Here is a 115,343-nt window from a genome sequence, read left to right on the forward strand (position 1 = left end):
AACGACGTTGAATGCCAAATTATAATCGCCTTGTGTGTATCCCGTATAATTATTTGACTTATACGTTGCTGCGGTTGCCAAGCTCGCTACTTCAACAGTAGAAGAAGAGTTTGGCGCACTTGCGCTTCCTGTAGCAGTTAACACAGACTCATTTGAGCTTGTCACAGTTTTGCTCTGATACGTACTCGGATATGTCAATGTATTTTTAGACATATAATCTTGAAGTTCTTTTATTTTTGAATTTACTTCACGATAGCTGTCACGCTGCCATTCAAGAGTCTGTTTTTTTTGCGTCAGCCTGTCAAGCGGCGCTCTTTCTGTCTGCATTAGCTTTGATACGATATCATCTATATCCATTCCTGACGCCAGCCCCGTTATTCTCGTGACCATTTCAAACCACTCCTAATCTACTTTTTTTCATCAACAAACAACCCAAGAAATTCAGTCATTGCCGCATAAAAATCAAGCCACCGTTTCGGCGGAATTTCGCGGATCACTTCATTTGTAGAGTCCTCTATTACCTTTACATAGTATTCATTTAACTTTTCATGAAGCTCAAACTTCAGGTGAACTTGCGAAGGTTCCAAAAGCTTGTTCATTTCCCCTACCATTTCAGCAAGATTGGTATATGAAACTTGATGCATAGGAACCTCACTCTCATGATCTTTCTGATTATGTATTTGAGTATCATAACGATCCCAAACAGGTTGTAACGTAGTGAGCCTTTCAATATTCAATTGATCATCCCCTATGTCCCAATCTATCGTTTATATCGACTAAATCGAGATAAGATTACACATATTTTTGGAAAAAAACTCACTCGTTTTTGTATGAAAATACATTTATAAATAGGTAGTGGAGAATTCGGTTATTATATCATGAGTTAGAGACAGCAAGGGGAATGATTCGGAGTTATCAATATAAAATAAAAGACCCCGGCAAACGCCAAGGTCTTTTTCAAAATTAACGTAACAATTGAAGTACGTTTTGCGGCTGTTGGTTCGCTTGTGCAAGCATCGCTTGAGAAGCTTGAGAAAGAATGTTGTTCTTAGTGAACTCGCTCATCTCTTTAGCCATGTCAACGTCACGGATACGAGACTCAGCAGCTGTCAGGTTTTCACCAGAAGCGCCTAAGTTGTTGATTGTATGCTCAAGACGGTTTTGTACCGCACCTAATTTAGCGCGTTGAGTTGATACAGTATTGATGGCAGTATCAATACTTTTAAGTTGATCATCAAAAGAAGTAGTAGCGAAATCTGTTACATCAAGAGTGTTTACTCCTAGGGCAGTTGCTGACATGCTGTCAATTTTAACATTTAGTTGTTGTCCAGCATTCGCACCAATTTGGAATGTAAAACCATCCGTAGAATTAGATCCGTCTAGCAACTTTTTACCGTTAAATTCAGTACGGTTTGAAATTCCATCAATTTCCTCGATAAGCGCATCCATTTCATCTTTAATTGCACCAAGATCTTCTTGTTGCTGTGTCCCAGTGTTACCAGCTTGAACAGTAAGTTCACGCATACGTTGAAGGATCGCATGAGTTTCAGTCAATGCACCCTCAGCGGTTTGGATAAGAGAGATTCCGTCTTGAGAGTTTTTGGAAGCCATTTCAAGACCTCTGATTTGTCCTCTCATTTTTTCAGAGATCGCAAGACCCGCTGCGTCATCTCCCGCACGGTTAATACGAAGACCTGAAGAAAGTTTCTCCATGTTCTTTTGGCTCGCACCGTTGTTTGAAGACAAACGGTTCAGTGTGTTAAGCGCTGCAATATTGTGGTTAATTCTCATTGTTTTGTTCCTCCCTGAATATGTTTTCAGGCACGTCCTTGTGCCTCATTTTTTGTAACTGGCAGAGCATTCGCGTCTCCTCCCGGCTACATCATTAATATCGGATTGTCTGTGATTTTGTTTATACAAAAATAAAAAAATCCTCACTTTTTTTGTGAGGATAATGCGGAGATCACATCTCCGGATAGCGCTGCCGCACGGTTATTTTCTTCTTGAATGGTTAAGTAGATTTCTTTCCTGTGAATATCAATATGCTTTGGGGCGTCGATTCCAATTTTCACTTGGTCACCCTCAACCGCAATGACTTTCACTTCAATGTCAGCACCTATTTGAATCGCTTCGTTCATTTTCCGCGATAAAACTAGCATGATTCTCCTCCAATCGGATGCTTTGTCGTATATGAGGAGTCGTGTAAAACGACTTGCTTAGCCATCATGTTTTTGCGATTCACAATAATGGGAGCCAATAAATTGGCAGTCGATTTTTCGAATGGTTCTGCCATGGTCAATATTGTCATGACTTCTACGTATTCAATATTATCGATATCCAATAGTTCAGCAGTTGATTCATCAAGGTCAAATTCATAATTCTTAAAAAAGATAAACGGACTTACAACGATGAACGCTAGATTTTCTGAAGTGACGGACTGCAGCGCCACAAAGGGAGAGTCTTCCGAAAGCGGAAGAATGACGAACTGTTTTTCGTCTAGGAAGCCTGGAATCCCGTTTTCAAAAAGAATGATTTGTTCTTCTTTTATGTTCATTTGGCCATGGTACTTAGTTTGAATGATCATTGTTCACGATCCTTTTCTTTTTACTTTTCAGGTGATTCTTTCGGGTATTCTACATCTATATTTAAATCAGGGTATTGGAGCATGTCAACCTTAACATTTCCCGGCGTATATTCAACTATTGGCTTATTCGGTTCAGTGTGAATAATAGGCTTCTGCGGCGTAATCTGGATATCAAGCTGTGATGGGGTATATTGTATTTTCACCCTTGAAAGAGAAGGAGCATAATTTCCGCCTAATTGAATTTGATGCATCTCAGAGTTCCTCTTTGCCTGTGAAGCGATTGGATTCCCCTTATTTTCTATTCTCATAAGCTCGTCACCCTCTTCTGCAGTGCGTGCTATTCCCTCCATTACATCCTCATGTCCTTGTTGAGCGGCTTCTTCAATCCGTTTAAATATATGTTTTCTGTCTAATTCTTCCCATGCTTGCGTTTGGTCAATCGTGAGTTTTCCAGGTGTCACCGATATTTCCATGTCTGCACTCGGCTGTTCGATCTCAAGATCGGCTTGCGGCTGCTCCATTTCTAAACTGGCGGGCGTCGTTATTAAACCAATTTTCCCTTGAACACTGTGCATAATCAATCTGGGAATTTGCATCATTATCCCTCCTGAACTATAAAAAAAGCGAACTCCTGAGAGCCGCTTACTTTAAAAAGTCAATTAATGTAGGCTGGACAATTTGCGCATTTACAGCCAAAGCAGCTCTATGCACGCTCTGCTGCGCAATAAACTCTGTTATTACTTTTTCCAGTTCTACATCTTCATTGTCTGACAACACTTTTGTAGCTGTTTCTTCTTGAGCTGAAAGTCTTGTATTAACCAGTTCAAGACGATTATATCTTGCCCCAAGATCTGAGCGTTCAGCACTCATGCCTTCAGAGAATTGATCAAGATCATTTAAAACGCTGTCCATGTCATCGATTGAACCTGAACTAAGTGCTTTTTCAAATGAATCAAGCATTTCAAATACATTCTGTCCGCTTTCAGAAGTGCCCCCAAAAGCTGACTTTGGATCTGAGTTCACTTTTAATGTCATATTATTAGATACATTGACGATGACATCAGCAGTATCAGAGATTGTATAAGTTCCGTCTCCGTTATCTGTAACCGGAGGCTTGTCTGAGTTTGTGCCATTAAAGATATATCTGCCGTTCACTTGTGTATTCGCAATATTTAAAAGCTGCTCCTTTAACTGCTTGACTTCTACACCAATTGCTTGCCGCTCCGCTTCGCCGTTTGTGTCATTTTGAGCTTGGACAGCTAATTCTCTGACCTTTGATAGGATATCAATTCCTTCAGTTATGTTCGTTTCTGTGTTTTCGAGCCAGGTAAAGGCCTGAGAAGCATTACTTTGATATTGCTGGACTTGAGACAGTTGAGTATTATACTTTAAGCTTTTCATCGCTACTACAGGATCGTCGGAAGCCTTTGTGATTTTTTTCCCTGACGAAATCTGCGATTGAAGTTTATCCAGCTTCGAGTAGCTTGAACCGATATATCTCAGTGAGTTTTGCTGAATCATCCCTTGTGTTACTCTCATTTGACTCTACCTACCTTCCTCCAACACCCATGCCATTGATCACTTTATCAAGTATTTCGTCTTGTAACGTCACCATTCTCGCAGCAGCATTGTATGCGTGTTGAAATTGAATCATATTCGTCATTTCTTCGTCTAAAGAAACTGCGCTCATTTGCTGACGGTTTATGTCAGCATCATTTAGCTGTGTTTCTGTATTAGACGCCAAACGATTCGCCTCTTGAGCTTTGATCCCCAGCTCGCCAATCAGACCCGCATAATAATCTAACACACTAGTTTCTTTCCCATTAATGGTTATTTTACCGGTTACAACATTCGCTAATTTTGTAGCATTTGCATTATCGTTGGCTGCGCCAGTCAGCGAGAAAGCAATGTTTGCCCCTTTTGAATCTATTATGCTGTCAGCAACTTTAATTTTGCCCGCCGCTCCCTTTGCAGGCTCAGTGTCACCGCCAGTAAAATCAAAAAAGTCCCCGCCTTGTTCACCGCTCTTCGTCAAACCATTTCTGTGCACTTCATTGAAAGCTTTTGCGAATTCAAGTGCCATATTGTCAAGATCAGAAAGCATTTCCGGGTATATGCCCTTTTCTTCGCCGTCTGCTGTTACATACCCGTAAGACTCTACAAATCCTAAAAGGGATCCCTTACTGCTGAATGACTCCACCTGTACAGCTGTATCTCCGATTGAAATCCTTGATACTAACCCAGTATCATTATCATAGTTGGCTGCAAGTTCTGAAACCTCGTAATTTTCACCGTCCAAAACAGTTCCCAACGACTGTTTATTTTTATCAAGGATTTCAATTGATACAGTTCCTTCAGCAGAAGCAAGTGCGTTCCCGCCTGATTTGTTGTAGCTGACTTTGATATCAACCATTGAGGATAATTTATCTATCAGCAAATCTCGCTGGTCATATAAACCATTCGGAAGAAGCCCGACCGGTTCTACTTGTGCAATTTGCTTATTTAAACTGTTTAATTGAGAAAGCAGAGAATTGACATCCAACACAGTTGTGTTCAGCTCTGCTTTTAAGTTCGATTGAACATTTGTAAGTGATTCAGAAATATAATTAAACGTTTCAGCTACAGCTTGTCCTTTTCGAGCAACAACAGAACGCGCACTGTCTTCATTTGTATTATTCGATAATTCCTGCAGGGAATTCCAAAACGAATTGAGCACACTGTTCAAGCCGCTGTCAACCGTCTCATTTAAAACACCTTCCATCTGGGACAGTGCTTTGGCTTTCGTGTCATAGTATCCTGCACTGTTGTTTTGAAGACGGTATTGGTAGTCAAGAAAGATATCTCTTATTCTCTCAACTGACTTTCCTTGAACACCCGTTCCCATTTGTCCCGCTGTTTTTTCTGCATTTTTTGATACAGCAGGGAAATCGTCAGTTGCCTCTAATGAGACTCGCTGTCTTGTATAACCATCAGTATTGGCATTTGCCACGTTATTTGCTGTAGTGCTTAACGCTGCTTGCTGAGCGCTTAACGCCCGCCTTGCAGTTTCAAGCCCCATAAAGGTAGATGTCATATTCTGAATTCCTTTCTGCTAAGCTTTTAAATCAAATAATTTCATTCGGCTGCTCTTCGGAAGCTCAGCTTTAATTGATTTGCTGTAATTGAAGTTGTTGTCCTTAGGAACGAGCATATCGTATGATATAGAGATGAATTGCAGTGCATCTCTTGTGAGCTGCCTATTCATCTCATTCACTTCTTTCAATCGTCCAAGAACGTTAGAGAGAGAATCATATAGTTGTTCCAGCTCTTCCTTTTCACCGCCTGAGGTATTGGCAATACATGCGGAAATGGTGTTATTTTCGCTGTATCCCAGAAAGACGGAAGTTGCTTTAATCCGGTCATCTTCTGTTTGGCCGATTGCCTGAATATATTTTTGCTCTTTTGTCAAAATGTTAGAAAGCTCTTTTGTTTTGCCGGCTTTGAGCGCTTCCGTCTTTTCCTCAGAAAGCGTGAGCAGGTGCTCATGCAGAACGCAAAGTCGCTTCAATAGTTCAATAATTGGCTTTGCTGACATGGGCTTTCTCCTTTTTATTGCTTTTTATAAAAATTAATCATATTTTTTGCTATATGATTTGCGTCTACTTTGTATGACCCATTTTCAATTTGCGATTTAAGCTGCTCAATTTTTTCCTGGCGTGAACCAGTGACTGCGTCGGATGTATTTTGCAATTCCTTAGCCTGTGTCGAAATTTCAATTTTATCTTGAGGCTGTGCAGCTGTTTTTTGCACCGTTTGCTTTTCATAACTTTTTTGGTATGGGTTAACGGATTGTGTTCCAAATTGATTGATTTTCATAGGATTCCTCTCGCTTTCCGTTGCAGTCTTTAAACAATCTTAACCCTTTTATCGACTGCGTTTTCCGTTAGTTTAGGGAATCAGCTTTTTTTGGTATTATAGGCATAGTATGTGTCTTTTTTACTATTTTCCTTCTCGATTTTCAGGGCATCCTCGTGGTTCAAATGATCCATTTGATCCTTTAAATCGGACTGGCAAGCCTTGCAGAATTTGCCTTCCCGAATCAATGTCCCACACCTTTCACAAGGGTATGCCAAATTAGGGAGATGAGTGATTTGAATGCGTTTTTGCCTAATGAATTTCAATATCAGCTCTTCTTCAACACCTGTTTCCTCGGTTATCCGGCTTAATGTCGATAGCCGGTTTTCCTGCTTCCTTAGAAACTTATATACAACCTCAAATGATTTTTCTTCTTCCTTAATACATGTCTGACATACGGTTTGCAGCTTTGTTTTTAAAAATAAAGCATTGCATTTCGGGCAATTCGCCAGTTCTCCCATCTTTATTCTCCTTATTCAATAATATGCCTGTGTTAATTTCTAGTGATTATATCGGCATAAAAACAGAATCATTTAGCTTCTGATTAAGGTAAAAGATGCCACTGAAGCGGCTTTTCCTTTCTCTAATAAACAGCGGGCTGCAAAATGCAAAGTGGCGCCTGTTGTATAAAGATCGTCTATTAAAATGATATTCATACCTTCGGCTGAGTTGTTTTCTGTATCAAAAATACGCGCTGAAAGCAGGCGTTCTGTTTTCTTTTTCTTAGACTGTTTCTCATTATTCAAGCGGATGAGGGGATGGTGGATAGGCCGGTCTAAACATTCCGCCAGGAGCTGTGCCTGATTAAATCCTCGCTCTTCTTCCCGTTCCTTACTCAGCGGAATAGGAACAAGAACAAAATGCTTATCGGGGTAAACCTCTGAAAAGGTTGAAGAAAAATCACTTTTAAAAGCATTTATGATTTCTGCATCTCCTCTAAATTTAAAACGGGAGAGCGTTTCTTTCATCACATCATTATATGTGTAAACTGAACGGTTTTGGCGCAGCAGCAAGCTGTCACGGACTCTTGATTTCCACGCCTCACAATCTCTGCATACCGCATGAACGGATTGAGGTCTTCCGCATAGGGTGCAGATATGCCCTGTGATTTTCTTTAATTTGCTTCTGCAGGTATGGCAGACCTTTTCTTCAGGCTTTAATAAAAAAAGAGCTCTCCATGTAATAGCTTGATAAAATGGCGAATCACATAATAGACAAATCAGTTTATAAATGCCCCCTCCTGCTTCATTTGGCATAAATCGCTTGGACTCTCTGATACCACAGCAGCAGATTCAGCCAAAATGACAAGCATAGCCGTGTTTTTTTGTTTATCTACCAGCTCAGCTTTTGTATATGCGATCTTTTTAAGATCAGTGACGTAAGATGGTCTTACTTTATTTCAAGAAAGTGCCAATACATCGTTTTTGCATACTTGGCAAGTGCAGGTCATATGAAGCTGATCCATATATCGGTCGAGCAGTTCTTTCATTACGATTTCTTTTGAATTGACAAGCATTTTTACAGCTCCTCATCGTCAGTTATATGAGTATACTGTACCACGTTTTCAAGTAATGACTAGTCTGTACATTCATTTTTTGCTGCCAAGGCATTCATTTCTTTTATATGCTTTTTTGCATCCAGCATACTCTTTGTTTTTCCGTAGTGAAAGAAAATGACATCACCGTCTGCATGCTCTTTATGCCGTCCGGTTCTTCCTGCGATTTGAACAAGTGCACTTTCCGTAAAGATAGGCGATTCCGCCCCTAATACACCTGTTTGCACTTTGGGAATCGTGACGCCTCTTTCTAATATTGTTGTGGTGATTAAGAGATCAAGCTGACCGTCTCTAAATTGCTGTACTTTCTCTTTTCTTTGTTTATCTTCCGCATGCACTGCCGCTGCTCGGCAATTAACATCTTTAAAGCATGCACCTGCCTTTTCCAGAACAGAAACGGAGGGAACAAACAAAAAAACAGGCCTCCCTTCTTTCACATGAAACTCTATCCATCTTTTTACCGCTAGCGGAATTTGATTTCGGTATAATTTCTTTTTCCAGTTTCCGCACCATAGAAAGCGCGGTTCAGGCAAAGGTTTCCTGTGGTGTCGAGTTGGAATGCGTACTGAATGTAACTGTCCGTTCAGTGTTTTTCTTTTTAATTCTTTAGGAGGTGTTGCACTTACATAAACAAGGGTGCTGCTTTTCTTTCTAGCTTTTTGAACAGCGAATTGAAGAGTTTGATCAGCAGAATACGGAAAAGCATCAACTTCGTCAATGATCATAACATCGAATGCTTCTTTATACCTCAAAAGCTGATGTGTGGTGGAAATCATAAGCGGAGATAAGCACCCTTTGTCATCACTTCCTCCGTAAAGTGCTGAAATGTCAGCACACTGAAAGGCAGCCTTAAGTCTAGGAGCAAGCTCTAATACCACATCGGTGCGGGGTGTCGCAATACATACACGCATCCCTTGATTTAATGCAGATTCTATACCGGGGAATAACATCTCTGTTTTGCCAGCGCCGCAAACTGCCCAAATGAGGAGCTCTTCTTTTTTAGCTATTGCATCAATTAAGACATTGGCAGCTTTTTGCTGACCGCTTGAGAGCTTGCCATCCCATGTCAGCTTTACTTGTTGCCTGCTTGGTTCATCCTTCCCTATCCACGAATATAAAAGAACATCCTCACTCACTCTGCCCATCATGACACAGGAACGGCAATACAGCTGATTCTTTCCAGATGAGAGATAAAAAGAAAAATACCGCTGATCATTTTGGCCGCACCTATTACACTTATACCCCCATTTGTTTATAGATATAGAGTTTTGAGCTGCAATATATCCATTCTTGATATGCCATTCAATCAACTCATCGGAAAATGGGAGTTCGGTTCTGAGCAAATGACGGCTTTGAAGCGTCTGCTGCAATTCTTTTGAAAAAGAAATGTTCTTTTCAGCTGGCACGATCAGCATAGCACCGCCTCCTTTCGAGACAGTATGCCTTAGTGAATATTTTCTGTCCAGCAATCAAAATATGAATATAAAAAAATCTCCGTGCTAAAACGGAGATTTTACGTTATTTAAAACACCAGCAAATTCCTAGCGCACCCTCACCCAAATGAGTGCCGATTACCGCGCCAAAATAACTGTTATAAAATTCAACGTGGGGATATTTTACAGAAAGCTCTTCAATGATTTTCGCTGCTTCTTCTTCTCGATTAGCGTGGATAACAGCAGCACGCATAGGCAATCCTTTACTCGCATCCTCGTCTAAAAGCTCATAAATTCGTGAAATTGCTTTTTTACGTGTGCGAATCTTCTCAAAAGGTACAATTACCTTATTGTCAAAATGAAGAATAGGCTTTACCTTTAGAAGACTCCCAATAAAAGCCTGGGCGCTGCTTAATCGTCCGCCCCGCTGAAGATGGGCTAAATCATCTACCATAAAATACGCCCGAACTGTTTTTTTCATTTCTTCCAGTTCTTTTATGATATCTTCCGGCGATGATGCTCCATTTCTGATTAATTCAGCAGCTTTTAGAGCATAAAAGCCTTGAGCCAAACAGCTGATCTCTGAGTCAAATGGATACACTTCAATATTGTCGATCATTGTGTCAGCTGTTGCTGCACTGCTGAACGTTCCGCTGATCTCGCTGGAAAGATGGATACTGATGACCGCATCATAAGACTTGCCAAGCTCTTCATACAAAGCAACTAGCTCGCCGATTGACGGCTGAGAAGTCGTTGGAAGCTCGGTATGTTTTTTTACTTCATCGTAAAAGCTTTTCCAGTCCAGTTCAATTTCTTCACGATAAGTTTCTTCCCCTAAAACAACCTGGAGAGGGATCATATGTATTTGATGTTGTTCACGCATTTCTTTCGGAATATACGCCGTGCTGTCTGTTACGACTGCAATATTCATAGATTCGATACCTGCCTTATTGCTTTATTACTCTATTGTAAGGGAAAGGGCAGCCTAAAAAAAGACCTGCCCAGTAAAAGGCAAGTCTCGTATTATACTATCTCATTTCTACCCAGCCATTTTTAATGGCGACCACAACGGCTTGCGTCCGGTCGTTTACATTCATTTTTTGCAAAATATTGCTCACATGGTTTTTCACGGTTTTCTCACTGATAAACAATGATTCACCAATACCGCGGTTGCTTTTTCCGTCTGCAAGCATCTGCAGCACTTCACATTCCCGCCGAGTTAAAATATGTAATGGTCTGCGGATTTCAGGATAGACCTCATGCTGAGGGTGTGCAGAAACTCCGCTTGTAGCAAGGCGGCGGAATTCGTTAACGAGGTTGTGAGTAACCTTCGGATGAAGGTAAGAACCGCCCTCGGCAACTACTTTAACCGCTTCGATTAATGTATCAGCATCCATCTCTTTCAGCAGATAACCTCTTGCGCCTGTTTTCAGGGCATGTGTTACATAATTTTCGTCATCATGAATTGATAAAATAATTACTTTAGATTCAGGATACAGCTCTACAAGCTGTTTTGTAGCTTCCACACCATTTACGTTTGGCATATTGATATCCATGATCACAACATCAGGATGATAGTGCTCAACAATACGAGCCGCTTCGTCTCCGTCGTCACCTTCGGCTACCACTTCAAAGGTAGGTTCAAAATCCAATATCCGTTTAACACCTTCACGAAATAACTGATGGTCGTCGATAATAACAATGTTTACTTTAGTCACAAGCCACGCCTCCTTGTATTATTGTTCTATATACTCTAGTATTCGGTCAATATGCCTTTTGGCTCTATTTTACAAATCATAGTCAAAGAGATAACGGAACCTTAATCATAATAAATGTCCCAAGACCTATTTTCGAATCTATTGTTATGGTTCCTTCCAATAAATCTACTCTTTCTTTCATGCCCAGCAAGCCGAATGATTTGTTTTTCTTCTCTTTCGCTTCCTTCAGATCGAACCCTTTTCCGTTATCTTTTATTATTAAAATCACAAAATCCTTTGTAATTTCAACTTTGACTGTAATTTCTTCAGATTCAGAATGCTTTAGCGCATTAGACACAGCTTCCTGTGCAAGCCTGAAGAGCGCAACTTCAAACTGAGGCGCAAGCCGCTTATCCTCTGTTTCACCAATGCACTGAAAATGTATTTTGACCTTCCCGTTATATTCTTCGGTTGTATATAGATATTTTCTTAAAGTTGGAATTAGGCCTAGGTCATCAAGGGCCATCGGTCTTAAATCATATATAATCCTTCTCACTTCGTAAAGGGCATTTCGCACATTTTGACGGAGATTTTTAATTTCTTGGAATCCGTCCTCAGCGCCCCGGTCACGGAAAATTCGCTCGATTAATTCTGATCTCATCATCACATTTGCCAGCATTTGAGCAGGTCCATCATGAATTTCTCTAGAGACTCTTTTTCGCTCTTCTTCCTGTGCCTCAATAATTCTTAAGCCGAAATCCTGTTTTGCCTGGGCATCAGCAAGAAGCAGTCCGACCTCGCGCAAATCCTGATTCAAGTAGTTGAGCACAACTGTTATTTGGCTTACTAATGATTCAGACCGCTCAATGATCTCTTGAAGCCCTAACAATCTTCGCTCTAAATCATCCCGGCGCTCCCGCAGTTGCTTCTCACGCTGCTGAATCATCGTCAACTCTACCTGCAGCTTATGGGCTTTTTCGTAAGCATTGCGAATTTCTTCTTCACTAAACCTATGAAAATTGCGGCTGACCTCGGATAACCGGTTTCTCGCATGGCGGGTTTGCACTTCAAGTTTATCACCAAGCTCAATCACTTCATATACCTGCTGTTTAATTTGTTTCAGTTCTTCAACCAGCTGTTCATACTGCTGGCGTGACTGCTCCCCGATTTGAAAAACCTCGTCCTTGCTCCCGTCAACGGTTTTCAGCATCTTCATCAAAATAGAATCCAGAACTTTGGAATCCATCTTTGTTTTATTCATAATTTCCCTCCGTCACGGCGTTGTCATATATTTTTATTATAAATGTAATTGATCTGCAAATTATGTCGAATTATAATGAAAGAATGCGTATATTCTAGAAAAAAACAATTTTATATACCTTCCATTCTTTATGATACCAAAATACGCACAAAAATTCTAAAGACTGTACGAATTTGTATAGGCAGTCTTTTATGCTTAGCAGGGGGTCAGCAAGCATGCTGCACAGCTATTTTACTGTGAAAGAAGCAGGAGAACACGAGATTGTTATAGAAAAATCGCGTTTTATCTGTCATTTAAGCCGTGTTTCTACCGAACAAGAAGCACAGGAATTTATACAAAAAATAAAGAAACAGCACTGGAATGCGACTCATAATTGCTCGGCTTACGTAATTGGCGAGAACGATCATATCCAAAAAGCCAATGATGACGGAGAACCAAGCGGTACAGCGGGAGTGCCGATGCTTGAAGTATTAAAAAAACGCGGACTTAAGGATACCTGCGCCGTTGTTACACGATACTTCGGAGGCATTAAACTTGGAGCCGGCGGATTAATTCGCGCTTATGGGAAGTCAGTGTCTGAAGGATTAAATCATATAGGGATTGTAGAACGGAAGCTTATGCGGGTCATGCATACTTCCGCAGATTACACTTGGCTTGGCAAGATTGAAAATGAATTAAGGGAATCACAATTTCTGTTAAAGCAAATCCATTATGCCGAAAATGTTGAATTCGAAACATACGTGGAAGAAAAAGAAACAAACACATTTTCTGAGTGGATGACAGAACTGACAAATGGAAAGAGTGATATTAAAGAGGGAGAGTTGACGTATCTTGAAAAAGCCGTCAATCACATAAAGGAGACTGAATAATGGCTGAACGCGTTAGAGTGCGTGTGCGAAAAAAGAAAAAGAGCAAGCGCAGGAAAATTTTAAAACGATTTATGTTATTGTTTGCCCTTGCATTATTGGTAGTCGTAGGGCTAGGTGGATATAAGCTTTATAAAACCATTAACGCTGCGGATGATTCATACGATGCCCTTTCCCGCGGAAATAAGTCAAATCTTCGCAGTGAAGTCGTAGACATGAAGAAAAAACCATTTTCTATTTTATTTATGGGAATAGAGGATTACGCAACTAATGGACAAAAAGGGAGATCAGACTCTCTTATAGTGGTTACCCTTGATCCAAAAAATAAAACCATGAAAATGTTGAGCATTCCGCGTGATACACGTGTGCAATTGGCCAGTGACACAACCGGAAGCAAAACAAAGATTAATGCCGCTTACAATAAAGGAAAAGATGAGACAGTTGAAACTGTTGAAAACTTCTTGCAAATTCCGATCGATAAATATGTCACAGTTGATTTTGACGGATTTAAAGATGTGATTAATCAAGTTGGCGGCATTGATGTAGATGTGCCTTTCGATTTCGATGAAAAAAGTGATGTAGACGAAAGCAAACGTATCTACTTCAAAAAAGGCGAGATGCACTTAAACGGCGAAGAAGCCTTGGCGTATGCCCGTATGAGAAAACAGGATAAACGTGGAGACTTTGGCCGTAATGACAGGCAGAAACAAATTTTAAATGCAATAATTGACCGAATGTCAAGTGTAAGCAACATTGCAAAAATCGATAAAATCGCAGAAAAAGCCAGCGAAAACGTTGAAACCAATATTCGCATTACGGAAGGTTTAGCACTGCAGCAGATTTACAGCGGCTTTACCAGCAAGAAAATCGACACGTTGAGCATCACAGGTTCTGATTTGTATTTAGGGCCTAACAACACGTATTACTTTGAACCTGATGCCACAAATCTGGAGAAAGTCAGAAAAACGCTCCAAGAGCATTTAGATTATACTCCAGATACAAGCAGCACTGGCACAGATGAAAGTACCATACCTGACGGTACGACAAGCGGAAGCAGCTATTCGAATGACAGCAGTACAAACACAAACAGTACAACGAATTCAACAACTGATTCATCTTATTAAAAAAAATGCCCGGTCCTTAGAGGATCGGGCATTTTTTCACAGAAGAATTCCGGCACAAAAGCCGGAGTATTCTTATTTAATTTCTTTTCACCAGCCGTTTATAAAATTTCGTAAACGGCTTAAATTTTTCATTCACGAGTCCTGTCACTTCAGCTATGATCTGCATAAAAATAATTAAAATGAAGATAATAAACAAAGAGAGCCAAATTGTGGCACTTTTTAGTACAATTGCACTTAGGCTGAAAATAAATCCAATCAGATAAATGACAAGAACAGACATCCGATGTGAAAGGCCAAAGGCCATCAGTCTATGGTGGATATGCGACTTGTCGGGTGCCGAAATCGGCTGTTTGTTTAAAATTCTTCTGATGATAGCAAATGTTGTGTCAAAAATTGGCACGCCTAATATAATAATAGGGATCACGATACTGAACAATGTTACACTTTTGTACAGGCCTAATAATGAAAGAATCGAAATACAATACCCTAGAAAAAGTGATCCTGTATCACCCATAAAGATTTTTGCCGGATGAAAGTTGTGGAACAAAAATCCAAGCGTACTGGCGATAACCACCAATGAGAGTGACAGAATAAGTACTTTTCCGCCGGATAGCGCCATAACGGCGATCGTTGACAGGCCGATAACAGAAAGACCGGCAGCAAGGCCATCTAATCCGTCAATCAGGTTGATCGCATTTGTGATGCCGACAATCCATAAAACTGTCAGCGGATAAGCCAGCCATCCTAGCTCAAACCGCTCCGCTAAAAAAGGCACTGAGAAAAAGTCCATCTTTAAACCGGTGCTTACAATCATAATGGCAACACCTAATTGAATCAAGAACTTAACTTTTGCACTTAATTGATATTTATCGTCAAGAATACCTAACACAATAATGATGAACGCCCCGACTGTAATAGCCGTCATTCTTGTTTCTGTGTAAATACCGGATGCAAGCACGCCTGCAACCACCCCGATAAATATGGCCAGCCCGCCCATCCGGGGCATAATTTTATCATGTACTTTTCGATTGCTGGGCTGGTCAACTGCGCCTATTTTAATCGCAATCCTTTTTACGATTGGGGTTATGATTAAAACTGTCAGCAGCGAGACAATAAACGCAACAACAATGCGAATCATGCGTTCGTCAAGCATAAAGAAGTCTCCTTTGGAATTAAATGAAGTCTTTATTTATATAGAACCGTTCCTTCCATTATACCTTCTCCTTAGTTATTATAACAAGCTTCATCAAAAAGAAACACGTATAATCAAAAAATGCGCATCCCAAATTATAGGACTACGCATGTTTTTGAATCCCTGTATATTTCATAATTTGTTTAAATAAGCAGTTCCAATCCTGTGCGCGGGCGATGTTTTGGCGCATTTCTTTATACGTTTCATCCCCGTTTTGACCGATTACTTTTTCGCACGCAGCTATAAAATCAAGCGGATGATCACCTTCTACATATTCGTAAACATACGGCTTTTTTATTTTTGAGGTAGACGGAAGATTAGAGCCGACGACAGGCTTTCCAGCCGCTAAAAATTCAAAAAGCTTCAGCGGAAACACGGCTTGATTATACGATGATTTTTTATAAGGCATGATGCCGATATCAATAAGCTCCATGTAATGAGGAACTTCTTTCGGATCAGCCGGACCGGCCCATATGACATTGGGAAGCCTCAGAAGCTCTTGAAACGAAACATCACCATTTGTAGCATCCGGACCGACCCATAAAAATGTCCAATCAGGCTTTTGCAGCGCAGCCTCTTCAATCATTTTAAAATCGAGCTTCGGTTTAATCCCGCCGATAAAGCCTAATACTGTTCCTTCTCTCCCCTGCAATATGCTGCGATCGGGAGCCGCTTTATTTGCAGAAAACAGCTCATATTCAACACCGTTTTCGACAGTATGCACCTTTTCTCGTCCTGCAGTTAGTTTTTTGTCTACTTCTTTGTGAAGATAATCCGAAGAACAGGTAATGGAATCTGCACGGTGTATAATTCTCAGCTCTGCCGATTTAATAACTTTTCTCCTGAATTCAGACAGCAGATTTGAACGGCCGCTGATCGGCGCCGCCCATAAATCACTGCAATCATAAATAACCTGATCCCATTGATACAGCGATGACAGCAGCGGGAATCCGGGGAACGTATACCATAAACAGCAGCGTTCACCGTTTGCAGAAGCAGATGCCAGTTCATCAAGTAATGGTGCTAGCTTATGTCTGTAAAAGACATCTGTATATCGTCCGAAACGAAACATTTTTTTCTGCAGCAAGTCTTTGATAGCGAATTGCCTGATGCCTGAATGAACTTGCTGAAATTCATGCCCTTGGGTGCGCGGAGCCGGACACACCCAAATGACTTCCTTCGTTTCCTCCTGAGCAGCTAAAAATTCCGCCAGCCGGTGCCTTCTGTATCTCAATTGGTCTTTCCCCCATTCAGCAGTGGCAACGATGACATGAATGATTGCTTCTTTTGTTTCCACCTTCATCACCTTTTCTCTCTGTTTGCGGTTATAATCTTTTTTTCACAGCGTTTTTTGCATATTGAACAAAGCACCATGTTGCTTTCATTAAATGTAACCGTTCGATCTCCCTGTAGACAAACCACGTTTTTTTAGCAGCCTTCCATTTGTTGCTGGATATCGATGTTTCAACGATGCGGTATTCTGCGAGCGGTTCGTTCAGACCGTATGCCTTGAACCCCCGCTTCAATACGGACAGCCATGTAGCCAAATCCTGACGGGTTCTAATATTCGGCATCCGGATATCACCCGTTTGCTCTCGGTCAATCATCACCGTCAAACAGCCAATGATCGTATTTTTTAATACATCATCATATGTAAGGCTCACGGGTGCATGAATGGTTTTATGAAGTGGTTCGCCGTCTTGGCTAATCAGCTCGTATGCCGTAAATGTGAAAGCATGCTGATGCTTCCTCATGAAAGCAAGCTGTTTATCCAGCTTTTCTGCTTTCCACGCATCATCGCTGTCCAAAAATGCAACATAACGCCCTTTAGCTTTGCTGAGCGCCGTATTTCGCGCAACTGCAGCACCTTGATTTTCTTTCAGAAAAATAGCATGGATCCGCTCATTATCTTCAACATAGCGCTTCAAAATGTCTCTTGTCCCATCTGTTGAGCAATCATCGACAATGATCATTTCCCAGTCGGAAAACGTCTGATTTAAGACAGACTGAATGGTTTTTTCGATATATTCCTCCGCGTTATAGGAAGGCGTAATGACAGAGATTAAAGGTTTTTGCCTCGTCATGGTTCTGATCCACATCCCCAATTAAAAAATTTAACGTTCTCTGAAAACTTCCGGCACGACAATAATAAAAAATGTCAGTGCCAAACCGATCAGTACTCCCAATACCGCTCTTTTTTTAGGCGACATGCCAGCATCCTTGTTATCAACCACGATCAAAGGCTCAAGTTCTTCAGCAGCCTTCATATCAAGCTTGCTTGTTTCAAGCTCATACAAAAACCGCTGTTTATCAACTTTGGAATCAACGCTGACTTTTTCACCTTCAAGCGCCTTAATATTCTTTTCGATGACTTCTTCCCTTTTTGAGTACAGCGCCTTATCGTCTTTCATATAGGCATCTTTGATTTTTCCTAAAGTATCCAAAGTATCCTGTTTGTCAGGCCCTGTATAGCTTAAGTTAAAAAGTGAATCTGTTCTGATTTCAATCGCCAGATCGTCTTTCAACTGCGCCAGGTCCTCTTCCGGCATCTCCGGGAAAATGTCCTTTAAAAAAGCTTCATTTTTCAACAGCAGCGGCACTTGCTTTGCATTGTTGTACTTCGTTTTTCCATAGTTCCCGGTTGATATCGTTACAGTAGCCGTGTAATCAGACGGAGAAACGCTCCCCTTCGGCATAAAATAACCGACAAGACCAAGAATAAGAGGAAGCGCAATAATCGCCACAATATACTTTTTCACTCTACCAGCAATACGTTTGATTAAATTCATCACATGAATTTCTCCCTGTTTTTAAATTCGATTCCCAAAAATCACCTATACTGTTCGGTTTCATCTGTTCCGCTGACTTTAAAGGTATTAACCGTCGCAATCACCAGGCCGAGAAACACCCAATGGAAATATAAATTCGAGACGGAACTCGGACTGATGCTTGAAACAAGGAAGGCAACAAGCGCGGCTGTCAAACCTTCAATGAGAAGCTTTGGCCGTCTTACAAGCGATCTTTTATAATATCGGTAAAGCACGGTTATTAAATAAATGTACATCGTTAAATAACCGAGCATTATCACCACTCCAAAATTCGTCATGATCTCAACGAGCCAGTTATGAACCTCCATGACCTGGTCCGTATCGAACAATGCATGATGCTCTAAATAATAAGGCGCATTGCCGGCGCCGACGCCAAATCCGTAAGTATCCAGCACATAATGCCCGGCGTTTTTCAATAAATTCGCCCTGGCGACATTGGATGGCAGCGTCTCGCTGAAATCGTGTGCTGTTTGCGGAGCCAAAAAGTATGTATAAAAAGCTCCAGTAATCTTACCTGCAAACAGTGTGACAAAAGCGATACATCCTGCAGCTCCGGCGATGAGCGCCCATTTTTTTAGCACCTTCGGCAGCAAAATGAACGCATAAACGGCAAGTCCGGCTATCACTCCCAGAATGCTGGCTCTTGATCCAGTCAGGAAAATCAAGTAGGCCGAACAGAAAGCAAGGATCAATCCCGCTATTTTTAAGTAGCTGTTTTTAATATTTTTGAAAAAAGATAAATAAAAGAAAAAGCTGATGGACAGAAATGTTGCAAAGTCATTCTGATTGAAAAAAACGGATGTCGGATAGTGCTGTTTATAGTGCGGCCCGTTATAAAGGGTCGAGCTCGGCAGGTGTTTGAACGTAAAGTGGTTGTAAAACCCGATGACCATTAAAAATACGGTCATTACCAGCCATATGTAATAAAACGCAAGAATACGATCCATTTTTTGAAAAAACATGACAACCATAAAAACAAAAAACATTCCCATTGCCAATAGAAACAGATATTTTATGCCATCAGTAGCAGACTTGACCCAAAGCAGCGAAACCATTCCATAGCAGAACCAAAACGCGAAAAACATCAGGATCCCTTTGACATGCACTTGCTTCCACTTTTCAAGGTGCTGGCTGCCTTTCAACATTTCCGCTATGAATAAGAATCCTGCCAGAATCAGAAGAATTCGATAAGGAAACAGGCTGAAAAAGCCTAATTTAATCGTAAAAAAAGCATTATTGGCAAAAGTTGCAGCGATGAGCAGATATAATATGGGCATCAGCAGTTGCTCGGACGACAAATACTTCCTGAGCACAATGATCAAAACCAGCGCAATTAAAATTAAACATGCTAGCAAAATCTTTTTTGCATTGGACTGGGCCAATACAAGGAATGCTAACCCGACGGTCAATGCGGCGAGCCAAACCAGAACATTGACCGCGGAACGTTTGAGACTCATTTTTCCCCCTCCTTCCGCTTCTTCTGGAAAAGGGCTGCCAACATCAGCCAGCAGCCAGTAATTTTACGTATTCATTTCATTATTTCTTTTTTATGATATGAAACGGTCTTTTCCAGCTTTAGCGAGCGACATTTTTAGTTCCCAGTGTAAGATTTTCTTTGTTTCTTCATTACACAGTGTGCTGTGGCGGATTCCCTCGGCCGTTCATCTTTGTAAATTGGAGACAGCGTCGAGTTCGTCGCTTTTTTCATCTCTGCAAACAGTTCACTGTCCGTAATCGAAAAGCCGTTTGAAACATTCAAATGAGCTTTGGGCGTCTTGACGTTGGCAGAAGCCACATCACCCATATAAATAAAATCACACGATTGCGATTGTTCCCCGCCCCCCCAAAAATCAAGTAAAAAAATGGAATAAATTCAAAAAGACGCCACCCTCTCCTTTTGCGTTCTGGCACGGCCCGTATACGTTGCTGTACCGCAAAATGTTATACTCGATTCCATACAGAACATAGGCCTGCTTTAAATAGTTCTCCACTGTAAGCTTCATAAGCTGTAGGCGCAGGGTGAGTCTGGATTTGTTTTATGACGGGAGTATCGACAGGCTGATAATCCGGACTTCCATATACAGCCGCTGATGATTCAAAGACCTTTTTCACTTTGCATTCACCTGCTGCTTTCATGATATAGAGCGATCCCCTGATATTGATGGTTTCATTAATTAAAAATCGCTGACAGATCCGCTACGCTTATTTGTGCAGCTAAATGAATAATATAATGGAATCAATGTTTTTGATGACGTCGATGCGGGTTCGGTTCGTAATATTCTGTTGATAAAAGTCAATCGGAAAAGTGTCAATGTTGGATCGGTGTCCCGTAGTTAAATTATCAAGAATTGAAATCCGGTATTTTTCAGAAGCTGTTCAGCAATATACGAGCCGATAAAGCGCATCCGCCTGTCTCTAATGCTCTTTCCATTGTTATCCGCCGTTGTTTATACGTTGGTCAGGATTCCTTCTCCCTGTAATTCCGGCCGTCCGATTGAATGATAGATCATACCTTCGTTTCTCATTTGTTCAACTTCAAATATATTTCGTCCATCGATTAAGACGGGGTTTCTCAAAGCAGCCTTGAGTTTGGCAATATCCATGTTCTGTACTTCCGGCCACTCTGTCAATATGACGCAAGCATCCGTATCTTGAAGCGTCTCATAAAGATTTTCGCTGTAAACAGCTTGATCGCCGAGAAGCTTTTCTGCTTCAGGTACCGCAATCGGATCAAACGCTTTAACTTTAGCACCGAGACTTTTCAGCATCGGTATGACATCCAGAGCCGGCGCCGAGCGCATATCGTTTGTATTAGGCTTGAATGCCAGCCCAAGAACCGAAATGGTCATGCCGTTTAAATCGCCGAACACGTTAAGGAGCTTTTGCACAATGTGGACGCGCTGCTTTTGGTTCGTTTCAATGACGGCTTCAATCATTTTAAAAGGATAGCCGACTGACTTTGCGATCTGTAATAAAGCCATTGTATCTTTAGGGAAACAAGAACCGCCAAAGCCGATTCCAGCTTTTAAAAATTTATTGCCGATTCTGCTGTCCAGTCCCACACCTTCAGACACCTTTGATACGTCAGCTCCTACTCTTTCGCAAATATTCGCGATATCATTAATGAACGAGATCTTTGTAGCCAAAAATGCATTTGCAGCGTATTTAATCATTTCTGCACTTTCAAGGTTAGACTTGACGATTTTCGTTCCAAAAGGCTTATGAAGTTCTTCAATAATCGCAGCAGCCTTTTCACTTGTCGCGCCGATGACGGCTCTTTCCATATTCATCGTATCGAAAATCGCTGTTCCTTCACGAAGAAATTCTGGATTCGAAACGACGTCGAAAGGAAACTCTCCTTTTGAATTGCGTTCTATAATGGCTTGTACGAGCTTTCCAGTGCCTACAGGGACAGTGCTTTTGTTGACGATGACTTTATAGCCGTTCAGATGCTTCCCAATCATTTCGGCAACAGATTTAACAAATGTCAGATCCGCTTCACCTGTTTCCGACATCGGTGTTCCGACCGCGATATAAATAATCTCGGCTTCTTCAATCGCCTTTGAAATATCAGTAGAGAAAAACAAGCGATTTTCATTTGTGTTTTTCTCCACAAGCTCTTTTAGACCGTTTTCATAAATTGGCATTACTCCGGCTGAGAGTCCTCTGATTTTTTCAGCGTCAATATCGCAGCAGACAACCGAGTTTCCCACTTCAGCAAAACAAGTTCCAGACACCAGCCCGACATATCCGGTTCCAATAACAGCAATTCTTTTCAACATTATCATTCCCTTCTTTCAGCTGACCCTTCAAATCCAATAGCTTGATTTAGGTAATGATCTTTATCTCTTTCTATTGAAAAAATCTGGGTTTTCTGTTTTCCCACTCTTTATTTTTATTAGCTTAGACGCAAATAAATCGGTCTAAACAGTATTATATCCCACATTTATACACATATTAACCGACAGATCCCAACTTAATTTTTCTTGACAACACCTTCATACACATTCAGCAACTTGCTGGCATTTTGAAAGGCGTCATAATCCTCTTGCACCGTTTGATATAGCTCTTCAGTGATGACTTCTTGCCAATTCTCGCCTTCTAAATACCCCTTAACTGCTTCTGTTATGCTGGAAACAGAGCGCGGCTTGATCAATAGGTGTTCATGCTTTCCGAATAAAGATGGAACCCCTCCGACCGCCGTACAAAGTACCGGAAGCTTGAGAACGAGCGCTTCAATGACAACAGTCGGCATTCCTTCTGAATACGAAGGGAGCACAAGCAAGTCTGATGCAGCCAGATATTCTGATATCTCATGGTTTGCGACCTGCCCCGTTAATACCGCTTTTTCTCCGGCGATTTGACGGATGTTCTGCTTCTCCGGTCCGTCACCGATGAATACAGCTCTGTAGCTGTCATCAAGTTGCCTAACCGCTTCTGCCAGCTCGGCTACTCCCTTTCCCTTCACCAAGCGGCCGACGAACGTCAGCAATTTTTTGTCTTTCGGCAGTCCGAGTTTCTCTCTCAATTCAAGTGTTGAAGCGGAGGGCTTTTGAAACTGATTCTGGTTGACCCCAATAGGAAGCACCAAGCTTTCAGTATCAGTCATTTCTTTTGTTTTGACTTTCAGCGCTTCGCTGACAGCCAATACCTTTGCTGCGGCATGCACTGCCGTTTCAAATGCTCGGAAAGCACCTTTGCTGTAATGGGGATAAATATTTACATCGCTTCCGTGCAAAGTCAGAACATAAGGAACCTTCAGCCTCTGTGAAACAATGGCAGCGGCACCCCCGGAAGGCATCGCGAAATGGGCATGGATAAGATTCGGTGTAAGCCCTTCCTTCTCGATCACCCTCAATACAGACTTTGCGATCCGGGGATGCGGCTGAGCCCATTTTAGCTGTCCAGGCAGAGCCGTATACGGCGGTCTGTAGACCGGGATGCCTTTTCTTTCTTCATATTCCGGGACTGTTTGTACTTGGCGGTATTTTTTTTTCAGCAGCCTGAGGGGAGCAGGGTTCACAGGCGATGGACATATGACCGTCACATCAACGCCCTGCATCTGCAGCGCCTGAACCTGTGTTTCATGAAAAACGCCTTCTCCCGGTTTTTGACTGCTTGGATAAACGCTTGTAATCCAAAGAACCTTCAATGATGAAACGCCCTTTCTGCTGTCATCTTCCTAATTGGGCCCTCATAGCCCGCCAATAAAATTTTCTGACCATAAAACCGTAAAAAATCCCGCTAATTCCAACGGAAACTGCCAGCTGAAGCATGGCATCGTGAAGCAGATGTCTGCTGCCAACGCTCAAGGCAAGAGCCAGCAATGCCATGAGCAGCGTCAAGACCAGTGGTATTCCAACGGTTCTGAAATATTCGCCCAGCTTCAGCTGGATGACATATTTGAGCAACCATCTGCCGATAAAGAAATTGACCAGGCTGATCGCTGCATAGGTCCAAGCGGTGATCGTCAAATCACTCGTTAATACCGCCGCATAAAGAGAAAGCCCGTAAAGGAGCATGATCCCGCTGTCCCAATAAAATGCCAGATCTGCTCTCCCCTTCGCCAGCAAAACCGATCCGTTTGGATTCATCAGAACCCTGAGCAGCCCGACAATCGCGAGGATGTTCAGAACTGGTACGGCCTGCAGCCATTTTTCTCCGAAGACGACTTCAACAAATAAATCTGAAACAGTTGTCAGTCCAATCAGAAGCGGGAATGAAATTAGCGCGAGAAGCTTTGTCATATTTAAAAAGCCTTCGCGCAGCGTTTGGTTGTCCCCTTGATTCTTTGCGAAGACAGGAAACGCTACCCGCGTCACGATCGGATTGATTTTTAATACCGGTATCGTAATAATCTGATACGCCAGGTTATAGATTCCCAATGCTTCCGCACCGAGAAACCGCCCGATCAAAATCATGTCGATATTGGCGCCAAGCCTGTTTACAAGCCTGGAAGCAAGCTGAAACGCGCCGAACGAGAAAAATTCTTTCACTTCCCCCAATGCAAAGACGAAAGCAGGACGCCATTTTTTAAAATATACAGCAAAAAACATGATGCCTTTAACTGAATTAAGAAAAACTTGTGACAATGCATAGGCCACGATCGAATCCATCAGAAATACCAAAACGAGCAGGAGCACAAACGACAACACGGTGACTCCGGCTTCTATTTTGCTCAGCACATTGAACTTCAGTTCTTTTTGCAGCATATATTGATACTGCTGGCCGATCGGGGCGATTAAAAACATGACGGCCAAAATCCGAACAAGAAAAACCATTTCGTCCCGCTGATAAAAGTCTGCGATGAACGGACTCAGGAAAAAGAGGCCTATAAACAAAAGGATGCCCGTTAAGATATTCAGCCAATACAAGGTCGATAATTGGCGCTCACTGATGCTCTCCTTTTGAATTAAAGCGGCCCCGAATCCCATATCGAGTACAATTTGTGTGAAAACCGTTACGGTGGTCAGCATTCCGACCAAACCGAATTCGGCAATTGTCATGATATTGCCGAGCAGTGCAAACTGTATAATTTGAATGACCGTGACGATCAAAGTTGAAACACTTGTCCATTTCGCACCGCTTAATATTTGTTTCGTAATGTTAGACATAGCATATTCCTAACTTCCTAGTATTATCTGGCTCCATCGCCAGTCAATACTACTTTAATCGTTTTCAGCATAACCTTCAAATCGAGAAGAAACGTTAAATTCCGAATGTAATACAAATCGTGTACTAATTTTTCTCTCGGACCGATATCGTAGCCTCCGTTTACCTGCGCAAGTCCCGTTAACCCCGGTTTAACAATTAAACGGTTTTTAAATCCCGGAATTTCATGGTGAAACTGAGCGGTAAACATCGGTCTTTCAGGCCTTGGTCCCACAAGGCTCATGTCTCCGGCCAGCACATTGACCAACTGCGGAAGCTCATCGATTCTTGTTCTTCTTATAAAAGACCCGACTGCAGTGATGCGCGGATCATCCTTCTGCGCCCATTTTGCACCGGATTTTTCTGCGTCAATTCTCATCGATCGTAATTTGATCACCTTAAAATGCTTCCCGTCTTTTCCGACGCGTTCCTGACGGTATAACGGGGAGCCCGGAGTTTCTATACAGATTAATAGACAAAACAACAGAATAAACGGCAGTGTAAGAGCGAGCCCAATCAAGGAAAGGACGATATCCATGATCCGTTTCATATATAAATAGCGTACTGCTTTTTTAGGTAAAGCACAGGAATATGTTTGCTGGCTTGAATATTCATTGTACATTCTTAAACTTTTGTCGATACTCACTAGCATACACCTCGATTAGTATGTTACTGTTCGATCTATTCGTCAGTGTAGCACACAAACGTAAAAACAATGTAAAGAAGTTATTAAAATTAGTAAATTTGTAGATTTGTCGTTAAAAATGCACCGCCTCCGTTTTGTCTTTAAAATCATCAAAAATATCATACTATATTATAAAGACAAAACAAAGACAGCATAGGCTAATTTTTCCGAAAAACTATTTTAATAGTAAGCAACGATTCCGTCGTAAATCGCTTTAGCGCCTCTTTCTTTGTAAGTAGCACTTTTCAGTTTTGCCGCATCGTTTATATTGCTGATAAAGGCAAGTTCAACAAGAGTGCTTGGCATTTTGGATTCCCTGATGACATGGAAGTTGCCGATTTTCACACCGCGGTTTGTCGTATTCAACGCTACATAGAGACGGTTTTGAATCTCGGTTGCCAGCCTTTTGCTGTTGGCAGATTCATATGTTGTATAATAGTAGGTTTCTGTTCCGGAAGCAGCAGGCGTTGCCGAGTTTGCATGGATGCTGACAAACAAATCCGCATGATTTGACTGCGCTTTTGACACGCGCTGTGCGAGCGTCAGGTAAGTGTCGTTCGTTCTCGACATAATTGGCAGCGCCCCGCCGTTTGATAGTTTTGTATTAATTAATTTAGCAACATCAAGGTTCACGCTTTTCTCATATAAACCGTTGCCGACAGCACCGCTGTCTGTACCTCCGTGCCCTGCATCAATGAAGATTTTTTTGCCGACGATCGGATTCTTCAGCTGTGACACGACATTCGATTGAAGAGACACCGTTCCGCCGAGCACGGTAAACGTCGTCATGTTTTTAGACCCGATTACTTCTCTTGTCGGTGTCGGCAAAGATGATGCATTCGTGAATATCATCGGACGGTTTTGTTTAGCCGCCAGAACAGATCCTGTTAATCCGTCGGCATACGCATAGCCGTTGCTTATAATAGCACTCTTGGCAGAAGAATAGTATTTCTTAACTACATTGGACGCGACTTCATAGCGGTTGCTACCGCCGATCCGCGTCGGAGAAACAAGCTGTTTGTATACGGTTCTGGAGATGCTGACTTCACCGCCTACGACAATGGTCGATGTTGTCCCTTTGCTATTCATCGCATTTTTTGTCGCTGTCGGTATGGAATTCGACGATGTTAAAAGAATCGGAATGCCGTTTCTTGCGGCATATGCGCCGATCGCAAGGCTGTCAGCATACGCCGTTCCATTTGCGATGACAGCTTTTGAATTACTCGGCAGCTTATTCGCAATATTTGCCGCAACTTCGTAGCGATTTGCTCCGCCGATGCGTTCGACAGATGACACACCCAGCTTTTTGATCTCGCTTACAACGCCGTTTTGAACGCTGACGGTTCCGCCGATTACGATCACTTTGCTGGGTTTTAATTGACTGATTCGGTTTTTAGTGGCCGTTGGCAGATTAGAAGCTTCTGTTAATAGAACAGGCGCGTTGTTTCGATAGGCAAATGGAGTCGCTGAAAGGACGTCTGCATATGCCTTTCCATTTGCAACAATCACCGTGCTTGCACTTGTCCACCCCTGCTTGGAAACGCACACCGCAACCTCATAACGGTTTGCACCGTCTAATCTTGTAACAGAATTGGCCGCAAATACATTAGGCACAAACAAAAAGAACCCTAACAACAACATAGGTACAGCTTTAAGAAAAACCCTCAAAAAAATAACCTCCAAAAATGTGAATGTTATGTTTTCCCCTCAACATGAACAGAGGAGGCACTGCTGCCTCCTGTTCAAACTCTATTAATAGCTTGATAGAGTCGTATTTGGAAAGTAGAAACTTAAAATCTTATTGTAATCGTGCCCGGCAGCAGCTCTGGCATTTGCTCCGTACTGACTCATGCCGATACCGTGTCCGAATCCTTTACCGCTGAGAGTAAATGTGTTCGTATTGCTGGATACAGAAGCATACGTGCTCTTCATATTCATGCCGCCCAGCATCGATCTTAATTGAGTCGTCGTCACGGAAATCGTCGCTGTTTTTTCTGAAAGTTTTCCGTTTGATAGAACATAGCCATTTGATTTATCTTTAACAAAGTAAGAAAACTTCACCTCTGCTGTTTTCGGCCGCTGACCGGCAGTTTTTGCGCTGCTCAGGGTCAGGCTTGAGATTTTCGTAATCTTAATAGATTCTGCACTAGGATATTTATTGGTAATAAACCAGCTTTTTAGTCCAGACAAATATGCGGAGTTCGTTTCATTTGTCGTATTCCACCATGTGTCAGGGCTGCTCAGGTTTAAGCCGCTGGTATTGATCTGCGTCCTATTCAAGGAAATCGACCAGCTATTTTTCGGGTCATATGTATCCGCTTTGGCAATTAAATATGGAACATTGCCGCCCCATACCTCTGCGCTTGCTTCCGTATATCCCCCGTTGCTTGACGAGTAAACGGCTGAAATCAAATTGCCGTTATATTTTAAAACTTGTCCTTTTGTGGCATTTACAACACTGGATGTCTTGGAATTCCAGTCGTATCCTCCGTAAACTTGAAACGCCTGTGTATCGGCCACTACTTTCCCTGCGGAATCGACCGAATAAGTTCTCGCCGCCACCGCTTGGGCTTTTAACGCTTCCGTCTGCCAGCTTGCCGGCATTTCGTGCGGCACAACACCTTTTAAATAATCTTCGAACGGAATGTTCTCGTTTATCGGCCGAACATATTTGTTTGATTCAATCGTAAACTTCATGTTACCCAAATAAGGCCTTCCGTTTATGCTGATGGAATTGGATGTCGAATATTTTTTGGGTGATGCCGTAAATGACGTGCCAAGTGTTTTGACGGCTTTATTGTTTTTGTAAAGCACAAGCTTTCCACTCGATAGATTAACAGAGTATCCGTTTCCGGTAAGCATGTCTGCCAGACTATTTTTCAATGAATCCGTGATCGAAGTGGTTCCCCCGAGCAAAGCAAAAGACTGGGTTTCTTTCTTGGCGACTACATCTGCGGCAGGAGCCGGCAGGCTGCCCGCTTGGACAAGCAACAAAGGATGCTTTTGTTTGGCAGCGAGGACGGAACCGGCCAGCGCATCCGCAAAAGTCGTTCCATTAGACATGAAAACCTTTGATGCGTTCATGTTAAGCGTGTTGACAATGTTCGCTGACACTTCGTATCTGTTCGCTCCGCCGATGCGGGTAACAGCCGCTTTTTTCTTTAATGTGCTTTCAACACCTGTGCTGACACTCAACGGACCGCCGACGATCGTAACCTTGCTCGGAATATTGTAATCGCTTCGGATTGTATTATTCCCTGAGAGCAGTATCGGATAACCGTTCATTGCCGCATAAGGCGCGATAGACAGAGCGTCGGAAAAGACTAAGCCGGTGGCAACAATTGCTTGGCTGTAGGCCCCCATCCGGCTCGCAATGTTTTTGGACACATCATAGCGGTTGGCGCCGCCGATACGGTCAATTGCCCCATACTTTTTCAGCGTGTTTTCAACATTTTTGGAAACACTCGTTGTTCCCCCGATAATTAAGATATTATCAGGCTTCATCTTGGCAATTTGAGTTTCGGTTTTCGCCGTCAGCGTACCCGCATCCGTTAATAGAATCGGCGCATCGTACTTCTTTGCAAGCGGAGTTGCAGAAAGCGCGTCCGCAAAAGCGTCCCGATTGACAACCATGACAGTGCTCGGGTTCGTCCATCCGGCAGAAGCGACATTGTTTGCCACATCGAAGCGGGTCGCCCCGCCGTACCGCTCTGTCGCGGCGATTCCCGAGCCCGGGATTTCGTATGCGCCGGTAATGTCGACATCAACACTTGATTTATTGCCCAAATAATTGCTTAACTTTACCGAAATTGTTTTGTCGGCAGCCTGGGCAGATTGTGTAAACATCAGAGCTGCAGCAGTTACTGACGACAGAAGCAGAAGCTTCATCTTTTTCAAAACGTTATGTACCCCCTTGATTCAGCACTTTATTTTGTTTCGATGCTTTTCAGCTCCAAAACGACATTTTTACCTTTTGTATATTGGACTTCGACTTTTTTGCCTTCTTCAATGGAATTGACTTTGTCTTGAAGATCTTCATCGACTTGAAGCGTTGTTTCTTTGCCATTGATGTTAACCGCAATTGTATGGCTGTCAGCCAACCCCACGAATGAACCTTCTTTAGTGACGGTTTCTTCAGCTGCCGCATTTTTATTGTTTGAGCTTGTTTTGTCCTCCGATTGGCCCGAGGTGCCGCAGCCTGACAACAAAAGCAGCATTGATAATGTTAGAACTAAGAGTTTTTTCATCTTCTTCACCTCTCCCTTTTTATCGACAAATACCAACAGATTCTTTAATTATAACTTAAATTTTTGCATATTGTTTTTAGGGAAACGTTTTTAAATGGATTTCGTCTGTTTTAAACATGTGTAAATTTTTGTTGTTTTCGAATTATAAGAAACTTATAATCATAATAGACTATTAAAAGGTGAGGGCTATATGAGATCTGAAAAGACGAAGAAAAAGAAAAAAATTCTATATACAATTATTGCTTTGATTGGCATTTTTGTTCTTAGCACAGGAAGTTACGCCTACTTTCTATGGCATAAAGCGGCATCTACTGTAGCGAACATTCATGAAAATATTAACAAATCAAAAAAACGCGATTCAGATGTAGACATTGATAACCATGACCCATTTTCCGTGCTTCTCGTGGGTGTCGATGAACGGGACGGTGACAAGGGGCGCGCAGATTCCCTTATCTATATGACGGTGAATCCGAAAACGAAAACAACGGAAATGGTGAGCATCCCGCGTGATACGTATACTGAAATTATTGGCAAAGGCAAGTTGGATAAAATCAACCATTCATATGCATTCGGCGGTGTTCAGATGACGGTTGACACAGTTGAGAACTTCCTCGATGTTCCTGTTGACTATTTTATCAAGGTCAATATGGAAAGCTTCAGGGATGTCGTAGATACGCTCGGCGGCATTACCGTGAACAGTACATTCGCTTTCAAATATGACGGATATTCATTCGGCAAAGGTGAGATTGTGCTGAATGGAAAAGAAGCGCTCGCTTATACGAGAATGAGAAAAGAGGACCCGAACGGCGACTTCGGGCGCCAGAACAGGCAACGTCAAGTCATCGAAGGTATCATTAATAAAGGCGCCAATATATCATCTATCACGAAATTCGGAGATATGTTCACGGTGATCGAAAACAACGTTAAAACGAATCTCACATTTGACGATATGTGGGATATCCAATCCGGCTATAAAGAAGCCCGCTCAAAAGTCGTTCAGCATGAACTAAAAGGTGACGGCACAAAAATCAATGGAATTTATTATTACAAAGCCGACGAAAGCTCCCTGTCCGACATTACAGCTGAACTGAAAGAAAGCCTTAATAAATAAAATAGCTTCCTGAAAAGGAAGCTATTTATTTATCTTTAAACACGTCAGGCCGCGCACTTCGGTATCCGTACCGATAAAGCAGCGCCTCCGCAATTCGCCGCGAAGCCTGTCCGTCCCCGTACGGGTTTGAAGCCCGGGACATTTTGCGATATTCATCTTGATCGGTCAACAGCTGTTTAGTCAGCTGATAGATCTTATCTTCTTCCGTGCCTGCCAGTTTAAGCGTCCCGGCCTGAACGCCTTCGGGCCGTTCAGTCGTATCACGGAGCACGAGGACCGGCTTTCCGAGCGACGGTGCTTCTTCCTGCACCCCTCCCGAGTCGGTGAGGATAAAGTGAGCTTCAGCCGCAAAGTTGTGAAAATCAATGACTTCGAGCGGCTCTATCAGATGTACTCTATCCAAATCACCAAAATGCTTTGCAGCCGTTTCACGAACAGCGGGATTGAGATGAACAGGATAAACAACCTGTACGCCGTCGAATTCTTCGACGATCCGCCTGATCGCTTTAAACATGCTTTCCATCGGCTTCCCTAAATTTTCACGGCGGTGGGCGGTAAGCAAAATCATCTTGTCATTCCCGACTTTTTCAAGAACGGGATGTGAATAGCTGTCTCTCACTGTTGTGCGAAGTGCATCAATTGCGGTATTTCCAGTGACGAAAATCGTCTCAGGGTCTTTATTTTCGCGGAGTACATTCTGTTCGGCCTGCTCTGTCGGCGCAAAATGAAGATCGGCAATCGATCCCGTCAGCTGCCTGTTCAGCTCTTCGGGAAACGGCGAGTATTTGTTTCCTGTCCTGAGCCCCGCCTCTACATGGCCGACGGAAATTTGGTGATAATAAGCGGCAAGACTTCCCGCGAATGTTGTTGTCGTATCACCGTGAACAAGCACAATGTCCGGTTTGATGGACTGAAACAGCTCGTCCAGCTTCACAAGCGCATTAGACGTAATTTCGGCCAGCGTTTGCCTTTCTTTCATGATATTCAAATCAAAATCAGGCTTTATGTTAAAAGCTTCAAGCACCTGATCAAGCATTTGCCTGTGCTGGGCTGTAACCGTCACATAAGACTCAATTTCGGGATATTTTCTTAATTCAAGCACGAGCGGCGCCATTTTTATGGCTTCAGGGCGCGTGCCGAAGATGGTCATGACTTTTAATTTTTTCACCATTGTCACCTTTTTCTTATAATTGTTTGTTAAATAGAATGTTGAATGCTTCCCTTTAATAAGTTGACTTACTTTTATCTTCATTAAAGAGAAGTTTTTTTAAAAATTCGGGGCTACTAAAACGGCAGAAGGTGCCCTTTGTTACAACAGGATAAAATACTTGATACCAAAATAAAACACATCGATCCACTTATGATAAAATATCTTTGAGGCTTCTTCCCACCCGGAATGGTAAGATCAGTCAGAGATACCCTCTCCCTGTTAGCTTTAAAATGGACAAGCGGTGCAAAAAGGAAGGGATCTTTTCGCTTGAAGCTACTGATTGAAGGCCGCCTTCATTATGGACGTACGGAGGATTAAATAATGAGTTCGGCTAAAACAATGCTCTTTTTGCTTCTCCGTCATAAAAACAACCGTGTTAGGTTCCTATTCCTCACCAACACAATCAAGTAAATAATAGCGCTAACTAAACACCATAAGGACCTCTTTTTATCTACTGCCTGTCTAATAATCTGCAGAAGATCTTACCATACAAGGTGAAGCATCAATAAAAGTAACGGCCTTTGCCGGCTTTCCGCTGTATTACAGAAGGTAATCGACCTGTCTACTGCACGGCTTTAAATTGATCTTTCAAACTTTTCTCTGACTGAAGAGCTGCAACATTACGCCCTTCTCCAATAGATGAACCGCTACTATTATATAGTATATCTTTAGTTATACTACCTTTATATCGTTACAAGCATGTTGCAGTTTATTATTCGTCCACCCATCACCTTAGCAATCATCTCTATTGATTTCAAGATTTGGTAGTACCCAATCTTACTTGTTTAAAATTAGTTTTTCTTATATGATAAAAAGTGTTATTAATATGAAAAATGGGTATGTTCAATAAAGACATTAAAATACCTAAGATTCATTGAATTTGATCGTAGACATTGTGTAAGGAAGGTGTACTGAACATGAAAAAAGTACGTAAAGCCATAATCCCTGCCGCAGGTCTCGGAACGAGATTTTTGCCGGCTACGAAAGCAATGCCGAAAGAAATGCTTCCTATCGTTGATAAGCCAACCATCCAATACATAATTGAAGAAGCTGTTGAAGCCGGTATTGAGGATATTATTATCGTAACAGGAAAAAGCAAGCGTGCGATTGAGGATCATTTTGATTACTCTCCTGAGCTCGAAAGAAACTTGGAAGAAAAAGGCAAAACTGAACTCCTTGAAAAAGTGAAAAAATCTTCAAACTTGGCTGACATTCACTATATCCGCCAAAAAGAGCCTAAGGGACTCGGACACGCTGTATGGTGTGCGCGGAACTTTATTGGCGATGAGCCGTTTGCGGTCCTGCTTGGAGACGATATTGTTCAGGCAGAAACACCTGGATTACGCCAATTAATGGATGAGTATGAAAGAACACTTTCTTCTATTATCGGTGTTCAGCAAGTGCCTGACGAAGAAACACACCGCTATGGCATAATCGACCCGCTGACTAGTGATGGCCGCCGTTACCAGGTGAAAAACTTCGTTGAGAAGCCGCCTAAAGGCACTGCACCTTCTAACCTTGCCATCTTAGGCCGTTACGTATTCACTCCTGAGATCTTCATGTACTTAGAGGAGCAGCAGATTGGCGCCGGCGGAGAAATTCAACTGACAGATGCTATTCAAAAGCTAAATGAAATTCAAAGAGTATTTGCTTACGACTTTGAAGGCAAGCGTTATGATGTTGGTGAAAAGCTGGGCTTTATCACAACAACTCTTGAGTTTGCAATGCAGGATAAAGAGCTTCGCGATCAGCTCGTTCCATTTATGGAAGGTTTACTAAACAAAGAAGAAATATAAGCAAAAAGGCTATTGGACATTCATCCAATAGCCTTTTCTTATTTTGACATCAAGGTCAGCGTATGCTCTACATTATCAACCGCAAAAACCTGATCATCAGTATTCACAAGAAAACGATTCTTGCTGCTGTCATACAATACATCACTGTTACTTAAAGATAGTGACGCCGGAGTAACAGGAGAAATGTTATGAAAGATAAGCTCAGAGGCTCTATCATTCTCCAGTACATAACTGATTTTTTCATAATCAAAATCCAGCGTTTTTCTGCCGTCAGCTGTATGTCCTTCAGTATATCCAGTCAATTTCGATTGGACGCTGCTGCTGCTGTCTCCCAGGAATTTTAGGAAGTATTCATAGGAAGACGCTGCATTTTGCGGGACATAAGGCGTAAAGGCAGCAGCCTGCAATTCAGCAGGTTTCACGTTTGTTGTCACAGCGCTCTTTTTCACAAAATAAGACTGCCCGCCAACCTTTATTTTCGCTGCTTGTTTGCCATTTGCAGCCACCGTCACCTCGGTACCGAATGGCAGTGTAACGTCAGCTTTTTGTTTCAAATCCTGGTCCTTATAAACAGCCGCTTTTTCATCTGCTATAAACCCTTGCTTATTGACTGCTGTTAAGCGTTCCTCTGCCTTGCCCTTTACATCGCCATCATGCTTCTTCACTTCATTTTGCGGGATCGCGCCAAACGAAGCAATTGTACGAAGCGGGGCATTAAAAAACATTGTTCCCGCTATGAAGACAGTCAGAATAGACAAAATAGCAATTTGAATAGCATTAGCCAGTGATTTTGGCTTTTTCTTCTTATTGCGGGAACGGGCAAATGCTTCAGGATCCTCTTTCTTTCGTTCTTCCGTTTGCTCTTTTTTATATGCTTCTTTTTCAATTTTCGACAGCTTATTAAACCAGTCAATAAATGCTTTATACTCTTTGACAACCGTTTTTGTTTCATCAAACATGCGAAGCTCGCCATAGTGCATCCAAGCGACGCGGTCACACATCTTTTCAATCTGGCCGATGGAGTGGCTGACAAAGAAAATGGTTTTTCCTTGCTTTTTAAACTCATTAATTCTGTCTACACACTTCTGATAGAACGTTTGATCCCCTACAGAAAGTGCTTCGTCAATAATTAAAATGTCAGGGTCAATATGCACGGAAATCGCGAAACCAAGACGCGATTTCATACCGCTGGAATAGTTTTTAACGGGCTGATTAATAAAATCGCCTATCTCGGCAAATTCCACGATGCTGTCGTACATATCATCAATTTCTTTATTGGTTAGCCCCATCATTAAACACTTGAGCCGGACATTGTCCCGGCCCGTCAATTGGTTATTTAAACCGGCAGCAATCGCTATTAGCGACGGCTGGCCGTTCATTTCAATTTCACCGCTGGTCGGCGGAATAATTTTAGCCAACAGGTTAGACATGGTCGATTTCCCTGACCCGTTTATTCCTACAAAACCGATTGTCTCTCCCTCATACACGTCAAAGGAGACATTCCGCACAGCAAAAAAACCATTATCCTTAGCCGGAAAAAACAATCCTTTAATCTTGTCCGATTGTTTTTTATACAAATGATACTGCTTTGAAACATTTCGAAACGAAACTTTTAGTTTCATCGTACAATCTCCTTACGTATTAAAGAAAGTCAACAAACTTGTCTCTGAATTTCATATGCAGGATAGAACCTACTAACAATAAAAGGAATGTGAACAGCCAAAAGTACAACGTGTACTTCATATCTTGGTAAAACCATTTTCCGTCTAAGAAGCTGTTCCTGAATCCTTCTATCAGATAAAAAATTGGATTCAGCTTAAGCACAGGTAGAAGGTTCGGGTGATTTTTCCCGAGCTGCTCCGAGATATTCCAAAAAATCGGAAGTAAAAAGAACAATAATCTGGTTACGGCCTGCAGCAAAAATTGATAATCTCTGACAAGCACACTGATTGTAGAGTTAAACAAACTAAATGAAAACATAAATACAATCATGCAGATTAAATAGTAAATATATTGTATCCAATGCAAGCTAGGGTAAACGCCGCTTGCTAAAAGGACAATGACATAAATGCCCATCATTACAAAATAACTAAATAAATTTGAAGCAATCACGACAGAAGGCAGCGAACTAATTGGAAAATTCATTTTCGCGACCATATTGATCCGCTTAAATACACTGTTTGATCCATCAAGAATCGTCGGGCTAATAAAAAACCACGGAATCAAACCAGCCAGCATCCAAACAATAAAAGGCACTTCTCCGACACCTGTTATGACCGGCTGACTGTTGCGAATCCCCATACCAAATACAAACCAGTACGCCAGCATTTGAATGAGAGGATTTAAAAACTGCCATAATACACCAAGATAATTCATCTGGTACTGAGACTTTGTCTCATACGAAGCCAAGCGCAAAATTAAAGGAAACGATGTCACTTGCTCTTTTACGATTCTTACTAATGCATTCATTGTTTATCTTCCTTAGACTTAAATGATTTTTTGGATCTTTCGGTTAAAGAAATTTGAAAGCACCGGTGAATATTGTAACAGATGTTGATGGATTTTTCACATTTAAACATTAAGTGAAAAGTTAAAAAGCTGACAAGTAAGAAATATTTGTCAGCCAATGAATCAATCCTCTATAAACTCTCTATATTTTGTATGATAGGTATATAATTCACATCCATTAAAATATTGTGTGTATTATTGTTCGGTGTAACTATAATTGGATTTTCATGATTACTGATTATTCTTTTTAACCAATTACTTTTCAGTATATTTAAAGTACTATACTCCATGGTTTCTTCATGATATTGAACTCGGGTTACTTTCCCATTTTTAACCCAAGTTGATAAGTAACAGTTTTCTTCATTATCCATGTATCTGTCCAAAGATAATTCCCCGAGAGAATTATAATGTCTAATTCTAACAAGGTTACCCTGCATATCGAATTCATAACGTTTAGTTTTACTTCTATCTTCAGCTATAAAATCAATTAACTTTATTTTATCATTTTCATCATATTTTATATAATTAATATACAAACCATTTTCGTAAAATCTATAGGCTAGAGTCTTTGATTTTTCGTCAATATATTTTTTAACATTCAACCCTTCAATTTCGTTTAACAACTCATTCAATTTTTTGTTCGTTGCTTTTTTTTCAGGTCTTATATCATTATAAAAATTTAAGTAGTTCACTCTACTTAATATATCTTGTTCAACATGATAATGATTATTACACTTTACAATATTATCAAAATTAGGCATAAAGTCAAAGCTGACTATATTAAAAGAATCATAAGACAAAGAATTATGTTCTATTATTTTTTTATGTATTTTATTTAAAATTTCATAGTCTGATTTGATTGATTTTAATAAAAAAAATATATTTCCTCTTAACTTCAATTAAAAAGACTCCTTTTCTTATTTTTCAAAAACAGAGTTTACAACTTTTTTAGAAGCATCTCCCGTTTCAAGATAACAAAATTTTTCGTAAAACTCGTCGAATTCTTGACCTACCCCAAAATTATTTTCTTCCAATTGGTATATTTCCTTAATAACACCCATAGTAGTTTTTATTAATGGTCCCGGGGCTTTTTTCTCAAAATCAAAATAAAAACCTCTCAGTTTATCTCGGTATTCATCAATGTCCGGGACATAAAATATTATAGGCCGTTTTAAGTTAGCAAAATCAAAGAATACCGAAGAATAATCTGTAATTAACAAATCGGATATTATATACAGATCTCTTATATCGCCGTGATTCGAAAAATCAAAAGCGAAGTTTTCAAATTTGCTCAAATCAAAATTCTCTGCAACTAAATAATGCATTCTTAGTACGATGATATAATCGTCACCTAAGTGCTGTTTTAATATATTTAAATCTAAATCAAGATCAAATTTATATTTACCTTTAGAGTAAAACTTATCGTCTCTCCAAGTAGGAGCATATAAGATAATTTTTTTGTTTGCCGGGATATTTAGTCTTCTTTTTATAGAATTGATTTGTTGAATATTATTTTGATTATATAAAAAATCATTTCTAGGGTAACCAGTCTCTAGCATATTTTTTTTGAATTTAAATGCACGAGCAAATATTTCAGAAGAATATGCATTTGGAGATATTAAAAAGTCCCAATTAGATGCCTCTTTTGTAAAGTTTCTTTTATATTTTTTGGTTGTAGTTCCAGGCATGTGAACCTCATCCATATCAACTGCAAGTTTTTTTAATGGAGTTCCATGCCAAGTTTGTAGATAAGTCGTGTGCTCTGGTTTAGGTATCCAAAGAGGTAATCTACTATTAACAACCCAATATTTTGCTCTTGCCATAGAATACAGCCATTTAACAGAAAACCGTCTAATGTATGGAATTCCATAATCGTCGAACTGTTGTTTAAAACTTTTATTTACACTCCATATCATTTTATATTCGTTTTTACAATTTTCTATCATATATTCATAGATTGCTCTTGGATTACAGCTGTATTGCTTGCCACCGAAACTTTCAAATATGATTAAGTTTTTTTTTGGAGGAAGTTTACTAAATTTTAAAAATAAGGATTTGCAAACCTTCTTAGCATATTTTTTCTTCAAATTATCAATTTTACAAAATTCACTATTGATTTTAGCCTTAAGGCGCCTGTATTTATATAAAAATCTAGTAGTTAAAGAATAGTCATTTACTCTTAAACGAGCATTATTCCGTTTTTTACTTAATTCACATCTAATCTTTTTATTATGAACCCTCGATATTTTAACACTCTCCTCTAAATCACTGGAACATAGAGGAAATGTGAATACTTTATCTTCTTGATTAAGCACATCAAAAACATTAAATTCTATTAAGATATCATAGATTCTTGATAACCGATCATGTTTATAAAGCGCAGTGATATCTATGTTACTAGACAACTCAACAACAGTCTTTTTCTCATCAATAATGTAATCTTTTATGTCAAAAGTATAACTACTTTGAGATTTTTTTTCGAAGAATATAATTTTTATGTCTCTTAGATCAAATAAATTAGTATCATAGGATAATGACATAGTTGTATTGAAATGAAAATGACCATCAATTTTGATTTTAGTGAGTAAGCGATTAACGTTTATATAAAACTCATTTACCTGAATTGAAAAATTCCCTTTTTTTGTTCTGTAAAAACATATATTGCTTTCTTTCGAAATAATTTTATTAGTATTATTATCTAGAATGGAGCTATCAACTTTTATCCTTTTTTTTATCAGTTTATTTTTTTCATAAAACAAAACATAAGCATCCCACAGACAATCTTTTAATTGTCCGTTAAATAAGATATTTGAATTTAGAATAACATTAAAATGGTTGCCTGTTTGAATCAGAGGAATGCTCATCTCAACACCAGTATTCCTATCATTCAAAACAAATATCCCTTTGTTTAAATTCTGATTGTTTTTAATATCAATATATAAAATACAATCGCCGTTATTTTGAACTGTAAAATCAATTAATCTTGCGCCTGAAATAGTTTTAGCCATACATTATTCTCCCTTAATTCAAAGACTTGCTATCTCCTTTTTAATTTTTGTTGTTGAGATACCCTCTGTTCTTTCAAGATATACTACCTCACATTGGTTTGAAAGATAGTCAAATTTTCCTCTCCAATCGTCACCCATTACAAAAACATCAACATTATGATTTATAATATCGTCAATCTTTTGGTCCCAGCTCTTTTCCGGTATAACTTCATCTACATACTTAATTGTTTCTAAAATTAGTTTCCGATGTTCATAACTATGGTAGGCTTTTTTTTGCTTTTGAAGATTAAACTCATCGGTGCTAATTGCAACTATTAAATAGTCACCGAGTTGTTTAGCTCTTTCCAACAGCTTAATGTGACCCCAATGAAGCAAATCAAAAGTTCCATACGTAATTACTTTTCTCACGATCTATACCACCTTTTGAAATTTTAACATTTTTTAATATATATCGACTTGTTTTTTACATATTTAATATGATATCACAGCAAAAAAAAAGATAGTAGCGTCTTTTTAAAATTCCAACTTAACTGTAACTTATTACTTAAGCTTTTCGTCTAAAGAGAACTAATCTTATTTGTTTATTTTTTGTAATATCAATGTTAAGTTTTCGTTAAAGTATTTATGTTATTATTATGTTATCCACAAATAAAATTACACATACACAAATACGAATGACACGTGTTTTTTATAGACATATAGGTGAAAAGGAGGGTTGGTACGATGCAAACGAAACCCATTAATCAATTAGATTTTGTAGACGGTGAACTGACTTCATTTGTATCACATTTAGAAACGTCATATTTGGACCAGAATAGAGGTGCGTTCATCGTAACAGCGAATCCCGAAATCGGATTTGAAGCGATGCAGAATCCGCGTTATGATGCGGTTCTTTCATCTGCTGATTTTATTTTGCCAGACGGCATTGGTGTTGTGATGGTTTCCAAGTTAATTGGAAAGCCGCTTCAATCCAGAATTGCCGGCTACGATTTGTTTAGATCGCTGCTGGATAAGGCTAATCAAAAGAAAAAACGGGTTTTCTTTTACGGTGCGGCTAAGCATGTGATTGCGGAAACAATTGAGCGAGTTAAACGTGATTTTCCCGGGATTGAAATTGCCGGATACTCTGACGGCTATGTGAAGGATCAACGTGAGGTGGCGGACAAGATTGCGGCCTCAAATCCTGATATGGTATTTGTCGCGTTAGGATATCCTAATCAGGAGTTCTTTATCCATAAGTACCGCCATTTATTCCCTCAGGCTGTTGCTGTAGGGCTGGGCGGAAGCTTTGATGTGTTCAGCGGCAATGTGAAAAGAGCGCCCTCATTTTTTATCCGGTTTCACCTTGAATGGATGTACAGGCTGATCACCAATCCTGCCCGCTGGAGAAGGATGCTGAGTATTCCTAAGTATGTTACAGCGGTGCTGAAACATGAACGGGCTTCAGCTAAGCCGCAATATACAGGACAGGTCAAAGATCAATCACGCCATCTGTAATCGGCCTTAAAGGAGCTATGGTATGTAATGAAATGCATAAATCAGTCGCTGAGCCTGCGGACAATCTATGGAAGCCGGTTTGAGTTGATGACAGATTGAAATCATGGTTTGCGTTTTTTTATTATTTGTTCATCAAAGTCATTGGCGCATTGCTGTTTTGGGTCAAGCCGGGCAATCAAGTGACGCTCCTGGTTTCCTTTCCTGATAATGCCCGTGCAATATTAAAGGAATATCAGAAGGGGCATTTTTCATTTCCCATTCATGTACTTCTTACCCAGCATGCCAAGTCGCTGGAAAAAGAATTTCCTGAGCTTACTGTTTCAGTTATTAACGAAAAACATCCGCTTCATATATGTAAAGCGGTCTTTTCTATGCTGAACAGTAAGACTGTGATTGTTGATAACTATTTTGTTTTGACAACTGTTCTGACCAGCAGGCCTGGTATCGAGTGTATCCAAGTTTGGCATGCGAATGGAGCTTTTAAGCGATTTGGGTTAAAGGATATCAACACACAGAATCGTTCGCGGGCTGACGTAAGGCGCTTTCGGAAAGTATATGCTTCATTTGACCGAATTGTCGTCGGTTCTGAACATATGGCTGACATATTCAAAGAATTTTTCGATATAAAAGGTGATAAATTTCTTCGGTTTGGTGTGCCTTTAACCGATATTTACTATGAGGCGCAGGAAAACAGCAATGACCTTAAAAGCAAACATCATATGCCGGGAGAGAAAAAAATTATTTTGTATGCGCCCACTTTTAGGGACGACCAGTTCGAAAGCTTTTCTCTGCCGTTTTCAGAAAAACAGCTGCAGCATGATTTAAAAGGAGAATATTTACTTGCAGTAAAACTGCATCCTGTTATGAAGGAATCTGCTGAATTACCTGAGGATAGTGCGTGGATAAAGGATGTTTCAGATCTCCCTCTTGCAGACCTTTTAAAGATGAGCGATCTGTTAATATCAGACTATTCTTCTGTCCCATTTGAATTTGCTCTGCTGGACAAACCCATTTTGTTTTATACGTATGATATGGAGGCTTACAACAGAACCCGCGGTTTAATACGTCAATATACAGAGGTGATCCCCGGGGTGCCTTGCTGTGATTCAGAAATGCTCCTGGACCAGCTGAAAGATATGGACAAGCTCCAATCTGAAGTGGAGCGCTTTTCTCGTGAGTGGAATCTATACTCCAGAGGGAATGCCAGTAAGCAGCTTTTAAGCTATGTAAATGAGAAATCAAACTGACCTTTATATATAATAGAGGTCGGTATTGCAAATAATATGAAAACCTTTTATAAAACATTATGAGTTGTAGTAAGGAAGGAGTCATTTTATGATTTATGCTGAGATTCTAGCCGGTGGAAAAGGTTCCCGCATGGGGAACGTCAATATGCCAAAACAGTTTTTGCCGTTAAATAAACGCCCTATTATCATTCATACGGTTGAAAAGTTTTTATTAAATGACCGTTTCGATAAGATTTTAATCGTTTCACCTAAAGAGTGGATTAACCATACAAAAGACATCTTAAAGAAATTCATCGGGCAGGATGATCGCCTGGTTGTTGTTGAAGGCGGCAGTGACCGTAATGAGTCTATTATGAGCGGCATCCGCTATATTGAAAAAGAATTCGGCATTCAGGATGATGACGTGATCATCACTCATGATTCTGTGCGTCCATTTCTAACTCATCGCATTATCGACGAAAACATTGATGCGGTTCTTCAATACGGTGCGGTCGATACCGTGATCTCAGCCATTGATACAATTATCGCTTCAGAAGACCAGGAATTTATTTCTGATATCCCTGTCCGCGACAACATGTATCAAGGACAAACACCGCAAAGCTTCCGGATCAGCAAATTGGTTGAGCTTTATAACAAGCTGTCAGATGAACAAAAAGCTGTCCTGACTGACGCTTGCAAGATCTGTTCGTTAGCAGGTGAAAAAGTGAAGCTGGTCCGCGGTGAAGTCTTTAATATTAAAGTAACGACACCATATGACTTAAAAGTGGCTAATGCCATTTTACAGGAGCGAATTTCACAATGATTAATCAAACATATCGTTTAGTTTCTGCCCGACAATTTGAAGTGACGTATAAAGATAAAGTTGTCCATTCAGATAAGGTCGTCGTCCGGCCTACCCATTTATCCATCTGTGCTGCCGACCAGCGTTATTATACTGGCTCACGCGGCAAAGAAGCGATGGATAAGAAACTGCCGATGGCACTGATCCATGAAGGAATCGGGAAAGTCATGTTTGATCCGACAGGCACATTTAAAGTCGGGACCCGGGTTGTTATGGTGCCAAATACACCGGTTGAAGAGCATGAAGTCATTGCGGAGAATTACCTGCGTTCCAGTAGATTCCGATCAAGCGGCTATGATGGATTTATGCAGGATTACATGTTCATGGCGCCGGATCGGCTCGTTGAACTTCCGGACAGCATTAATCCGCATGTCGCAGCCTTTACTGAGCTTATTACGATTGCAGTTCACGCGCTTTCCCGCTTTGAGCGTATGGCACACAAGAAGCGCGACACATTCGGTGTCTGGGGAGACGGAAATCTCGGTTTTATCATGACGCTTCTCCTGAAGAAGAAATATCCGGACAGCAAAGTGTTTATCTTCGGAAAAACACCTTACAAGCTTGATCATTTTTCTTTTGTTGATGCAGCTTATCAAATTAACGACATTCCTGAAGATGTCAGACTCGATCATGCCTTTGAATGTGTAGGCGGACGCGGCAGTGAAAGCGCAATTGAGCAGATCATTGCCCTTGTTCATCCTGAAGCTTGTGTAGCGCTCTTAGGCGTATCTGAATACCCTGTTGAAATTGAAACAAGAATGGTGCTTGAAAAAGGAATTACGCTGATCGGCAGCAGCCGCAGCGGACGCGAGGATTTTGCCCGTACTGTGGACTTTTTAGCTCAATACCCTGAAGTCGTTGATTATTTAGAAACATTAGTAGGCGGACGGTTCCCGGTACGCAGTATCGAGGAAATTACAAACGCGTTTGAAGCAGATTTGACTTCATCTTGGGGAAAAACCGTTATTGAATGGGAAATTTAAACAGTGAAAACATTCCTTACACGAATCGTAAAAGGAGTATTCGGCACTGCTTATAGACTATTGAGCGCTTTATTACCAGTACAGCACGACAAAGTTGTCATAGCTTCCTATCGTGAGGATCAATTAAGTGATAATTTTAAAGGTGTCTATGAAAAGCTGAAGCAAGATCCGTCTCTTCGAATCACCCTGCTTTTCCGCAAGATGGATAAGGGGCTGATCGGACGAGCTGCATATTTGCTTCATCTTTTCAGATCGCTATATCACCTTGCCACGTGCCGTGTGCTTTTGTTGGATGATTATTATTTTCCTTTGTATGTTGTGCCAAAACGCAAGGAAACTGTTGCCATCCAGCTTTGGCATGCTTGCGGCGCATTTAAAAAATTCGGCTACAGCATAGTGAACAAGCCGTTCGGCCCATCTTCTGAATATCTGAAGATTGTTCCCGTGCATTCTAACTATGATTATGCCATCGTCAGTGCACCCGCTGCCGTGCCGCATTTTGCCGAAGCTTTCCAAATGGAGGAAAAGCAGATTTTGCCGCTCGGCATTCCAAGGACGGATTATTTTTATCATAAGGAACATATTCGCAATGTACTGGAAGATTTTCATCAGGCTTATCCTGAACTTAAGCATAAGAAAAAGCTTTTGTATGCTCCTACTTTTCGAGGCAGCGGACATCATCAAGAGGGTGACGCTACCCCGCTTGATCTGCTACAATTAAAGTCGGCGCTACACCATAAAGATTATGTCGTGATGCTCCATCTTCATCCGTATATGCGCAAGCATGCGCACACGGAAGAGGATGATTTTGTGCTGGATTTAACAGATTCGTACTCTTTGTACGATTTGATGGCAATCTCCGATGGGCTGATAACCGATTATTCCTCAGTCATTTTCGAATACAGCCTTCTAAAACGGCCAATGTATTTTTACTGCCCGGATTTAGAAGACTACTTGAAAGAACGTGATTTCTACTATCCGTTTGAATCGTTTGTACCCGGGCCGATTTCGAAAGACGTTCCATCGCTTGTACACGATATTGAGAGTGATCACGAGGCTGATACAAAGCGGATTGAAGCTTTTTCACAGACATTTATTACCCATCAAGACGGCAAATCTGCAGAGCGGGTAGCCGATTTTATTTCATCATTTTTAACATCTGGTGCCGATTAGGAGAAAGTGAGGTACAAAGTGAAGCTGGCCAGAAAGATTAAGAACAGACTTTTCAGATCAAAAAAGAAAATGCAAAAAGAAAATACAGCTGTCATTGTCCATCCGGCAGAAAACAGGGTTTTTTCTCTTTTTGATAAAACAAAACGAATTGAAGAAAACCAGCAGGTCCCTGTCAGAAAAATTTCTGATTTTTCTTGGAATGGTTCAATTCTTAAAATTGCGGGTTATATGTATATCAAGGGCCTGCCGCTTCAAAAAGAGGATCAGGTTCGAAAACGTTTATTATTGGTTAACAACGGGGTTTTATTTACAGCTGTTTCTCTTCGGGATATTCCGGTAGATCAGCTGTCAATTGATACATCAAATGTGCCAGGGGCCTATAAGTGGGCAGGATTCTCACAGCAAATTAACTTTTCTAAGCTAATGAATGACAAGCCTCTTCCGCAGGGCGAGTATAAGCTGTTTCTTGAAATTGAAGCTGTAGATGACCAAAATGTAAAACATCAGGAAGTGCATACGGTTGGAAACGTCAGCAATTTCCTCTCAAATGATGTGTATGCCACAAAGATGGAATTTCATTCTGCTAAAAAGCTGATGAAGTTCAATTTGATTGTTAACTATGATGAAGGCGAGAAGACCATTAACTTGTCTTGCAACAAACTGCAGGAAATTGATCCGAGCCTTTTGGAGCTGGATACCGGAAAAGAAGCAAACCGCTTTATACGCAAGCTGAATACGAGCTTATTCCATTTTGCTTATGATGTATTCCGCCTGTTGCCGATTAAGTCCAATAAGATCGTCTTTGCTTCTGACAGCCGCCTTGATCTGACAGGAAACTTCGAATTTGTTTATGAAGAACTGCTGAAGCGCGAAGAAAACTTTGATTTCAAATTTTTCTTAAAGAGCAGCATTCGGGATAGAAAAAGCCTGTCTGAACTGATGTCTATGGCTTATCACTTTGCGACAAGCAAAATCATTTTTATTGATGATTTTTATCCGATTATTTACCCGTTGAAAATCCGTAAGAATGCTGATCTTGTCCAGCTGTGGCATGCTGTCGGCGCCTTTAAGACATTCGGCTACAGCCGAATCGGTCTGCCGGGAGGACCCTCGCCGCATTCGAAAAACCATAGGAACTACACAAAGGTTATTGTCAGCTCTGAAAATATACGGAAACACTATGCAGAGGGCTTTGGTGTGGACATAGAGAATGTCATCGCTACCGGCGTACCTCGAACAGACTTTTTCTTTGATGAAGCGAAGAAGGCATTTGTAAAAGAACGTCTTTATACAGAATATCCATTCCTGAAGGACAAAAAGGTCATTCTTTTTGCGCCAACCTTCCGCGGAAACGGTCAGCAATCCGCTCATTATCCTTTTGAAGTGCTTGATTTTGACCGTCTGTATCGTGAGTTAAAGGATGAATATATCTTCTTATTCAAAATTCATCCATTCGTACGTAATGATGCCAATATTCCTTATCAGTATAGTGATTTCTTTTATGATTTCTCTTCATTCAGGGAAATTAACGAGCTATTGCTAGTAACAGATGTTCTGATTACGGATTATTCTTCTGTTTGCTTTGAGTATGCTTTATTAAACAAACCGATGATCTTCTTCAGCTATGATGTAGATGATTATATTCGCAAACGTGATTTCTATTATGATTACTTTGACTTTATTCCTGGTCCGCTTGCGAAAACGTCTGATCAAATGATTTCAATCATTAAAGAAGAGAAGTATAACTTTGAGCAAATTGATTCATTTGTTCATTATTTCTTTGATGATCTTGACGGAAAAGCAAGTGAACGTGTCGTTGATCAAATCGTCTTCCCTCAGGAAGAGGAGCCGGCAGACGATAAAGTCCTTAAAAGATAAATCAAAAACACCTTTTGCAGCTGCAAAAGGTGTTTTTTTTATTGATATTCCGGAACATCAAAGTAGTCCGTATAAGCTGCAGCCTAGGCAGAAAAGGATATGGAAAAAAAGACAAGGGACGCGGCGGACAGAAGCATAGGTGCGATTAAACTCTTTTTCATTCCTTCTCCTCTTTCTTATTCAATGAGTATATAAAACTAGTTTATTTATCGGCACGCATATGCTTCATTTATAGGTGAATCAATTCCAATTTTTAATAAAAAAACTTAATCTCGAGGTGAGATTAAGTTAAATGTGAGACACGATAAGTGTACAGGTTCCTTTAATGATAAAATCGGGCATTTGAGACGGCAAAATAAAGTGATCGCCTTTTTTGAGCGGACATGTTTCCTCTTCATACATCAGCAAACCGCTTCCTTCTATCACGCTGCAAAGCAGAAAGGATTCATCCTGAGAAAGTTCAGCCTCGCCATTTATGTCCCATTTATATACCGAAAAATATTCACCTTGGACAAACGTTTTAATGGTTATTCCTTTTCTTGATTCTGTGGATTCATCTATATACCCGTCCACATGGGGTACCGTGGCCGCATTGACCGCTTTGGCAAAATGAAGCTCTCTCGGACTCCCATTTTTATCAAGCCGGTCATAATCGTACACCCGGTATGTGGCATCTGAATTTTGCTGGGTCTCTAATACAAGTGCCCCCTTACACAATGCATGCAGCGTTCCGCTAGGCACATAATAAAAATCACCCGGTTTAATTTTGATTCTTCGCAGCAGGCCTTCCCAGTCACCGCTGTTGATCATTGTGACAAGTTCGGTTTTTGAGCGGGCCGTATGCCCGTAAATAATCTCCGCGTTTTCTTTACAGTCGATTATGTACCAGCATTCTGTCTTGCCGAGTTCTCCCTCTTCGTTTTCTCCGGCATAGTAATCATCAGGGTGAACTTTAATTGACATATCTTCCTTCACGTCCAGCAGCTTTGTCAATAGCGGAAATCGCTCCCCCTCCACGCAGCCGAATACTTCCGGATGCTCATCCCAAAGCTCAGTCAGTGTCTTTCCTTTATACGGGCCATTGGCAATTATGCTCGGTCCTTTTGGATGAGCGGAAATGGCCCAGCATTCCCCCGTTGTTTCTGAAGGAATACCGTATCCAAATCTATCTCGTAAAGCGGTGCCGCCCCAGATTTTTTCTTTAAACACAGGCGTTAGAAAAATCGGTGATTGCGTCATGATCCGTACCCCTCCCCTGTAAATAGCTGATCATTATTTTCCCGGTGCGCTCCCCTTACAAACGCCGGATAAGCTGTCTTTTTTCTATGACAACATATGTACAAAGCATTATGTATCAATGACCCCTTTTTGAGAAAACGCTTCCTTTATATTATATCACTTTCAAAAGAAGGTTTGTTTCAGCCTTTTCCTCGTAAAGAATAATTCTCCTTTTTTGATACAAATTAAGAAAAACCGTCAATCTGTTTTATAAAGGGGAGAGAAACTTTGCAAATCGACTCTGATCTCCAGCGCAATGTAGAAACGTTGAAAAAAAAACTGGGGCAAAATGACGATATCATTTTTTATACGTTTTCTTTCGGAGACAGCAGACAGAAAGCGTGCCTGCTGTATATTGACGGTTTGACAGAAAATAAGCTTCTGGCACAACACGTCATGTCTCCTTTACAAAAAGAAGCGTTAGCTCAAAAAGAAGGCTTGATTGAAGATTTATCCGCTTTTTTTTTCGGCTACCGCCACAGCGTGATTTCTACAATAAAAGAAATACAGCAGCTTATTTTTTCCGGACATACTATTTTACTGGCTGATGGTTACAGCGCAGGCCTGGCATTTGATACGAAAACATTAATGACGCGCGGCCTTGAAGAACCTTCCTCTGAAATCGTAGAACGCGGTCCGAAGATTGGCTTTATTGAAACACTGCGGACAAACACGGCGCTTTTACGAGAGCGGTCGAGTGACCCTAATCTCGTCATAAAAGAAATGACGATAGGCAAAAGGACGAAGAAAAAGATAGCTGTCGCATATATTCAGGATATTGCCCCTGATTATGTTGTAAAGGAAGTGTTTAAACGGCTGAAATCCATTACGACAGATGATTTGCCGGAATCAGGCATACTTGAGCAGCTCATTGAGGATGAGCATTTTACAATCTTTCCGACAATCTTAAGCACAGAACGTCCAGATCGTGTAGAAAGCTCTTTGTTAGAAGGGCGGGTTTCCATTTTAGTTGATGGCACCCCATTTGCACTCATTGTACCGGCTACGCTTGATGAATTTATCCATTCACCAGATGATTACAGCCAGCGCTGGATTATCATGTCTCTTATTCGGTTGCTTCGTTATTCGAGCATCCTGATTACCATTTATTTGCCCGGCTTATATATTTCTCTCGTTTCCTTTCATACGGGCCTTTTGCCAACGAGAATGGCCATTTCGATTGCAGGCAGCAGGCTGAATGTACCTTTCCCGCCTTTTGTCGAGGCATTTATTATGATATTTACGATAGAACTAATCAGGGAAGCCGGTTTACGGCTGCCAAAGCCGATTGGACAGACGATCGGGCTCATTGGAGGCGTTGTCATTGGACAGGCTGCCGTACAGGCGCAAATCGTCAGTGCGCTGATGGTCATTGTGGTATCCTTTACCGCATTGGCATCCTTTACCGTTCCTTCATACGCCTATAACTTTCCGCTGCGGATTATTCGCATTGCTGGTATGATCAGTGCGGCAATGCTTGGCATGTATGGCGTCATTATGGTCTTTCTGTTTGTAATCGGCCATTTGATGCGACTGAAAAGCTTTGGCCAAGATTATATTATTCCGATAATGGCACAGCCCGGTCAAGATTTAAAGGACACTGTGATTCGCGTTCCCACCCTATTTTTAAAAAGAAGACCTACCCGCAAAGGCACAAAAGATAAAATCAGGCAAAGGTGATGGCTATGAGGCAAATAGAGGACAAGCTTACATTTATGCAGACGCTTATCATGGTAAGCAGTACAATGATCGGTGCCGGTGTCTTAACTCTTCCCCGCTCAGCCGCTGAAACCGATAGTCCCATTGGATGGATCATGATCCTGCTGCAGGGCGTTATATTTATTATTTTTGTACTGCTTTTTTTGCCTTTTCTTCAACGAAACAGCGGGAAAACAATTTTTGAGCTCAACAGCATTGCAGCCGGAAAATTGATCGGTTACTTATTGAATATATTTCTTACCCTTTATTTTATCGGTATCGTTTGCTATCAGGCGCGGGTTTTGGGCGAGGTTGTCGGCTTCTTTCTTTTAAAAAACACACCGATGGCGGTTGTCGTGTTTATTTTTCTGGCTGTTGCCATTTATCATGTAGCCGGAGGCGTTTATCCCATTGCGAAGGTATATGCGTATATCTTTCCTATCACTATTATTATTTTCCTTATGCTTCTGATGTTTAGCTTTCGGCTATTTCAACTGGATTTTATCCGGCCTGTATTTGAAGGCGGTTATCGAAGTTTTTTCTCTTTATTTCCTAAAACTCTTTTATATTTTTCAGGATTTGAAGTCATTTTTTATCTCATTCCCTTTATGAAAGATCCCAAGCAGGTAAAAAAAGCTGTCGCTTTAGGCATTGCAACCTCGACTGTTTTTTATAGCATTACTTTGTTTATGGTCATTGGCTGTATGAGTGTAGCTGAGGCAAAAACAGTAACATGGCCTACCATATCTCTTATTCACGCATTAGAAATCCCGGGGATCTTTATTGAACGGTTTGACCTGTTTTTACAGATAACTTGGACAGCTCAGCAATTTGCATGTATGCTCGGCTCCTTTAAAGGGGCGCATATCGGATTAACTGATATCTTTCACCTGAAAAATAAAAACAATCCGTGGCTTCTTGCTGCATTACTGGCTGTTACATTTTTTCTATCAATGTTTCCTGAAGATCTTAATGCCGTATTTTATTACGGTTCACTTCTCGGATATGTATTTTTAGGTGTCGTTGCAATACCATTTCTTATCTGGTTTTTAAGCTGGTTACAGAAAAAACTGGGGAGGGATCAGCTGCAATGAAAACAATGATGAAGCTATCAGCAATGGTTCTAATGTTGCAGATGCTCTGCGGGTGCTGGGATGTCAAAAATATTGAAAAGCTGTCTTTTGCCAGAGGACTTGCCATCGATGAGACCGATGACCATCAGTATAAATTAACGTATCAAAACCTTCTTCCCCAAAGTGAAGACAGCCAAGCATCCGGAAAACCCGAATTTGTCAATGTGACATCCTATGGGAAAACCGTCCTTGAAGCGGTCAGTGATGTATCCATTAAAGATCCTCCTATCTATAGCGACCATTTAAAAGTCATTCTCCTGGGAGAAAAACTAATGAGGAATCAAAACATAGATCAAGTCTTCAACCATTTTATCCGGGATGATGAGCTGCGGCGCAGCAGCTATTTGATGGCAGCCAGAGGGAAAGCTGGTGATATTTTCACAAAAGGAAGCCCGAAGCAGCAGTTGCCGATGCCTTCCGAAAAGCTGATTGATCTGACCAATAACAGCAATTATAACGGAAAGATTATGATGCCGCTTCGCATCGGCAGGGCCTCTATTTATTGCCAAAATGGCTACAGTTTTCTTATTCAAGCCGTTAATAACCAAAAGGGAAAAGCAAAGTATGACGGGGCAGGCATTATCAAAAGCGGCAGTAATAAACTCGTTGGATTTCTTTCAGCTGAAGAAATCCAGACACTGACATGGGTCATGGGGACAATCCAAGGAGGCGTCATGCCGACGACAGATAAAGGACATCCGATTACGTTTGAGATTAAAAAGTCGAAATCTAAAATTAAGCCGGCGATTGAAAACGGGAAACCTGTCTTTCAGATTTCTGTCAAAACAAAGGGTATCCTGACAGAAGACCAAAGCCCGAATGAAAACTCGTTTCGTAAAAACTATTTGCACAGGCTTGAGAACATTTTTGAGAAAAAGCTTGAACACGATGTAAAGAAGGTTATGGATAAACTGCAGCATGAGTATAAAAGCGATCCTATCTTTTTATCGGATTACATCCGGATTCAACACCCTGAATACTGGCATAAAGTAAAAGGACATTGGGATGTCATATTTTCTGATGCTGATTTTAAATACGATATTTCTTTCAAAATCGTTAACTTCGGCACAGCAGGGCAGTGAGCAACCAAAAGGGTGCGCATGATCGCGCACCCTTTTTTTAGGTTCCGACAGTCTGCTGTTTTCCGGCAGATCCTCCCTGTCCGTTTTTGTCCCTTAAATCTTGCTCAATTTCTTCAAGGCTTTTACCCTTCGTCTCTGTCACTTTAAAACGGACAAATAAGAACGCCATGCTACCGATTGCGGCATAAATCAGGAATAAATAACTGATGCCGATCGCTTCCATTAATATTGGATAGGTAAGTGAAACAATCAGTGTCCCACCGTGCAGCATCAATGTTGATACACCAGTACCGATTCCTCTGACATGGAGCGGAAACAATTCAGGAAGCATGACCCAGACAACCGGGCCCCAACTGACCGCAAAGACAACGATAAATACACCTAAGCAAATGACAGTCGTCCATGAGGCAGCCGTGGTGTTATCGAAAAAGAGATTCACCAGCGCGAGAACGATTAAGCTGATGACCATCCCGGCAATCCCAAATAACAATAGCGGCTTTCTTCCGATCTTGTCGATGATTTTAATTGCTACTAATGTCATGATAACATTGACTGTGCCGATTCCGACCGTTCCTAAAATCGATGCAGAGTTTCCGAATCCAACGTTTGTAAAGGTCTTTGGCGCATAATAGATGATCGTATTTGTTCCGATAAATTGCTGCAGAAACGCCAGTCCCAGGCCAGCAATCAGTGCGGGACGCACCCATGGATCGAACAGCTCCTTCAGTCCGCCTTCATTCTGCTTTTCTGCTTCCTGAATATCATGTATTTCCTGATCAATATTTTTTGTGCCACGCAATTTTTCGAGAACCTTTTTCGCTTTATTCTCTTCGCCATTCGTAAACAGCCAGCGCGGGCTCTCCGGCATGAACAAAATGCCAATGAGCAAAAGCAGCGACGGCACAGCAGCCAATCCCAGCATCCAGCGCCACGCTTCGGCATCGGCAAATATGTAATTGACGATATAAGATAGTAGGATGCCGACTGTGATCATCAGCTGATTCAGAGATGACAGCGCCCCGCGCTTATGTTTTGGAGCAAGTTCAGATAAATAGAGCGGCACGATTGTCGTCGATGTTCCGACTGCAAGCCCCAAAATGATGCGAAACAGCACCATGACTCCGGTATTCGGGGCAAGCGCCACACCCAGACCTCCTATACAAAACAGCAGCGCGGCCGCCATAATCGCTTTTTTTCTTCCGAAACGGTCAGTTAGCTTGCCGGCCGCTCCTGAGCCTATTATCGCCCCAACCAATAAGGAGCTGACAACAAGTCCTTCCGTAAAGGCATTCAAGCCTAAGTCCTTTTTAATGAATAAAATAGCTCCGGAAATCACTCCGGTATCATAACCGTATAACGCGCCCCCAAGAGCGCCGAAAAAATATAGCCATATATTGGACTGCTTTTTCATAAAAATGACTCCCTTTCTCCATCAGTGCTGCAATCATACCACTGTGGAGTTTTTTAGAAATCTTTTAGCCTTTTTTTCTGGCCATTAAACCTTTTTATTCTGGCTGAATGAGTTTCCAATCATTTACTTGTGTTTTTTCAAAGCCGCCGAAACATTTTATCTGCTGCGACGTCCAATATAAGGTGGTTCTGCACAATAACATTATCTATCTTCAACAATAGAGACTTATGAACTTATAAATATAGGAATATTTATCGAAAAATGTTATCCAGGAGTTGCCCCATGGAAAATTAAATGGTACTCTTCAAATATTACAGAATCGAGAGGTATTGATATGGAAGAACGAACACACCGGAGAAAGAAAAAGAGAAGACTTAGAAAATGGGTGAAAATTGTTGCCGGTTTGGTGGCTTTTCTAATCATTGCGGCAGGATCTGTCGGCACCTATGCTTATGTGAAACTAAACAATGCTTCTAAGGAGGCTCATGTTAACCTTGCACGTGGAGAACAATCAGTAAAACGGATTAAAGAATTTGATCCAGGAAAAGATTCTTTCTCCGTGTTGCTCTTAGGAATTGATGCCAGAGAGGAAAACGGCGAGACTGTCGATCAGGCTAGAAGTGACGCGAATGTGCTGGTTACATTTAACCGGAAAGAAAAAACAGCTAAAATGCTGAGCATTCCGCGTGATGCCTATGTAAACATACCAGGCCATGGCTATGATAAATTTACACATGCTCATGCCTATGGTGGCGTTGACCTTACTGTGAAAACAGTTGAGGAAATGCTGGATATTCCCGTCGATTATGTCGTCGAAAGCAATTTCACAGCTTTTGAAGACGTCGTAAATCAGCTGAATGGCGTCAAAGTAACAGTAAAGAGCGATAAAGTCATTCAGCAAATCAAAAAAGATACAAAAGGTAAAGTGGTTCTTCAAAAGGGAACACAAACGCTTGATGGAGAAGAAGCACTCGCTTACGTAAGAACACGCAAAGCGGACAGTGACCTTTTGCGGGGACAAAGACAAATGGAAGTGCTGAGCGCCATTTTGGACAAATCAAAATCACTAAGCTCAATCCCGGCTTATGATGATATTGTGGATACGATGGGGAAAAATCTGAAAATGAACTTATCTCTTAAAGATGCCATCGGTTTGTTCCCGTTCCTCACTTCATTGAAATCGGTTGATTCTATTCAGCTGACGGGTTACGATTATGAACCTTCTGGAGTTTATTATTTAAAATTGAACCAACAAAAACTGCAGGAAGTTAAAGAAGAGCTGCAAAACGATTTAGGTGTATAATGAACGGGATGGCGTAATCGCCATCCCGTTTTACATATTTTCTTGTTGAAAATGATCAAAGTAACGTTTAGCCTTGGTTTATATGGATGATGTTTCACAGAAAAGCTGAACATACTACACGAAGCAGCTTCATTTTTAAGGAGGTTCCCCCTACATATGAAATTAATTGCGATTGATTTAGACGGTACATTACTGAATAAAGAGAGCGTCATTTCTGCAGAAAACAGAGCGGCGATCAAGCGGGCCGTTGACGCCGGTATCCTCGTCACCATTTGCACGGGAAGAGCGACTTTTGATGTAAAAGCGCTGCTGGAAGACTTGGATATCCCTATCATTGCGGCAAATGGCGGTACCGTTCATGACAAAGGCTACCGCCTGATCAGCCGGACATTAATGGATCAGGAGGCCGGTAAAGCGATCGCTGATTACCTACTGTCAAAAAACATCTACTTTGAGGTATATACAGATGACCATCTGCTTTCTCCTTTTGACGGCGAAGCTAAGCTGCATGCGGAGCTTGATATTCTAAAGAGCGCAAATCCCAACGAGAAGACGGATGAATTGTGGCAAGGAGCCATGACTCAGTTCAAGCAGTTTGGCATTAAACCGATCCCTCATATCGAATCGGTTTTTGACGGCAGTGAAAACATTTATAAGCTTCTTTGCTTCTCCTTTGATATGGACAAGCTGAAACAAGCGAAAGAAGAGCTGAAACATCATAAAAAACTGGCGCAGACCTCTTCCGGAAAACATATTATCGAAATCCTGCCAGCCTCTTCAGGAAAAGGACGCGCGCTGACAGAGCTGGCTGAAATATACGGAATTGAAACACAGGATATCTATGCGATTGGTGACAGTCCGAACGATTTGTCCATGTTTGAAGTCGCCGGACACCGTATCGCCATGGAAAATGCGATCGATGAGTTAAAAGAAAAAAGCACCTTTGTCACAAAAAGCAATGATGAACATGGTGTTGCCTACTTTATAGACCAGCTTCTTTCCGGCCAATATGCATAAAGAAAAGACTCCAGAGATTCTGGAGTCTTTGTCTTTTATTGCACCCGTATACTTCCCGCATATTTATCTTTCCAATACGTGCTCGTGTTCATATTGGTAATGGTCACACCGTTTGATAATGTAACATGAACAACTTGTCCATTTCCGATATAGATGGCCGGATTTAGGCTAGTTGATTGGAAGAATACAATGTCTCCTGGTTTCAGGTCTGCCTTCTCAATCTTAGTTCCGGCTTTGAACTGGCTTGTTGCGTATCGAGGCAGGGAAATACCGGCTGCTTTCTGGTATACATATTGGACAAATCCAGCTGTATCAAATCCTGTCTCTGGAGACACTCCGCCCTGTTTGTAAGGAACTTCTCCGATATAAAGTGTTGCCTCAGACACAATCGGATTTTCTTTCGGGATTGTCAGGTTGTCAAATCGGCGAATGCCTGTCATCTTCGATTTCCAATAATCCTCTGACAAGTAAGAAATGGTTACTTTTTCTGACCGGCTTGCCTGAATAAACCTTCCACTGCCTGCATAAATCCCTGCATGTGAAATTCCCGATTTATACGTATTGCTGAAATAGACGACATCACCAGGCTTTATGTACTGAGGCTCCACCTTCTCGCCTACTGCCCACTGCTGTTCGGCTGATCGCGGCAGATAAATGCCGAGTGCCTGCTGAAACACATATTGCACGAGTCCTGAGCAATCAAAGCCTTCTGACGGTGTGCTCCCGCCAAACACATATGGAATGCCGATATATTTTTCGGCCTCCTGAACGACAGGAACATCAGCTGTTGCCGGATCAGCTGCAATTCGTCTTGCCCCGATATAAGTGCCGCTCCAATAGCTGCTTTTTGTGTAATTGGTAATGATAATCCCTTTTGATTGCGTACTGTGAATCATTTGGCCGTCTCCGATATAAAGAGCGTCATGTGTCGGTGTTGTCCCGCTGCTTCCTTCTTTCTTGAAAAACAAAATATCGCCCGGCTTCAGGTCTTCCGGCACTATGGCCGTTCCGACTTTATACTGGTCGTTCACAGATCTCGGCAGATGAATATCAGCCTTACTGAAAACATATTGAATCAATCCCGAAGGATCGAATCCCTCATTCGGCGTTTCACCGCCATATTTATACTGATACCCAAGCAGTTTTTTTGCTTCGCTGATCACCAGTTCAGATGACATATCAGCCTCCGCAATCTCCGCTTTTGTAATAGTTGAACCCAAAAAACTAATGATAACCGCCACAAGCAAAAACTTCTTCCAGTTTGCCAGTGTCTTCACTTTTATTATCTCCTCCTCTGTTTGCAGTTTTAACATCGGTATTTTTTTGAATTTATTAAGAGATTTTTTGATATTTTCACAGAATGAATATGCTGGGCAAATAAAAAGAGAATGCCTCATCAGACACTCTCTTTTTTTAATTATTTATTGGCGTTTGCCGGTTCTTCCTGCTGTTGGATCTTGTGGATTTCCGTATCAATCTTCTGCTTTTCCTGATCTGTCAGCTGATCATTAAATTTAAAAGCTGACATAAACATGAACACGATAGCTACGGCAACAAACGGCCAGAAGGCTTTGACAAATTTCATCTTTATCACTCCGATTATTTAGATTTTAGTTTATCGCTATGATCAACATCAAACATCAGTTTTCCGTCTTTCACTTCCCATGCGAAATTAGAATCTTTTGTAAGTTCGCGAATAATCGTTTTTTGTTGCAGGCTTCCTTTTTTCACCGGTGCAGGCGTCGCTTCATGGATATCAATCGGCGTTATTTCAAAGTGGCCTGTTCCGTTTTTCTTCAGGTGATACTGAACCAGTGCACTGTCTCTCGTTCTTGTCCAGCCTTGGTCAAAAACAAAGTTACCGAGGCTGTAGAAAATAACGGTTCCGTTATATACTTCAATCGGTTCTAAGACGTGCGGGTGATGGCCGACAATGATATCAGCTCCCGCATCAGACATAGCTCTCGCAAGCTGGCGCTGACGGTCGTTTGGATTATTGTTATATTCTTGTCCCCAGTGTGACTGCACAACGACGATGTCCGCATGTTCTTTCGCTTCTGAAATCATAGGGATGAAGATTCCAGGATCTGCGGGCAGTACGCCCGGTGTATTCTTTTTAGCCGCGAAACCTTTTCCGGATACATCGGTAAAGCCGAGCGTCGCGATGGTTACCCCATTGACTTCCTGGTACGAAATATTCTTTTTCGCATCGCTCAAGCTGTATCCAGCTCCAACGATGTCGAGGTTATGTTTCGAAAACTCTTCAAGTGTATCTTTCATGCCTTGAACGCCGTAATCCATTGCGTGGTTGTTTGCGCTGTTGAGAACCGTGAAGTTCATATCCTTCAAGACTTTCACTGATTCTTTATTCGTCTGCAGATGAATCTCTTTATCTGCTTGTTGATAATTCCTTTGATAGGTTACCGGGTTTTCAAAGTTTCCTGCTACATAATCAGAGGCTTTAAAAATCGGTTCAACATACTGAAAAAGACTGTCTGTCCCTTTATGCTCCGTTACTTTTTCAACATAACGCCCCATCATAATATCGCCGACAAATGAGGCTGAGAGAACGTCGTCAGAATATGTTTTGACCTTCGGCGTTTCTGCTTTTCCCGCCCACATAAAAGCGAACATGAGGACAAAAACGATCGGAATGGAAATAAATACGTGCTTATTGGTTTTCTTTTTTTGCTGTTTTGTCAGCTTCAGCAGCTTTTCTTGAAAGCTCAGTTCTTTTTTCATCGTTTGACACACCTTACATTAAATTAAGTAGTAAACAAACATGATAGCAAAGGTCGCTCCGCTCAATAGCAGCGTGCTTCCGAACGTAATAGTTAAACCTTGTTTCTGAATGGTATTGGCAATTAAACCTGGCACGATGATGCCGATTCCTCGAAATTCTGCGATTTCAAATGGTACAATCGGATATAGAAAATCAAACGCGATTTTCAGGACGATCCCTGTAATCAGCATGGCAGCGAATTTTCTGCGTCCGTACAAAATCATAAATTTGGATAAACCATATTTCACTATGACATAAGTGAGCAAGCTCACTAACAAAACCAGTAAAATAAAGACCGGCTGATTAAACACTAGTCCTAAATATCCCGGTACAACCAGTCCTGCCGGTACAATCCCTGTTTTTTCTGCAAAAATCAAACTGAGTAGTACCCCTAAAATTAGTGCAATGTATAAATCTGATCCGAACATGTCTGCATTTTCCTCCTAGCTTACGAGCTGCTTAACCTTGTATTCGTGGATTTTTTCAATTAAAGGCTCTGCGGCGCCATGAATATTACCGACGCCATATATGACACGGTTGTGCATTCTTTTCTTTAACAATTCCATAATTTCTTCTGTTGACTTGTACTCTAGATCATGCAGTTTGTCTGCAGGAATTTTGCCTTCTTCATAGGCTTTTACGATCGGTTCTGTTGTTTCACCGATTAAGATCAGTTCACTTGCTTCAATATAAGGCAAAACGTCATTTGCGAATTGCTGTGTCCGATCCACACGGTCTGCGCGGCAGTTCATGATAATGATCGGATCATCGGTAGGGTAACCGATTTCTTTTACACGTTTCCATATATTCAAAGTAGAAGAAGCGTCGTTTGCAGCAAACCCATTAACAAAGTGCCCAGGCTCGCTCGGACTGATCAGCGGAAGAATTCTCATTGCTCCCGGATCTGGCGGCGCATTCAGCATTCCTTTAAACGCTGTTTCTTCGTCAATGCCGAGTGCTTGAGCCACACCCAGCGCCAGAGAAGCGTTATCAGGGAATACCATATATTCAAATTTACGCAAATATTCATCTGTAATTTTTGAGTTATCAGCAATGATGACTTTTGTGTTTCGTTCTTTTGCTTTTTGTTTAAAGAACTCGGTATATTCACTATCTGTAATGACAAGATGCCCATTATAAGGAATAGTAGCGGTAAACGCTTCTGCAATTTCATCGAGCGTCGGCCCCATGACATCCATATGGTCCTCCAGCACGTTTACGATGACACCGATATTAGCTTGAAGAAGTTCTTCCTGAAAGATAATTTGATAGTCCGGATTAACGGCCATGCATTCACTGACAAGAGCGTTGGCTCCTCTTTCTACCGTTTCTCTCATGACTTCTTTTTGCTCGCCGATATTCGGTCCCTGAGGTTTCCGTTTAATCGGCTTTTCCTCCGGTGTATCCCAATAGATCATTCTTGCGTCCGTTCCTGTCGTTTTTCCAACAGTTTTGTAACCGGCTTCTATTAATATTCCGGTTGTCAGCCTTGTCACAGTCGATTTTCCTCGGATGCCGTTAATATTCACTCGCACAGGGAGGGCATCAATATTTTTCTGATGTCGGCGTTTTTCTAATATTCCGATGACCAGTATGACAGCACAGGCTATAATGAGTAACCACATTGCTTTTCGACATCTCCTTCTATATTGTTGTAAATTCATTCATCAGTATATAGAATCACTATGAATTCTCAATCGGCATTATGTAACATAATCTTCCCTCATCCACTAAGCCAAACTTCTCTTATGAAAGAGATTTTGTACCTACAAACTGTTTTCTATTTTTGGAAAACCGCAGGACTTACACCTTGTCTATTATTTTAAAAATTGCAAGGTATGCGCTTTCATTTATTCCCTAGCTTACTTTTGGACTTATAGTCACACCTTGCAGAATGCATGTGCTATGAATTTCAAATTAGGTTTTTCTCAGCCCGTCTTATCAATATTTTCCCGCTCTCATGCGGGTTTCCAGTTCTTATGAACACAAAATAGTTTCTTCCTGTTTCCTAAGAACAAGATCATCTTGTCGACCTTTTTACATAGGAAAGGCAAATCAAGGCCCATACCAAAATGACTATATAGACCTTCTTTAAAAATTCTGAAAATAAGAGTCTGTATTATCTAACATAATTAAACATTTTTTAGGTATATAGTCTTTTCTGTTTCTTCTCAATTACAGGTCTAAACGCTTAACTTTGAAATAATCTTAATAAATCTTAATATTTGTTCATGAAATCTTCATCCATATTTGTGAATACATTGTTAAAAAAAGAACAAAAACCTCAAATTTCTAAATTATATATGCATTCTATAATTACTTTTCTTTTATATTTTTGTTGCAATTTATGATTTGTGCATGATAATCTATCTATGTAAACGGTTACATTAACAAGGAGGAGCTGTTGTGGCTACAATTAAAGATGTCGCCGGAGCAGCTGGCGTTTCAGTTGCAACGGTTTCCCGCGTCCTGAATGACAACGGCTATGTACACGAAGAAACACGAACACGTGTCATAGCGGCGATGGAAGAACTGAACTATTACCCGAATGAAGTCGCCAGATCTCTTTATAAGAGAGAATCCCGGCTGATCGGGCTTTTGCTCCCGGATATCACAAACCCTTTCTTCCCCCAGCTTGCCCGCGGTGCGGAGGATGAATTGAACCGGGAAGGCTATCGCCTTATTTTTGGAAACAGTGACGAGGAATTAACAAAAGAACTTGAGTACCTTCAAACCTTTAAGCAAAATCATGTTGCAGGCATTATTGCTGCAACGAATTACCCGGATCTTGAGGAATACAGCGGCATGAATCATCCAGTCGTTTTTCTGGACAGAACACCTGAAGGCGCCCCTTCTGTGTCCAGTGACGGCTATATAGGAGGAAAATTAGCCGCCGAAGTCATCATTTACGGTAAAAGCAAGCGCATCACGCTCTTGAGAGGACCCGCTCACCTGCCGACCGTTCAAGACCGCTTTAACGGCGCTTTGGAAATCTTACAGCAGGCTGATGCTGATTTTCAGGTCATCGAGACGGCTTCATTTTCTTTTAAGGATGCACAATTGATGGCGAAGGAACTGTTTTCGGCTTATCCTGAGACAGACGGTGTGATTGCGAGTAATGATATACAAGCCGCTGCAGTTTTACATGAAGCTTTGCGGCTCGGAAGAAATGTTCCCGAAGACATTCAAATTATCGGCTATGATGATATACCGCAAAGCAAGCTGCTGTTCCCGCCACTGTCTACAATTAAACAGCCCGCATATGATATGGGAAAAGAAGCGGCCAAACTGCTTTTGCGTATCATCAAAAAACAGCCGCTGACAGAAACGGCGATTCAAATGCCTGTCACCTATATAAGAAGACAGACGACAAGAAAGGAAGATCATGATGCGTAATATTTGTGTGATTGGAAGCTGTTCTATGGATTTAGTGGTCACCTCAGACAAACGCCCAAAGGCCGGAGAAACGGTACTTGGCACGTCCTTTCAGACGGTGCCGGGCGGTAAAGGAGCAAATCAGGCCGTTGCTGCTGCCAGACTTGGCGCCCACGTGTTTATGGTCGGCAAGGTCGGGGATGATCATTATGGAACAGCCATTTTGGAAAATCTAAAAGCAAACGGCGTTTGTATTGACTATATGGAACCGGTTACACACCAGGAAAGCGGAACCGCCCACATTGTGCTTGCTGAAGGTGATAACAGCATCGTCGTTGTCAAAGGTGCGAACGATGATATCACTCCATCATTCGCGATAGACGCGCTTGATCAGATTGAAAAGGTTGATATGGTCCTGATTCAGCAGGAAATTCCGGAAGAAACGGTTGATGAGGTGTGCAGATACTGCCATTCTCATGATATCCCGATCATGCTCAACCCGGCACCGGCCCGCCCGCTGTTACAAAAAACAATTGATCACGCCACCTATCTCACGCCGAATGAACATGAGGCGTCGATCTTATTCCCTGGTCTTACCGTTTCTGAAGCCTTGGCGCTTTATCCAGCGAAGCTCTTTATTACGGAAGGAAAACAGGGCGTCCGCTATTCAACCGGCAGCAAAGAGCGCCTCATCCCGTCCTTCCCCGTAGAGCCCGTTGATACAACCGGAGCCGGAGATACGTTTAACGCAGCTTTTGCCGTGGCTCTGGCTGAGGGAAAAGACATTGAAGCCGCATTGCGGTTTGCCAATCGTGCTGCTTCCCTTTCTGTCTGTTCCTTCGGCGCTCAAGGCGGAATGCCGACTAGAAAAGAAGTAGAGGAGCTGCTGTCATGAAAAAACACGGTATACTGAACAGCCATCTTGCCAAGCTTTTAGCCGACCTTGGCCACACTGATAAAATTGTCATCGCGGATGCAGGGCTGCCCGTACCTGACGGCGTTTTGAAAATTGATCTTTCACTGAAGCCGGGTTTTCCGGCTTTTCAAGATACAGCGGCAGTTCTCGCGGACGAGATGGTCGTCGAAAAAGTTATTGCTGCAACTGAAATAAAAGTCTCTAATCAGGAGAATGCGAGATGTCTAGAGAACCTTTTTTCTGAACAGGAGATTGAATACCTTTCTCACGAGGAGTTTAAGCTGCTGACAAAAGAAGCAAAAGCCATTATAAGAACAGGTGAATTCACACCGTATGCCAACTGCATCCTGCAGGCGGGTGTGCTTTTCTAGAAAGGAGGATGGAACATGCAGATTGAAATGAAAGACATTCATAAAGCATTCGGAAAAAACCAAGTGCTGTCAGGCGTTTCTTTTCAGCTCGTGCCTGGCGAGGTTCACGCATTAATGGGAGAAAACGGCGCCGGCAAGTCCACGCTTATGAACATACTGACAGGCCTGCATAAATCGGATAAAGGGGAAATCCGCATAAACGGACACGAAACGTACTTTTCCAATCCGAAAGAAGCGGAGCAACATGGAATAGCCTTTATTCATCAGGAATTGAATATCTGGCCGGAAATGACCGTTCTTGAGAATCTATTTATCGGAAAAGAGATATCCTCTAAGCTAGGCGTTTTACGAACAAGAAAAATGAAAGCGCTAGCAAAAGAGCAATTTGACAAACTGTCTGTCTCCCTTTCTCTTGATCAAGAAGCCGGGGAGTGTTCCGTCGGGCAGCAGCAAATGATTGAAATTGCAAAAGCGCTCATGACAAATGCCGAGGTGATTATTATGGATGAACCTACCGCTGCTTTGACGGAACGGGAAATCAGCAAGCTCTTTGAGGTGATGACAGCGTTAAAAAAGAATGGTGTATCCATTGTATACATTTCTCATCGGATGGAAGAAATTTTTGCGATTTGCGACAGAATCACCATCATGCGTGACGGAAAAACGGTAGATACAACCAACATCTCAGAAACCAACTTTGATGAAGTCGTCAAAAAAATGGTCGGACGCGAGCTGACTGAACGATATCCGAAGCGCATTCCTTCTCTCGGCGACAAAATATTCGAGGTGAAAAAAGCCTCCGTCAAAGGACGTTTTGAAGATGTTAGCTTTTACATTCGTTCCGGTGAAATCGTCGGTGTCTCCGGATTGATGGGAGCCGGCCGGACAGAAATCATGAGAGCGCTGTTCGGCGTTGACAGGCTGGACTCGGGTGAGATATGGATCGCTGGAAAAAAGACAGCGATTAAGAACCCGCAGGATGCGGTAAAAAAAGGGCTCGGCTTTATCACAGAGAACCGCAAAGATGAAGGGTTGCTGCTCGACACCTCAATTCGCGAGAATATTGCGTTGCCCAATCTGTCCAGCTTTTCTCCAAAAGGTCTCATTGACCACAAGCGGGAAGCTGAGTTTGTCGATCTTTTGATCAAACGCCTCACTATCAAAACGGCATCATCAGAAACGCACGCACGCCATTTATCAGGAGGCAACCAGCAAAAAGTAGTGATTGCCAAGTGGATCGGGATTGGACCGAAAGTGCTTATTTTGGATGAGCCAACCAGAGGTGTTGATGTTGGCGCGAAGCGGGAAATTTATTCACTGATGAATGAGCTGACTGAGCGTGGTGTCGCCATCATTATGGTGTCATCAGAGCTGCCGGAAATTCTCGGGATGAGCGATCGCATTATCGTTGTCCATGAAGGCAGAATCAGCGGGGAAATCGATGCGCAGGAAGCAACACAAGAACGAATTATGACACTTGCCACGGGAGGGCGGTAATATGAAAATGGAACAACTGCAAACAGAACAAAAACGGATTCACTTCGACGGTGTGATGCAAAAACTCGGCCCGTTTCTCGGTTTATTTATTCTCGTTATCATTGTATCTATTTTAAATCCCAGCTTTCTTGAACCGCTGAATATTCTAAACCTGCTTCGCCAGGTCGCCATTAACGGACTAATCGCGTTCGGCATGACCTTTGTAATTTTAACAGGCGGCATTGATCTTTCTGTCGGCGCTATTCTTGCCCTATCCAGCGCTTTAGTTGCGGGGATGATTGTATCCGGTGTCGATCCAGTTCTCGCGATCATCCTCGGCTGTATCATTGGTGCCGTACTCGGGATGATCAACGGACTATTGATCACAAAAGGAAAAATGGCGCCCTTTATCGCTACGCTTGCGACCATGACTGTATTTCGCGGGCTGACGCTTGTGTATACAGACGGAAATCCGATTACCGGACTTGGCACAAACTACGCTTTTCAGCTGTTCGGACGCGGCTACTTTTTAGGCATTCCTGTACCGGCGATTACGATGGTTCTTGCCTTTGTCATCCTTTGGGTGCTTCTTCATAAAACACCGTTCGGCCGCAGAACGTACGCAATCGGAGGCAATGAAAAAGCCGCGCTCATTTCTGGCATTAAAGTGACGCGCGTGAAAGTGATGATCTATTCTTTAGCCGGGCTTTTATCCGCCCTTGCCGGTGCGATATTGACTTCTCGTCTGCATTCAGCACAGCCGACTGCCGGAGAATCGTACGAACTGGATGCTATCGCGGCGGTCGTCTTAGGCGGAACAAGTCTTTCTGGCGGCCGCGGTCGCATTATCGGTACGTTAATCGGGGTGCTGATCATCGGCACATTGAATAACGGGCTCAACCTGCTTGGCGTCTCATCGTTTTATCAACTGGTTGTCAAAGGGATTGTCATCTTAATTGCGGTATTATTAGACCGCAAAAAGTCAGCATAGGAGGGTTTTTCACATGAAAAAGGCTGTATCTGTCATTTTAACGTTATCATTGTTTTTATTAACTGCCTGTTCGCTTGAGCCCCCACAATGGGCAAAGCCGACAAATTCGGGTAACAAAAAGGAATTCACCATCGGCTTGTCCGTCTCAACGCTTAATAATCCCTTTTTTGTCTCATTAAAAAAGGGCATCGAAAAAGAAGCTGAAAAACGGGGATTGAAAATCATCATTGTCGATGCACAAAATGATTCATCGAAACAGACGAGTGATGTGGAAGACTTAATCCAGCAAGGTGTCGATGCATTGTTAATCAACCCGACTGATTCTTCAGCGATCTCAACGGCAGTACAATCTGCAAACGCAATCGGTGTGCCCGTCGTAACAATCGATCGTTCCGCTGAACAAGGAAAAGTTGAAACCCTCGTTGCTTCCGATAATGTAAAAGGCGGTGAGATGGCTGCTGGGTTCATTGCTGACAAACTTGGAAAAGGTGCAAAGGTGGCAGAGCTTGAAGGCGTGCCCGGCGCATCTGCCACAAGGGAAAGGGGCTCAGGATTTCATAACATCGCAGATCAAGAGCTCGACGTTGTCACAAAGCAATCAGCCGACTTTGACCGTACCAAAGGCCTGACTGTCATGGAAAACCTGTTGCAGGGACACCCGGATATCCAAGCTGTTTTTGCTCACAATGATGAAATGGCGCTCGGTGCTCTTGAGGCAATTAACAGCTCGGGAAAAGATATTTTAGTGATTGGATTTGACGGCAATAAAGATGCGCTCGCTTCCATTAAAGATGGAAAGCTCTCAGCCACCGTGGCTCAGCAGCCTGAATTAATCGGTAAACTGGCTACAGAAGCAGCAGATGATATTTTGCACGGAAAAAAAGTGAAAAAAACAATATCCGCACCTCTCAAACTAGAAACACAAAAATAATTGCCCTGGATCAGATTTTTATCTGATCCTTTTTGATGTTTAGGAATCTGTGAAAACGTGAATAGGGATATAGAGTGAGTTATTTCTCTTACGTGAGGAGAGGAACGAAATGAACAAAACAACAAAAATACTATCCACTTTCGCACTTGCAGCTGGGATGACTGCTGCTTCTGCAGAAGTAGCAAGCACGATCCATGCTCAACAGCCAGAAACAACGGTAAGCATTGATGATTTATACAGTTATCCGATTGAATCTTATTTGGTGTCAGCAGAGGCGTTACATGTCCGAACGAAAGCTTCCGCATTAAGCCAGAAAGCCGATACGCTGCACTTGGGCGACAGCTTAAAACTGATTTCCTTCGCAAACGCTGACTGGGCAAAGGTTCATTATAAAAACGGAAAAACCGGCTTTGTCTCCACTCATTACATTGTAAAAGCAGCTACAACAGTAAAAACCAAAACAAAGACGAAAGTATATACATCCGCTGAAGGAAAAAGCATCAAGACTCTTCCAGCAGACACAAGCGTTTCTTTTTTAGGCTGGAGTAAAACAAAAAAAGACGGTTTTGATTTTGATTGGGTATTCGTTGATTACGGCGGTGCGACAGGTTATATGAAAACAAAGGACTTACACATGACAAAATAACTGAAAAGGATTCCGTGTTTATGCGGAATCCCTTTTATCGTGAGTTGATTTGTCACATCCTCACGATATTTCTCAGGAAATATTGTCGTATGCCGTGTCGAAACCATACATGATCCTCGACATTTTTGTTCACGTTAAAAAATGGAGGTGTAAATATGGATCAATTCGAAGCAGCATATGAATCGTATAAAGCCCGGCAAACAACTGCCGGTCATGAAAATGTTTCATCTGGAAAAGAAGAAATTATTGCGGTCAGAAGAAATGAGGAAGACAATATTATCGCAGTAAAAACAAACACAGGAAGAGAGCTCGACTATCCCACTGCGCTGTCTGAAGCAAAAGCGGGAAAGCTTGCTCATGTTGATGTCTTCCATAAATATGGGCGTGACATTTTGCGAAGTGAACCGGACGGCTTAAAGGAAAATAACCTGTCCGAGTTGCCGGACTTTTAATCAGAAAGTAGCCCTGCCGCATGCCGGACAGGGCTTTCTTTTAAGCGAAAGGCTTCTGGATGTATTCGGCTAACCGTTTTGCACTGAGGGAAATATCCTCTGCAGTTGCAGCATTTACGCCATAGAACACATATGGTGGCAGGTATTTCATGCCGATCAGATTACTCGTGGCCTGAAATGGTTTCAAAAGCTCACTGATCGAGTAATGATTTGCTCCGCCCGCTTGATATTTCTCCGCTTCGCTTCCTGTTGATACAGCCAGCATCAGCTCCTTGCCGTGCAAGGCGTTCCCTTCTGAACCAAAGGCCCAGCCGTAAGTCAGCACAAGATCCTGCCATTTTTTTAAGAGCGGCGGAGAGCTGTACCAATAAAACGGAAATTGGAAGACAATCCTGTCGTATTGCTCGCACAGCTCCTGCTCCTTTGCAACATCTATCGCTTCATCCGGGTATTCTTTATAAAGCTCCCGTACTGTAATATTGTCATGTTGACTCAATTCCTCTGTCCATGCCTTATTCACAACTGAGGTCTCCATATGAGGATGAACTGCCAAAACCAATATTTTCATCAGACCACACCTTTACCCTTTTGACGTTATTTTATCTAAAATCAGGAAAAGAGCCAAATAAAAAGAAAGCCCCTGCACAGAGCTTTCTTTTGTTTTTATTCAGGGCTTCCTTCAGTTGTTTCAATATCTTTAGCAAAATCAGGGTTATCCAGGTTCGCATTAAAGAAATCCGCTGTATTCGGAAGTCTGAGATTCATGTTCATTTTTTGAGAAATCGTAACCGTGCAATCCTCAAGCACATAGTCAAAAACGTGTCCGCCTGAATTGCGTCCTTCGTCAATGAAGTGCAGGTGGTAGCCAGAAACGGCGATTCCGTTTGCATAAGCGGGTGTTAAGAAACCTACGATCGTTCCTCTCACACTGTCGAAGTTGAAGATCGGCTGCGTTTTAACCGCTTCAACCATTGGCACGTAAGGTTTTTCTTGCAGTTCTACCGTTCTTGTCTGCACTTTTTTAAACAATCCGTCAATGCGGATCGCGTAAAATAAGTTTTTGCTTGGCAGAATGCTGTTGATCTCTTCTTCAAACTCTTCACGTGTCATTTTCGCATCAATTTTGTGCGTCATGTCCGGTGTAAAGAATGTAAATGAACAGAACGGAGAAAGGTCCCCGTTTTGGACCGGGGTCGCAGTTCCATCTGAACGAAGACGGTAAAATTCGCCGTCAAAACCAATCAGCTCTCCGTCAAGCTTGTTAAAGGTTCCGATACCGAAGTCTCCGTATTTTGGGATCTCTGACAGTTCAAAATCCCCGTCGTACACCCCGTCTAATAGAGAAGTCATTGTTGATACTTGATAAATCTGGCTCACAGGCTGGTCTTTTTGCCCGCGGCTGAGCACTTGAATGTTGCTTTCGCGTTTCATAATTCCCTTCACTCCTTTTGTTTAGTGCTGTTCATCAAACAGAGTCGTGATGCGCAGAGTGCTAGAGAGCTTTCGTTTTCATAAGTTCCCCGAATTCTTTCGGAAGCTTGTCACTTGCTAAATTTATGTTATCACTGTAGTCAACCGGGACATCAATGATGACAGGACCCTCAGCGTTCATACCTTGACGCAGAACATCTGCCAGCTGGTCTGGTGATTCTACGCGCAAGCCGGTTGCTCCGAAGCTTTCCGCATATTTCACGATATCGATATTTCCGAAATCGACCGCAGATGTACGGTTATACTTTTTCAATTGCTGGAATGCAACCATGTCATATGTGCTGTCGTTCCATACTATGTGTACAATTGGTGCTTTTAAGCGGACCGCTGTCTCTAATTCCATAGCTGAGAATAAGAAACCGCCATCACCGGAGACTGATACTACTTTTTCTCCCGGTTTCACCAATGAAGCGCCGATTGCCCAAGGCAGCGCAACGCCGAGTGTTTGCATACCGTTACTGATCATTAATGTTAACGGCTCGTAGCTGCGGAAATAACGTGACATCCAAATTGCGTGTGAACCGATATCACAAGTCACTGTAACATGATCATCGACTGCGTTCCGCAATTCTTTTACGATTTCAAGAGGATGAACTCTATCTGATTTCCAATCTGCAGGCACCTGCTCACCCTCGTGCATATATTGTTTTAAATCAGAAAGGATTTTCTGCTCACGTTCAGCAAAGTCTACTTTCACAGCATCGTGTTCGATATGATTGATCGTAGATGGAATATCACCGATCAGTTCAAGATCCGGCTGGTAAGCATGATCAATGTCAGCCAGAATCTCGTCTAAATGGATAATCGTCCGGTCTCCATTGACATTCCAGAATTTCGGATCATATTCAATTGGGTCATAGCCGACTGTCAGAACAACATCAGCCTGCTCAAGCAGCAGATCACCAGGCTGGTTGCGGAATAAACCGATCCGGCCAAAATACTGATCCTCTAAATCTCTCGTAAGAGTACCGGCAGCTTGATAGGTTTCAACGAATGGAAGCTGCACTTTTTTCAATAGCTTGCGAACCGCTTTAATCGCTTCCGGTCTTCCGCCCTTCATGCCGACTAAAACGACAGGAAGTTTTGCTGTTTGGATTTTCGCAATGGCCGCACTGATTGCATCGTCTGGTGCAGGACCAAGTTTAGGAGCCGCGACAGCTCGCACGTTTTTTGTATTTGTGACTTCATTCACAATATCTTGCGGAAAACTCACAAAAGCGGCCCCAGCCTGCCCTGCTGACGCTATTCTAAATGCATTTGTAACAGCTTCCGGTATATTTTTTACATCTTGAACTTCTACACTGTATTTTGTAATCGGCTGGAATAGCGCCGCATTATCCAAAGATTGATGTGTCCGTTTTAAACGGTCTGCACGGATCACGTTCCCAGCAAGCGCAACGACAGGGTCACCTTCAGTGTTTGCTGTTAGCAGTCCTGTTGCCAAATTCGAAGCACCTGGTCCTGATGTGACTAACACAACTCCCGGTTTTCCAGTTAAACGGCCAACTGCTTGCGCCATAAATGCTGCATTTTGTTCATGCCGGGCAACGATAATTTCAGGCCCTTTATCTTGTAAAGCGTCAAATACCGCATCAATTTTTGCACCTGGAATGCCAAATACATGTGTGACACCTTGCTCCGCTAAGCAATCAACAACAAGCTCCGCCCCTCTGCTTTTTACAAGGGATTTTTGTTCTTTTGTTGCTTTTGTCAACACCCTCACTCCTTATTATGCATTTTAAACATAAAATTTTAAATATTTCTTGTGATATATTTCACTATACACTCTTAGGAAATTGACCTCCAATATCGATTCGCCTTATGATTAATATGTATTACGAATTATTAACCTACGGAAAGGAATGCATATTGAATGGAGCTTCGCCATCTTCAATACTTTATCGCAGTAGCCGAAGAGCTTCATTTCGGAAAAGCTGCACGGCGGCTGAACATGACACAGCCTCCTCTCAGCCAGCAGATCAAACAGCTTGAAGAAGAAGTCGGGGTGACGCTTCTGAAGAGGACAAAACGATTTGTCGAGCTAACGGCGGCCGGCGAAATCTTTTTAAATCACTGCCGATCAGCTTTGATGCAAATTGGTCAAGGAATTGAACTCGCCCAGCGGACGGCTCGCGGCGAACATGGCCATCTCGTTATAGGTTTTGTCGGGTCAGCTACATATGAATTTTTGCCGCCGATTATCCGGGAATACCGTAAAAAATTCCCCTCTGTGAAAATTGAACTGAAAGAAATTGCTTCTTACCGGCAGCAGGAGGAATTGCTCAAGGGAAACATCGATATCGGCATTCTCCATCCGCCGTTAGAGCATCCAGAGCTGCAAATAGAGACAACCCAGAGTAGTCCATGCATCCTCGCATTGCCGAAACAGCATCCGCTTGCCTTAAAAGAATCAATTGACATTAAAGATTTGGAAAAGGAACCGATCATCACCCTTTCCAAAGAAGCGTGGCCTACGCTATATACCGACTTTATTCAGCTTTGTGAAGACGCGGGTTTTGCCCCGAATATCGTTCAAGAAGCGACAGAATATCAAATGGTGATTGGACTGGTGACAGCGGGCATCGGCATTACCATTGTCCCTTCCTCTGCCAGACGGCTGTTTAACCTTGATGTCACATATCGCAGCGTTGATCATTTTCAGCTTAAAGCAGAATGGATCATCGCATATCGAAAAGACAGCCAAAACCCTGTACTGAGGCAATTTGTGGATATATCTAAATCGTTAAATGAACGGAAATAAAAAAGGCGCTCCGTTCTCCGGAATCCGCCCATTTATCGTCAGGATAAAAGATCAAGCTCACTTTTGAGGTAATCAGCTCTCTTTATTATATACTCGCAAATCACATCCGGCTCACGGTCAAAACGCTCAATATCGTTCTTTTTATATGGGTCCATCAGGACAAACGGCCTAATCTGCTCATATATCGCCATTATTTTCGGTTTCATATATTCTATTGTAAAAAGAGATTGGAGCGTTTTTTCTAACAGTTGCTTGTAAGACTTGCGAAAATCGGGTTCATCCAAAATCCGGGCGGTTAGTGTATTAAATCCTTGAATTCTTACATAATCGGCAGCCATCCGCTCTCCATGGATATCCCTGCCCCAAGTCGCATCATAATCCCAAGGAATCACCTCAAATAATCCGGTTTCACTGCTTCTGTACAACGAGTAGTTGTGGACAAATCCGTCATAGTTTGAGGTGAATACAATGCCGGCGAGCCAGCGCAAATACTTATCGACATCCACATGCTTTGTCACTTCTGATTTAAACTGGGCTTTAGGGACAGTATTAATTTTAAAAATCATATCCTGTAAATAAAAATCGTCTTCCTCAGTCCCTGTCTTCTTTTCATATCCAAGCTCAAGCGACGTCTTCGTTTCCCTTTCCAAATCGCTCATCAGAGAGAAATTAGCATCATCATCAACCGCGTAAAAAACTGCCCCGTCCGCCAATTTCCTTTTCGCTAAATAAAACTCATCGACGGATTCAAGTTCAAGATAAACCCCTTCATTCTTCCCATTCACCTTTAAAAACACAAAGTCTGCCTTTGGAGACAGCGTCCCAAGCTCTGAGAAAAAGTCCAACGACAATTTGTTTCTCATCATAGAAGGATCTTTATATTCTGCATTCAGGTGAACCTCGCGGGCGCCGCGGAATGTTTTCGGCTGATAAAAGGAAATATGGTATGACTTCTTTTTGAAGTCTCTGATATGTGATCCCCGGTAAGCAATATCAATATCCAGCCTTTTTTGATTTACCTTCATGACAGCCGGCACCGGATCATCGTCCCATATATCTTTTTTTAATTCACGCAAATCTTTTGGATGAACAAACAGCTGATAAAGCGGCAAATTGGATTTATTCTTCACCCATATTCCCCCTCACAAATTTTAGGCTTTTATTTTTGTGTGATCTCAGCGGAACACTTATACACTTTTTAAAACCGCGCGTACTATGAGGGTAATAAGGATCTTCGTCCTTAAAATCAATTCTAAAAGGAGGATTTCAAATTGGGCCACTATTCCCACTCTGACATCAAAGAAGCGGTGAAATCCGCAAAAAAAGAAGGTTTAAAAGATTATTTATACCAAGAGCCTCATGGAAAAAAACGCAGCCATAAAAAGTCACACCGCTCTCACAAAAAATCTCGCAGCCACAAAAAATCATACTGCTCTCACAAGAGATCACGTAGCTTCAAAAAATCATTCTGCTCTCACAAGAGAAGATCGCGTAGCTTTAAAAAGTCATTCTGTTCTCACAAGAGAAAACATCGCAGCCACAAGAAGTCATTCTGTTCTCACAAGAAAAGATCACGCAGCCACAGAAAATCATTCTGTTCTGACAAGAAAAGATCACGCAGCCACAAAAAGTCATTCTGTTCTCACAAGAAAAGATCACGCAGCCACAAAAAATCATTCTGTTCTCACAAGAGAAAACATCGCAGCCACAAGAAGTCATTCTGTTCTCACAAGAGAAGATCACGTAGCTGCTCATACCGGACACGCAAAAAAACATATTGTTCCCATAATAGAAAATCTGACAAAAAGCACTACAAAAAACCACATCACAACCATCGCAACAAAAAAGATGATGACTATTACAGCAAAAAAGAATTCTGGAAAGACGGTAATTGCTGGGTAGTCAAAAAGAAATACAAATAATCTAAGATTTCAAATTCAATAGGCTGCCGGCGTACGTACGGAAGCCTATTTTTAATCCCCTGTATTAGATATATGTCATGACATAACATATGCAACCCACATCATTTGGTTTCCTTGAAACCATTTCGTTATAATCAAGATATCCTACGCTAAAGGCGGTTGTTGCTATGTACATATTTCAAGCTGATCAGCTTAGCGCTAAAGACACATACAAGCTATTGTCGGGTGCTGTGATCCCCCGTCCCATTGCATTTGTAACCACCCTTTCTTCAAGCGGAGCGTTAAATGCAGCGCCTTTCAGTTTTTATAACGTTGTCAGCTCAGACCCTCCGCTTCTCAGTGTTTCTGTTAACAGGGCTGGCGGATGCCAAAAAGATACAGCCCGAAACGCAGTGGAGAACGGGGAATTTGTCGTTCATGTCAGTGATGAAGCCATCATTAAAGACATCAATGAAACAGCAGCAAGCTTACATCCGGACGAAAGCGAACTCACACGCACCTCGCTTCATCCCGTCGAAAGCAAAGCTGTTTCAGTTCCTGGGATTAAAGAAGCACGTATCCGCTTTGAATGCACATTAGAGCGGCATATGACGTTCGACAATGATCAAGGCGTTACTACAGCAGATCTGCTTATCGGGAGAGTCGTCTGCTTCCACCTCGATGAAAAGGTGTATGATGCAGAAAAAGGCTATGTTTTGACAGATGAATTAAAGCCTGTCTCAAGATTGGCGGGTAACCACTATGCGAAGCTCGGCGAAGAATTTACGCTGATTCGTCCCAGCTGAACAGAAGGACTATTTAAATAGAAGGAACTAGTCAAAAAGACCTTATGATTACAAAATGTTGTCTAAGGAAAATACGTAAAAAGAACACCTGGAGAAAGCTCCAGGTGTTCTTTATGAAACATATTTCCTTTTTACGCCGTATATACAGGTAGATTAGGAGGGATTATATGACTGGCACTCATTTTTTGATTGTGATACTTATCGTAGCTTTTATCAATACTATTTTTTATATCTATGCTCGAAAAAAACTAGGCATCCCTAAACCGCCTTGGTGGTATAAACCTGTAAATAGCATACAATGGCTGCTGGAAATCATCATGCTCATTTTATTAGGTTTTTCTATTTTACGCTTTCCTCCAGAGATTATGCTTTTTTTCTTTCTATTCCTGATGAATTGCTTTTGTACATTTATGGAATGGAAATATAAGCGTGAAGAAAAACAATATGTACACTATTTATTTGGCGCAGTCCTCTTTCTAGTCGTTTTTATTTATATGTGTATTTTCTTCTGATACCTCAAACCCCCACTGCCGCTCCGTCTCCCCGCGGGTCGGTTCCACCTTGGAGAAATCCTTCCTCGTCAACTTTGATTGCTGCTGCGTGTCCCATCAGCGGATCATAGTCACCGACAACCTCTACGAGATGGCCGCTGTCTTTGAGCTTTTCAATTGTCTCCTCTGAGAATCTGCTCTCGACTCTGAGACCTTCATACTCCTCTCCCCACGTTCTGCCCCACACCCAACGCGGTTCGCTGATTGCCTGCTGTGGATTCATTCCGTAGTCCAGCATTCTGGTAATGATGGCCGTCTGGGTCTGCGGCTGGCCTTCGCCGCCTTGTGTGCCGTACAGGACTTTCGGTTTTCCGTCTTTGCAGGCCATAGCCGGCATCAGCGTATGGAAGCTGCGCTTTCTCGGTTCAAGCGTATTGACATGATTTTTATCCAATGAGAAAAATGACCCGCGGTTTTGCAGTAATATGCCTGTATCACCAGCAGTGACTGCCGAGCCAAATTCAAAGTACAGGCTTTGAATGAAAGATACTGCGTTGCCATCCTCATCGATGACGGCCGCATATGCAGTATCACTTCCTACTGGCCTGCTTTCCGCCGGTTCTGCCAAATAGCCGATTTCTTCCGCCAATTGTTTCGCATAACTTTTGTCCAGAAGCCTTTCAAGCGGGATGTCCGCAAATGCCGGATCAGTCAGGACGGCATTCCGATCTAGAAAACTCTTTTTCAATGCCTCCACAAGCACATGATAATACTCAAATGAACCATGTTCGATTTGGGTGAAATCATAGTTTTCCAGAATGTTCAGTGTTAATAAACCAGTAAATCCCTGAGAATTCGGAGGCGCCTGATATACACTATACCCTCGGTAATCACTTGATACAGGCTCCATCCACTCGCCCCGGTGCGCTTTAAAATCATCGAGTGTCATGTAGCTGCCGTTATGCTGTAAATACGAGACGATCCGCTGAGCGATATCTCCTTCATAGAATGCGTTTCTTCCTTTTTTGGCGATCATGTTCAGACTTTCTGCAAGCTCTTTTTGCACAAACCGCTCTCCCGGGACAGGCGCTTTTCCGCATCTTGTGAAGATGTCGGCCGTGTAAGGCGTGGAGGCAAGCAGTTCAAGATTCGTTTCTGTGTGACGGCACTGATCAGCTGATACTGGAAACCCATTTTGGGCATAGTCGCGAGCGGATTCCAACACGTCCGCAAGGGACATACGTCCGTACTCCTTCAGTACCGCATGCCAGCTATCAACCATCCCCGGAACGGTAATGGCACTGTCGATTCCCCTTAGCGGAATCGCGCTTTTTCCCTTATATACATCTCTCGTTACATTTTCTCCTGAACGGCCGCTGCCATTGTAGACTCTTACCGACTTTGTTTCTTGATGAAACGTCAGCCAAAAGGAATCCCCGCCAAGCCCCGTCATATGCGGATACACAACTGCCAGACAAGCACTCACAGCAACGGCGGCGTCAAACGCGTTTCCACCCTTGTCCAGTATTCGGTTTCCGGCTTGAGAAGCGAGATAATGCGGACTGACGACCATTTGTTTTGTACCGATGATAGATTTATTCATCACAAGTCCCCTTTATCAAGAGATTTTCTTCAGTATAGAGAGCTTAATTTTTCACATCTACTTACTCGGCAGAAAAACTGACGAACTTTCTCCATTTCGCAAACAACAAAACATTTTTCCATTCATTTTGAAAGCAAAAGAAAAAATTATCATTCGAAACGTAACTTTTATGGTAAAATGAAATCTAAAAGGCTTACGGAAGCAGGTGGAATAAATGAGCAACGAATACCAAATCCCCAACCTTGTACTTGATGAGATTGACAAACAAATCCTCACCATTTTGCATGAAGAAGGAAGAATTTCTTATACGGATCTTGGCAAGAGAGTCGATTTATCACGAGTTGCCGTCCAAGCTCGGATCAATCAACTCATTGAAGCAGGCGTCATTGAAAAATTCACTGCGGTCATCAATCCCGCTAAAATCGGCAACCATGTATCCGTGTTTTTCAATGTCGAGGTAGAGCCGCAATTTTTAGAAGAGGTCGCTCTCAAGCTTGAGGAAGAGCCTGCGGTCACCAGCCTTTATCACATGACAGGCCCAAGCAAGCTGCATATGCATGGGATCTTTGCCAACGACCAAGAAATGGAAGAGTTTTTAACAAAACGGCTGTATCCGCTGCAAGGCGTCGTCAGTGTTGATTGCCAGATGCTGATCAAACGATACAAAAGCCGTATGGGAATGAAGCTGTAAAGGAGAGAAACGAATGAAAAACCATCCTTATCGGGATTTGACGGCCGCAATGGTGCGCACCGGCATACTAGGGTTCGGCGGCGGACCTTCCGTGATTCCGCTGATCCGCCATGAAGCGGTCAATAAATATAAATGGATTGATGATGATGAATTCGGAGAAATATTAGCGATCGCTAATGCGCTTCCCGGACCGATTGCGACAAAAATGGCTGCGTATCTAGGCTTCAAGCTAAAAGGCACATTAGGTGCAGTCGTGGCGACAATCGCCCACATTCTGCCTACTTGCCTTGCGATGGTAGGCCTGTTTGCGGCTGTAAATGTCTTAAGCCATTCAGCAGTTGTTGCGGGCATGATTGGTGCCGTAACGCCAGTGATTGCGGTAATGCTCGGTATCATGGCGTACGAGTTTGGCCAAAAAGCGCTTAAAGGTTTCGGCTGGGTCACCGGTATCCTATTTTTTATTATCGCTTTTATCGGCCTGCAAACCTTACAGATTAATCCCGGCCTTGTCATTATCATTTTCTTAGCGTACGGCGCGTTTCATTTTAAACTGAAAGACAAAATCACAAATAAACATTCTAAAGATAAAGGAATGTCTGCCTCATGATATCGATCTATTTATTTATGGCGTTTTTAATCGCAAACCTACTCGGATATGGCGGTGGGCCTGCGTCTATTCCGCTGATGTTTGAAGAAGTCGTAAACAGATACAGCTGGCTTTCAAACGACCAATTCTCGAATATGCTCGCGCTTGCGAACGCATTGCCGGGACCGATCGCAACCAAAATCGCCGCCTATGTCGGATACAGCGCCGGCGGATGGCCTGGCTTTCTGGTTGCGCTGATCGCAACTGTCGTACCGTCGGCGCTCGCATTGATCGTCCTGCTGCGCATCATTCAGCGCTTCCGCCAATCACCCGTCATCAAGGGCATGACGCTATCCGTCCAGCCTGTCATCGCGGTCATGATGCTCATTCTTACTTGGCAACTCGGCGCTGATGGGATTCAAGCGATCGGCTGGATCCAATCTGGAGTGATTGCAGGGATTTCCCTTCTTGCCATGACAAAATTCAAAATGCATCCGGCATTTTTGATTATCGCTGCATTTTTGTATGGCGGCCTTGTGATTCCTCATTTGTAGAAAAAAGCACCCGGACAGGTGCTTTTTATTTTGGTCCCGAAATGCCGTTCGATATAATAACTGTTTCTTCGCCTGCATCATTCTTCTTGATGTGCTTGATTTGCAGCGTGCTTCCTGCCATTCTTACAGATTGCTTAACCTGAGGCGAATTCGTTTCAACCTGTATCCAATCAGAAGGCTGGACCTTACAAAATAAAAAGAATGCTAGAATCAACATGCCAGCAATGACCGACAGCAAAAACTTCATATAACATTGCTTCTTTTCAGTAAGCGGCTCGCAGCGGACAGCGCCTGATGATCACGAAGAATATCGCCGGGACGATTGCCTTCTCCCAGCACATAGCCTTTAAAGGGCAGCCCCATAAAATCAAAAATATGTTCAAATTGCTGAATCAGTGGCAGCCCCTTTATTTTTGGATTATCTCCGCCCACTGCTGTCACATATGCCTGCTTCGCTGAGATTTGCTGTTTAAAAGTGGGAAATCGGGGATCTCTCAACGTCTGTGACCAGCGATCAATAAATAGCTTTAACGTTCCTGACATGCCGAACCAATAAATTGGAGTAGCAAATATGAGAATATCGCAGGGCAATATCCGCTCAATGATAGAATCGTAGTCATCATGAACAGGGCTGAAGCCGTCTTGAGTGTGACGATGATCTTTAATTGGCTGGATCTGATATTTACGCAAATGAATGTGTTCCGAATCGAATCCCTGAACAGCCTTCTCCGCGATAATATCCGTATTACCGCCAGACCGCGTTCCGCCGTTAATAACCACAATTTTCATAATACATCTGCTCCTTTGTTTACGAATGATTTTCTTCATCATATAATGGATTCACCAATCAATACAGATGATTATTTCAATTAATTCTATCGGTAAAACCGATTTAGAAAGGAAGAGAACAGGTGGAATTGAAGCAGCTGATCACCTTTATCACGGCGGCAGAACATGTAAACTTCACCCTTACCGCCAAGATTCTTAATTATGCACAATCAAGCGTTACCTCCCAGATCAAATCACTTGAAGAAGAAATCGGGACTCCTTTATTTGAACGGCTCGGCAAGCGGCTTATCCTGACAGAAGCCGGCAAAACATTCAAATCCTATGCAGAGAAGATTATTATTTTAACAGAAGAGGCAAAAATGGCCACAAATCAAGTAAGAGAAACAACAGGAACTTTGAAAATCGGGGCGACGGAAAGCCAGTGCACCTACCGGCTTCCGCCTATCATAAAAGAATTTAAACAGGCTTTTCCCAAAGTAAAGCTCATATTCAAACCGTATATCTCAAACGATCAAGCGAAAGAACAGCTCTTACAGGGCCAGCTTGATATCACCTTCATCTTGGATGTAAACCGGCCGGACGACGCTTTGCACGTTGAATCGTTGATTCAGGATGAGATCAAAATGGTGGCTGCTAAAGACCATCCTTTTCCTGCAGATTTACCAGTAACATTGAAGGATCTTCAAAACGAAACTTTTCTGCTGACAGAAGACGGTTGCTCGTACCGCACGCTCTTTGAGAACACTTTACATGACTCCGGTGTCTATCCTAACAAATTAGAATTTGTCAGCATAGAAGCCATCAAACAATGCGTGATGGCCGGACTTGGTATTGGAATCTTGCCTGACATGACAGTAAAAGATGATATTGCAGCAGGCCGGATGAAAGAACTCAATTGGCAGAGCGGTTGCCCCGTTTTTACTCAATTAGCATGGCATAAGGACAAGTGGATGTCTGCGCCATTAAAGGCTTTTATCGATTTGACGCGAAAAACATTCAAATAAAAAACTTGCGGCCCATGGGTCGCAAGTTTTTGAGTGAACAAACAATGCATATCGATGCATTCAATGTAAAAGCATTTTTTCATTAATCACCCTTACCCCAAACACTCCGCCAGCTGCTGTTCCCTCTCTGGATTCGAACGTGACGGATACTCTTTCTTTTCCTTTGGTATAGGCAACTGGAATGTCATAACATACATCAAAAAGCCTTCCTGGGTGATGTGCCTTTAGCTGCTGCCTGGCCAGTAATTGATCATCAATCATGATTTCAAAATGTCTTTCGTAAGTTTGTTCTTCCGCTTGAAAGGTATCATCACTTCCAAAATAAGTGACCAGCAAATACATGGGTGACTCGGCTCTGTTTTCATCTCATAACTGAAAAAACCATCTCCTCTGCTGTCTCGCCAGCCTCTGTGAACGATACTTGCGTAACCGGAGTAAGAGTTTTCTTTTTTCAGGTGATGTTCTATCTCCTGCTGCTGTTCATTCGGCTGAACAGCATCAACGGTTATGCGTCTGATGATTTCCTGCCTTTCTTTTTCTTCATCTGTAAAATCACGATATTCCTTTTCGGTCATCACATACCAGTAAACAGAATACCGCTGATGATGCACATTGTAGAACGGCATGAATGTGATTTCTTGATTCCCGGGCTGCCCAATCGGTGTCGTTTGAAATACGAGTGATGTTTTATCTATACACTTCACCCAATGATCCAACTCTCCCTGACCTGCAACCAACACCGGGACATCAATTAACGGATGGTTATTAAGGGCGAGATGATCAGCAAGTATATCTGTCTCAGGGAAGCCCTCTCTTCCTAGTGCTCCGGCCAATACAACTGGCCCATACATCAGAACACTTTTTTTAGGATCATCCTTCGCTTGATAAATGTGGAGTTTCATCGGCAGCTCAATCTCAATACAATCTCCTGTGTTCCAATGTTTGTGAATAACAAGGTACCCATTAGTCTCAACCGATTGAACTCGTTTTCCATTAACCACAGCTTTAAGGCCGCCATTCGTCCAATAAGGAATACGAATATGGAGTGTTATAGGCACACCGACAGCTTTTTTGATAACTAGCCTGGTTTTTTCGGCTGCTGGAAATGAGGTTTCCTGTGTGATGATCAGTTGTTTTTCTTGCATGTTCATTTGTGAAGGAATAAATAAATTCACATACAGATCGTCTTGGTCTAAATGGTAAATATGCTGCGTATAGCGCGCGGGGTTTTCCATCCCGGTGCCTGTACAGCACCAAAAAGAGTCTTCCGGTGAACAATACACCTTGAAATGCCCCGGCTGTGTGGAAACAAAATAGGTTTTCATGCCCGAATCAGGATCTTGGGAAGCAAGAATGTGATTATAAAGTGCATTCTCATAGTAATCCATAAATCTCGATTCTTGAAACCACCGGAATAAATGCACAGTCAATTTCAGCATGTTATACGTATTGCACGTTTCTGCGGTCGTCACCCCTAACTCCTCGCTGCCTTCCGCTCCGAAATGCTCTCCGATACTGTTGCCGCCAATTGCGTAGGAACGCTGATAGACAACCTGTTCCCAAAAGAAGAGCGCGGCATTTCTATATGCTTCATTACCAGTAATATCGTACAGCTTGGCTGCTCCGATCACCTTTGGAATTTGGGTATTGGCATGCTTTCCTTCAAGCTCATCCTTCCCCTCTGCAAGAGGCTGAAGAATGGCACGATGACAGAAACGTTCCGCAAGTTCAAGGTATGCTTTGTTTTTCGTCAGCATGTAAAGATCAGCCATCGCCTCATTCATACCGCCATGCTCACATATCAGCATACGCTGAAATTGCTCATCGTTCAGGCGATCCAGTCCCTTTTTTGCCCAATCAGCCAGCTTGACGACGACTCGTAGAGCCGACTGATTGCCGGTTAGCCGATACGTATCTATTAATCCCGCAAACAGTTTATGGAGGCTGTACCACGGCACCCAAGAACCACCCAGACTAAAGTGGTCCACCCGAAAATCACCGCTGAACACCTCATCAAAACACGCCCTTGAGAAACCGCTTACATATCCCTCTTCATCAAATTGTTGGATATGACTCAGCTCATTCACTGCGTACTCTGTTTTCCTTTTCAGCTTTTCATCTCCGGAAGCCTGGTACATGGCTGATGAGGCGGACAGCCAATGACCGATCGAATGCCCGGCAATTTCCTTTGCCTCCCATCCGCCGTAGCGTGTTTTTTTAGGCGTCTGTGATACAGCCTCATAACAAGGGGCCAAAAGACGGTCTACATCCAAAAAAAGCAAATATTCCTTCCCTTTCACCTGAGAATCATAAAACATGCCTTTTAATAATGTTACATCTTTCATTTTTTTGATCTCCCCCTATCACGTTTCATCATTTGTGGTGATGCTTTCATTATCCAAATGATGATATGGGATGTGAATTCAATATTTATCAAAAACATATCCTTTTTTTAGATTGAACCGTTACACTGGAGATAAGAATAACGAAAGATGGTGAAGCCATGTATGAAGTAAAACTCCAAGCCAATCATCTCCCTAAGATCCGTGAGGCCGGACATATGAAGGATACAAAAGGGGCTTTACGTCACCCTGACAGGACGATGGATAGAATCAGCGTATTTTTTTACGTAAAACAAGGTGCAATCCATGTATTTGAGAACGAAAACGAGTACCGCATTCAGGCGGGGGGATATCTTTTTCTTAAGAACAATGCACCCCATTGGGGAGGTGATTTTTATACACCCGGCACCGAATGGTACTACATTCATTTTTATGCTGAACCTTCCTTGAATGCGGAGGAGGAGTTCTCTCCATTTCACAATTCACCAATCCTTCTCGACAGCATCTATTCTTCGCAATTAACCTTCCCGAAAAGCGGTTCTGTCTCTCATCGTGAGTACACAGAAAAACAGCTGAGCAGCATTATTCATGCCTTTGAATCACCAAATGCTTTCAGGGCACTCCAAGCGTGTTCTCTCACCTATCAATTCTTCATTGATCTGTATAGCAATGCGATAAACAGTCAGGCCGGCACAAGCTCTTCAAGGGTTATCAGCAGAATTATTGAATTTATGCACCGTAACAAGCATGCAAAGCTGGTCAGCAGAGATTTTGAGGATGCTCTAGAAATGAATTATGCCTACCTTTCCTCCCTCTTCAAAAAGCAAACCGGGAAAAGCATAACGGCTTATAAAAATGAACTGCTGATTGCACAAGCAATTGATCTATTCAAAACTAGCAACTTAAACGTAACCGAAGTCAGCAGCGCATTAGGCTTTTCTAATCCTTTTTATTTCAGCAGAGTGTTCAAACGGGTCACCGGCGTATCCCCGTCTGTATATATAAGCGAAGTATACAGAAATCAATAAAAAACACTTGCAGATTGGGCCTGCAAGTGTTACGCGTGATTTTTCTGATAGAGCGTTCGCAAGACATGTGTTTCTAGGTCAGCAAGGCGGACAGGAATCGGCAGCCTGCTTTCTTGATTGATCAGGCTCATCGTGATCTGATAGCTGCTTTCTAAATCAATATGATTTCCGCAAGATAAGAAGATAGGCTTCACGTCCCGCCGCGTCCGCAATGCCCGTCCATATACCTCACCGTCAATGATAATATCGGTATATGCGCCAATTTCATTTTCAGGCATTACAAAATCACAGCCTTTGATTTTGAGATAGGTTTTCGCAATCCCAATTGTCGGCTTACCAAGAAAAAAAGCCGCATGTGTGGCAACGCCCATATGGTTGTAATGCAGATACCCGTTGCCATCAAACAAAAACACATCCGGTTCTATCTTCAGTTTTTTGGCCGCCTCGATGATCAGCGGCAGCTCGCGAAACGCAAGGAAACCAGACACATACGGTACGCTGATTTTCCCCATGCTGTGCACTTTTTCAATGACTTCTTTCGTATCGGCGTCAATCACGATAATGCTGCACACCCCATACGGCTCGCCATCCTGCTCCCAATAAGCGAGGTCGACGCCTGCGCAGGTTTTGATGGAGTCTGGGGTGATGGAGGGTGATAGGTTGATACGATTTTTAAGGTTAAATTGTACCTGTAAAAAATCCTGTTCCTTTTTCATATCAAAATTATGCACATCAAATAACTTCATAACGGTTGTTCACTCTCGACCTAAATTAATGTGAGTTTCTCTTCTCGATTCTAGTATTTCAAAATGAGGACTATCTGTATCTATCTCATACTGATTTAATAGGTTGCCTTCTTCATCCCAATTCTTTTCGGAAATTAGTATGGAATGCTCATATTGCTGCTCACTTTTTTTTCTACCATTTTCAAACCAAATTATGCTTTTACCGTGCAATTGCCCATATCGGTATTCTTTTTCACTTTTTTTATTCCCGTTTTCATAAAATTCACATGTTAAACCATGAGCCAGACCATTCTTATATCTAGTAGAATAGATGATTTGTCCATTTGGATATAATTCGTAAGCCAGCCCTGTAAACGGCTGTCCATTTTCGTCTTCTGGATTATCCAGAATCTCGTCACTTACCGAAGAGAACCATAAATCCTCAAAGTCCACTCCCTTTTCTTTTATACTTTTCATATCATATTCATTTTCCATACTTTAAAGCCTCCGGTATATAATTTGTATTTTGAGTTATATATTCACAATGCGGACATCTAGGCATTGGGACACCTTCTGGCATCTTTTTATTTATTTTCCTCGCACTTACTACATATACCATTAAATCTTTTAAATCCGCATCAGGTCTTTGTAATAATGCTTCATTTAGAGCATTAACTTCGGCATGAGAACCTGCCCCTGATGTTTTTATATAACCTTCTTTAAGTTCTACAGGCATATTTACGATTCTATCATGAATAAGTGGATGTAGTACCTTAGGTAGCTTTCCATCTATATTGTTAATTCCAAAATAATACTTGCCTGTTTTTTTGTCCAATACACCAGCTACCGCAGGACCTCTTTGTTTTTTAGTTAGACCAGATGATTTAATTTTACTAAGTTCGTTTAGTACTTCTGCTCTTAGATTTATTCGATGGTGAAGATCTTCTTTAGTCAATACACCATGCTTATTTCTTAAATATTGAAGTCTAGTTTGTTTTTCCTCACTAGTCTTAGCAATATTGCTACTAAGGCTTTCATTACCCACTTTATTGACATACGGAGCATTTTTTTGGTACAACCGATCAGAGTAGTGTGCCAATCCTGCTCCACCAATCATAGTAATGGCTTCCAGCGCGCCCGTCTTCCGCTTCTCCTCAGACACTTTGTTTCCAAACATGTCTCTGCCTGTCACGGCTTCTGAGAATCCGTTAGAAGCAACAAGGCCGTATGCGCCCATTTCTGACATTTTGAGAATGTCTAGGGATTTGCCGGTTTTGTAGGCGTCTAAAGCGTGTTCGGCCGCGATCGCAGCTTTTCCGGTTTTGTAGATGGCTTTTCCGCCTTTGAAGGCGCGGCCCGCCCAGCCGACGACCGGTATGAAGCCGGCTGCGGCCATCGCTCCTGCTGTCACACGCTCTGCGGTGGAGAGTTTTTCGCCGGTAACCGGATCAATACCTTCGGTTGCTCTTTTATAATCATAATAGCCAGTGACTTCTCCAGTAAAGTTGCAAACTCCATCCCATGTTTTTTCGTACCATGGTTTATTTGCTTCTTCTTCCGCTTTTTCCTGAAGCTGTCTTGCTTCGGCTTGCTGGGCTTTTGCATCGATATAGGTTGTTCCTTGCTTTTCTACTTCTATGACGCTTTTGTAGACTTCATTGCTGTGGAAGGCTTTTTTGTCATAGTACATAGGGGAAGCGCTTTTCCCGTTGCTGGTGGCCTGCATGAGAACAGAATATTTGGTGAGCACTGCGTTGTCCAGAGATTCTAAATTTTGATACTCAGTGGTCAGGGATTTATCAAGCTTATCGACTGCTGAGATTGTATCACGTCTGATTTTTTGGGCATCGCCCATCTTATCGGCATACTCGTCAAGCGTGTACATGTCGAGATCAATAATATCGCTGATGCCTGACAAAATGGAATCGATTTCTGCTTTATGAGCGGAGACAATCTCTGAGGCTTTCAGGTCTCCATTGGTCAGCTCGTGATCCAAGTAAGAAGTTTCCACATATGAATCATTCAGTTCTTGATCTTTAATGTCTCCTGAAATGCCATTTAAAAACGCAATTTGAGCAGAGACAAGCGTCAGCCAGCTGTCAACGATTTCCGCCTGCCCCTGAAAGAAATCTTTAATATTGTCCGCGCCTTTTCCTTTAAAATTGTCGCCTAAATCCGCCACTTCCTGAAACGCTTTTTTCAGCGTATTCAGCTGCTCCTCAAGCGTCTCATATTGCTTTTTTCTGCTCTTCGCTTCTTCGATTAAAGATTTAGATTCAAATACTTTGCTCATCGCACTGCCCTTTCTGTTCTATTTTACAGCGATCGCCTCGTCCTGCTCTTTAAGTGAATCTACGTTATCCTTTGTATCCTCGATATTTTTCTGCACCGCTTTTTTATAATCTCCGAGCATGGTTTTGATGTTCTCCTCACGCTCATGATATTTTTTCGTATAATCGAGGCTGTTTTTTCCGTTGGATCCCGCGGCGCCGATTGATACATCAGCAAGCGCGTCTTTGACAGAATTCAATGTTTTGATGACTGTGTCGTACTTCAGCTTAATTTCTGACATAAAAAAAGATCACCACCATTTTAGTTTACTAATTTGTCTTCCTGCTTCTTCTACGAAATCTTCTCCCTTAGCAAGAAGGTCGCCTGCGGCATTCGCTGCGCTTTTTGTTAAATTCAGATCAAATTTCTCTTTTTCAAGCCAGAATATTTTGCTTTGAATCGAAGCCATATACCCGTTGTATTTATCATTCACAATCTTGGAAGCTTCCGATTTCGCCTCTTCTCTGCCCTTGTCAAAATCATCCGCTTTTGTTCCCGTCCAGTGCTTGCCCAATTCCGGTTTCACAATTTCTTTGATTTCAGTGATTGCTTCTTCTTGCAGTGTGTCTATATCCTTTTTTGCTTTTTTCAGCTTTTCGATCTTGTCTTCTACGTCGGAAATTTTTCCGTTGAGCGAACTTTTGATATCCGCTAACATACTTTCATAACCCATCTGATTCACCTCTTAATACTCAAAAAGTCGTATGGAGGGGCTGATGAAGATAGACTTTTCCATACTTTATTTCCATATATTATATTTTAAAATAGCCAGAAGACGGCTTAAATAGGGTAAACGGCTTAATTTAGGCGTATAACACTCATAATATGTAGGTCTATGATCTTGTTTTTGTTCGTTATGCAGTCAATGAAAGCGTTTCATAAGATAAAAACACCTATAGTCGTAGTTATAAAGACACTTGAAAAAGACAGATGTTAATGATCTGTCTTTTGTCGTAAAGCCTATTTTGTTTTAATTTAAATCCTAGAGAAAAGAAAAAACTGGCTGCCAGCCAGTTTTCTCTTTTCCAATTATTGAATTGCACCTGATGGAACAACCGCCTTCCGTCCCACAGAGTAATACTCCACACCTGCGGCAGCTGCTTCAGCCAATGTGTAGCAGTTTCTGCCGTCAAAAATGAGCGGCGTCTCCATTAAATCCTGGTAAGCTGCTAATGGGAATTGTTTAATGTCAGCCCAGTCGGTTAAAATCATGACGGCGTCGGAGCCTTTGACAGCTTCCTCGATCGTCTCCTTATATTCAACAGCCTGCGGGAGAACATGCCTCGCATGGCTTGCGGCAATGCGGTCGTAGGCTTTTATACGGGCGTCGAGCGCAGCGAGACGGTCTGCTATGACAATCGATGGCGCTTCCCTCATATCATCCGTATTCGGTTTAAATGACAGTCCTAACAGGGCAATCGTTTTTCCCGTCACCCCGCCGAGCCTGTTCAGCGCTTTATCAACCAGCATCGCCTGTTGATTATTGTTGACTTTAATAACCGATTTCAGCAGTTCAAAATCATGCTCGACATTGCCGGCAATTTGCACGAGTGCGTTTGTGTCCTTCGGAAAACAAGAGCCGCCGTAGCCTATGCCGGCTTTTAAGAACTGGCTCCCAATCCGCTTATCCTGTCCCATACCGTACGCGACTGCTTCAATATCGGCTCCGACCTTTTCACATATATTCGAGATTTCATTTATAAAACTGATCTTAGTGGCCAGAAAAGCATTTGAGGCATATTTGATCATCTCGGCGCTTCTGATATCCGTTTGATAAATCGGGATTTGAAACGGACGGAAAAGCTCCTCAAGCGTCTTGGCTGTTTTCTGATCCGCCGTTCCGATCACGATTCTGTCGCCATGAAACGTGTCATAGATCGCCGATCCTTCACGTAAAAATTCCGGATTGGATGCGACCGAAATGCTGACAGGCTCCGCAAGATGTTTAGAGATCAGCCCTTCAATTAAATCGTTTGTCCCGACGGGCACTGTGCTTTTCGTGACCACGATGGCATCCCGTTTGACATGCCGGGCAATGCGTTTGGCCGCATCTGTAATATGCTCCAGATTGGCGTGACCATCTCTCTTCTGCGGTGTGCCGACCGCTATAAAAATAATGTCTGCCTCTGCCAAGCCATTCTCATAGCTCGTTTCAAAATTCAGCCGTCCATCAGCTGTATTTTTTCTCATCAGCTCTTCAAGACCCGGTTCAAATATGGGGGAAATGCCTTTTCTCATTTCATCAATCTTGTGAGCGTCAATATCAATGCAGGTTACATGATGTCCAATTTCAGAAAGAGAAACACCTGTCACAAGACCGACATAGCCTGTTCCGATGACTGTTATATTCATTGTTTCCCTCCAACAGTTAAATTGCTGCTTTGCAGCTTTCGTTTAATCGTATGAGAACATCCTATCATGAATGCGGATGATCTCCCGCATAGCCTGTCGAGTACAGCCTGTACAGATTTCTGAAATGTGATTCAATCATACAATATCCTATTATATCGCTCTCAGAATGAAAGTGGTGAAATGAGAACCGGCTGTTAAAAGAGACCAAATAATTTTCTTCTTTTGATAAGCTGCGGAGGCTGCCTGTAGATCGTCTGATTCTGAAGGAGAAGCTCGGCGTTTTCCGTCAGCATATAATGAAATTCCGGACCAAATTCTTTCTTAAGAACATGAAGGGCTTCCTGGTAGTGAAAGTCTCTTGTTTTCAGATTATGAGCATCTGAGGCAACGAAGTGAATCAAATTGGCTTCAGCCAGCCGGAGAGAAAATGCTTTCATCTGTTTTCCGAAAGTGCCCGCAAGACTTCCTGAAGTTATTTGAGATGCTGCTCCTTTTTCGACAAGATGATACAGCAAGGATGGGTTTTCACGAATTTCCCTGTTGCGCTCTGGATGGGCGATAACCGGAATATATCCTTTCAGCTGCAAATCATAAAAAAGCTGTTCCGCATACCGGGGAACCTGATCAAATGGAAACTCAACCAGGATGTATTTCGTATCGTTCAGCGTAAGCAGCTGCTGTTCAGCAAGGTCGCGTTCCAAATCGCCATAGATTCTGATTTCCTGCCCCGGAAGAACGGTTAAAGGGATGTCTTCTTTGATTAAACGTTTGTTCAACTGATCTGCTGCTTCTCTGACTGCGGCTTGACCGTTTTCATACACACCGTTCTTATGATGCGGTGTCGCAATGATGGTCCGGATTCCCTGAGAAACAGCAGCCCTTGCCATTTCTATACTGTCGGCTGAATTGCTTGCCCCGTCATCCATTGCCGGAAGAATGTGACAGTGAATATCTATCATGTCTTCCCCTCCTTTTTTGCAAAAATAAATAACGGGCAAGTTGCACGTTATTTATTTTGCATGAAATTTTCCTTGTTTCCGTAATATCCGTATTCAGAGTGCTTCGAAAGCTTTTTGCCGTTCATAATCGCCCCAAGGAGCTTGCTCTTGCACGATTCAAGTGCCTCTTTCGCTTTTGCGGCTTGTTCCTTTTCTGTTTTCCCGCTTGAAATAACCAAAACAGAACCATCAGCCACGTTGCCTAAAATCTGCGCATCCGCTACAGCAAGAATAGGCGGCGTATCAAAAATGACCATATCATATGCCGCACACACCTCGTCTGCAAGCTCCTTCATCCATTTTGAAGAGAGAAGCTCAGCCGGATTCGGCGGGATCGGGCCGCTCGTCAGCACATGAAGATATTTTTCATTTGAGGCTTGTACAGCCTGCTCCAATGAGCTTTTCTTTAATAAAACTGTTGTTAAGCCAATCATATTTTCAAGCTGAAAGGCCGTATGTACTGTTGGTTTTCGCAAATCAGCATCAATGAGGAGCACCTTTTTTCCCTGCTGGGCAAATACGACAGCCAAGTTAGCAGCCGTCGTTGATTTTCCTTCACCGGGACAGGCCGATGTGATGATTACTGATTTCATTTGGCGGTCCACTGAAGCAAATTCGATATTCGTACGAATCGTTCTATATTGTTCAGAGTTTAAGGATTTCGGCTCTGTCATCGCAATGACATTCCTCCGCTTCCAAGAGCCTCTGCTTTTTCTAAGCGCCAAAATGTTCACTCCCCACTTTTTTAGATTGGATACCGTGTAGGCTCTTCGCTGTTTTCTGCTTATTCGCAATCGTGGAAACCGTCCCTAAAACCGGTATGTCCAGCAAGGATTCGAGCTGCTCTTCCGATTTGATCGTATTATCCAAAAGCTCAAGCAGGAAGGCCAGTCCGATGCTTCCCGCCAATCCCGCCGCAAACGCGATGGCAATGTTAAGAAGCGGCTTTGGCGATACAGGTGACGGATGTCCTGTAACCTCGGCTGTTGACAGAATGCTGACATTGTCAACATTCATAATGGATGTGATTTTGTCTTGAAAGACAGATGCGATGGTATTGGCTATATGAGCCGCTGTTTCCGCATTTTCATCCTTGACTGATATGTTGACCACTTGGGAGTCCTGTTCGCTGGATACGGTAATTTTGTCATTCAGCTCTTGCGATGTCATCGACAGGCCCATATCTTTAATAACTTCGTCTAAGATGGCAGGGCTCTTAATGATGACGTTGTACGTATTGATTAACTGAAGATTGGTTTGGACATCGTTAAATTGGACTTCTTTTCGGTCGTTTTTCGATTGATTGACCAGAATCTGAGTTGAATTTTCATAGATGGGTGTGAGTGCGAAGAAACTGATGAGTCCGCCGGCAGCAGTTGTAGCTGCGGTTACAATCATAATCAAAAGCATGTGTTTTCTTAACGTTGATATTATTTCTTTTAAACTAGTAGATTCTCCCATGATACCTCCAAATCTCTTATAGCATCCTTTTCCATCTACGATTATACAACGTACAAACCGCATTTCTCCAGCTTTTCCATGACATTATTCGACATTTTTTTCATAAAACGTTGTGTGACAATTAAAATGAAAGCGCTTCACTCACTGTTTTGACAGACCTGTACCCTAATTCCAGTTATGTCATCACGCATAAAAAAATCCCGCAAAAGGCGTGCGGGATTCTTACGTTGCATATCCATTTTTAATATGAGAAATTAAATTTTCAAGCATTTCCTTCGTCGTCATTTCAGATGACTGCTCACCAATTTCATGTGCATGCATCAAAATTTTCAGAAATTCTTCTTGATTCAATTTCTTTTCACTCATCATTTTTATTCCTTTCAGCTTCCATTAAGTTGAAAACACGATTATTATATGATGCCGGTTATCAATTTGCAATCTCTAATACATCATTCGACACATCCCATTTTTTATGTCCTTTTTTAGGAAAAACTTTTTCAGGCCGATGTGTTGCGATATAATAGAGAAATTGGATCTTTTTATTACGTGACTCGGTTAGGAGCGATAATCATGCTTCAGAATATGATTTCTAAAGACGATGTGCTGGCATCTGCTGAACAGTTGAAAGAACTCCTTCCTTACAATGAGGAAAATGTTCAGCTGATCAAAAAAGCCCTTATTTTATATCGACAGGATTCAGTCTATCGTTTACAAGCAGTAAGTCCGACGGAAGTTACGGCTTACGTGCAGGATGTTGTGCCTGTGCGGGTCACATTGAACTTGTTTGTCATAGCCAAAAGCGGCTGTTCATGTCCGTCCGGAAGAATCTGCCGCCATATGCTGGCTGTTTTTTTATATGTATATGCAATGTTCGAGCGTGTGGGTATGTTTACAGCGTATTGGCTTGAGAGGGAAAAGCTGGAGGAAAGCAAAGAACTCGTCCGCCGCCAATTTCAGGAAAAGGTGCTGCCTAATGAAGAATTGCTTTCAAGCTGGCTCGCTTTTTTTGATTCAGAGTTCTCTCTCTGGCAGGCGCGGACGCCGGAAAGCAGCCAAAACATGCAGGGCCTCTATTACGGCTACCTGTCCGCATTAAAAAAGCATGCGCCGAACAAGCCCGAGCTGAAAAGCCTGTACCAGATTCATTCCGCTATTGCGGTTTGGCTTCGGATGTTCACATTGATTGAAGCGGGCAAATTGAACCCCGAGCAAGACTTTTATTCCCTCAATCCGTATGTTGAACAGCTGATGGATACGATCTACAGCTCTATTGATAAATTAAAAACATACGCGCTGTCATTTGCGCTTGATCCGTTTTTGGAAAAAACACCGGAAGTTATCCGACATTTGCTGTTGAAAGAAGATATTTTTCAATATGAACGCATCCGCATCTTCGGTGAAATTTGGAGCGCGCTTCTGTCCCGGCCAAAATGGGTGGCGCGCGAACAGGAGATTTTGAAAAAAGAAGCCGGACGGCGTTTCTCACCTGAATTGCAATTCGGGCGCCTTCACTTGGAATTCCTGCAGAAGAATGATGACGTTATTTTTGCCGAAGCTGATGAATTCCCGCCGGAAGCGCTGCCGTATACGTTTCAGTGGCTGAGTGAAATCACGGCCAAGAAGGATTGGAAACGGCTGAATACATGGTACCAGCGGATTGAACCGATTGCGATGGGTTATACGAAACTGGATAAACCGTTTAAAGAGATTCGCGACGTGATTAGTGAATTGTTCCTTCTGCTGAATGCCTATGTGAAGCAAACCAATGACCAAGCGCTGTTTGAACGCTATGCTGCAGGCTGTCTGCCGTTTACGTTCACAGAATACAGCCATCATTTATATGAGAAAAAACGATATGCCGAGTGGATTGAAATTCACAGCCTTGTCGGCTTTTCCATCTATGAAATGGATAAAATGATGCTGAAGGAAATTGCAGCGAGTGATCCGGAGGCGCTGATCCCGGCTTACCACAGAGAAGTGGCCTTTTTTATCGATCAGAAAAACCGCAGCTCGTACAAAGAAGCCGCCCGGTATTTGAAAAAACTGCGCACCCTGTACAGAAAAGCGAAGAAACTGAAGGTGTGGGAGCGGTATATTCAGCAGCTGAGCACGCATTACAAGCGCCTGCGCGCGCTTCAAGAAGAACTGCAGAAAGGAAAGTTGATTGATGGCGAGTCTTAAAGAAATTCTCATCCACGTAGAACAAATGGAAGATGGGTCATTTACGCTCTCAGCCTTTGATGAGAATGAGCAGCCACTTCCCTACAGCCATATGAAAAGGCATTTGTTCCAATGGCATGAATCCTCATTTTATGGAACCTTTCTTGAGGACGTCAGCTTCATCGGGACAACCGCTGTTTTGCTTTCTCCATGGATGACTGTAGAGCTCCTCGGCAAAAACTCGTTCAACTCATTCAGCTCCGTGCAGCTTACAGAAGAAACGGAGCCGCTGATCGAGGCGGCCTCGACCATCTATGAATTTATCGCAGACGGCGATTTTCTGCCTGACTATGAAGCATGGGCAAACGGTGTTTTTCGCTGGAAGGACCGCGACAATATACTAGATGGCTTTACTGCGGATTGGTTCTCCGCTGCAGTGCAGGACTATATCCAATACGACGATGGCCTGCGGGAAAAATGGGAACACATTAAGGAGAAATCGCCTGCGGTCACGACATACCGCGGACATTTTCTCGATGAGAAGGATTTTCTTGAAGGGATCGGCTGGATTGACGATCTATCTCCATTTACAGTCGGCCTGCGCTTAAATGAGCCAGACTTTGACGGAGACGATTGGAAAATCGAGATGTTTTTACGCGATAAAAAGAGCGGCGCTGTTGAATTTTTTGACGGGCTGAAGAGCCTTAAGAAATCGTGGCAGGCGTATAGCGATAAAATCGCACGTGAGCAGGACCGCTTTCACAGAACGGTTCCGTGGCTGTCATTTGATTCCGGGACAACGCTGATTTCAGAGGAAGAAGCCTGGATCTTCCTATCAGAAGCGAGCGAGACGCTTGTCGATATGGGCGTGGAAATTCTTCTCCCATCCTGGTGGCAGATTGTCAGAGACAGTAACATGATGCTGAAGGCAAAGGTGTCATCCGCCCCGCGCGGCGAGTCATTTGTCGGCATGAATGCGCTGCTTGATTTCAACTGGCGGTTTGCAACAAATGGAATTGAGCTGACTGAGGCTGAATTTAATGAGCTTGTCGCCAGCAACAGACGCCTCGTTAATATACGCGGGCAATGGGTAAAAATCGATCCGCAGTTTATCAAACAAATGAAACGACTGATGGAAAAAGCGGAATCAGAAGGACTCCATATGTCTAATATTCTGGCGCGCGAATTAATGGATCAGGGGGAAGGCGGGCTTGAGGATTCAGATTTGATGGATACATCCGCATTTGCTGACATTCAATTTGATCTGTCCAAACAGCTCAGGTCACTGATTCGAAAGCTTACAGCCGCGGAAAACCTGCCGGAACACGAAGTCAGCCCTTCTTTCCAAGGAACTCTCCGCCCCTATCAGAAATACGGCATGAACTGGCTGCTATTTCTGCGAGAAAGCGGTTTTGGCGCCTGTCTGGCTGACGATATGGGGCTTGGGAAAACGATTCAAATGATCGCCTATTTCCTGCACGTAAAGGAAAGCGGCCGACAAAAAACGCCGAATTTGATTATCGCGCCGACATCCGTGCTCGGCAACTGGCAGCGGGAGCTTCAAACCTTTGCTCCTGACCTGTCCGTCGCGCTCCATTATGGGCCGCGTCGTCCAAAAGGTGATGGTTTCGCCGCGCATTACGAAAACGCAGATGTGGTACTCACTTCATACGGATTGTCGCACGCCGATTCAGAAGAGCTGTCTTCTGTGACATGGAACACAATCTGCCTTGATGAAGCGCAAAATATTAAAAACGCGCATACGAAGCAATCACGGGCAATCAGAAAGCTGAAAGGGCTTCACCATATCGCGCTAAGCGGCACGCCAATGGAAAACCGCTTAACTGAACTGTGGTCCATTTTTGACTTCATGAATAAAGGATACCTCGGCAGTCTGACAGGCTTCCATAAACGTTATGTGCTGCCGATTGAAAAAGACCGGGACGAAAAGAGAATCGGACAGCTTCAGCAGTTAATCCGCCCATTCCTTCTCCGGCGGACGAAACGGGATGAGGAGGTCGCCCTTAATCTTCCTGAGAAGCTGGAAGAAAAAGAATTTATCCCGCTTTCAGCCGAACAGGCATCACTTTATGAGCAGCTTGTCAAAGACACATTTGACCATATGACGTCACTGACCGGCATGCAGCGAAAAGCGTTGATCCTCAGCATGCTCGGACGTCTCAAGCAAATATGCGATCACCCCGCGCTCTATTTAAAAGAAGATCAAACAGAGCTGCTGGCCGGCAGATCAGTCAAGCTTGAAAAATTGCTGGAACTCATGACAGCGATACGCGCCCAAAACGAAAGCTGCCTCATTTTCACGCAATACATTCAGATGGGGAACATGATGAAAAGACTGCTTGAAAAAACGTTCGGCGAACCTGTGCAATTTTTAAACGGGAGTCTCTCCAAGCAAGAGCGGGATACACTCGTTGAGAAATTTCAAAAGAAAGAATACCCGACACTCATTCTTTCACTGAAAGCCGGGGGCACCGGACTTAATTTGACCGCCGCCAATCACGTCATCCATTATGACAGATGGTGGAACCCGGCGGTTGAAAACCAGGCCACTGACCGGGCATACCGCATTGGCCAGGAGCGTTTTGTCCACGTTCATAAAATGATTACGACAGGAACAATTGAGGAAAAAATTGATGTCATGCTCGAATCGAAGCAAACGCTGAACGATCAAATTATCCAAAGTGAAAACTGGATAACCGAGCTTTCTACACAGGAACTCGAAGAATTGTTTACATTAAGCGCCTCAGCGCGATGATTAAAAAAGCTGGCTCCTGAAAGAGCCAGCTTTTTTCCGTTCATAGCCGTCACGCCGAATTTCCAAAGAATCCGTTACGCCGGTTACCAACAGGATGCACTTTTGGTGCAGCATATAAACCTACAGCAAATTGTTAATCATATGTGCGACGCCTTGTTCGTCATTGGTCAAGGTGATGGCGTCTGCCATCGCCTTGATATCTTGCCGCGCATTGCCCATCGCTACACCTTTTCCCGCCGCCTCTAGCATCGATTTGTCATTTAAGCTGTCACCGACAGCTGCGGTTTCTTCAATCGGGATATTCAGCCGTTCCGCAAGCCTCACCAGCGCCTGTCCCTTGGAAGCTTTGCGGGCAGAAAGCTCAAAGTTATGCTCAGCCGAACTGACAACCGTCAAATCTTCAGCATGCGCATATCTTTTCCAGCCTGCTTCAAGCTTCTCTTTGAAGAAAGAAAAACCGAGAATATTATAAAAATCGATGTGGTAATCAGACTCAAACAGCTCTTGAAACGAGCCAATGTAAGCGAAGCCGGATTGGCTGTATTGCACCTCGGCCGCCTGCATAAGGACAGAAAGATCTGCTTCCGGATTCGCGCTTCTGAATCGGTCCAGCTCAACCTCAAGAAGCTCTCTGCCGTGTTGCGGCGTGTAAATGGCTGAACCTGTGAATACCTCGTAGTAATAGTTTTCTGACTCAAGCCATGAGAGAATGTCATACGCCCGTTGTTTCTCAATGGTTTCCTGATGATAAAGCCTGCCGTCAGGATCGTGAATGACGGCGCCGTTTGCGCTGATGACCCATGTTTTGATCCCGAGCGGCTCAAAGATCGACATGACATCAAAATGAGCGCGCCCAGTCGACACCACTACTTCTATGCCATCCCGCTGCGCCTGCCGCAGCGCGTTTTCATTTTCCACGCTTACCTGATGCTTGCTGTTGAGTAAGGTTCCATCTAAGTCAATCGCAATTAATTTCACGTTTGTCAGCCCTTTCCTTCATCCTGCTCTGTCACGAGAAGTTCCACACCGTTACAGTCAAGCAAGTCACAAAACGCCTGATTCGGCAGCCTGTCTGTGATCAACAGATCGATTTCACTCAGCTCCGCATACTGATAAAAACTGGTACTTCCGAGTTTCGAATGATCTGCAAGTGCGATCACCTGCTTTGCCTGCTGAATCATTTTTCGCTTCACCATGCCATCCTCTTCATGCGCAATTGTAATGCCATGTTCGGAGATGCCGACCACACCGATCAGCGCTTTATCTACGTGGTAGCTTGAGAGCTTTTCAATTACAGAGGCACCGTAAAGAAAGCGGTGCTCCTTTTCCAGCTTGCCTCCAAGCAGATAGATTTCAATTCCCTCTTTATCGGACAGTACTTCTGCGAGATTAATCGAGTTGGTGATTACCGTACAACCATCCGCATTCAAATGCTTTGCACATGCCTGAACGGTTGTAGAAGCGTCTAAAATTACCCGGTCACCATCATGAATGAGCGATGCGGCAAGCCTGCCGATCTTGTTTTTTTCCACGGACACTGTTTTCAAGCGTCCGGAATAACTTTGGATTTTCTGATGCACAGTCGGCAAAATAGCACCGCCTCTTGTACGGATGATGGCATTCTGTTCCTCCAGCTTCACAAGATCCCGTCTCGCTGTATCCCTCGACACCTGAAGGAGCCTACAGATCTGCTCCGTTGTAATTCGGTTATGCTGTTTTAAAAAATCCAAAATCGCTACTAATCTTTCTTCTTGGTACACGCCCTCATTCCTTTTCTTTTCAATTATCTTTAAGCAATTATAAGTTTTTATCCAATTTCATTCAATATTATTAAGTGATTTTAAGTAAAAACGCATCATAAGAACCAATTTTTCCTAGTCGATACAAAAGAAAGAACCAGTCTGGTCGACTGGTCACTTTTGAGGGAATGATGCGGAGATTAGAATCATATGAATGGCTAGAAAACGGGGAGGATCAGGGGATGTCAATCGGCAGCTTTTTCCCGGGGTTTAGGGTCCATAAAACGAACAGTATCAGCCAACACTTCCGTTACATAGACGGTAACGCCTCCTGCGTTTTCATAGCTTCTTGTCTGAATCCGTCCACTTACGCCGACGAGAGAACCTTTTTGGCAATACAACGCCGTGTTTTCAGCTGTTTTTCTCCAAAGTGTGCAACTCACGTAATCAGCCTCGATTTCACCTGAAGCATTTTTGAAGCTGCGGTTTACCGCGAGCGTAACGTGTGCGACTGCCGCACCGGCGGAAGTGTAGCGAAGCTCAGGATCTTTTGTAAGTCGTCCGACAAGCATGACCTGATTGAACATGCGATTCCTCCTCTCCTTGCGGTTATATGCATTGTAGATGATGCAATGAGAAAAGAAAAACGCGTAAAAGTGGCTTTCATCCCCTGTTTTTATCTTTCGTTTTCATTTTTCCTTCAGCTAAAAACATCTTTTGTTCTTTCCCTTTAAAGAAATATGTGCTTTTTAAAAACCGGAAAAAGATTTGCTTTGTCAGCCGATTTTGTGTATTCATACATACATAGGAAGAACCATCCCATGCAAACCACTGAAAGCTCAGCTTTTTTTCAGGCAGTGACACCTTAATTTTATACTGCTCCATGCCGTCTTGCGTTTCGTATAAAAAGCTTACGCTTCCTTTTTTGTTTAGATGAACCTCAAACACTTCTTTACGGCTTACCATATATGTTACTTCCTTTTCAATTAAACAGTCCTCAGAAGGAGTGCCGTCAATATAAATTTCTTTTAAACGAAATTGATTCATACCACATCTCTCCGTAATCCATAGTCAATTACAGTATAATGAAAAATTAGAAATTATTAAATGTTTCGCTAATACATAATTCTTTAGCCCTAGAATTGTAGCATTTTTTCCTCTAAAACGTTTATGTTATAATGATAGGCAAGAAATCTTTGGAAGTAATCGGGGTGAGAATAGAAATGAAAACCTTTAAACTGGTTGACTTGAATGTGGAACGAGTGGACAAGGAAGAAAAATCAATTGAACAGTTTCCCCTTATTGACGGACTGATTATAAATAAAGAAGACGGTGAAAATCACTGGCTGATTGAAGCGCTTGTAGCGAAAGAACACCTGTCTTTTTTTGAGCAGCTTCAAAACAGCCAAACTGAAGCCAAAGTATTTGTAACGATCACGAAAAAAAGCAATCGCCCCGCCCAGCTGACAGCAGCAGTGAAAAATATCGTCAAGCTGGAAGAAAGCATACAGGTTTTAATCTACGGACAAATGGTCACAAGAAAACAGCAAGGCACTGAGACCATCCTCGAATCCCTTGTAAAAGAGGGCTATACAGGAACAAAGCTCATTGAGGCATTTAAGCAAAAGATATAAAAATGCGGGGATACGTTCCCCGAAACCGTACAGAAGCGAAGAGCGCCACAATCAACATTTTGCATAAATAGGTTCTATATTAAAAAAGCTGCCGTTTTTAAACGGCAGCTTTTATTTTTCGTGCTTTCACTCTTGCATGTTTAATTTGTATGGCCGAAAGCATCAACCAATTCCCCTTTAACAACGAGGCGCCCTTCGGTTTCGGCCGCCTTGTCACATGTAATTAACGTAAGCTCTTTTTCATTTGTCTCCTCAATCACCTCTGCATGCATTTCCGACATGATTTTTTTGGATGTCACAGAATAAATATAGTCTTTTTTAAAATCAGTGATGACAATTTGAGCACCTGTTTTTATGTTTTCAAGAGGTCCAAACAGAAGACTCTTTTGCTTCAAATGATGGCCAGCCAAAGGATAATTCCCCTCGCCCATTTTCTGATCCGGGCGCATTGTTGCCGCCCCGATCATTAGGTTTTCGTTGGTTGTGCCTTTTACGATCGGAAGCTCCAGATTGACACTTTTAATCGTTATCCGCCCGATAACTGCTTTTTGATCGTGATTAAAGCCAGCCTTTATTGCTTCCATCAAATCAGGTGGCTTGATTGATTCAAATTCAAAATCTGCCTCTCTCTCATTATTTTTTTTCAGCTGCTCCACAGTTAAGGCCGGCTCACTCTGGCTTTTGCTAAGATAAGCTATGATTCCTCCTTTCAAATAAGGAGAACAGATTAGCAGCAGTCCTAAAAGAATGAACATCGTAATGATCATTTTCTTGTACATAAACAAAATTCCTTTCCTTCCTTCTAGAATGACTTGTATCACTTTTAAAAAAGCACCTGATCAATTTTTCAATGATCAGGTGCTTTCATATTTATCCCTTTCTTTGCTTCTTTCTTGAGGCAACAGCTAAGCCTCCTCCTGCCATTAACAGCAGGATACCGATCATTACTGTTAATGTGCTGTCTGCATCTCCGGTTTTTGGAAGGGAATTGTTTGTGTTCAAATCACCATCTGTACCATTGGTTTTCGTATGATGTCCATCTCCATTCACATTTCCATCCGGTGTAGGTTTATCCGGTTTGTCAGGCGTTGGTGTTTTCACTTTCTGATTAGAAATAACGAGCTCAACAGCTTTTGGCTGTCCTTTTTCTATTGTGAATTCAATCGGTGTTTCATCCAGCTTGTAACCTTCTGGTGCCTTTGTTTCAATCAATTGATAGCTTCCCGGCGCAAGGCCTTTTACTGTGAACTGCCCCTGTTTATCCGTTTTCCAGAGTTCAGGCAGCTCTTTGCCATAGCCTTCAGCTTTTACAGGCTTTCCGCTTGCGTCCAATAACTTGAATTCAGCACCCTCCAAAACGATCGTTTTATCGTCTTGATCCACTTTCGTCACATTCACGTCACCTGGTGTCAATATGTTTTCAGCGGTGATTTCAACTGGTTTCGTGTCTGTATTTGTGATCTTAAACGATATTGGTGTTTGGTCTAAATGATAATCTTTAGGCGCTTTTGTTTCGACAAACTGATATTCACCAGCATTGAGACCATGTACTGTGATTTGTCCTTTGTCATCAGTAGTCAAGCCGGATTTCAGCACTTTTCCGTTGGCATCTGTCAGATTGAACTCCGCGCCCTGAAGAGCTTTGTTTTTATCATGCTGATCCACTTTGGTGAGTACAACAAGGTTCTTGGCATTAACCGCTGTTACTTTCACTTGTTCAGGTTTGCCGCTATTTTCAGCTTTAATGGTGAATGACACTGGTTTTTCGGATAAAAGGTATCCATCTGGCGCCTCTTTTTCAATAAATTGATAGGTTCCTGGCGCTAACCCATCAACTTCAATTTTGCCGTCTTCTTTTGAGACTAGATCGTCTCTCACAGTTTCCCCATTGCTGTCAGCGATTTTGAATACTGCGCCTGCTAAGCCTTTTCCATCTTGATCTTGCTTCGTCAGCTGAACTGATCCTTTATCGTTCACGACGATTCCGGCATCTGCGGATTCTGGCTTTCCTGCTGCAGATTCAGCAATGGTAAACTCTTTTTTCTCTGTGTTTAACAAATAGCCAGATGGCGCTTTCGTTTCAATAAAGGCGTAGCGTCCCGGTGCAAGGTCCGAAGCCTTAACTTTTCCGTCTTTATCCGAAGTCAGCTTTTCTTGAACCGTATGTCCTTCCTGGTCGACAATGTTGAACACTGCACCTTCCAGTTTTTGGCCTTCAGCATTTTCCTTCGCCAACTCAACAGAGCCTTTATAGTTGATAGCGACCCCGGCATCTACTGGCTCCGGTTTTCCTGCTGCGGAATCAGAGATCGTAAACTCTTTTTTCTCCGTGTTTACCACATAGCCGGATGGCGCTTTCGTTTCAACAAAGGCATATTGTCCCGGCGCAAGGCCTAAGGCTGTGATTTTCCCGTTTTCATCTGAGGTCAGCCCTTCTTGAACCGTATTTCCTTCCTTGTCAATAATCCTAAAGACGGCACCTTCAAGCTTTTGGCCATCGGCATCTTCCTTCGTCAGCTCAACAGAGCCTTTATCGTTAACGGCAATTCCGGCATCTGCCGCTTCAGGCTTTCCTGCTGCAGATTCTGAGATGGTAAATTCTTTTTTCTTTGTGTTCAGCACATAGCCGGCTGGCGCTTTTGTTTCCACAAAGGCGTAACGGCCCGGCGCAAGGCCCGAAGCCTCTATTTTTCCGTCCTTATTTGAGGTCAGTCCCTCTTGAACAGGCTTTCCATCCTGATCGACAATGTTGAATACTGCACCTTCAAGTTTCTGGCCTTCAGCATTTTCCTTCGTTAGAGAGACTTTCCCTTGATAATTGGTCATTTCTCCTAAATTGACATCGGACACTTGATTGTTTTCATTCTTTGCGATTGAAAAGTGTATCGCTTTTGTATTCACGATAAAGCCTGCTGGAGCTTGTGTTTCTGTCAAGCGGTAGTAGCCCGCCGCCAAACCGTTCATTTCTACTTTGCCGTTTTTATCGGATTTTATATCTGTTCGTATAAGTGTATAGGTGCCGTCATTTGATTTTTTCTCCAGCTTGAAAACAGCACCAGCCAAAGGATTGTTGTGTTCGTCTTGTTTGATAAGCATCACCTTGTTCTGTTGATTTACGACTTTGTACAGCGCCCCTGTCTTGGAGGAATTGCTGTCTATCTTAACAGAGACTCCTTTTGCATAAGCATCACTGATGTTATATCCGTCAGGCGCTTTTATCTCTTTTAATACGTAGGAACCGTAGCGGATATTTCCGAATGTAAGCTTCCCGTCAGAATCTGTCGTACCTGTACGCAGAAGCTGCTCGGCGTCTTCAGACCATAATTGAAAGTCTGCGCCTTCTAAAGCTTTATTGTCCTCACCTGTTTTAAAGATCGTCAGGCTTCCTTTTTCACCGGATCCCGAACCGTCGCCGCTTGAAATGGCAACAAAGATCGAGCTGCTGGTTTCTTGAGTCTGCTCCTTCACATTTGTTCCTGAAATGGACACTTTATTTTTAACGTAGCCGTTCGTTCCGGCTATGTTAATCAGAGACCGGTATTTGATCACATAGGCACGGTCAATTTGCTTATAGCTGCCTATGAATGTCAGGACAAACGATTGTTCACCTGTTGTATTGTTGGTTTTGATGTCTAACGTGTAATCTTTGTCTTTTTGAAGTTCGACATCGCCCGCGGTCAGATTTCCGCCGCTGTCTTTGACCACTCCATGTTCATCATATTTTGCTTGATATACTTTAAAAGAATCTGCATCCAGTATTTGATTTTCATCCGGCGTGTCAGTGACTTTAACATCATCCAGCGTTGATTGGCTGGAGTTGACATTGATGCTCCAATCGATGTAGCTTCCATTTTGTTTTCCGCCCTTGAAAATCAGGCTTCCTCCATCCACAACGGAGACAGAGCCCGTCAAGGTGCGGTCTGCATAACCATCATTATGGTAGGTCGCTTTGTTTGTGTACTTATTCTGATCAATGACCTTTCCTTTGAGCGTTGTTTTAAACTCAATCAGGTATGGCACAGAATTGCTCGTTTTAAGGTGTACTGTCAGAGTTCGTTCATTTTTTTCTGAAGGCTCTTCGACCTCATACTTGGAAGGATCAAGGACGTCTCCTTCTGTGATGGAGCCGTTTTTATTAATCGTATAGCTCTTTACCACAACGGAACCCGGCACAAATTGTTGAGGATCTGTTATGGCATCTTTTATATAAGGTTTTTTTGTGGGTTCGCCATTATAATTGACACCGATTTTCCACGTGATTTCCTTTGAAACTGCGTTGTATGATCCATTTTTGAATCCATTGTTTGTCGTCTGATGATTCGGCGTAAAGCCGCTTGATACCTTATTCGTGCGCTCATTGCCGTATTGATCAGTCCATGTCGACTGAACTGTATTCTTGACGCTTTCGTTAGAATAATCGGCATTGAATGTTGTCGTATACGTGATTTTAAATTGACTGTCTGTTTTCGCGTAATCCCCGATCAATGCCAAAGTAAAGCCTTTATGTTCGGGTTTTTTTGTCAATGTGTAGTCTTTGTCTTTCTGCAACGTTTTGTTGTTCGTTGTGTCTTGCATTTTGAACGATTCATCAATCAAAACCAATCCGCCGCTTTCGAATTGGTCATCCAGCGTCCAATTGTTCATCTCATAGTTGTTTTTATTAACTGTAATCGTCCAATCAGCCGTCTTCTTCTCATAATCAACATTTGAATACCCTTTGATAAGGTTTTGTTGAATGGCTATTCCAGAAGCTTCTTTTGAATCCCCTGTTCCGGTCACCACGCTGTTGGTGTATGCTGTCGTTTTATCAATGATCACTCCGCTGTTGACCTTTGTTTGATATGTGATTTTATAAGCGCTAGTAATGGATTTATTAAATTTGACTTCAAATCCGGTTCCATTATCGATCAGCGTATAGTCCTCGCCTTCCTTTAAAGGCGTTCCCGCTTGCTCGCTGCCGTTCTGTCCAAAGGTAATAGGAATAACCTTCAAAGAATCTTTCACAAGATGCAAATCGCCAGTTCCAAAAGAATCTTTAATGCTGGCCTTGGATTGGTCGATCTGTTTCTCACCGTAGTTGTATAAAAGAGCCCAGCTGAATGTTTGAGATTCTCCATTATAGCCGGTTGATGATTTTGCAATCATTTTTCCATATTTGGCTGCAACAGTGGCTTCGGCAGAAATGGGTTCCAGGTTGTCTCCGCTGAATGCTGCTTTGTTTGTCAGCGTTATATTTCCGCCCTCACTCGGCTTTGCACTATTGTCAATGTCAGTTTCGTATACAAGGCGGAAGGCTGAATCAATTGTCCCATCAAATGTGACATTTCCTTTTGTATCAACGCTATAGCCGGAAGACACTTCATTTCCTCTGCTGACAGAACCATCAATGTTCACATTAAGTTCATACACTTTAACTGAACGGTAGATTAAGCCGTCCGGAAGACTTTCCGTGATTTTGGCATTCTTGACTTGATCCAATTTTTTATTGACATCGACCGTCCATGTTACGTTACCGGGGTTGATGCCTTTATCCAGCACACCTGATTTATCAATGGTTTTACTCACATTTGGTTTAAAATAAACCGTTGTCTCAGGAGTATCGGAATTCACAGGAAATGGAATCTTTTGTGTTGTCGATCCCGTTATTTTCTTCTCATTAAACTGCGTATTGATCACCAATGTGCCTTTGACATTAGAATGTTCTTTTACCTCGCCGTTAAATGTCATCACCACATGTCCGTTTGTATCAATAGAAAATGTCCCGAATGTGGTGTCTCCGGCGCTTAATGGCAGGTTCACAATGTCATTATGCATAATAAATTCTTTAGGCAAATCAAATTCATATTGATCCCCGGCATTGATTGTCTTTCCTAAATCGTCAGGAATGGCCCAATCAATTGAAATGTTCACCGGAGAATCTGTACTGGCGCGATTGCTCTTGTCATATGGCTCTCCGTTTTCATCCGTCAATGTCACGCCGGTTAAAATATGTTGTGTGATTTGTTTTTCTTCAGTTTGCAGACTTCTGAAAGCTGATTGACTTGAGGATGACACTTTTTTTGAATCATCACTCTGAGAGGAATCGTTGCTCTTAGAGTCGGCTGATGGTTTTGGTTCCTCTTCTTTGGGTTCCTTGCTGGCTGATGGTGCAGATTTATCATCTGTCCCTTCCTGATCACCCTCAGTTTCAGAAGAGTCATTTTTTGGCTCTTCCGACTCGGCATCTGGTGTCTTATCTTTCTTAACAGGGATGATCACCTGCTGGGTTTTGCCTGCCCCTAGTTGAAAAAGGGCTGCCACTGTATGTTCATCTTCTTTTACATCTGCAGTAAACGTGGCTGACAGTGTAATGGCGCCCTTGGCATCAGGAGAATCCGCGGATGCAGTTGTTACTTTTACCGTCATGGTGCTGCCGCCCGCCGGCACATGATAGCTGCCGATGACTTGGTCAGCAAATGTAATCTCACCGTCTGCACCTTTATCAAAGGTAAAGCTTTTAGGTATCTCCACATTGATACCCTGTTCACTTTCTGTATCTTTACCTTTTTTTAATGACCATTCATATGTCAGTGTCACTTTATCCCCCGACTTTAATGCCGGTTCGTTTCCTTTTGTGCCGTCAACAACCTGGTCGTTGCCTTCCTTGACCGTCACCGAATCGAAGAATTGGCTGTCGCTTGACGTGACGTCCACAGCCTGTGCTGTAAGAGTATAGCTGGCGATCTGGCTGAAGAAGAAAAAGATGGCCAGGCTTATGATCATAACGATCCGCCCGCTTTTTTTCAGCCATAAGGGAAAACTCCTCGTTCTCAACTTTTCATTCCTCCCATTCATATCTATTTTTCACTTGCCGATTGATCCGTGAGACCATAAAGTCATGTCTCATCCCCCAAAAACTTGCTACTGCCGAATGAGTTTCAAAACTAAGCATTGCCACCCGAACCAAACTACATTGTATGAAATGGAACTATACAAATTCTGTACAACTAAAAACGGAATGAATGGGGGAGATTTGAAATTTCAAGCGGAGACATATGGCGAGACCCTTCCTTTAGGTGGCTTGTAAAAAAAACAGCGTGCATCGGCAGGAAATCGACACACACTGGTTTGAAGAAGGTTTTTTCTTTTCAATTAACCTGATCTTTCATTTGTTTGTAACGCTGATATTCTTTTATCGCCTCTTCTACCCTCCCGTTTTTGTTGAATAGCTGCAGCTTGTATTGCATAATTTTTTGATCGAAAGGCTCCATTTTCTCGACCTGCAGGCAAATATCCATCGCTTGATGATCATTCATTTCACGAATAAGGAAATCGATCAGTTCATAAGCCTTTCCAAGCCAAAGCTGGGCGAGACGCGTCTTTTCCGGTTCTGCCCACAAATAGCCGTGCTCTAACAGGTAATGATTTTGATAGGCCATGAAAATATCCGTGTGCAGATGTAATGTAGCTGTATTGAGCGGAGGAGCTTCTTTTAGTGACTTTTCCCATTCAGCAACATCAATTTTTGCATCTGAAAGCCGAAGAATATATCCTGTGTCGGTCTTCTCAATTGTTTGGCTGAAGGGAATCTGGCTGAGTAATTTCCGTATCTGATAAATGGTTGAGTAGAGCTGGGTGCTTGCTTTTGTCACATCATAATCGATCCAAAAAAGATCGATTAGCATGTCTTTACTGACTACGCGGCCTAGGTTGTGAAGTAAAAATAAGTATATTTCGCGTGCTTTCGACGTTCTCCACTTGACTGGAATGTTTGTTTTGACACCCTTTAAGGTTTGATAAAACTGCAGGTTTCCAAAACATTGGATCGAAAAATGCGCCTCAGTATTTTCTGCAGATGCTCTGAGCATATTATTCGTTCTAATTCGTTCAACAGTTGTCTCGAGCCGCTTATAATTTACGGGCTTCAGCAAATAATCAATGGCATTCAGCTCAAACGCTTTGATAGCGAACTCATTATAGGCCGTGATGAAAACCACTTGGATGTTTTCATTCATCGATTGAATCTCTTCAGCAAGCTCAATGCCGTTAACCCCCGGCATTTCAATATCAAGAAACACTGCATCTACAGCAGGAATCTCTGGATGCTCCAGAGCTTCAATCGGATCTTGATACGCCATTATAGATTGAAATGCGTTTGTCCGTTCAAGCATGTTTTTTAAGTGAAGCAATGCCAGGTGCTCATCATCAACAATTAACGCTTTCACAAAACATCACACCCTATATGTAAAATGGAGATACCAGTAAATAACTTTTATTATATCATGCCAAATTGTCCCTTTATCTGGATTATTTTTCTTTCTATCTTTGAAAGTTTACACTTACACTATGAATAAAAATAGGAATTTAAAACCCTATTGGATAAAGGAGCACTAATATGAAAGAAAAAATTATTTTCATTTCAATTATTTTCGGTTATGCCGCATTCTTTATGGCTTTTATAGCCGTTGACCATTTTTCTGGATCAACACTTCCTGAAGCAAAGCATGGAGTCATGGATTTGGAGAAATGGGATTTTCAGAAGGATGGGAATGTTCAGCTGAACGGAGAGTGGACTTTATATCCAAACCAGATTCTGTCGTCAAAAGAGATCGCTTCTGCAAAAGGAAAAGATCCCCTCTTCGTTGATGTCCCCAGCAATGTGAAAGTAGCCAAGCAAGGTATTAACGTGGATTACGGAACGTACAAGCTGACGATCAGATCAAACCAAGACAATCAGGTTTTCGGGATCAGCACGTCTTTTATTTACAGCGCAAATCGCATTTATTTTAACGGACAATTCATAGGACAAAGCGGCAGCCCTACAAATAAACCTGATTTCACAGCGCAAAATAGACCGTATACGAGCTTTTTTACGCTTCACAAGGGTGATAATGAACTTGTCGTACAATTTTCGAACTTTGAAAAAACGCCGGGGTGGGGTATCGCAAAGCCGATTACCTTTGGAACTCAGGATCAAATATTGCGGGAAAACAAAATTTCCTTTCTTAATGATACGGTCATGATTACGGCATTTTTCATTACGGGATTATATTTTCTGGGCTTTTTCCTGCAAAGAAAAAAGGATAAGCATTTGTTGTTTTTTTCTGTTATGTGTCTTCTGTTTTCGTTCATTATACTGATGATCGGAAAAGAGCGGATTATATTTCTCCTCTATCCGTCCATTTCATTTTCATTGCTAAGTTCAATGAGGGCAATCTCTACAGTGTTTGTCAGCATTGCGGTTTTTCTTTATCTCTATTTCGCTTACCGGGAGATTGTGTCAAAACGTTTTATTCTCATAGCCACTGTTTCTTCCGGGCTGGTCTTGATCACAGATTTTTTAACCAAGGGTTTTATTGGCCATGCCTCATACATATTACATTCTGTGCTAGCCGTTTCGACCCTTGTTTATATTACATATATTTTTACAATTGCAGCGATTCGCAAAATGGAAGGAAGCCTGTATCTTACCATCGCTTCTATATCAATGAGTGCTTTTGTTATTTTAACGACCATTTCAGCTTATAGTGGGAAGTCGGCCTTTTCATTTAATTCGATTTACTCATTGCCAACAGTTATCGCTTTGTTGGCGATCGTTCTACTGATGGCACAGCAATTCGCCGGCGCTTTCCGCGAAAATGAAGTGCTGTCATGGAAATTGCTCAGAATTGACCGGCTAAAGGATGAGTTTATTGCCAAAACATCGCATGAATTCAAAACGCCGCTGAACAGCATTATTAATATATGCCAGACGCTGCTGGCCGGCAAAGGAAAAAGAACGATAGAAGAAGAGAAAGAAAATATGCAGCTTGTCATCCGCATGGGCTATAGGCTGTCCAATCTGGTGAATGACATCTTGGATTTAGAAAAAATAAAACAGGGCATGCTTGAGATACACCAGGTTCCTGTTGATATTTACACTTTAATCTGTTCGGAAATGAATTTCTACAATCTCTTGTCCAGACATAAAAACTTGAATATTATAAATCATATTCCACCCGGCCTTCCTTTGGTACTCGCAGATGAAAACCGTTTTCGGCAAATTGTTACCAATCTAGTAGACAATGCAATTAAGTATACAGCGGAGGGCCAAATCACACTTTCTGCTACAAGATTGAACGATAACATGATTAAGGTGACAGTAACGGATACCGGAAGCGGCATTTCCGAGGCCGATCTCCAAACCATCTTCGAGTCTTTTCAGCAAGCCGAAACGAATAAAGACGACGGAGCCGGTCTTGGCCTAAGCATTGTCAAACAGCTGGTTGAGCTCCAAAGAGGAGAAATTTGGGTTGAATCGGAAGTGGGAAAAGGTTCGGCATTCCATTTCACATTGCCAATTGCTCAAAATGAATCTGTGCCTGAGACAAAGAAGGGTCATCCTGATTTACAACCCGGGATTCAGATGTCAGATATCTCTTTGAGCACGCCTTATTACTCTGAGAAAATTGACGCTCCAACCATTCTGATTGTCGATGATAACCTTGACAGTTTGAAAATTTTAAGCGATATGCTTGAAGGTGTGCCCTACAATGTAATTGCAGCAAAAAACGGTAAGGAAGCATTAGAAGTCATCTCTTGTACGAAGCTTGATTTGGTTATTTTAGACTTGATGATGCCGGATATGTCTGGTTTCGAAGTTTGCACGAAAATTCGTGATCGATTCAGCTTGGTTGATCTCCCAGTTCTAATGATTACAGCAGCCATTATTGGCCATGACAAATACAAGGCTTTCCTTGCCGGAGCGAATGACATCTTGCAAAAGCCTTATCATTACTCTGAATTTATGGCGCGTATCAAAAACCTGATTATGATGAAACATACAGCAAATCAAGCCACTAGAATGGAAATGGCATTTTTACAATCTCAAATCAAGCCTCATTTTCTTTACAATGTATTAAATACGATCATTTCTCTCAGCCATTTGGATATTGAAAAAGCGCGTGACGTAACAGAGGAATTTACCAATTATTTAAGAATGAGTTTTGATTTCCAAAATACATCTGCCATCAGTTCATTCAAACATGAGCTTTCTATTATCAGTTCCTATCTTTCCATAGAAAAGACACGCTTCGGCAATCGGCTGGACATCCTTTTTGATATAGATGAAGATATTGACTTTATCCTTCCTCCTTTAATGATTCAGCCTTTGGTGGAAAATGCCGTTCTTCACGGTGTCAGCAAGAAAAGAGGCGGAGGATGGGTCAGGCTGACAGCTAAAAAACAAAGCGAGAATGAGTATTACATCAAAGTAGAAGATAACGGTGCCGGCATAGCTCCTGAAAAACAAGAAGATCTCTTATCTGCGGATTTCGATCGCAGCGTCGGTTTGAAAAATATTAACCAGCGGCTGAAACATTTTTGCGGAAGCGAATTGAAGATCAGCAGCACTTCGGAAGCCGGAACCTCTGTTTCAATGCTCATCCATCTCGCTGAAACAATGGAAAGTCCCACGGCATTACATGAAAGGAATTGAAAATAAAAAATGACTGCCGTTTTGAAACGGCAGTCTTCTTATTCCGGCGACTTTGTTTGCAGTTTCAGCAGATCTCTGATTTCCTTCAGCAGCTCCTCTTGCGCATCCAACGCTTCCTCCGCCTCCTCTTCTTCTTCTGCTTCTTTTTTGCGTCTCAACCCATTCAAAGCCCGAATCACAATAAATATGGAAAACGATATGATTAAGAAGTTCACAATTGTCTGTATAAAGCTGCCGTACTTCACCACAGCATCTCCAAACGTAAACGATAAACCTGAAAAATCAAGCCCTCCTAACAGCAAGCCCACCAAAGGCATGATGATATCGTTGACTAGAGATGTGACGATCTTCCCGAACGCGCCGCCTATTACCACACCAATTGCGAGGTCAACGATGTTCCCGCGCATGGCAAAAGCCTTAAATTCATTCCACATTCAATCACCTGCTTTCTCATGTTTTGAAAGAAAAAAAAAGACAAATGTGCTGCTGCCCATCTGCCTTTTTTCATTTATTCTCCGAGAGCAAAAGTCAGTTCGACTTCACAAACGACTTCGCCATCAACTGTGGCAACGCCTTTTCCGCGCCCGATTGTGCCGCGCGCACGAATGATTTCAACCTCAAGATGAAGCTGATCACCAGGCTTGACTTGTTTTTTAAACCGGCAATTATCAATACCCGCAAAGAACGCCAGTCTGCCGCGGTTTTCTTCTTTAATCAGCATCGCAACAGCTCCGACTTGAGCAAGCGCTTCTACGATTAATACGCCGGGCATGACCGGATATTGAGGAAAATGTCCGTTAAAAAACTCTTCATTTGCGGTTACATTTTTATAGCCTTTTGCCCGTTTACCCTCTTCAACCTCCGTAATCCGGTCTACAAGCAATAACGGATAACGGTGAGGAATAATTTCTTTAATCTGCTGAGTATCAAGCATTCTCTTGACATCTCCTTCATCTGCATTAGTATGTATAGCAATCATTAAAGATCCAATCTGTACATTTAAAAAGTATATTATGAATTAATCTCTTTTTCAACCGCGCTAAAATGTAACCTACTGTCAATGAGAGCCGTCAAAAGTTATGATATGATAATTATAAATTTTACCAATAGCAAAGAGGTAGGAACATGATTTCGAAGTTTATTGAAAAAAGGATGCAAAACATGTTAGATGAGTGGTATTCCGCAATGAGCAAACGCAAAATGAATCACGTTTGCACACTGAAAGAGAAAATTGACCAGCACCATCCGAAGATCAAAAAGAACACAAAACTTTGGTTGCGTTATCAATTGTTTCAAGCCCGCCATCAGCTGCTTTTTGAGAACCAGAACGGACTTGATTCATTATTCGATGAACTGTACGGCCTGGAAGATAAAATGGATGATGAATTGAAATATTATCTGTATTTTTTCTCAGGATTAAATGAAATGGTAAAAACAGCTCCGAAACTTGCAGTGAATCATTTTAAAAAAGCTGAACAGTACCTGGGCGCCATTCAAAACACGTTTGAAGCCGCTGAATTATATTATCAAACCGCTGGCGCCTATTACTTGATGAAATCACCGCCGCTTTCCATCCAATACGTCAAAAAAGCATTACAGATCTATTTACACCAATTCGGCTATATCAAAAAGGTGATCACCTGTAAGCTTTTGCTCGCCGTTAATTATATTGACCAAGAACGCTATGAAAAAGCTGAACATCTTTTTAAAGAAATCATTAGGAGAACCCAGCAATTACATGACGAAAACCTGCTATGCCACGCTTATTATAACCTTGGCTTTTTAAAAGCAGCCGAAAAAAAAGACCAGGAAGCGCTTCTTTACTTTAAAAAAGTATTAAGGAATCAAGAATTTGAAACGAATTCTCCAGTATCGTATCTGCACTGTGTGTACGAATCTGTCAGAGCGCTTTTTAAAACAGGAAAGGTCTCAGAAGCGAAAGCCGTCCTGCAAAAAGGGTTAGAATTATCTGAAAAGGTAGACATTCAAACCATCTATCTAAAATTAAAAACGCTCGAAGCGCTCTACACATCAGTTGAAGACCCCTATGATCAGCTGCTCGAATATGTGCTTGAATTAGAAAAAATTGAAGCGTGGGTGGATTTAGAGGTGCTGTTAGAAGACATTACGGAATACTACAAAAAAAAGGACGATTTCAAAAAAGCCGCTTTTTTTATCATGCGCGGCTGATTGAAAACGCCCACTTCTTATTATCTGACTGAATTGATTAAACCGAGCATTTGATCTCCCATTGTAATCGTTCTGCTGTTCAGCTGATATGAACGCTGGGACGTGATCAAATCTGTCATTTGTTCTGACATATCAACATTGGACATCTCAAGCGAGCCCTGCTCTATGCCGATGTTTTGTCTATTAGCGCCATTCAGCTCGTCAAATGCTGCCGCATTATCAATAGAGAACAGGTTATTTCCTTCCGATTTCAGCTCTTGAGGGTTATTCACTTGGATAACTCCGAGATTAAACCGCTGGACCGCGTTTCCGTCAGATGCGGTTAACGTTCCGTGTTTATCGATGGTGATATTTTTCATTGAGCTGTCGATGTTCACTGTATTGCCGTATTCATCAAGCACCGGATTCCCATTTCCAGTAACGAGCTGAAGCTGGTTGGCATTTGCAGCTGAAGGCGTTACATACAGCGCTCCGTCCCTCGTGTACTGGCGGTTTCCATTCACGTTAACCTGAAGATATTGGTATGGAGACGTAAACGCGATATCCAGATCGCGATCCGTCTTCTGAATGCTTCCTTGATCAGATACAAGGCGTGAATTCATCATCGCTCCGACGCCAAGGCGCAAGCCGGACGGCGTTTTTCGGGCTTTTGCCACTTCCTCATTTTTTTCATCAACTTGATCGAATTGCTGTCTGACTAGCTCAGAAAAATTCGTATCTTTTGCCTTATAGCCGGTTGTGTTGCTGTTTGAAAGGTTGCTGCTGATTGTGTCAATCTGCTGCTGCAGCTGGTTTAAGGTGGTTGATGCCGTTAGCATTGACCTGAGCATAGTTGATGTCCCCCGTTTTTTCTTCCGTTATCTTAGATTTTTCCAATTTCATTGGCTGCTTTATCCATACTTTTATCGTAAGCCTGAATAACCTTCTGATTGGCCTCAAACGATCTGTACGCTTCAGTCATTTCTGTATAGGCGCTTGTCACATCTACGTTCGAAAGCTCAGAGACGCCTTGTTTTAATGAATAGGATACCTGGTTATTGCCGGCTGCGCTTGGCAGATCATTGCCGTCCGCCGTGCTGTACAGATCGTTACCATCCCGTTTCAGATTGCGGACATCCTCCGCCATTCTGACATCAATCTGGCCGGCTGTCCGTCCGTTCGTTGTCACAGTACCGTTTTCAGACACAGTGAAGTTCTCATTATCAACAATAATTGACTGGCCATCCGTCGATAAAATAGGACGCCCGTTGATCGTCAGCTGATTATTCTCATTTAGTGAAAAAGTGCTGCTTTTTGAATAACGGATTCCGTCCGCTGTTTGAACCGGATAAAAAAGAGCCGCGT

General features: G+C 42.3%; 107 protein-coding genes and 3 pseudogenes (2 of these 110 running past the window's edge). 38 read left to right on the top strand and 72 right to left on the bottom strand.

Going from position 1 to position 115,343, the window contains the following annotated elements; genetic code table 11:
* The 17 genes and pseudogenes from Q3W56_RS03005 to degS form a co-directional block, all read right to left on the bottom strand.
* A protein-coding gene (locus Q3W56_RS03005) for a flagellar hook-associated protein 2 (protein WP_302894437.1) crosses the window boundary here: on the bottom strand, window positions 1-390 show its start. The gene continues 1,107 nt to the left of window position 1, outside the view; only the first 390 of its 1,497 coding nucleotides appear in the window; its start codon is at window positions 388-390; its stop codon lies beyond the left edge, outside the window.
* A 17-nt stretch (window positions 391-407) separates the two neighbouring features.
* Complete coding sequence (gene flaG / locus Q3W56_RS03010; RefSeq protein WP_302894438.1) at window positions 408-737, bottom strand: flagellar protein FlaG; 330 nt, start codon at window positions 735-737, stop codon at window positions 408-410.
* A gap of 226 nt (window positions 738-963) precedes the next feature.
* On the bottom strand, window positions 964-1,791 hold the full coding sequence (gene hag / locus Q3W56_RS03015; RefSeq protein WP_019715876.1) for a flagellin Hag: 828 nt from the start codon (window positions 1,789-1,791) through the stop codon (window positions 964-966).
* 143 nt (window positions 1,792-1,934) lie between these two features.
* The gene (csrA, locus tag Q3W56_RS03020) at window positions 1,935-2,159 is read right to left on the bottom strand and encodes a carbon storage regulator CsrA (protein ID WP_019715877.1); all 225 of its coding nucleotides are present in this window, start codon (window positions 2,157-2,159) and stop codon (window positions 1,935-1,937) included.
* Window positions 2,153-2,584, bottom strand: coding sequence for a flagellar assembly protein FliW (fliW, locus tag Q3W56_RS03025; RefSeq protein ID WP_302894439.1), 432 nt, complete (start codon window positions 2,582-2,584; stop codon window positions 2,153-2,155). Before fliW ends, csrA begins: the two co-directional genes overlap by 7 nt.
* A 20-nt stretch (window positions 2,585-2,604) precedes the next feature.
* Complete coding sequence (locus Q3W56_RS03030; RefSeq protein WP_302894440.1) at window positions 2,605-3,180, bottom strand: DUF6470 family protein; 576 nt, start codon at window positions 3,178-3,180, stop codon at window positions 2,605-2,607.
* Window positions 3,181-3,226: 46 nt separating this feature from the next.
* Window positions 3,227-4,123, bottom strand: a complete 897-nt coding sequence (flgL, locus tag Q3W56_RS03035) for a flagellar hook-associated protein FlgL (RefSeq protein WP_302894441.1) — start codon at window positions 4,121-4,123, stop codon at window positions 3,227-3,229.
* Window positions 4,124-4,133: 10 nt separating this feature from the next.
* Complete coding sequence (gene flgK, locus Q3W56_RS03040) at window positions 4,134-5,657, bottom strand: flagellar hook-associated protein FlgK (protein WP_302894442.1); 1,524 nt, start codon at window positions 5,655-5,657, stop codon at window positions 4,134-4,136.
* A gap of 18 nt (window positions 5,658-5,675) precedes the next feature.
* Window positions 5,676-6,158, bottom strand: coding sequence for a flagellar protein FlgN (gene flgN, locus Q3W56_RS03045; RefSeq protein WP_302894443.1), 483 nt, complete (start codon window positions 6,156-6,158; stop codon window positions 5,676-5,678).
* 14 nt (window positions 6,159-6,172) lie between these two features.
* Window positions 6,173-6,439, bottom strand: coding sequence for a flagellar biosynthesis anti-sigma factor FlgM (gene flgM, locus Q3W56_RS03050; RefSeq protein ID WP_302894444.1), 267 nt, complete (start codon window positions 6,437-6,439; stop codon window positions 6,173-6,175).
* An 80-nt stretch (window positions 6,440-6,519) separates the two neighbouring features.
* Complete coding sequence (locus tag Q3W56_RS03055) at window positions 6,520-6,939, bottom strand: TIGR03826 family flagellar region protein (protein WP_302894445.1); 420 nt, start codon at window positions 6,937-6,939, stop codon at window positions 6,520-6,522.
* Window positions 6,940-7,011: 72 nt separating this feature from the next.
* Window positions 7,012-7,734 carry a ComF family protein gene (locus Q3W56_RS03060; RefSeq protein ID WP_268399072.1) on the bottom strand — a complete coding sequence of 241 codons (723 nt, stop codon included), beginning with the start codon at window positions 7,732-7,734 and terminating at the stop codon, window positions 7,012-7,014.
* Window positions 7,698-7,994 (bottom strand): annotated as a pseudogene (gene comFB, locus Q3W56_RS03065) (late competence protein ComFB). Before comFB ends, Q3W56_RS03060 begins: the two are co-directional and overlap by 37 nt.
* Window positions 7,995-8,053: 59 nt before the next feature.
* Complete coding sequence (gene comFA, locus Q3W56_RS03070) at window positions 8,054-9,445, bottom strand: ATP-dependent helicase ComFA (RefSeq protein WP_302894548.1); 1,392 nt, start codon at window positions 9,443-9,445, stop codon at window positions 8,054-8,056.
* 106 nt (window positions 9,446-9,551) lie between these two features.
* A complete protein-coding gene (locus tag Q3W56_RS03075; RefSeq protein WP_302894446.1) occupies window positions 9,552-10,397 on the bottom strand; it encodes a DegV family protein in 846 nt (281 codons plus the stop codon).
* Window positions 10,398-10,494: 97 nt separating this feature from the next.
* Window positions 10,495-11,184, bottom strand: coding sequence for a two-component system response regulator DegU (gene degU, locus Q3W56_RS03080; protein ID WP_003219701.1), 690 nt, complete (start codon window positions 11,182-11,184; stop codon window positions 10,495-10,497).
* 82 nt (window positions 11,185-11,266) lie between these two features.
* Window positions 11,267-12,424, bottom strand: a complete 1,158-nt coding sequence (gene degS / locus Q3W56_RS03085) for a two-component sensor histidine kinase DegS (protein WP_302894447.1) — start codon at window positions 12,422-12,424, stop codon at window positions 11,267-11,269.
* Window positions 12,425-12,639: 215 nt separating this feature from the next.
* Between degS and Q3W56_RS03090 the strand changes: the two genes are divergently transcribed.
* A complete protein-coding gene (locus Q3W56_RS03090; protein WP_302894448.1) occupies window positions 12,640-13,293 on the top strand; it encodes a YigZ family protein in 654 nt (217 codons plus the stop codon).
* Window positions 13,293-14,414, top strand: coding sequence for an LCP family protein (locus tag Q3W56_RS03095; protein ID WP_302894449.1), 1,122 nt, complete (start codon window positions 13,293-13,295; stop codon window positions 14,412-14,414). The genes Q3W56_RS03090 and Q3W56_RS03095 overlap by 1 nt, the downstream gene beginning before the upstream one ends.
* Before the next feature lie 76 nt (window positions 14,415-14,490).
* Here the strand turns inward: Q3W56_RS03095 and Q3W56_RS03100 are convergent, their stop codons facing one another.
* The 13 genes from Q3W56_RS03100 to Q3W56_RS03160 form a co-directional block, all read right to left on the bottom strand.
* Window positions 14,491-15,567 (bottom strand): MraY family glycosyltransferase, encoded by a 1,077-nt coding sequence (locus tag Q3W56_RS03100; protein ID WP_302894450.1) that lies wholly within the window; start codon window positions 15,565-15,567, stop codon window positions 14,491-14,493.
* 142 nt (window positions 15,568-15,709) lie between these two features.
* Entirely contained in the window at window positions 15,710-16,903 is a 1,194-nt protein-coding gene (gene tuaH / locus Q3W56_RS03105) for a teichuronic acid biosynthesis protein TuaH (RefSeq protein ID WP_302894549.1), read from the bottom strand.
* 28 nt (window positions 16,904-16,931) lie between these two features.
* Window positions 16,932-17,690, bottom strand: coding sequence for a teichuronic acid biosynthesis protein TuaG (gene tuaG / locus Q3W56_RS03110; RefSeq protein WP_302894451.1), 759 nt, complete (start codon window positions 17,688-17,690; stop codon window positions 16,932-16,934).
* Between the two features lie 30 nt (window positions 17,691-17,720).
* A complete protein-coding gene (locus Q3W56_RS03115) occupies window positions 17,721-18,395 on the bottom strand; it encodes a GumC domain-containing protein (protein ID WP_302894452.1) in 675 nt (224 codons plus the stop codon).
* A gap of 41 nt (window positions 18,396-18,436) precedes the next feature.
* Window positions 18,437-19,891, bottom strand: a complete 1,455-nt coding sequence (gene tuaE / locus Q3W56_RS03120; RefSeq protein ID WP_302894453.1) for a teichuronic acid biosynthesis protein TuaE — start codon at window positions 19,889-19,891, stop codon at window positions 18,437-18,439.
* Between the two features lie 484 nt (window positions 19,892-20,375).
* The gene (locus Q3W56_RS03125; protein WP_302894454.1) at window positions 20,376-20,570 is read right to left on the bottom strand and encodes a hypothetical protein; all 195 of its coding nucleotides are present in this window, start codon (window positions 20,568-20,570) and stop codon (window positions 20,376-20,378) included.
* Between the two features lie 311 nt (window positions 20,571-20,881).
* Window positions 20,882-22,222 (bottom strand): UDP-glucose 6-dehydrogenase TuaD, encoded by a 1,341-nt coding sequence (gene tuaD, locus Q3W56_RS03130; RefSeq protein WP_302894455.1) that lies wholly within the window; start codon window positions 22,220-22,222, stop codon window positions 20,882-20,884.
* A gap of 188 nt (window positions 22,223-22,410) precedes the next feature.
* Window positions 22,411-23,586, bottom strand: coding sequence for a teichuronic acid biosynthesis protein TuaC (gene tuaC, locus Q3W56_RS03135; RefSeq protein ID WP_302894456.1), 1,176 nt, complete (start codon window positions 23,584-23,586; stop codon window positions 22,411-22,413).
* A gap of 22 nt (window positions 23,587-23,608) precedes the next feature.
* The gene (gene tuaB, locus Q3W56_RS03140; protein ID WP_302894457.1) at window positions 23,609-25,048 is read right to left on the bottom strand and encodes a teichuronic acid biosynthesis protein TuaB; all 1,440 of its coding nucleotides are present in this window, start codon (window positions 25,046-25,048) and stop codon (window positions 23,609-23,611) included.
* Window positions 25,049-25,071: 23 nt separating this feature from the next.
* Window positions 25,072-25,731 carry a sugar transferase gene (locus Q3W56_RS03145; RefSeq protein WP_302894458.1) on the bottom strand — a complete coding sequence of 220 codons (660 nt, stop codon included), beginning with the start codon at window positions 25,729-25,731 and terminating at the stop codon, window positions 25,072-25,074.
* A gap of 219 nt (window positions 25,732-25,950) precedes the next feature.
* Entirely contained in the window at window positions 25,951-27,438 is a 1,488-nt protein-coding gene (locus Q3W56_RS03150; protein WP_302894459.1) for an N-acetylmuramoyl-L-alanine amidase, read from the bottom strand.
* 84 nt (window positions 27,439-27,522) lie between these two features.
* Window positions 27,523-29,667, bottom strand: a complete 2,145-nt coding sequence (locus Q3W56_RS03155) for a SpoIID/LytB domain-containing protein (RefSeq protein ID WP_302894460.1) — start codon at window positions 29,665-29,667, stop codon at window positions 27,523-27,525.
* 29 nt (window positions 29,668-29,696) lie between these two features.
* The gene (locus tag Q3W56_RS03160; RefSeq protein ID WP_302894461.1) at window positions 29,697-30,017 is read right to left on the bottom strand and encodes a hypothetical protein; all 321 of its coding nucleotides are present in this window, start codon (window positions 30,015-30,017) and stop codon (window positions 29,697-29,699) included.
* A gap of 190 nt (window positions 30,018-30,207) precedes the next feature.
* Between Q3W56_RS03160 and tagU the strand changes: the two genes are divergently transcribed.
* The gene (tagU, locus tag Q3W56_RS03165) at window positions 30,208-31,128 is read left to right on the top strand and encodes a polyisoprenyl-teichoic acid--peptidoglycan teichoic acid transferase TagU (RefSeq protein WP_302894462.1); all 921 of its coding nucleotides are present in this window, start codon (window positions 30,208-30,210) and stop codon (window positions 31,126-31,128) included.
* A 25-nt stretch (window positions 31,129-31,153) separates the two neighbouring features.
* On the opposite strand, the gene wecB is transcribed toward tagU, so the two are convergent.
* On the bottom strand, window positions 31,154-32,296 hold the full coding sequence (wecB, locus tag Q3W56_RS03170) for a non-hydrolyzing UDP-N-acetylglucosamine 2-epimerase (protein WP_302894463.1): 1,143 nt from the start codon (window positions 32,294-32,296) through the stop codon (window positions 31,154-31,156).
* 959 nt (window positions 32,297-33,255) lie between these two features.
* Between wecB and galU the strand changes: the two genes are divergently transcribed.
* On the top strand, window positions 33,256-34,134 hold the full coding sequence (gene galU, locus Q3W56_RS03175) for a UTP--glucose-1-phosphate uridylyltransferase GalU (protein ID WP_019715905.1): 879 nt from the start codon (window positions 33,256-33,258) through the stop codon (window positions 34,132-34,134).
* A gap of 38 nt (window positions 34,135-34,172) precedes the next feature.
* Here galU and tagH read toward each other — a convergent pair whose 3' ends face one another.
* From tagH to tagD, 5 genes are all read right to left on the bottom strand, one after another.
* On the bottom strand, window positions 34,173-35,756 hold the full coding sequence (gene tagH, locus Q3W56_RS03180) for a teichoic acids export ABC transporter ATP-binding subunit TagH (RefSeq protein ID WP_302894464.1): 1,584 nt from the start codon (window positions 35,754-35,756) through the stop codon (window positions 34,173-34,175).
* 19 nt (window positions 35,757-35,775) lie between these two features.
* Window positions 35,776-36,603 (bottom strand): teichoic acids export ABC transporter permease subunit TagG, encoded by an 828-nt coding sequence (tagG, locus tag Q3W56_RS03185; protein WP_302894465.1) that lies wholly within the window; start codon window positions 36,601-36,603, stop codon window positions 35,776-35,778.
* A 170-nt stretch (window positions 36,604-36,773) separates the two neighbouring features.
* Window positions 36,774-37,541 carry a hypothetical protein gene (locus tag Q3W56_RS03190; RefSeq protein ID WP_302894466.1) on the bottom strand — a complete coding sequence of 256 codons (768 nt, stop codon included), beginning with the start codon at window positions 37,539-37,541 and terminating at the stop codon, window positions 36,774-36,776.
* A gap of 18 nt (window positions 37,542-37,559) precedes the next feature.
* Window positions 37,560-39,650 (bottom strand): CDP-glycerol glycerophosphotransferase family protein, encoded by a 2,091-nt coding sequence (locus Q3W56_RS03195; RefSeq protein ID WP_302894467.1) that lies wholly within the window; start codon window positions 39,648-39,650, stop codon window positions 37,560-37,562.
* Between the two features lie 18 nt (window positions 39,651-39,668).
* Window positions 39,669-40,058, bottom strand: coding sequence for a glycerol-3-phosphate cytidylyltransferase (tagD, locus tag Q3W56_RS03200; protein ID WP_302894468.1), 390 nt, complete (start codon window positions 40,056-40,058; stop codon window positions 39,669-39,671).
* A gap of 315 nt (window positions 40,059-40,373) precedes the next feature.
* On the opposite strand from tagD, the gene Q3W56_RS03205 reads away from it, so the two are divergent.
* From Q3W56_RS03205 to Q3W56_RS03230, 6 genes are all read left to right on the top strand, one after another.
* Complete coding sequence (locus Q3W56_RS03205) at window positions 40,374-41,147, top strand: WecB/TagA/CpsF family glycosyltransferase (protein ID WP_302894469.1); 774 nt, start codon at window positions 40,374-40,376, stop codon at window positions 41,145-41,147.
* 95 nt (window positions 41,148-41,242) lie between these two features.
* Complete coding sequence (locus tag Q3W56_RS03210) at window positions 41,243-42,394, top strand: CDP-glycerol glycerophosphotransferase family protein (RefSeq protein WP_302894470.1); 1,152 nt, start codon at window positions 41,243-41,245, stop codon at window positions 42,392-42,394.
* 88 nt (window positions 42,395-42,482) lie between these two features.
* On the top strand, window positions 42,483-43,196 hold the full coding sequence (locus Q3W56_RS03215) for an IspD/TarI family cytidylyltransferase (RefSeq protein ID WP_014115394.1): 714 nt from the start codon (window positions 42,483-42,485) through the stop codon (window positions 43,194-43,196).
* Window positions 43,193-44,218, top strand: coding sequence for a ribitol-5-phosphate dehydrogenase (locus Q3W56_RS03220; protein ID WP_302894471.1), 1,026 nt, complete (start codon window positions 43,193-43,195; stop codon window positions 44,216-44,218). The genes Q3W56_RS03215 and Q3W56_RS03220 overlap by 4 nt, the downstream gene beginning before the upstream one ends.
* A 3-nt stretch (window positions 44,219-44,221) precedes the next feature.
* Window positions 44,222-45,391, top strand: coding sequence for a CDP-glycerol glycerophosphotransferase family protein (locus tag Q3W56_RS03225; protein WP_302894472.1), 1,170 nt, complete (start codon window positions 44,222-44,224; stop codon window positions 45,389-45,391).
* Window positions 45,392-45,409: 18 nt separating this feature from the next.
* Complete coding sequence (locus Q3W56_RS03230; RefSeq protein ID WP_302894473.1) at window positions 45,410-47,269, top strand: CDP-glycerol glycerophosphotransferase family protein; 1,860 nt, start codon at window positions 45,410-45,412, stop codon at window positions 47,267-47,269.
* Between the two features lie 288 nt (window positions 47,270-47,557).
* Here the strand turns inward: Q3W56_RS03230 and manA are convergent, their stop codons facing one another.
* Complete coding sequence (gene manA / locus Q3W56_RS03235) at window positions 47,558-48,508, bottom strand: mannose-6-phosphate isomerase, class I (RefSeq protein WP_268399107.1); 951 nt, start codon at window positions 48,506-48,508, stop codon at window positions 47,558-47,560.
* A gap of 267 nt (window positions 48,509-48,775) precedes the next feature.
* On the opposite strand from manA, the gene gerBA reads away from it, so the two are divergent.
* The 3 genes from gerBA to Q3W56_RS03250 are packed head-to-tail and all read left to right on the top strand — an operon-like array spanning window position 48,776 to window position 52,460.
* Window positions 48,776-50,227, top strand: a complete 1,452-nt coding sequence (gene gerBA, locus Q3W56_RS03240) for a spore germination protein GerBA (protein WP_302894474.1) — start codon at window positions 48,776-48,778, stop codon at window positions 50,225-50,227.
* Between the two features lie 5 nt (window positions 50,228-50,232).
* Window positions 50,233-51,339 (top strand): spore germination protein GerBB, encoded by a 1,107-nt coding sequence (gene gerBB / locus Q3W56_RS03245; protein WP_302894475.1) that lies wholly within the window; start codon window positions 50,233-50,235, stop codon window positions 51,337-51,339.
* The gene (locus Q3W56_RS03250) at window positions 51,336-52,460 is read left to right on the top strand and encodes a spore germination protein GerBC (RefSeq protein WP_302894476.1); all 1,125 of its coding nucleotides are present in this window, start codon (window positions 51,336-51,338) and stop codon (window positions 52,458-52,460) included. The genes gerBB and Q3W56_RS03250 overlap by 4 nt, the downstream gene beginning before the upstream one ends.
* 37 nt (window positions 52,461-52,497) lie before the next feature.
* On the opposite strand, the gene Q3W56_RS03255 is transcribed toward Q3W56_RS03250, so the two are convergent.
* Complete coding sequence (locus tag Q3W56_RS03255) at window positions 52,498-53,871, bottom strand: sugar porter family MFS transporter (protein ID WP_302894477.1); 1,374 nt, start codon at window positions 53,869-53,871, stop codon at window positions 52,498-52,500.
* Between the two features lie 334 nt (window positions 53,872-54,205).
* On the opposite strand from Q3W56_RS03255, the gene Q3W56_RS03260 reads away from it, so the two are divergent.
* A complete protein-coding gene (locus tag Q3W56_RS03260) occupies window positions 54,206-55,174 on the top strand; it encodes an LCP family protein (protein ID WP_302894478.1) in 969 nt (322 codons plus the stop codon).
* 156 nt (window positions 55,175-55,330) lie between these two features.
* Window positions 55,331-56,191: a 5-amino-6-(5-phospho-D-ribitylamino)uracil phosphatase YwtE gene (gene ywtE / locus Q3W56_RS03265; RefSeq protein WP_302894479.1), complete on the top strand. Its 861-nt coding sequence runs from the start codon at window positions 55,331-55,333 to the stop codon at window positions 56,189-56,191.
* A 35-nt stretch (window positions 56,192-56,226) separates the two neighbouring features.
* Here the strand turns inward: ywtE and Q3W56_RS03270 are convergent, their stop codons facing one another.
* The 5 genes from Q3W56_RS03270 to pgsB form a co-directional block, all read right to left on the bottom strand.
* Complete coding sequence (locus tag Q3W56_RS03270; RefSeq protein WP_302894480.1) at window positions 56,227-57,468, bottom strand: C40 family peptidase; 1,242 nt, start codon at window positions 57,466-57,468, stop codon at window positions 56,227-56,229.
* Between the two features lie 140 nt (window positions 57,469-57,608).
* On the bottom strand, window positions 57,609-57,776 hold the full coding sequence (gene edmS / locus Q3W56_RS03275; protein WP_268399124.1) for an extrachromosomal elements maintenance protein EdmS: 168 nt from the start codon (window positions 57,774-57,776) through the stop codon (window positions 57,609-57,611).
* A 14-nt stretch (window positions 57,777-57,790) separates the two neighbouring features.
* On the bottom strand, window positions 57,791-58,933 hold the full coding sequence (gene pgsA, locus Q3W56_RS03280) for a capsular polyglutamate synthetase PgsA (RefSeq protein WP_019715923.1): 1,143 nt from the start codon (window positions 58,931-58,933) through the stop codon (window positions 57,791-57,793).
* An 18-nt stretch (window positions 58,934-58,951) separates the two neighbouring features.
* Window positions 58,952-59,401, bottom strand: a complete 450-nt coding sequence (gene pgsC / locus Q3W56_RS03285; protein ID WP_003227889.1) for a poly-gamma-glutamate biosynthesis protein PgsC — start codon at window positions 59,399-59,401, stop codon at window positions 58,952-58,954.
* Between the two features lie 15 nt (window positions 59,402-59,416).
* Window positions 59,417-60,598, bottom strand: coding sequence for a poly-gamma-glutamate synthase PgsB (gene pgsB, locus Q3W56_RS03290; RefSeq protein ID WP_019715925.1), 1,182 nt, complete (start codon window positions 60,596-60,598; stop codon window positions 59,417-59,419).
* Between the two features lie 781 nt (window positions 60,599-61,379).
* Here pgsB and Q3W56_RS03295 point away from each other — a divergent pair.
* From Q3W56_RS03295 to Q3W56_RS03330, 8 genes are all read left to right on the top strand, one after another.
* Entirely contained in the window at window positions 61,380-62,369 is a 990-nt protein-coding gene (locus Q3W56_RS03295) for a LacI family DNA-binding transcriptional regulator (RefSeq protein ID WP_302894481.1), read from the top strand.
* Window positions 62,362-63,243: a ribokinase gene (gene rbsK, locus Q3W56_RS03300; RefSeq protein ID WP_302894482.1), complete on the top strand. Its 882-nt coding sequence runs from the start codon at window positions 62,362-62,364 to the stop codon at window positions 63,241-63,243. The genes Q3W56_RS03295 and rbsK overlap by 8 nt, the downstream gene beginning before the upstream one ends.
* A complete protein-coding gene (gene rbsD / locus Q3W56_RS03305; RefSeq protein WP_302894483.1) occupies window positions 63,240-63,635 on the top strand; it encodes a D-ribose pyranase in 396 nt (131 codons plus the stop codon). The genes rbsK and rbsD overlap by 4 nt, the downstream gene beginning before the upstream one ends.
* 15 nt (window positions 63,636-63,650) lie before the next feature.
* Window positions 63,651-65,132 carry a ribose ABC transporter ATP-binding protein RbsA gene (rbsA, locus tag Q3W56_RS03310; protein WP_302894484.1) on the top strand — a complete coding sequence of 494 codons (1,482 nt, stop codon included), beginning with the start codon at window positions 63,651-63,653 and terminating at the stop codon, window positions 65,130-65,132.
* 1 nt (window position 65,133) lies between these two features.
* Window positions 65,134-66,102 carry a ribose ABC transporter permease RbsC gene (gene rbsC, locus Q3W56_RS03315; RefSeq protein ID WP_302894485.1) on the top strand — a complete coding sequence of 323 codons (969 nt, stop codon included), beginning with the start codon at window positions 65,134-65,136 and terminating at the stop codon, window positions 66,100-66,102.
* Window positions 66,103-66,115: 13 nt separating this feature from the next.
* A complete protein-coding gene (gene rbsB / locus Q3W56_RS03320; protein ID WP_302894486.1) occupies window positions 66,116-67,033 on the top strand; it encodes a ribose ABC transporter substrate-binding protein RbsB in 918 nt (305 codons plus the stop codon).
* A gap of 109 nt (window positions 67,034-67,142) precedes the next feature.
* Window positions 67,143-67,679: an SH3 domain-containing protein gene (locus tag Q3W56_RS03325; protein ID WP_302894487.1), complete on the top strand. Its 537-nt coding sequence runs from the start codon at window positions 67,143-67,145 to the stop codon at window positions 67,677-67,679.
* A gap of 155 nt (window positions 67,680-67,834) precedes the next feature.
* Window positions 67,835-68,131: a DUF3892 domain-containing protein gene (locus Q3W56_RS03330; protein ID WP_302894488.1), complete on the top strand. Its 297-nt coding sequence runs from the start codon at window positions 67,835-67,837 to the stop codon at window positions 68,129-68,131.
* A gap of 40 nt (window positions 68,132-68,171) precedes the next feature.
* On the opposite strand, the gene Q3W56_RS03335 is transcribed toward Q3W56_RS03330, so the two are convergent.
* The 3 genes from Q3W56_RS03335 to alsS all read right to left on the bottom strand — a co-directional run bounded on the left by Q3W56_RS03335 (window position 68,172) and on the right by alsS (window position 71,336).
* The gene (locus tag Q3W56_RS03335) at window positions 68,172-68,699 is read right to left on the bottom strand and encodes an NAD(P)H-dependent oxidoreductase (protein ID WP_302894489.1); all 528 of its coding nucleotides are present in this window, start codon (window positions 68,697-68,699) and stop codon (window positions 68,172-68,174) included.
* Window positions 68,700-68,794: 95 nt separating this feature from the next.
* On the bottom strand, window positions 68,795-69,562 hold the full coding sequence (gene budA / locus Q3W56_RS03340) for an acetolactate decarboxylase (RefSeq protein WP_019715934.1): 768 nt from the start codon (window positions 69,560-69,562) through the stop codon (window positions 68,795-68,797).
* 61 nt (window positions 69,563-69,623) lie between these two features.
* Window positions 69,624-71,336: an acetolactate synthase AlsS gene (alsS, locus tag Q3W56_RS03345; RefSeq protein ID WP_302894490.1), complete on the bottom strand. Its 1,713-nt coding sequence runs from the start codon at window positions 71,334-71,336 to the stop codon at window positions 69,624-69,626.
* Between the two features lie 159 nt (window positions 71,337-71,495).
* On the opposite strand from alsS, the gene alsR reads away from it, so the two are divergent.
* Window positions 71,496-72,383, top strand: a complete 888-nt coding sequence (gene alsR / locus Q3W56_RS03350; RefSeq protein ID WP_019715936.1) for an acetoin biosynthesis transcriptional regulator AlsR — start codon at window positions 71,496-71,498, stop codon at window positions 72,381-72,383.
* A gap of 38 nt (window positions 72,384-72,421) precedes the next feature.
* Here the strand turns inward: alsR and cotH are convergent, their stop codons facing one another.
* Window positions 72,422-73,513, bottom strand: a complete 1,092-nt coding sequence (gene cotH, locus Q3W56_RS03355; RefSeq protein WP_302894491.1) for a spore coat protein CotH — start codon at window positions 73,511-73,513, stop codon at window positions 72,422-72,424.
* 141 nt (window positions 73,514-73,654) lie between these two features.
* Between cotH and Q3W56_RS03360 the strand changes: the two genes are divergently transcribed.
* The 3 genes from Q3W56_RS03360 to Q3W56_RS03370 all read left to right on the top strand — a co-directional run bounded on the left by Q3W56_RS03360 (window position 73,655) and on the right by Q3W56_RS03370 (window position 75,602).
* Window positions 73,655-74,305: a CotG/ExsB N-terminal domain-containing protein gene (locus tag Q3W56_RS03360; protein ID WP_302894492.1), complete on the top strand. Its 651-nt coding sequence runs from the start codon at window positions 73,655-73,657 to the stop codon at window positions 74,303-74,305.
* Between the two features lie 167 nt (window positions 74,306-74,472).
* Complete coding sequence (locus Q3W56_RS03365) at window positions 74,473-75,090, top strand: flavin reductase family protein (RefSeq protein WP_302894493.1); 618 nt, start codon at window positions 74,473-74,475, stop codon at window positions 75,088-75,090.
* A gap of 167 nt (window positions 75,091-75,257) precedes the next feature.
* The gene (locus Q3W56_RS03370) at window positions 75,258-75,602 is read left to right on the top strand and encodes a DUF4181 domain-containing protein (RefSeq protein ID WP_302894494.1); all 345 of its coding nucleotides are present in this window, start codon (window positions 75,258-75,260) and stop codon (window positions 75,600-75,602) included.
* A 4-nt stretch (window positions 75,603-75,606) separates the two neighbouring features.
* Here Q3W56_RS03370 and ggt read toward each other — a convergent pair whose 3' ends face one another.
* The gene (gene ggt / locus Q3W56_RS03375) at window positions 75,607-77,184 is read right to left on the bottom strand and encodes a gamma-glutamyltransferase (protein ID WP_302894495.1); all 1,578 of its coding nucleotides are present in this window, start codon (window positions 77,182-77,184) and stop codon (window positions 75,607-75,609) included.
* Between the two features lie 214 nt (window positions 77,185-77,398).
* On the opposite strand from ggt, the gene chrS reads away from it, so the two are divergent.
* From chrS to chrA, 3 genes are read left to right on the top strand one after another with little or no spacing between them, the layout of a single operon-like run.
* Window positions 77,399-77,875: a chromate efflux transcriptional regulator ChrS gene (gene chrS, locus Q3W56_RS03380; protein WP_019715942.1), complete on the top strand. Its 477-nt coding sequence runs from the start codon at window positions 77,399-77,401 to the stop codon at window positions 77,873-77,875.
* Window positions 77,876-77,888: 13 nt separating this feature from the next.
* Window positions 77,889-78,482: a chromate efflux transporter subunit ChrB gene (chrB, locus tag Q3W56_RS03385; RefSeq protein ID WP_268399153.1), complete on the top strand. Its 594-nt coding sequence runs from the start codon at window positions 77,889-77,891 to the stop codon at window positions 78,480-78,482.
* Window positions 78,479-79,015, top strand: coding sequence for a chromate resistance efflux protein ChrA (chrA, locus tag Q3W56_RS03390; RefSeq protein ID WP_019715944.1), 537 nt, complete (start codon window positions 78,479-78,481; stop codon window positions 79,013-79,015). Before chrB ends, chrA begins: the two co-directional genes overlap by 4 nt.
* 25 nt (window positions 79,016-79,040) lie before the next feature.
* Here the strand turns inward: chrA and Q3W56_RS03395 are convergent, their stop codons facing one another.
* Entirely contained in the window at window positions 79,041-79,262 is a 222-nt protein-coding gene (locus tag Q3W56_RS03395; RefSeq protein ID WP_019715945.1) for a hypothetical protein, read from the bottom strand.
* Window positions 79,259-79,804 carry a flavodoxin family protein gene (locus tag Q3W56_RS03400; protein ID WP_302894496.1) on the bottom strand — a complete coding sequence of 182 codons (546 nt, stop codon included), beginning with the start codon at window positions 79,802-79,804 and terminating at the stop codon, window positions 79,259-79,261. Before Q3W56_RS03400 ends, Q3W56_RS03395 begins: the two co-directional genes overlap by 4 nt.
* 122 nt (window positions 79,805-79,926) lie before the next feature.
* Between Q3W56_RS03400 and Q3W56_RS03405 the strand changes: the two genes are divergently transcribed.
* Window positions 79,927-80,808 (top strand): LysR family transcriptional regulator, encoded by an 882-nt coding sequence (locus Q3W56_RS03405; protein WP_302894497.1) that lies wholly within the window; start codon window positions 79,927-79,929, stop codon window positions 80,806-80,808.
* Window positions 80,809-80,868: 60 nt separating this feature from the next.
* Here Q3W56_RS03405 and Q3W56_RS03410 read toward each other — a convergent pair.
* Window positions 80,869-83,153: pseudogene (locus Q3W56_RS03410) on the bottom strand (beta-L-arabinofuranosidase domain-containing protein).
* A 158-nt stretch (window positions 83,154-83,311) separates the two neighbouring features.
* Between Q3W56_RS03410 and Q3W56_RS03415 the strand changes: the two are divergent.
* On the top strand, window positions 83,312-84,178 hold the full coding sequence (locus Q3W56_RS03415) for an AraC family transcriptional regulator (RefSeq protein WP_302894498.1): 867 nt from the start codon (window positions 83,312-83,314) through the stop codon (window positions 84,176-84,178).
* A 29-nt stretch (window positions 84,179-84,207) separates the two neighbouring features.
* On the opposite strand, the gene Q3W56_RS03420 is transcribed toward Q3W56_RS03415, so the two are convergent.
* The 10 genes from Q3W56_RS03420 to Q3W56_RS03465 all read right to left on the bottom strand — a co-directional run bounded on the left by Q3W56_RS03420 (window position 84,208) and on the right by Q3W56_RS03465 (window position 92,411).
* Window positions 84,208-84,924: an endonuclease V gene (locus Q3W56_RS03420; protein WP_302894499.1), complete on the bottom strand. Its 717-nt coding sequence runs from the start codon at window positions 84,922-84,924 to the stop codon at window positions 84,208-84,210.
* A gap of 9 nt (window positions 84,925-84,933) precedes the next feature.
* Window positions 84,934-85,398, bottom strand: a complete 465-nt coding sequence (locus Q3W56_RS03425; RefSeq protein WP_302894500.1) for a toxin-antitoxin system YwqK family antitoxin — start codon at window positions 85,396-85,398, stop codon at window positions 84,934-84,936.
* Window positions 85,388-87,196, bottom strand: coding sequence for an LXG family T7SS effector putative deaminase YwqJ (gene ywqJ, locus Q3W56_RS03430; RefSeq protein ID WP_302894501.1), 1,809 nt, complete (start codon window positions 87,194-87,196; stop codon window positions 85,388-85,390). The genes Q3W56_RS03425 and ywqJ overlap by 11 nt, the downstream gene beginning before the upstream one ends.
* A gap of 18 nt (window positions 87,197-87,214) precedes the next feature.
* On the bottom strand, window positions 87,215-87,475 hold the full coding sequence (locus Q3W56_RS03435) for a YwqI/YxiC family protein (RefSeq protein WP_302894502.1): 261 nt from the start codon (window positions 87,473-87,475) through the stop codon (window positions 87,215-87,217).
* A gap of 9 nt (window positions 87,476-87,484) precedes the next feature.
* A complete protein-coding gene (locus tag Q3W56_RS03440) occupies window positions 87,485-87,907 on the bottom strand; it encodes a YwqH-like family protein (protein WP_019715956.1) in 423 nt (140 codons plus the stop codon).
* A gap of 356 nt (window positions 87,908-88,263) precedes the next feature.
* On the bottom strand, window positions 88,264-89,586 hold the full coding sequence (gene uglF, locus Q3W56_RS03445) for a UDP-glucose 6-dehydrogenase UglF (RefSeq protein WP_302894503.1): 1,323 nt from the start codon (window positions 89,584-89,586) through the stop codon (window positions 88,264-88,266).
* Window positions 89,587-89,780: 194 nt separating this feature from the next.
* The gene (locus Q3W56_RS03450; RefSeq protein ID WP_302894504.1) at window positions 89,781-90,545 is read right to left on the bottom strand and encodes a tyrosine-protein phosphatase; all 765 of its coding nucleotides are present in this window, start codon (window positions 90,543-90,545) and stop codon (window positions 89,781-89,783) included.
* Between the two features lie 47 nt (window positions 90,546-90,592).
* Window positions 90,593-91,309, bottom strand: a complete 717-nt coding sequence (locus tag Q3W56_RS03455; protein ID WP_302894505.1) for a CpsD/CapB family tyrosine-protein kinase — start codon at window positions 91,307-91,309, stop codon at window positions 90,593-90,595.
* A complete protein-coding gene (gene tkmA / locus Q3W56_RS03460) occupies window positions 91,299-92,045 on the bottom strand; it encodes a protein-tyrosine kinase activator TkmA (protein WP_302894506.1) in 747 nt (248 codons plus the stop codon). Before tkmA ends, Q3W56_RS03455 begins: the two co-directional genes overlap by 11 nt.
* A 222-nt stretch (window positions 92,046-92,267) precedes the next feature.
* Window positions 92,268-92,411, bottom strand: coding sequence for a YwzD family small protein (locus tag Q3W56_RS03465; RefSeq protein ID WP_003242876.1), 144 nt, complete (start codon window positions 92,409-92,411; stop codon window positions 92,268-92,270).
* A 204-nt stretch (window positions 92,412-92,615) separates the two neighbouring features.
* Here Q3W56_RS03465 and Q3W56_RS03470 point away from each other — a divergent pair, with 204 nt between their 5' ends.
* On the top strand, window positions 92,616-94,226 hold the full coding sequence (locus Q3W56_RS03470) for an SWIM zinc finger family protein (RefSeq protein ID WP_302894507.1): 1,611 nt from the start codon (window positions 92,616-92,618) through the stop codon (window positions 94,224-94,226).
* Window positions 94,213-96,981 (top strand): DEAD/DEAH box helicase, encoded by a 2,769-nt coding sequence (locus Q3W56_RS03475; RefSeq protein WP_302894508.1) that lies wholly within the window; start codon window positions 94,213-94,215, stop codon window positions 96,979-96,981. Before Q3W56_RS03470 ends, Q3W56_RS03475 begins: the two co-directional genes overlap by 14 nt.
* 120 nt (window positions 96,982-97,101) lie before the next feature.
* Here the strand turns inward: Q3W56_RS03475 and Q3W56_RS03480 are convergent, their stop codons facing one another.
* The 4 genes from Q3W56_RS03480 to Q3W56_RS03495 form a co-directional block, all read right to left on the bottom strand.
* Entirely contained in the window at window positions 97,102-97,959 is an 858-nt protein-coding gene (locus tag Q3W56_RS03480) for a Cof-type HAD-IIB family hydrolase (RefSeq protein ID WP_302894509.1), read from the bottom strand.
* A 5-nt stretch (window positions 97,960-97,964) separates the two neighbouring features.
* Entirely contained in the window at window positions 97,965-98,741 is a 777-nt protein-coding gene (gene glcR, locus Q3W56_RS03485; protein ID WP_302894510.1) for a transcriptional regulator GlcR, read from the bottom strand.
* 224 nt (window positions 98,742-98,965) lie between these two features.
* Window positions 98,966-99,307, bottom strand: coding sequence for a single-stranded DNA-binding protein SsbB (gene ssbB, locus Q3W56_RS03490; protein WP_302894511.1), 342 nt, complete (start codon window positions 99,305-99,307; stop codon window positions 98,966-98,968).
* Window positions 99,308-99,383: 76 nt separating this feature from the next.
* Window positions 99,384-99,767: a hypothetical protein gene (locus Q3W56_RS03495; RefSeq protein WP_302894512.1), complete on the bottom strand. Its 384-nt coding sequence runs from the start codon at window positions 99,765-99,767 to the stop codon at window positions 99,384-99,386.
* Between the two features lie 176 nt (window positions 99,768-99,943).
* Here Q3W56_RS03495 and Q3W56_RS03500 point away from each other — a divergent pair, with 176 nt between their 5' ends.
* Window positions 99,944-100,354, top strand: a complete 411-nt coding sequence (locus tag Q3W56_RS03500; protein ID WP_019715968.1) for a YwpF-like family protein — start codon at window positions 99,944-99,946, stop codon at window positions 100,352-100,354.
* 140 nt (window positions 100,355-100,494) lie between these two features.
* Here Q3W56_RS03500 and Q3W56_RS03505 read toward each other — a convergent pair whose 3' ends face one another.
* The 3 genes from Q3W56_RS03505 to Q3W56_RS03515 form a co-directional block, all read right to left on the bottom strand.
* The gene (locus Q3W56_RS03505) at window positions 100,495-101,133 is read right to left on the bottom strand and encodes a class A sortase (protein WP_302894513.1); all 639 of its coding nucleotides are present in this window, start codon (window positions 101,131-101,133) and stop codon (window positions 100,495-100,497) included.
* Between the two features lie 91 nt (window positions 101,134-101,224).
* On the bottom strand, window positions 101,225-107,167 hold the full coding sequence (locus Q3W56_RS03510; RefSeq protein WP_302894514.1) for a SpaA isopeptide-forming pilin-related protein: 5,943 nt from the start codon (window positions 107,165-107,167) through the stop codon (window positions 101,225-101,227).
* Between the two features lie 314 nt (window positions 107,168-107,481).
* Window positions 107,482-108,558: a response regulator gene (locus Q3W56_RS03515; protein ID WP_302894515.1), complete on the bottom strand. Its 1,077-nt coding sequence runs from the start codon at window positions 108,556-108,558 to the stop codon at window positions 107,482-107,484.
* Window positions 108,559-109,937: 1,379 nt separating this feature from the next.
* On the opposite strand from Q3W56_RS03515, the pseudogene Q3W56_RS21130 reads away from it, so the two are divergent.
* Both Q3W56_RS21130 and Q3W56_RS03525 read left to right on the top strand, forming a co-directional pair.
* Window positions 109,938-110,618, top strand: a pseudogene (locus Q3W56_RS21130) (sensor histidine kinase); the annotation flags it as partial.
* Window positions 110,619-110,843: 225 nt separating this feature from the next.
* Window positions 110,844-111,809 carry a histidine kinase gene (locus tag Q3W56_RS03525; protein WP_302894550.1) on the top strand — a complete coding sequence of 322 codons (966 nt, stop codon included), beginning with the start codon at window positions 110,844-110,846 and terminating at the stop codon, window positions 111,807-111,809.
* A gap of 38 nt (window positions 111,810-111,847) precedes the next feature.
* Here Q3W56_RS03525 and mscL read toward each other — a convergent pair whose 3' ends face one another.
* Window positions 111,848-112,243: a large conductance mechanosensitive channel protein MscL gene (mscL, locus tag Q3W56_RS03530; RefSeq protein ID WP_029317133.1), complete on the bottom strand. Its 396-nt coding sequence runs from the start codon at window positions 112,241-112,243 to the stop codon at window positions 111,848-111,850.
* A 74-nt stretch (window positions 112,244-112,317) separates the two neighbouring features.
* Window positions 112,318-112,743 (bottom strand): 3-hydroxyacyl-ACP dehydratase FabZ, encoded by a 426-nt coding sequence (gene fabZ, locus Q3W56_RS03535; RefSeq protein WP_302894516.1) that lies wholly within the window; start codon window positions 112,741-112,743, stop codon window positions 112,318-112,320.
* A gap of 191 nt (window positions 112,744-112,934) precedes the next feature.
* Between fabZ and rapD the strand changes: the two genes are divergently transcribed.
* Window positions 112,935-113,999 (top strand): aspartate phosphatase RapD, encoded by a 1,065-nt coding sequence (gene rapD, locus Q3W56_RS03540; RefSeq protein ID WP_302894517.1) that lies wholly within the window; start codon window positions 112,935-112,937, stop codon window positions 113,997-113,999.
* A gap of 20 nt (window positions 114,000-114,019) precedes the next feature.
* Here rapD and flhP read toward each other — a convergent pair whose 3' ends face one another.
* Window positions 114,020-114,829: a flagellar hook-basal body complex protein FlhP gene (gene flhP / locus Q3W56_RS03545; protein ID WP_302894518.1), complete on the bottom strand. Its 810-nt coding sequence runs from the start codon at window positions 114,827-114,829 to the stop codon at window positions 114,020-114,022.
* 32 nt (window positions 114,830-114,861) lie between these two features.
* Window positions 114,862-115,343, bottom strand: partial view of a flagellar hook-basal body complex protein FlhO gene (flhO, locus tag Q3W56_RS03550; protein ID WP_302894519.1) — the 3' portion only. It continues 331 nt past the right edge of the window; the window shows 482 of its 813 coding nt (coding positions 332-813); its start codon lies beyond the right edge, outside the window; its stop codon occupies window positions 114,862-114,864.

It is taken from the genome of Bacillus sp. C28GYM-DRY-1 (assembly GCF_030519405.1).
In the GTDB taxonomy this organism is placed as follows: domain Bacteria; phylum Bacillota; class Bacilli; order Bacillales; family Bacillaceae; genus Bacillus; species Bacillus spizizenii_A.

What these genes read in the sequence shown, in the direction of transcription:
- hag (WP_019715876.1), bottom strand. Translation starts at nt 1,791, where the DNA reads ATGAGAATTAACCACAATATTGCAGCGCTTAACACACTGAACCGTTTG.
- csrA (WP_019715877.1), bottom strand. Translation starts at nt 2,159, where the DNA reads ATGCTAGTTTTATCGCGGAAAATGAACGAAGCGATTCAAATAGGTGCT.
- fliW (WP_302894439.1), bottom strand. Translation starts at nt 2,584, where the DNA reads ATGATCATTCAAACTAAGTACCATGGCCAAATGAACATAAAAGAAGAA.
- Q3W56_RS03030 (WP_302894440.1), bottom strand. Translation starts at nt 3,180, where the DNA reads ATGCAAATTCCCAGATTGATTATGCACAGTGTTCAAGGGAAAATTGGT.
- flgL (WP_302894441.1), bottom strand. Translation starts at nt 4,123, where the DNA reads ATGAGAGTAACACAAGGGATGATTCAGCAAAACTCACTGAGATATATC.
- flgK (WP_302894442.1), bottom strand. Translation starts at nt 5,657, where the DNA reads ATGACATCTACCTTTATGGGGCTTGAAACTGCAAGGCGGGCGTTAAGC.
- flgN (WP_302894443.1), bottom strand. Translation starts at nt 6,158, where the DNA reads ATGTCAGCAAAGCCAATTATTGAACTATTGAAGCGACTTTGCGTTCTG.
- flgM (WP_302894444.1), bottom strand. Translation starts at nt 6,439, where the DNA reads ATGAAAATCAATCAATTTGGAACACAATCCGTTAACCCATACCAAAAA.
- Q3W56_RS03055 (WP_302894445.1), bottom strand. Translation starts at nt 6,939, where the DNA reads ATGGGAGAACTGGCGAATTGCCCGAAATGCAATGCTTTATTTTTAAAA.
- Q3W56_RS03060 (WP_268399072.1), bottom strand. Translation starts at nt 7,734, where the DNA reads ATGCCAAATGAAGCAGGAGGGGGCATTTATAAACTGATTTGTCTATTA.
- Q3W56_RS03075 (WP_302894446.1), bottom strand. Translation starts at nt 10,397, where the DNA reads ATGAATATTGCAGTCGTAACAGACAGCACGGCGTATATTCCGAAAGAA.
- degS (WP_302894447.1), bottom strand. Translation starts at nt 12,424, where the DNA reads ATGAATAAAACAAAGATGGATTCCAAAGTTCTGGATTCTATTTTGATG.
- Q3W56_RS03090 (WP_302894448.1), top strand. Translation starts at nt 12,640, where the DNA reads ATGCTGCACAGCTATTTTACTGTGAAAGAAGCAGGAGAACACGAGATT.
- Q3W56_RS03095 (WP_302894449.1), top strand. Translation starts at nt 13,293, where the DNA reads ATGGCTGAACGCGTTAGAGTGCGTGTGCGAAAAAAGAAAAAGAGCAAG.
- Q3W56_RS03100 (WP_302894450.1), bottom strand. Translation starts at nt 15,567, where the DNA reads ATGCTTGACGAACGCATGATTCGCATTGTTGTTGCGTTTATTGTCTCG.
- tuaG (WP_302894451.1), bottom strand. Translation starts at nt 17,690, where the DNA reads ATGACGAGGCAAAAACCTTTAATCTCTGTCATTACGCCTTCCTATAAC.
- Q3W56_RS03115 (WP_302894452.1), bottom strand. Translation starts at nt 18,395, where the DNA reads ATGAATTTAATCAAACGTATTGCTGGTAGAGTGAAAAAGTATATTGTG.
- tuaE (WP_302894453.1), bottom strand. Translation starts at nt 19,891, where the DNA reads ATGAGTCTCAAACGTTCCGCGGTCAATGTTCTGGTTTGGCTCGCCGCA.
- Q3W56_RS03125 (WP_302894454.1), bottom strand. Translation starts at nt 20,570, where the DNA reads ATGAAAGCAGCAGGTGAATGCAAAGTGAAAAAGGTCTTTGAATCATCA.
- tuaD (WP_302894455.1), bottom strand. Translation starts at nt 22,222, where the DNA reads ATGATAATGTTGAAAAGAATTGCTGTTATTGGAACCGGATATGTCGGG.
- tuaB (WP_302894457.1), bottom strand. Translation starts at nt 25,048, where the DNA reads ATGTCTAACATTACGAAACAAATATTAAGCGGTGCGAAATGGACAAGT.
- Q3W56_RS03160 (WP_302894461.1), bottom strand. Translation starts at nt 30,017, where the DNA reads ATGAAAAAACTCTTAGTTCTAACATTATCAATGCTGCTTTTGTTGTCA.
- tagU (WP_302894462.1), top strand. Translation starts at nt 30,208, where the DNA reads ATGAGATCTGAAAAGACGAAGAAAAAGAAAAAAATTCTATATACAATT.
- galU (WP_019715905.1), top strand. Translation starts at nt 33,256, where the DNA reads ATGAAAAAAGTACGTAAAGCCATAATCCCTGCCGCAGGTCTCGGAACG.
- tagH (WP_302894464.1), bottom strand. Translation starts at nt 35,756, where the DNA reads ATGAAACTAAAAGTTTCGTTTCGAAATGTTTCAAAGCAGTATCATTTG.
- tagG (WP_302894465.1), bottom strand. Translation starts at nt 36,603, where the DNA reads ATGAATGCATTAGTAAGAATCGTAAAAGAGCAAGTGACATCGTTTCCT.
- Q3W56_RS03195 (WP_302894467.1), bottom strand. Translation starts at nt 39,650, where the DNA reads ATGGCTAAAACTATTTCAGGCGCAAGATTAATTGATTTTACAGTTCAA.
- Q3W56_RS03205 (WP_302894469.1), top strand. Translation starts at nt 40,374, where the DNA reads ATGCAAACGAAACCCATTAATCAATTAGATTTTGTAGACGGTGAACTG.
- Q3W56_RS03215 (WP_014115394.1), top strand. Translation starts at nt 42,483, where the DNA reads ATGATTTATGCTGAGATTCTAGCCGGTGGAAAAGGTTCCCGCATGGGG.
- Q3W56_RS03220 (WP_302894471.1), top strand. Translation starts at nt 43,193, where the DNA reads ATGATTAATCAAACATATCGTTTAGTTTCTGCCCGACAATTTGAAGTG.
- manA (WP_268399107.1), bottom strand. Translation starts at nt 48,508, where the DNA reads ATGACGCAATCACCGATTTTTCTAACGCCTGTGTTTAAAGAAAAAATC.
- gerBB (WP_302894475.1), top strand. Translation starts at nt 50,233, where the DNA reads ATGAGGCAAATAGAGGACAAGCTTACATTTATGCAGACGCTTATCATG.
- Q3W56_RS03250 (WP_302894476.1), top strand. Translation starts at nt 51,336, where the DNA reads ATGAAAACAATGATGAAGCTATCAGCAATGGTTCTAATGTTGCAGATG.
- Q3W56_RS03255 (WP_302894477.1), bottom strand. Translation starts at nt 53,871, where the DNA reads ATGAAAAAGCAGTCCAATATATGGCTATATTTTTTCGGCGCTCTTGGG.
- Q3W56_RS03260 (WP_302894478.1), top strand. Translation starts at nt 54,206, where the DNA reads ATGGAAGAACGAACACACCGGAGAAAGAAAAAGAGAAGACTTAGAAAA.
- ywtE (WP_302894479.1), top strand. Translation starts at nt 55,331, where the DNA reads ATGAAATTAATTGCGATTGATTTAGACGGTACATTACTGAATAAAGAG.
- edmS (WP_268399124.1), bottom strand. Translation starts at nt 57,776, where the DNA reads ATGAAATTTGTCAAAGCCTTCTGGCCGTTTGTTGCCGTAGCTATCGTG.
- pgsA (WP_019715923.1), bottom strand. Translation starts at nt 58,933, where the DNA reads ATGAAAAAAGAACTGAGCTTTCAAGAAAAGCTGCTGAAGCTGACAAAA.
- pgsC (WP_003227889.1), bottom strand. Translation starts at nt 59,401, where the DNA reads ATGTTCGGATCAGATTTATACATTGCACTAATTTTAGGGGTACTACTC.
- pgsB (WP_019715925.1), bottom strand. Translation starts at nt 60,598, where the DNA reads ATGTGGTTACTCATTATAGCCTGTGCTGTCATACTGGTCATCGGAATA.
- rbsK (WP_302894482.1), top strand. Translation starts at nt 62,362, where the DNA reads ATGCGTAATATTTGTGTGATTGGAAGCTGTTCTATGGATTTAGTGGTC.
- rbsD (WP_302894483.1), top strand. Translation starts at nt 63,240, where the DNA reads ATGAAAAAACACGGTATACTGAACAGCCATCTTGCCAAGCTTTTAGCC.
- rbsA (WP_302894484.1), top strand. Translation starts at nt 63,651, where the DNA reads ATGCAGATTGAAATGAAAGACATTCATAAAGCATTCGGAAAAAACCAA.
- rbsC (WP_302894485.1), top strand. Translation starts at nt 65,134, where the DNA reads ATGAAAATGGAACAACTGCAAACAGAACAAAAACGGATTCACTTCGAC.
- rbsB (WP_302894486.1), top strand. Translation starts at nt 66,116, where the DNA reads ATGAAAAAGGCTGTATCTGTCATTTTAACGTTATCATTGTTTTTATTA.
- Q3W56_RS03325 (WP_302894487.1), top strand. Translation starts at nt 67,143, where the DNA reads ATGAACAAAACAACAAAAATACTATCCACTTTCGCACTTGCAGCTGGG.
- Q3W56_RS03330 (WP_302894488.1), top strand. Translation starts at nt 67,835, where the DNA reads ATGGATCAATTCGAAGCAGCATATGAATCGTATAAAGCCCGGCAAACA.
- Q3W56_RS03335 (WP_302894489.1), bottom strand. Translation starts at nt 68,699, where the DNA reads ATGAAAATATTGGTTTTGGCAGTTCATCCTCATATGGAGACCTCAGTT.
- budA (WP_019715934.1), bottom strand. Translation starts at nt 69,562, where the DNA reads ATGAAACGCGAAAGCAACATTCAAGTGCTCAGCCGCGGGCAAAAAGAC.
- alsR (WP_019715936.1), top strand. Translation starts at nt 71,496, where the DNA reads ATGGAGCTTCGCCATCTTCAATACTTTATCGCAGTAGCCGAAGAGCTT.
- Q3W56_RS03365 (WP_302894493.1), top strand. Translation starts at nt 74,473, where the DNA reads ATGTACATATTTCAAGCTGATCAGCTTAGCGCTAAAGACACATACAAG.
- Q3W56_RS03370 (WP_302894494.1), top strand. Translation starts at nt 75,258, where the DNA reads ATGACTGGCACTCATTTTTTGATTGTGATACTTATCGTAGCTTTTATC.
- ggt (WP_302894495.1), bottom strand. Translation starts at nt 77,184, where the DNA reads ATGAATAAATCTATCATCGGTACAAAACAAATGGTCGTCAGTCCGCAT.
- chrS (WP_019715942.1), top strand. Translation starts at nt 77,399, where the DNA reads ATGAGCAACGAATACCAAATCCCCAACCTTGTACTTGATGAGATTGAC.
- chrB (WP_268399153.1), top strand. Translation starts at nt 77,889, where the DNA reads ATGAAAAACCATCCTTATCGGGATTTGACGGCCGCAATGGTGCGCACC.
- chrA (WP_019715944.1), top strand. Translation starts at nt 78,479, where the DNA reads ATGATATCGATCTATTTATTTATGGCGTTTTTAATCGCAAACCTACTC.
- Q3W56_RS03395 (WP_019715945.1), bottom strand. Translation starts at nt 79,262, where the DNA reads ATGAAGTTTTTGCTGTCGGTCATTGCTGGCATGTTGATTCTAGCATTC.
- Q3W56_RS03400 (WP_302894496.1), bottom strand. Translation starts at nt 79,804, where the DNA reads ATGAAAATTGTGGTTATTAACGGCGGAACGCGGTCTGGCGGTAATACG.
- Q3W56_RS03415 (WP_302894498.1), top strand. Translation starts at nt 83,312, where the DNA reads ATGTATGAAGTAAAACTCCAAGCCAATCATCTCCCTAAGATCCGTGAG.
- Q3W56_RS03420 (WP_302894499.1), bottom strand. Translation starts at nt 84,924, where the DNA reads ATGAAGTTATTTGATGTGCATAATTTTGATATGAAAAAGGAACAGGAT.
- Q3W56_RS03425 (WP_302894500.1), bottom strand. Translation starts at nt 85,398, where the DNA reads ATGGAAAATGAATATGATATGAAAAGTATAAAAGAAAAGGGAGTGGAC.
- ywqJ (WP_302894501.1), bottom strand. Translation starts at nt 87,196, where the DNA reads ATGAGCAAAGTATTTGAATCTAAATCTTTAATCGAAGAAGCGAAGAGC.
- Q3W56_RS03435 (WP_302894502.1), bottom strand. Translation starts at nt 87,475, where the DNA reads ATGTCAGAAATTAAGCTGAAGTACGACACAGTCATCAAAACATTGAAT.
- Q3W56_RS03440 (WP_019715956.1), bottom strand. Translation starts at nt 87,907, where the DNA reads ATGGGTTATGAAAGTATGTTAGCGGATATCAAAAGTTCGCTCAACGGA.
- uglF (WP_302894503.1), bottom strand. Translation starts at nt 89,586, where the DNA reads ATGAATATAACAGTCATCGGAACAGGCTATGTCGGTCTTGTGACAGGT.
- Q3W56_RS03450 (WP_302894504.1), bottom strand. Translation starts at nt 90,545, where the DNA reads ATGATAGATATTCACTGTCACATTCTTCCGGCAATGGATGACGGGGCA.
- tkmA (WP_302894506.1), bottom strand. Translation starts at nt 92,045, where the DNA reads ATGGGAGAATCTACTAGTTTAAAAGAAATAATATCAACGTTAAGAAAA.
- Q3W56_RS03465 (WP_003242876.1), bottom strand. Translation starts at nt 92,411, where the DNA reads ATGAGTGAAAAGAAATTGAATCAAGAAGAATTTCTGAAAATTTTGATG.
- Q3W56_RS03470 (WP_302894507.1), top strand. Translation starts at nt 92,616, where the DNA reads ATGCTTCAGAATATGATTTCTAAAGACGATGTGCTGGCATCTGCTGAA.
- Q3W56_RS03475 (WP_302894508.1), top strand. Translation starts at nt 94,213, where the DNA reads ATGGCGAGTCTTAAAGAAATTCTCATCCACGTAGAACAAATGGAAGAT.
- ssbB (WP_302894511.1), bottom strand. Translation starts at nt 99,307, where the DNA reads ATGTTCAATCAGGTCATGCTTGTCGGACGACTTACAAAAGATCCTGAG.
- Q3W56_RS03495 (WP_302894512.1), bottom strand. Translation starts at nt 99,767, where the DNA reads ATGAATCAATTTCGTTTAAAAGAAATTTATATTGACGGCACTCCTTCT.
- Q3W56_RS03500 (WP_019715968.1), top strand. Translation starts at nt 99,944, where the DNA reads ATGAAAACCTTTAAACTGGTTGACTTGAATGTGGAACGAGTGGACAAG.
- Q3W56_RS03505 (WP_302894513.1), bottom strand. Translation starts at nt 101,133, where the DNA reads ATGTACAAGAAAATGATCATTACGATGTTCATTCTTTTAGGACTGCTG.
- Q3W56_RS03525 (WP_302894550.1), top strand. Translation starts at nt 110,844, where the DNA reads ATGCTTGAAGGTGTGCCCTACAATGTAATTGCAGCAAAAAACGGTAAG.
- mscL (WP_029317133.1), bottom strand. Translation starts at nt 112,243, where the DNA reads ATGTGGAATGAATTTAAGGCTTTTGCCATGCGCGGGAACATCGTTGAC.
- fabZ (WP_302894516.1), bottom strand. Translation starts at nt 112,743, where the DNA reads ATGCTTGATACTCAGCAGATTAAAGAAATTATTCCTCACCGTTATCCG.
- rapD (WP_302894517.1), top strand. Translation starts at nt 112,935, where the DNA reads ATGATTTCGAAGTTTATTGAAAAAAGGATGCAAAACATGTTAGATGAG.
- flhP (WP_302894518.1), bottom strand. Translation starts at nt 114,829, where the DNA reads ATGCTCAGGTCAATGCTAACGGCATCAACCACCTTAAACCAGCTGCAG.